This window comes from Pelosinus sp. IPA-1, assembly GCF_030269905.1.
Classification (GTDB): Bacteria; Bacillota; Negativicutes; order DSM-13327; family DSM-13327; genus Pelosinus.
The window spans coordinates 346030-461372 of the sequence record NZ_BSVC01000004.1; the positions used below are offsets into that span (position 1 = coordinate 346030).

The 115343-nt window shown below is 37.4% G+C and carries 120 protein-coding genes, 3 pseudogenes, 1 riboswitch and 2 other annotated features (2 of these 126 only partly in view); of the genes and pseudogenes, 26 read left to right on the plus strand and 97 right to left on the minus strand.

The window, feature by feature from the left end:
- Positions 1-173, plus strand: partial view of an Ada metal-binding domain-containing protein gene (locus QSJ81_RS11480; protein WP_285717528.1) — the 3' portion only. 151 nt of this gene lie to the left of the window's left edge; 173 of the gene's 324 nt are visible here — the last part of the coding sequence; its start codon lies beyond the left edge, outside the window; its stop codon occupies positions 171-173.
- A 116-nt stretch (positions 174-289) separates the two neighbouring features.
- Here the strand turns inward: QSJ81_RS11480 and QSJ81_RS11485 are convergent, their stop codons facing one another.
- The gene (locus tag QSJ81_RS11485; protein WP_285717529.1) at positions 290-1798 is read right to left on the minus strand and encodes a sensor domain-containing diguanylate cyclase; all 1509 of its coding nucleotides are present in this window, start codon (positions 1796-1798) and stop codon (positions 290-292) included.
- Between the two features lie 332 nt (positions 1799-2130).
- Positions 2131-2829: an ankyrin repeat domain-containing protein gene (locus tag QSJ81_RS11490; RefSeq protein WP_285717530.1), complete on the minus strand. Its 699-nt coding sequence runs from the start codon at positions 2827-2829 to the stop codon at positions 2131-2133.
- A 250-nt stretch (positions 2830-3079) separates the two neighbouring features.
- Here QSJ81_RS11490 and QSJ81_RS11495 point away from each other — a divergent pair, with 250 nt between their 5' ends.
- Complete coding sequence (locus QSJ81_RS11495) at positions 3080-3649, plus strand: nitroreductase family protein (protein ID WP_285717531.1); 570 nt, start codon at positions 3080-3082, stop codon at positions 3647-3649.
- Positions 3650-3698: 49 nt separating this feature from the next.
- Positions 3699-4067 (plus strand): hypothetical protein, encoded by a 369-nt coding sequence (locus tag QSJ81_RS11500; RefSeq protein ID WP_285717532.1) that lies wholly within the window; start codon positions 3699-3701, stop codon positions 4065-4067.
- A 289-nt stretch (positions 4068-4356) separates the two neighbouring features.
- On the opposite strand, the gene QSJ81_RS11505 is transcribed toward QSJ81_RS11500, so the two are convergent.
- Positions 4357-5157: a nitroreductase family protein gene (locus tag QSJ81_RS11505; protein ID WP_285717768.1), complete on the minus strand. Its 801-nt coding sequence runs from the start codon at positions 5155-5157 to the stop codon at positions 4357-4359.
- A gap of 291 nt (positions 5158-5448) precedes the next feature.
- The gene (locus QSJ81_RS11510) at positions 5449-5994 is read right to left on the minus strand and encodes a flavodoxin family protein (protein ID WP_285717533.1); all 546 of its coding nucleotides are present in this window, start codon (positions 5992-5994) and stop codon (positions 5449-5451) included.
- Between the two features lie 119 nt (positions 5995-6113).
- Between QSJ81_RS11510 and QSJ81_RS11515 the strand changes: the two genes are divergently transcribed.
- Entirely contained in the window at positions 6114-6455 is a 342-nt protein-coding gene (locus tag QSJ81_RS11515; protein ID WP_285717534.1) for a winged helix-turn-helix transcriptional regulator, read from the plus strand.
- A 307-nt stretch (positions 6456-6762) separates the two neighbouring features.
- Here QSJ81_RS11515 and QSJ81_RS11520 read toward each other — a convergent pair whose 3' ends face one another.
- The 5 genes from QSJ81_RS11520 to QSJ81_RS11540 all read right to left on the minus strand — a co-directional run bounded on the left by QSJ81_RS11520 (position 6763) and on the right by QSJ81_RS11540 (position 9701).
- Positions 6763-7017, minus strand: a complete 255-nt coding sequence (locus QSJ81_RS11520; protein WP_285717535.1) for a DUF1871 family protein — start codon at positions 7015-7017, stop codon at positions 6763-6765.
- A 48-nt stretch (positions 7018-7065) separates the two neighbouring features.
- On the minus strand, positions 7066-7461 hold the full coding sequence (locus tag QSJ81_RS11525; RefSeq protein WP_285717536.1) for a barstar family protein: 396 nt from the start codon (positions 7459-7461) through the stop codon (positions 7066-7068).
- A gap of 216 nt (positions 7462-7677) precedes the next feature.
- Positions 7678-8727, minus strand: coding sequence for a hypothetical protein (locus QSJ81_RS11530; RefSeq protein ID WP_285717537.1), 1050 nt, complete (start codon positions 8725-8727; stop codon positions 7678-7680).
- A 192-nt stretch (positions 8728-8919) separates the two neighbouring features.
- Positions 8920-9195: a DUF255 domain-containing protein gene (locus tag QSJ81_RS11535; RefSeq protein ID WP_285717538.1), complete on the minus strand. Its 276-nt coding sequence runs from the start codon at positions 9193-9195 to the stop codon at positions 8920-8922.
- A 227-nt stretch (positions 9196-9422) separates the two neighbouring features.
- Positions 9423-9701 (minus strand): hypothetical protein, encoded by a 279-nt coding sequence (locus QSJ81_RS11540; RefSeq protein WP_285717539.1) that lies wholly within the window; start codon positions 9699-9701, stop codon positions 9423-9425.
- Between the two features lie 263 nt (positions 9702-9964).
- On the opposite strand from QSJ81_RS11540, the gene QSJ81_RS25715 reads away from it, so the two are divergent.
- Complete coding sequence (locus QSJ81_RS25715; protein WP_352230882.1) at positions 9965-10108, plus strand: Ada metal-binding domain-containing protein; 144 nt, start codon at positions 9965-9967, stop codon at positions 10106-10108.
- A gap of 402 nt (positions 10109-10510) precedes the next feature.
- On the opposite strand, the gene QSJ81_RS11545 is transcribed toward QSJ81_RS25715, so the two are convergent.
- Together QSJ81_RS11545 and QSJ81_RS11550 are read right to left on the minus strand one after the other, a co-directional pair.
- Entirely contained in the window at positions 10511-10810 is a 300-nt protein-coding gene (locus tag QSJ81_RS11545) for a putative quinol monooxygenase (protein ID WP_285717540.1), read from the minus strand.
- Positions 10811-10971: 161 nt separating this feature from the next.
- Positions 10972-12021, minus strand: a complete 1050-nt coding sequence (locus QSJ81_RS11550; protein ID WP_285717541.1) for an NADP-dependent oxidoreductase — start codon at positions 12019-12021, stop codon at positions 10972-10974.
- Between the two features lie 1048 nt (positions 12022-13069).
- Here QSJ81_RS11550 and QSJ81_RS11555 point away from each other — a divergent pair.
- A complete protein-coding gene (locus QSJ81_RS11555; protein ID WP_285717542.1) occupies positions 13070-13351 on the plus strand; it encodes an Ada metal-binding domain-containing protein in 282 nt (93 codons plus the stop codon).
- 158 nt (positions 13352-13509) lie between these two features.
- On the opposite strand, the gene QSJ81_RS11560 is transcribed toward QSJ81_RS11555, so the two are convergent.
- From QSJ81_RS11560 to QSJ81_RS11575, 5 genes are all read right to left on the minus strand, one after another.
- Complete coding sequence (locus tag QSJ81_RS11560; protein WP_285717543.1) at positions 13510-14043, minus strand: cysteine hydrolase family protein; 534 nt, start codon at positions 14041-14043, stop codon at positions 13510-13512.
- 43 nt (positions 14044-14086) lie between these two features.
- Positions 14087-14212: a hypothetical protein gene (locus QSJ81_RS11565; protein ID WP_285717544.1), complete on the minus strand. Its 126-nt coding sequence runs from the start codon at positions 14210-14212 to the stop codon at positions 14087-14089.
- 56 nt (positions 14213-14268) lie between these two features.
- Positions 14269-14532, minus strand: a complete 264-nt coding sequence (locus QSJ81_RS11570) for a hypothetical protein (RefSeq protein WP_285717545.1) — start codon at positions 14530-14532, stop codon at positions 14269-14271.
- 268 nt (positions 14533-14800) lie between these two features.
- On the minus strand, positions 14801-14884 hold the full coding sequence (locus QSJ81_RS25720) for a hypothetical protein (protein WP_352230890.1): 84 nt from the start codon (positions 14882-14884) through the stop codon (positions 14801-14803).
- Positions 14885-15022: 138 nt separating this feature from the next.
- Positions 15023-15568 carry a flavodoxin family protein gene (locus QSJ81_RS11575; RefSeq protein ID WP_285717546.1) on the minus strand — a complete coding sequence of 182 codons (546 nt, stop codon included), beginning with the start codon at positions 15566-15568 and terminating at the stop codon, positions 15023-15025.
- Positions 15569-15687: 119 nt separating this feature from the next.
- Here QSJ81_RS11575 and QSJ81_RS11580 point away from each other — a divergent pair, with 119 nt between their 5' ends.
- Positions 15688-16029, plus strand: coding sequence for a winged helix-turn-helix transcriptional regulator (locus QSJ81_RS11580; RefSeq protein WP_285717547.1), 342 nt, complete (start codon positions 15688-15690; stop codon positions 16027-16029).
- A 305-nt stretch (positions 16030-16334) separates the two neighbouring features.
- On the opposite strand, the gene QSJ81_RS11585 is transcribed toward QSJ81_RS11580, so the two are convergent.
- The 3 genes from QSJ81_RS11585 to QSJ81_RS11595 are packed head-to-tail and all read right to left on the minus strand — an operon-like array spanning position 16335 to position 28036.
- A complete protein-coding gene (locus tag QSJ81_RS11585) occupies positions 16335-16865 on the minus strand; it encodes a hypothetical protein (RefSeq protein WP_285717548.1) in 531 nt (176 codons plus the stop codon).
- Between the two features lie 19 nt (positions 16866-16884).
- A complete protein-coding gene (locus tag QSJ81_RS11590) occupies positions 16885-26328 on the minus strand; it encodes a two-partner secretion domain-containing protein (protein WP_285717549.1) in 9444 nt (3147 codons plus the stop codon).
- A gap of 52 nt (positions 26329-26380) precedes the next feature.
- A complete protein-coding gene (locus tag QSJ81_RS11595) occupies positions 26381-28036 on the minus strand; it encodes a ShlB/FhaC/HecB family hemolysin secretion/activation protein (RefSeq protein WP_502929651.1) in 1656 nt (551 codons plus the stop codon).
- A gap of 526 nt (positions 28037-28562) precedes the next feature.
- Here QSJ81_RS11595 and QSJ81_RS11600 point away from each other — a divergent pair.
- Together QSJ81_RS11600 and QSJ81_RS11605 are read left to right on the plus strand one after the other, a co-directional pair.
- Positions 28563-28706, plus strand: coding sequence for a recombinase family protein (locus QSJ81_RS11600; protein ID WP_285717551.1), 144 nt, complete (start codon positions 28563-28565; stop codon positions 28704-28706).
- A 323-nt stretch (positions 28707-29029) separates the two neighbouring features.
- Entirely contained in the window at positions 29030-29398 is a 369-nt protein-coding gene (locus QSJ81_RS11605) for a hypothetical protein (protein ID WP_285717552.1), read from the plus strand.
- Between the two features lie 46 nt (positions 29399-29444).
- Here QSJ81_RS11605 and QSJ81_RS11610 read toward each other — a convergent pair whose 3' ends face one another.
- The 6 genes from QSJ81_RS11610 to arsD form a co-directional block, all read right to left on the minus strand.
- Complete coding sequence (locus QSJ81_RS11610) at positions 29445-29894, minus strand: OmpH/Skp family outer membrane protein (RefSeq protein WP_285717553.1); 450 nt, start codon at positions 29892-29894, stop codon at positions 29445-29447.
- A 416-nt stretch (positions 29895-30310) separates the two neighbouring features.
- Positions 30311-31957, minus strand: coding sequence for an FAD-dependent oxidoreductase (locus tag QSJ81_RS11615; protein WP_285717554.1), 1647 nt, complete (start codon positions 31955-31957; stop codon positions 30311-30313).
- A gap of 171 nt (positions 31958-32128) precedes the next feature.
- Positions 32129-33199, minus strand: a complete 1071-nt coding sequence (arsB, locus tag QSJ81_RS11620) for an ACR3 family arsenite efflux transporter (protein WP_352230883.1) — start codon at positions 33197-33199, stop codon at positions 32129-32131.
- Positions 33200-33600: 401 nt separating this feature from the next.
- Positions 33601-35352, minus strand: a complete 1752-nt coding sequence (gene arsA / locus QSJ81_RS11625) for an arsenical pump-driving ATPase (protein WP_285717555.1) — start codon at positions 35350-35352, stop codon at positions 33601-33603.
- A gap of 304 nt (positions 35353-35656) precedes the next feature.
- Positions 35657-35791, minus strand: coding sequence for a hypothetical protein (locus tag QSJ81_RS11630; protein ID WP_285717556.1), 135 nt, complete (start codon positions 35789-35791; stop codon positions 35657-35659).
- A 133-nt stretch (positions 35792-35924) separates the two neighbouring features.
- Complete coding sequence (arsD, locus tag QSJ81_RS11635) at positions 35925-36296, minus strand: arsenite efflux transporter metallochaperone ArsD (protein ID WP_285717557.1); 372 nt, start codon at positions 36294-36296, stop codon at positions 35925-35927.
- A 522-nt stretch (positions 36297-36818) separates the two neighbouring features.
- On the opposite strand from arsD, the gene QSJ81_RS11640 reads away from it, so the two are divergent.
- Entirely contained in the window at positions 36819-37322 is a 504-nt protein-coding gene (locus QSJ81_RS11640; protein WP_285717558.1) for a hypothetical protein, read from the plus strand.
- 172 nt (positions 37323-37494) lie between these two features.
- Here QSJ81_RS11640 and QSJ81_RS11645 read toward each other — a convergent pair whose 3' ends face one another.
- The 3 genes from QSJ81_RS11645 to QSJ81_RS11655 all read right to left on the minus strand — a co-directional run bounded on the left by QSJ81_RS11645 (position 37495) and on the right by QSJ81_RS11655 (position 38517).
- Complete coding sequence (locus QSJ81_RS11645) at positions 37495-37611, minus strand: single stranded DNA-binding domain-containing protein (RefSeq protein ID WP_285717559.1); 117 nt, start codon at positions 37609-37611, stop codon at positions 37495-37497.
- Entirely contained in the window at positions 37584-37835 is a 252-nt protein-coding gene (locus tag QSJ81_RS11650) for a hypothetical protein (RefSeq protein WP_285717560.1), read from the minus strand. Before QSJ81_RS11650 ends, QSJ81_RS11645 begins: the two co-directional genes overlap by 28 nt.
- Positions 37836-38199: 364 nt before the next feature.
- Positions 38200-38517, minus strand: a complete 318-nt coding sequence (locus QSJ81_RS11655) for a DnaJ family domain-containing protein (protein WP_285717561.1) — start codon at positions 38515-38517, stop codon at positions 38200-38202.
- A 359-nt stretch (positions 38518-38876) separates the two neighbouring features.
- Here QSJ81_RS11655 and QSJ81_RS11660 point away from each other — a divergent pair, with 359 nt between their 5' ends.
- The gene (locus QSJ81_RS11660; protein WP_285717562.1) at positions 38877-39083 is read left to right on the plus strand and encodes a DUF1657 domain-containing protein; all 207 of its coding nucleotides are present in this window, start codon (positions 38877-38879) and stop codon (positions 39081-39083) included.
- Positions 39084-39646: 563 nt separating this feature from the next.
- On the opposite strand, the gene QSJ81_RS11665 is transcribed toward QSJ81_RS11660, so the two are convergent.
- The 8 genes from QSJ81_RS11665 to QSJ81_RS11700 form a co-directional block, all read right to left on the minus strand.
- Complete coding sequence (locus QSJ81_RS11665) at positions 39647-40444, minus strand: YfaZ family outer membrane protein (protein ID WP_285717563.1); 798 nt, start codon at positions 40442-40444, stop codon at positions 39647-39649.
- A 469-nt stretch (positions 40445-40913) separates the two neighbouring features.
- Entirely contained in the window at positions 40914-41048 is a 135-nt protein-coding gene (locus QSJ81_RS11670) for a hypothetical protein (RefSeq protein ID WP_285717564.1), read from the minus strand.
- Positions 41049-41851: 803 nt separating this feature from the next.
- A complete protein-coding gene (locus tag QSJ81_RS11675) occupies positions 41852-42382 on the minus strand; it encodes a 3D domain-containing protein (protein WP_285717565.1) in 531 nt (176 codons plus the stop codon).
- A gap of 377 nt (positions 42383-42759) precedes the next feature.
- A complete protein-coding gene (locus QSJ81_RS11680) occupies positions 42760-43605 on the minus strand; it encodes an aldo/keto reductase (RefSeq protein WP_285717566.1) in 846 nt (281 codons plus the stop codon).
- A gap of 26 nt (positions 43606-43631) precedes the next feature.
- A complete protein-coding gene (locus tag QSJ81_RS11685; RefSeq protein WP_285717567.1) occupies positions 43632-43775 on the minus strand; it encodes a hypothetical protein in 144 nt (47 codons plus the stop codon).
- Between the two features lie 183 nt (positions 43776-43958).
- Positions 43959-44111: a hypothetical protein gene (locus QSJ81_RS11690; RefSeq protein WP_285717568.1), complete on the minus strand. Its 153-nt coding sequence runs from the start codon at positions 44109-44111 to the stop codon at positions 43959-43961.
- Between the two features lie 227 nt (positions 44112-44338).
- Entirely contained in the window at positions 44339-45466 is a 1128-nt protein-coding gene (locus QSJ81_RS11695) for a glycoside hydrolase family 99-like domain-containing protein (RefSeq protein WP_285717569.1), read from the minus strand.
- Between the two features lie 26 nt (positions 45467-45492).
- The gene (locus tag QSJ81_RS11700; RefSeq protein ID WP_285717570.1) at positions 45493-45768 is read right to left on the minus strand and encodes a hypothetical protein; all 276 of its coding nucleotides are present in this window, start codon (positions 45766-45768) and stop codon (positions 45493-45495) included.
- 201 nt (positions 45769-45969) lie between these two features.
- Between QSJ81_RS11700 and QSJ81_RS11705 the strand changes: the two genes are divergently transcribed.
- The gene (locus QSJ81_RS11705) at positions 45970-46902 is read left to right on the plus strand and encodes a DNA/RNA non-specific endonuclease (protein WP_285717571.1); all 933 of its coding nucleotides are present in this window, start codon (positions 45970-45972) and stop codon (positions 46900-46902) included.
- Between the two features lie 159 nt (positions 46903-47061).
- On the opposite strand, the gene QSJ81_RS11710 is transcribed toward QSJ81_RS11705, so the two are convergent.
- The 6 genes and pseudogenes from QSJ81_RS11710 to QSJ81_RS11735 all read right to left on the minus strand — a co-directional run bounded on the left by QSJ81_RS11710 (position 47062) and on the right by QSJ81_RS11735 (position 53082).
- Entirely contained in the window at positions 47062-48318 is a 1257-nt protein-coding gene (locus QSJ81_RS11710; RefSeq protein WP_285717572.1) for a GNAT family N-acetyltransferase, read from the minus strand.
- A gap of 645 nt (positions 48319-48963) precedes the next feature.
- A pseudogene (locus QSJ81_RS11715) lies at positions 48964-49092 on the minus strand (GlsB/YeaQ/YmgE family stress response membrane protein); the annotation flags it as partial.
- Positions 49093-49237: 145 nt separating this feature from the next.
- Entirely contained in the window at positions 49238-49402 is a 165-nt protein-coding gene (locus QSJ81_RS11720; RefSeq protein ID WP_285717573.1) for a hypothetical protein, read from the minus strand.
- A gap of 143 nt (positions 49403-49545) precedes the next feature.
- A complete protein-coding gene (locus tag QSJ81_RS11725) occupies positions 49546-49800 on the minus strand; it encodes a GlsB/YeaQ/YmgE family stress response membrane protein (RefSeq protein ID WP_285717574.1) in 255 nt (84 codons plus the stop codon).
- A 1634-nt stretch (positions 49801-51434) separates the two neighbouring features.
- Positions 51435-52430, minus strand: coding sequence for an amidohydrolase family protein (locus QSJ81_RS11730; RefSeq protein WP_285717575.1), 996 nt, complete (start codon positions 52428-52430; stop codon positions 51435-51437).
- Between the two features lie 232 nt (positions 52431-52662).
- Complete coding sequence (locus tag QSJ81_RS11735; RefSeq protein WP_285717576.1) at positions 52663-53082, minus strand: hypothetical protein; 420 nt, start codon at positions 53080-53082, stop codon at positions 52663-52665.
- A gap of 578 nt (positions 53083-53660) precedes the next feature.
- Here QSJ81_RS11735 and QSJ81_RS11740 point away from each other — a divergent pair.
- Complete coding sequence (locus QSJ81_RS11740) at positions 53661-54857, plus strand: methyl-accepting chemotaxis protein (protein ID WP_285717577.1); 1197 nt, start codon at positions 53661-53663, stop codon at positions 54855-54857.
- Positions 54858-54970: 113 nt separating this feature from the next.
- Positions 54971-55114, plus strand: coding sequence for an Ada metal-binding domain-containing protein (locus tag QSJ81_RS11745; protein ID WP_285717578.1), 144 nt, complete (start codon positions 54971-54973; stop codon positions 55112-55114).
- A gap of 83 nt (positions 55115-55197) precedes the next feature.
- Here the strand turns inward: QSJ81_RS11745 and QSJ81_RS11750 are convergent, their stop codons facing one another.
- The 4 genes and pseudogenes from QSJ81_RS11750 to QSJ81_RS11765 form a co-directional block, all read right to left on the minus strand.
- Positions 55198-55728 (minus strand): hypothetical protein, encoded by a 531-nt coding sequence (locus tag QSJ81_RS11750; RefSeq protein WP_285717579.1) that lies wholly within the window; start codon positions 55726-55728, stop codon positions 55198-55200.
- A gap of 612 nt (positions 55729-56340) precedes the next feature.
- Entirely contained in the window at positions 56341-57759 is a 1419-nt protein-coding gene (locus tag QSJ81_RS11755) for a purine-cytosine permease family protein (RefSeq protein ID WP_285717580.1), read from the minus strand.
- Between the two features lie 221 nt (positions 57760-57980).
- Positions 57981-58214: a helix-turn-helix domain-containing protein gene (locus tag QSJ81_RS11760; RefSeq protein ID WP_285717770.1), complete on the minus strand. Its 234-nt coding sequence runs from the start codon at positions 58212-58214 to the stop codon at positions 57981-57983.
- 108 nt (positions 58215-58322) lie between these two features.
- Positions 58323-59969 (minus strand): annotated as a pseudogene (locus QSJ81_RS11765) (2-isopropylmalate synthase); the annotation flags it as partial.
- Between the two features lie 69 nt (positions 59970-60038).
- Positions 60039-60265: a binding site (T-box leader), on the minus strand.
- A 289-nt stretch (positions 60266-60554) separates the two neighbouring features.
- On the opposite strand from QSJ81_RS11765, the gene QSJ81_RS11770 reads away from it, so the two are divergent.
- Positions 60555-60701 carry a hypothetical protein gene (locus tag QSJ81_RS11770; protein ID WP_285717581.1) on the plus strand — a complete coding sequence of 49 codons (147 nt, stop codon included), beginning with the start codon at positions 60555-60557 and terminating at the stop codon, positions 60699-60701.
- A 394-nt stretch (positions 60702-61095) separates the two neighbouring features.
- On the opposite strand, the gene QSJ81_RS11775 is transcribed toward QSJ81_RS11770, so the two are convergent.
- Complete coding sequence (locus QSJ81_RS11775) at positions 61096-61302, minus strand: hypothetical protein (RefSeq protein WP_285717582.1); 207 nt, start codon at positions 61300-61302, stop codon at positions 61096-61098.
- A gap of 946 nt (positions 61303-62248) precedes the next feature.
- Positions 62249-62515: a hypothetical protein gene (locus tag QSJ81_RS11780; protein ID WP_285717583.1), complete on the minus strand. Its 267-nt coding sequence runs from the start codon at positions 62513-62515 to the stop codon at positions 62249-62251.
- Positions 62516-63114: 599 nt separating this feature from the next.
- Here QSJ81_RS11780 and QSJ81_RS11785 point away from each other — a divergent pair.
- Complete coding sequence (locus QSJ81_RS11785; RefSeq protein WP_285717584.1) at positions 63115-63312, plus strand: hypothetical protein; 198 nt, start codon at positions 63115-63117, stop codon at positions 63310-63312.
- Here QSJ81_RS11785 and QSJ81_RS11790 read toward each other — a convergent pair.
- The 4 genes from QSJ81_RS11790 to QSJ81_RS11805 all read right to left on the minus strand — a co-directional run bounded on the left by QSJ81_RS11790 (position 63295) and on the right by QSJ81_RS11805 (position 69887).
- A complete protein-coding gene (locus QSJ81_RS11790; protein WP_285717585.1) occupies positions 63295-63837 on the minus strand; it encodes a guanylate kinase in 543 nt (180 codons plus the stop codon). The two genes, QSJ81_RS11785 and QSJ81_RS11790, sit on opposite strands and share 18 nt — an antisense overlap.
- A gap of 21 nt (positions 63838-63858) precedes the next feature.
- On the minus strand, positions 63859-64983 hold the full coding sequence (locus QSJ81_RS11795; RefSeq protein WP_285717586.1) for a peptidoglycan recognition protein family protein: 1125 nt from the start codon (positions 64981-64983) through the stop codon (positions 63859-63861).
- Positions 64984-65225: 242 nt separating this feature from the next.
- Positions 65226-68327: an isoleucine--tRNA ligase gene (gene ileS / locus QSJ81_RS11800; RefSeq protein ID WP_285717587.1), complete on the minus strand. Its 3102-nt coding sequence runs from the start codon at positions 68325-68327 to the stop codon at positions 65226-65228.
- Positions 68328-68398: 71 nt separating this feature from the next.
- Positions 68399-68615: a binding site (T-box leader), on the minus strand.
- Positions 68616-68768: 153 nt separating this feature from the next.
- Positions 68769-69887, minus strand: a complete 1119-nt coding sequence (locus QSJ81_RS11805) for an efflux RND transporter periplasmic adaptor subunit (RefSeq protein WP_285717588.1) — start codon at positions 69885-69887, stop codon at positions 68769-68771.
- Positions 69888-70328: 441 nt separating this feature from the next.
- Between QSJ81_RS11805 and QSJ81_RS11810 the strand changes: the two are divergent.
- A pseudogene (locus QSJ81_RS11810) lies at positions 70329-70721 on the plus strand (M23 family metallopeptidase); the annotation flags it as partial.
- Between the two features lie 475 nt (positions 70722-71196).
- On the opposite strand, the gene QSJ81_RS11815 reads toward QSJ81_RS11810, so the two are convergent.
- Positions 71197-71370, minus strand: coding sequence for a hypothetical protein (locus tag QSJ81_RS11815; RefSeq protein ID WP_285717589.1), 174 nt, complete (start codon positions 71368-71370; stop codon positions 71197-71199).
- A 622-nt stretch (positions 71371-71992) separates the two neighbouring features.
- On the opposite strand from QSJ81_RS11815, the gene QSJ81_RS11820 reads away from it, so the two are divergent.
- Entirely contained in the window at positions 71993-72238 is a 246-nt protein-coding gene (locus QSJ81_RS11820) for a hypothetical protein (RefSeq protein WP_285717590.1), read from the plus strand.
- A 170-nt stretch (positions 72239-72408) separates the two neighbouring features.
- On the opposite strand, the gene QSJ81_RS11825 is transcribed toward QSJ81_RS11820, so the two are convergent.
- From QSJ81_RS11825 to QSJ81_RS11840, 4 genes are read right to left on the minus strand one after another with little or no spacing between them, the layout of a single operon-like run.
- Positions 72409-73587 carry an iron-containing alcohol dehydrogenase gene (locus QSJ81_RS11825; RefSeq protein ID WP_285717591.1) on the minus strand — a complete coding sequence of 393 codons (1179 nt, stop codon included), beginning with the start codon at positions 73585-73587 and terminating at the stop codon, positions 72409-72411.
- A gap of 20 nt (positions 73588-73607) precedes the next feature.
- Complete coding sequence (locus tag QSJ81_RS11830; RefSeq protein WP_285717592.1) at positions 73608-73961, minus strand: arsenate reductase family protein; 354 nt, start codon at positions 73959-73961, stop codon at positions 73608-73610.
- A gap of 25 nt (positions 73962-73986) precedes the next feature.
- Complete coding sequence (locus tag QSJ81_RS11835) at positions 73987-74901, minus strand: DUF7916 family protein (protein WP_285717593.1); 915 nt, start codon at positions 74899-74901, stop codon at positions 73987-73989.
- A gap of 56 nt (positions 74902-74957) precedes the next feature.
- The gene (locus tag QSJ81_RS11840; protein WP_285717594.1) at positions 74958-75383 is read right to left on the minus strand and encodes a VOC family protein; all 426 of its coding nucleotides are present in this window, start codon (positions 75381-75383) and stop codon (positions 74958-74960) included.
- 272 nt (positions 75384-75655) lie between these two features.
- Here QSJ81_RS11840 and QSJ81_RS11845 point away from each other — a divergent pair, with 272 nt between their 5' ends.
- The 3 genes from QSJ81_RS11845 (at position 75656) to QSJ81_RS11855 (ending at position 78601) form a co-directional block, all read left to right on the plus strand.
- Positions 75656-76207, plus strand: a complete 552-nt coding sequence (locus QSJ81_RS11845; RefSeq protein ID WP_285717595.1) for a CBO0543 family protein — start codon at positions 75656-75658, stop codon at positions 76205-76207.
- A 323-nt stretch (positions 76208-76530) separates the two neighbouring features.
- Entirely contained in the window at positions 76531-77040 is a 510-nt protein-coding gene (locus QSJ81_RS11850) for a hypothetical protein (protein ID WP_285717596.1), read from the plus strand.
- 1408 nt (positions 77041-78448) lie between these two features.
- Positions 78449-78601 carry a hypothetical protein gene (locus QSJ81_RS11855; protein ID WP_285717597.1) on the plus strand — a complete coding sequence of 51 codons (153 nt, stop codon included), beginning with the start codon at positions 78449-78451 and terminating at the stop codon, positions 78599-78601.
- A gap of 116 nt (positions 78602-78717) precedes the next feature.
- Here QSJ81_RS11855 and QSJ81_RS11860 read toward each other — a convergent pair whose 3' ends face one another.
- The 3 genes from QSJ81_RS11860 to QSJ81_RS11870 all read right to left on the minus strand — a co-directional run bounded on the left by QSJ81_RS11860 (position 78718) and on the right by QSJ81_RS11870 (position 80811).
- Entirely contained in the window at positions 78718-79338 is a 621-nt protein-coding gene (locus QSJ81_RS11860; protein WP_285717598.1) for a superoxide dismutase, read from the minus strand.
- A 283-nt stretch (positions 79339-79621) separates the two neighbouring features.
- Positions 79622-80182 carry a hypothetical protein gene (locus tag QSJ81_RS11865; RefSeq protein WP_285717599.1) on the minus strand — a complete coding sequence of 187 codons (561 nt, stop codon included), beginning with the start codon at positions 80180-80182 and terminating at the stop codon, positions 79622-79624.
- 467 nt (positions 80183-80649) lie between these two features.
- Positions 80650-80811, minus strand: coding sequence for a hypothetical protein (locus QSJ81_RS11870; protein WP_285717600.1), 162 nt, complete (start codon positions 80809-80811; stop codon positions 80650-80652).
- A 766-nt stretch (positions 80812-81577) separates the two neighbouring features.
- On the opposite strand from QSJ81_RS11870, the gene QSJ81_RS11875 reads away from it, so the two are divergent.
- Positions 81578-81829: a hypothetical protein gene (locus QSJ81_RS11875; RefSeq protein WP_285717601.1), complete on the plus strand. Its 252-nt coding sequence runs from the start codon at positions 81578-81580 to the stop codon at positions 81827-81829.
- Between the two features lie 125 nt (positions 81830-81954).
- Here QSJ81_RS11875 and QSJ81_RS11880 read toward each other — a convergent pair whose 3' ends face one another.
- Entirely contained in the window at positions 81955-82095 is a 141-nt protein-coding gene (locus QSJ81_RS11880) for a hypothetical protein (protein ID WP_173406219.1), read from the minus strand.
- A gap of 179 nt (positions 82096-82274) precedes the next feature.
- Between QSJ81_RS11880 and QSJ81_RS11885 the strand changes: the two genes are divergently transcribed.
- Together QSJ81_RS11885 and QSJ81_RS11890 are read left to right on the plus strand one after the other, a co-directional pair.
- On the plus strand, positions 82275-82466 hold the full coding sequence (locus tag QSJ81_RS11885; RefSeq protein WP_285717602.1) for a hypothetical protein: 192 nt from the start codon (positions 82275-82277) through the stop codon (positions 82464-82466).
- A gap of 508 nt (positions 82467-82974) precedes the next feature.
- Positions 82975-83127, plus strand: coding sequence for a hypothetical protein (locus tag QSJ81_RS11890; RefSeq protein WP_285717603.1), 153 nt, complete (start codon positions 82975-82977; stop codon positions 83125-83127).
- Here the strand turns inward: QSJ81_RS11890 and QSJ81_RS11895 are convergent.
- From QSJ81_RS11895 to QSJ81_RS12000, 22 genes are all read right to left on the minus strand, one after another.
- Entirely contained in the window at positions 83124-84047 is a 924-nt protein-coding gene (locus tag QSJ81_RS11895) for a patatin-like phospholipase family protein (protein WP_285717604.1), read from the minus strand. The genes QSJ81_RS11890 and QSJ81_RS11895 overlap by 4 nt on opposite strands.
- A gap of 151 nt (positions 84048-84198) precedes the next feature.
- Complete coding sequence (locus tag QSJ81_RS11900) at positions 84199-84747, minus strand: 2-oxoacid:ferredoxin oxidoreductase subunit gamma family protein (protein ID WP_285717605.1); 549 nt, start codon at positions 84745-84747, stop codon at positions 84199-84201.
- Positions 84744-85454 (minus strand): thiamine pyrophosphate-dependent enzyme, encoded by a 711-nt coding sequence (locus QSJ81_RS11905; protein WP_502929652.1) that lies wholly within the window; start codon positions 85452-85454, stop codon positions 84744-84746. Before QSJ81_RS11905 ends, QSJ81_RS11900 begins: the two co-directional genes overlap by 4 nt.
- A 43-nt stretch (positions 85455-85497) precedes the next feature.
- Entirely contained in the window at positions 85498-86568 is a 1071-nt protein-coding gene (locus QSJ81_RS11910) for a 3-methyl-2-oxobutanoate dehydrogenase subunit VorB (protein WP_285717607.1), read from the minus strand.
- Between the two features lie 24 nt (positions 86569-86592).
- Positions 86593-86799 (minus strand): 4Fe-4S binding protein, encoded by a 207-nt coding sequence (locus QSJ81_RS11915; protein ID WP_352230886.1) that lies wholly within the window; start codon positions 86797-86799, stop codon positions 86593-86595.
- 251 nt (positions 86800-87050) lie between these two features.
- On the minus strand, positions 87051-87626 hold the full coding sequence (pduL, locus tag QSJ81_RS11920) for a phosphate propanoyltransferase (RefSeq protein WP_285717608.1): 576 nt from the start codon (positions 87624-87626) through the stop codon (positions 87051-87053).
- A gap of 80 nt (positions 87627-87706) precedes the next feature.
- Complete coding sequence (locus tag QSJ81_RS11925) at positions 87707-88054, minus strand: ASCH domain-containing protein (protein WP_038670963.1); 348 nt, start codon at positions 88052-88054, stop codon at positions 87707-87709.
- Positions 88055-88190: 136 nt separating this feature from the next.
- On the minus strand, positions 88191-89471 hold the full coding sequence (locus tag QSJ81_RS11930; protein ID WP_285717609.1) for an amidohydrolase: 1281 nt from the start codon (positions 89469-89471) through the stop codon (positions 88191-88193).
- Positions 89471-90139: a class II aldolase/adducin family protein gene (locus QSJ81_RS11935; RefSeq protein ID WP_285717610.1), complete on the minus strand. Its 669-nt coding sequence runs from the start codon at positions 90137-90139 to the stop codon at positions 89471-89473. The genes QSJ81_RS11930 and QSJ81_RS11935 overlap by 1 nt, the downstream gene beginning before the upstream one ends.
- A 20-nt stretch (positions 90140-90159) precedes the next feature.
- On the minus strand, positions 90160-91401 hold the full coding sequence (locus QSJ81_RS11940; protein ID WP_285717611.1) for an adenosylhomocysteinase: 1242 nt from the start codon (positions 91399-91401) through the stop codon (positions 90160-90162).
- 1 nt (position 91402) lies between these two features.
- Positions 91403-92452 carry an S-methyl-5-thioribose-1-phosphate isomerase gene (gene mtnA / locus QSJ81_RS11945; protein ID WP_285717612.1) on the minus strand — a complete coding sequence of 350 codons (1050 nt, stop codon included), beginning with the start codon at positions 92450-92452 and terminating at the stop codon, positions 91403-91405.
- A 13-nt stretch (positions 92453-92465) separates the two neighbouring features.
- Entirely contained in the window at positions 92466-93260 is a 795-nt protein-coding gene (mtnP, locus tag QSJ81_RS11950; RefSeq protein ID WP_285717613.1) for an S-methyl-5'-thioadenosine phosphorylase, read from the minus strand.
- Positions 93261-93322: 62 nt separating this feature from the next.
- Positions 93323-93964: a pyrophosphatase PpaX gene (ppaX, locus tag QSJ81_RS11955; protein WP_285717614.1), complete on the minus strand. Its 642-nt coding sequence runs from the start codon at positions 93962-93964 to the stop codon at positions 93323-93325.
- A gap of 89 nt (positions 93965-94053) precedes the next feature.
- Positions 94054-94467, minus strand: coding sequence for a TIGR04086 family membrane protein (locus tag QSJ81_RS11960; protein ID WP_285717615.1), 414 nt, complete (start codon positions 94465-94467; stop codon positions 94054-94056).
- A 115-nt stretch (positions 94468-94582) separates the two neighbouring features.
- On the minus strand, positions 94583-95338 hold the full coding sequence (gene surE, locus QSJ81_RS11965) for a 5'/3'-nucleotidase SurE (protein WP_285717616.1): 756 nt from the start codon (positions 95336-95338) through the stop codon (positions 94583-94585).
- 19 nt (positions 95339-95357) lie between these two features.
- Positions 95358-96092: a 7-carboxy-7-deazaguanine synthase QueE gene (locus tag QSJ81_RS11970; protein WP_285717617.1), complete on the minus strand. Its 735-nt coding sequence runs from the start codon at positions 96090-96092 to the stop codon at positions 95358-95360.
- Positions 96093-96094: 2 nt separating this feature from the next.
- A complete protein-coding gene (queD, locus tag QSJ81_RS11975; RefSeq protein WP_285717618.1) occupies positions 96095-96472 on the minus strand; it encodes a 6-carboxytetrahydropterin synthase QueD in 378 nt (125 codons plus the stop codon).
- 172 nt (positions 96473-96644) lie between these two features.
- A complete protein-coding gene (locus QSJ81_RS11980) occupies positions 96645-97928 on the minus strand; it encodes a glycosyltransferase family 2 protein (RefSeq protein ID WP_285717619.1) in 1284 nt (427 codons plus the stop codon).
- Between the two features lie 194 nt (positions 97929-98122).
- Positions 98123-98800: a CDP-diacylglycerol--serine O-phosphatidyltransferase gene (pssA, locus tag QSJ81_RS11985; protein ID WP_285717620.1), complete on the minus strand. Its 678-nt coding sequence runs from the start codon at positions 98798-98800 to the stop codon at positions 98123-98125.
- The gene (locus tag QSJ81_RS11990) at positions 98797-99435 is read right to left on the minus strand and encodes a phosphatidylserine decarboxylase family protein (protein WP_038670989.1); all 639 of its coding nucleotides are present in this window, start codon (positions 99433-99435) and stop codon (positions 98797-98799) included. Before QSJ81_RS11990 ends, pssA begins: the two co-directional genes overlap by 4 nt.
- A 76-nt stretch (positions 99436-99511) precedes the next feature.
- Positions 99512-100246, minus strand: a complete 735-nt coding sequence (locus QSJ81_RS11995; protein WP_285717621.1) for a WecB/TagA/CpsF family glycosyltransferase — start codon at positions 100244-100246, stop codon at positions 99512-99514.
- Positions 100247-100315: 69 nt separating this feature from the next.
- Positions 100316-102280 carry a transglycosylase domain-containing protein gene (locus QSJ81_RS12000; protein WP_285717622.1) on the minus strand — a complete coding sequence of 655 codons (1965 nt, stop codon included), beginning with the start codon at positions 102278-102280 and terminating at the stop codon, positions 100316-100318.
- A 151-nt stretch (positions 102281-102431) separates the two neighbouring features.
- Between QSJ81_RS12000 and QSJ81_RS12005 the strand changes: the two genes are divergently transcribed.
- Positions 102432-103322 carry a polysaccharide deacetylase family protein gene (locus QSJ81_RS12005; protein WP_285717623.1) on the plus strand — a complete coding sequence of 297 codons (891 nt, stop codon included), beginning with the start codon at positions 102432-102434 and terminating at the stop codon, positions 103320-103322.
- A gap of 29 nt (positions 103323-103351) precedes the next feature.
- Here the strand turns inward: QSJ81_RS12005 and guaB are convergent, their stop codons facing one another.
- The 6 genes from guaB to QSJ81_RS12035 form a co-directional block, all read right to left on the minus strand.
- Positions 103352-104806 carry an IMP dehydrogenase gene (guaB, locus tag QSJ81_RS12010; protein ID WP_285717624.1) on the minus strand — a complete coding sequence of 485 codons (1455 nt, stop codon included), beginning with the start codon at positions 104804-104806 and terminating at the stop codon, positions 103352-103354.
- 218 nt (positions 104807-105024) lie between these two features.
- Complete coding sequence (gene thmT, locus QSJ81_RS12015; protein WP_285717625.1) at positions 105025-105210, minus strand: 2-hydroxymuconate tautomerase; 186 nt, start codon at positions 105208-105210, stop codon at positions 105025-105027.
- A 77-nt stretch (positions 105211-105287) separates the two neighbouring features.
- Positions 105288-105968, minus strand: coding sequence for a TVP38/TMEM64 family protein (locus QSJ81_RS12020; protein ID WP_285717626.1), 681 nt, complete (start codon positions 105966-105968; stop codon positions 105288-105290).
- 95 nt (positions 105969-106063) lie between these two features.
- The gene (locus QSJ81_RS12025) at positions 106064-106264 is read right to left on the minus strand and encodes a hypothetical protein (protein WP_285717627.1); all 201 of its coding nucleotides are present in this window, start codon (positions 106262-106264) and stop codon (positions 106064-106066) included.
- A gap of 183 nt (positions 106265-106447) precedes the next feature.
- Positions 106448-108496: an ATP-dependent DNA helicase RecG gene (gene recG, locus QSJ81_RS12030; RefSeq protein WP_285717628.1), complete on the minus strand. Its 2049-nt coding sequence runs from the start codon at positions 108494-108496 to the stop codon at positions 106448-106450.
- A 102-nt stretch (positions 108497-108598) separates the two neighbouring features.
- Positions 108599-108796, minus strand: a complete 198-nt coding sequence (locus tag QSJ81_RS12035) for a DUF1858 domain-containing protein (RefSeq protein WP_038671008.1) — start codon at positions 108794-108796, stop codon at positions 108599-108601.
- A gap of 187 nt (positions 108797-108983) precedes the next feature.
- Here QSJ81_RS12035 and rpmB point away from each other — a divergent pair, with 187 nt between their 5' ends.
- Positions 108984-109175, plus strand: a complete 192-nt coding sequence (gene rpmB / locus QSJ81_RS12040; RefSeq protein ID WP_038671010.1) for a 50S ribosomal protein L28 — start codon at positions 108984-108986, stop codon at positions 109173-109175.
- A 76-nt stretch (positions 109176-109251) separates the two neighbouring features.
- On the opposite strand, the gene hslO is transcribed toward rpmB, so the two are convergent.
- From hslO to rsgA, 8 genes are all read right to left on the minus strand, one after another.
- Positions 109252-110127 carry an Hsp33 family molecular chaperone HslO gene (gene hslO, locus QSJ81_RS12045; RefSeq protein WP_285717629.1) on the minus strand — a complete coding sequence of 292 codons (876 nt, stop codon included), beginning with the start codon at positions 110125-110127 and terminating at the stop codon, positions 109252-109254.
- 10 nt (positions 110128-110137) lie between these two features.
- Complete coding sequence (gene yfcE, locus QSJ81_RS12050) at positions 110138-110692, minus strand: phosphodiesterase (protein ID WP_285717630.1); 555 nt, start codon at positions 110690-110692, stop codon at positions 110138-110140.
- A gap of 38 nt (positions 110693-110730) precedes the next feature.
- Complete coding sequence (gene ribH / locus QSJ81_RS12055) at positions 110731-111195, minus strand: 6,7-dimethyl-8-ribityllumazine synthase (protein ID WP_084159820.1); 465 nt, start codon at positions 111193-111195, stop codon at positions 110731-110733.
- A gap of 4 nt (positions 111196-111199) precedes the next feature.
- Positions 111200-112408: a bifunctional 3,4-dihydroxy-2-butanone-4-phosphate synthase/GTP cyclohydrolase II gene (locus QSJ81_RS12060; protein WP_285717631.1), complete on the minus strand. Its 1209-nt coding sequence runs from the start codon at positions 112406-112408 to the stop codon at positions 111200-111202.
- A 28-nt stretch (positions 112409-112436) separates the two neighbouring features.
- Entirely contained in the window at positions 112437-113096 is a 660-nt protein-coding gene (gene ribE / locus QSJ81_RS12065) for a riboflavin synthase (RefSeq protein ID WP_285717632.1), read from the minus strand.
- Positions 113065-114195: a bifunctional diaminohydroxyphosphoribosylaminopyrimidine deaminase/5-amino-6-(5-phosphoribosylamino)uracil reductase RibD gene (ribD, locus tag QSJ81_RS12070; protein WP_285717633.1), complete on the minus strand. Its 1131-nt coding sequence runs from the start codon at positions 114193-114195 to the stop codon at positions 113065-113067. The genes ribE and ribD overlap by 32 nt, the downstream gene beginning before the upstream one ends.
- Positions 114196-114305: 110 nt before the next feature.
- Positions 114306-114437, minus strand: a riboswitch (FMN riboswitch).
- Positions 114438-114477: 40 nt separating this feature from the next.
- Positions 114478-115125 (minus strand): ribulose-phosphate 3-epimerase, encoded by a 648-nt coding sequence (gene rpe / locus QSJ81_RS12075; protein ID WP_285717634.1) that lies wholly within the window; start codon positions 115123-115125, stop codon positions 114478-114480.
- Positions 115126-115128: 3 nt separating this feature from the next.
- Positions 115129-115343, minus strand: the 3' end of a protein-coding gene (rsgA, locus tag QSJ81_RS12080) for a ribosome small subunit-dependent GTPase A (RefSeq protein ID WP_285717635.1). Its footprint extends 661 nt past the window's final position; only the last 215 of its 876 coding nucleotides appear in the window; its start codon lies off the right edge, out of view; it ends in the stop codon at positions 115129-115131.

A 115343-nucleotide genomic window follows, 5' to 3' on the forward strand; every position in this document is an offset into this window, starting at 1 on the left:
CGTCTACTCCACAATCTGAGGGTGCATATGTGGCTAACTCTAATACTGGTAAGTTCCATTATGCTGGCTGTAGGTACGTGAATATGATGTCACCAAGTCACAAGGTATTTTATGATAATAGGGATGAGGCTATTAATGCGGGGTTTGTGCCTTGTAAGGTTTGTAGGCCGTAAGTTGATAATTGCTTTTAACAGGAAAGACACAGCACTGCTCCACTAATGGATAGGCTGTGTCTTTATGTATCAACTAGAAGTATTTATAAAAGGTTTATCTACTACTATTCTTAGTACTATTTGTTGCTCCCATATGCTGTTACTTTATTTTTGGTTTCTTTGCTAATATAAAGTGCCTTATCGGCAAAATCCAGTAATTTCTCTATAGAATCCGTATCTTCAGGACAAATTGCAATACCTATACTTACTGTACAGCCGTTTAATGCCTTTTCACTCTCCAAACGAATTTCTTCTGCAAAGGACATTAACGTCTCATAGGAGATATTCCTCAAGATAATCGCGAATTCATCTCCGCCAAACCGGAACACAGATTGATCTTCTACGATTAATTGCAATATTACGGTAAGTTTCTTTAATATGTCATCCCCTGCTAAATGACCATATGTATCATTCAACCACTTAAAGTTATCAATATCCAGTAGCATAATTCCTAGAGTTTCTAATGAGTGAGATTCTACTTCACTAGTAAGCGCCCCTAACAGGTTATCAAAAGCCCTCCGGTTATAAGCTCCAGTTAACCCATCAAGGTCGGCCATCCCTTCTAATGCAGCATGGACATCTTCTAGTTTTATAATTGTGTTGTTATATACTTGAATTATTTCATCAAATTCAGTAGCATAATCATAAGAAGCAATTTGCTTATATTCTCCTTTTTTTACAGAGCTAAACGCCTCAATTAATCTATCTATCGGCTTTGTATACTGTCGCACTGTGTATGTACCAAATGCAACAATTACAAAAATAGCCAACAATGATATCGTTAGAATTTCGTAAATCATCATATTCCGAGTTTGCATTATCTCGGTAGTAGGTGTATTTACAGTAACAATCCAGTCTAATTCAGAAACCTTGCTAAATCCAATATAACGATCGAATCCAGAAAAATCCTTCATGACTCCCGAACCTGTCGTCCCCTGCAACTTATCAACAATCACATTTTTCTTTCCGATACGTTCCTTATTTGGATGATAAACTATATTTCCTTGTCTGTCTGAAATAGCAATGTATCCGCCCCGACCAAATGATTTATTGTCAAACATGGATGCCAGAATATCTCCGTGCAATTGAACTACCCCGACAACTACTCCTTCAATATTACCGCTTTCAATAATAGGAATCGCGATTGAAATAACTTTACGGCCACTGGGACTCGTATATACGTCACTTATGTACGTTTTACCCTGAATCGCTTGTTGAAAGTAATATCTTTGTGACAAATTCAAACCAGAAACATTACGAGTAGTTCCACTGGCAAGTGAGATATCGCCTTGTTTATCAAGGATTGCAATCACATCTACTTCAGGAATGATCGTAGCAATCTCATTAAGAAGTTCCTGATTCTTCCTAATTTTAGGATCCGAGGCAATAATTCTTAATGAATTCTCAATTCTTTTAAAATATGTTAAAAGCTGTGAACTACTATTGTTCGCGGCCTTTTCATTAATTGCCAATAATAAAGAATCAGTAGCAGCAAGAAAAAATCTATCAAAAACAATAAATTGAATACAGCTACTAATAATAATCAAAGTACCGAATAATAGCGTAAATTTGTGTAAAAAACGCATTTAATCACTCCAATTTAAAGATATTTTCACCTAAATTATATAAAGATCGACTATTTATAACAACTATCTCTTGTTTACAAGGATCAAGTCTAAAATTTTTGTAAAAATACACTGATGTCATTTATCTCTGCTATTCTACAATTAAAATACCATATTTTGCAATAATTGTTTACAAAAAAAGACACAGTACTATTCCACTAATGGACGGGCTGTGTCGAGCGAACAAAAAAAGCAAGGTTCAGAATCTCTGAATCCTTGCCACTACTATATTCGATTGGTGCGCCCGGAGCCCTCATAAGAAACGGTTTAAAACAAATTAGTATCTCATATTTTTATTTCGAAGAAAGAGGCAATAATAGATTAATCATTTCTTTAAAATTTGTATCGATTGCATAATCAAGAGCACTTTTATTATAATAGTTATCTCTAATTGTAGTATCTGAACCAGCCTGCAACAAAAGTTTAGCTACCGCTAGTTTAGCAGGACTGATATCCGGCAACCAACCATTTTCGTGTTTAGCTACTATCATAAGCGGCGTAGTTCCGTAATTATTTGCTTGATTTACATTTGCACCCTTCGATATTAACAACTGAACTATCATTATTTTCGGTTCGGAGGTAGCAGCAGCCATAATTGGAGTATTTCCATTTTCGCTAGTACCATTAATATCGGCACCGGCTTCTAATAAAACCCGAACAGTTTTAATATCAGTATTTAAAACTGCCTGAATAAGTGGAGTTACTTTTTCCGACATATTAATAAATTGATAGTTACAGTTAGCTCCGTTTAAAATAAGAAAATGAACCATGTCAGAATTTTTATTTTGAACAGCTATACTGAGCGGTGAAGTACATATATCGGGCATATAATTTATATTGGCTCCATTTGAAAGAGCAGTTTTCACCATATTAACATCGTTATTTCTAACACTATTTATTAATAAAACATCCATTGAACTAGCAAATATACTTGTTATATTTAACAATAATATCACGATTATAAGAAACATTAATTTAATATAATTAGCCACAATTACCCACTCCTTAATAATTCAAATTTATCCTCTTACTAATTTATACATAATTCTCCATATATAGTAAAATACCTGCAAATTTCCAGATTAAAATTAAAAAGGTGCATTATAATGCACGACTCCGTCAACTTATGATCCTTTTTCCGAAATAAGCTATTCCTCACGTCTGATTACTTCTCTAACTGATCTCCCCAAACAAAAGCTACAGTAATACCCCTATATAACTTCAGTCAATTGGAGGAACAACATGAACACACTAAAGGCAATTACAGAGAGAAGAAGTATTCGAGAATTTCAGAATAAATCAATACCACAAGAAACTATAGAAGCAATCCTGGAACTAACGATGAAAGCACCTTCAGGAAAGAATCGTCAGCCATGGCGATTTGTTGTATTGCAAGACAAAAGAAAAGATGAATTAGTTAACATCATGACTAACGTTACTAATCATCGAAAGCTACAAGGCTTAGATATGGGAAGTTGTGAAGGAAGCATTCATGCGATGAATCAGGCATCCGTAGTAATTCTAGTGTTCAATGCCTTCTCTAACTTTGAAAAAGATTATAATCACTACAGGCTACTAACTGATACTCAATCAATCGGCGCAGCTATTCAAACAATGATTTTAGCAGCACAAGATTTTGGTCTTGGTACCCTTTGGATTTGTGATATTTTTTACTCTGAGCGTGAAATATGTTCTTGGTTAAATCGCGATGATGAACTTGTTGCAGCGTTGGCTATCGGTTATGCTAATCAATCGCCTAATCCTCGGCCGCGTCAGTCATGGAGAGATGTTACGGAGTGGGAGAATTTATAGGCTTGTAGTTCTCACTTTGAGCATTAGTCTGTGATAATTAATTAGGTAGGTGAATGATATATATCCACGTTTAAAAGAAGTAATGAATGATAAATTTACGAACTGGCAAGAGAAGCTTCAAGATAATGAATGGTATTTCCATGATTGTCGCAAGGAAATAACCTGCAATCTAAAACCATCAGCAGCTTATAATTTAATACCAAAGGTAATTGATCTAATCCTTGAACAGAATGAAGTTTTTATAATTACTGAATGCTTTCAGCTTTTGTTAGAAGTATATAGTGTTTCTAATACGACAGAAATACACCCTTATTTACTAAAAAACATGAAAAGTCTCTCTTACCACGTTGAAGCAACTGGAGAATATGGGAAAAGCAAGGTGGCTGAACTTAAAAGCTGGCTTCGTTTAGAAAATTGAACTATAGTAAATGATAAAAGCCACAGTACTAATCCTCTAATGGATAGGCTGTGGCTTATTTGTTTTATTACTTGAAGATTGAGCTTTTCATGATTGAACTACCTTCTTCTCCCCCGGTTGTGGCGTGAGGCTAATAGCTTGCATGGCAACTGTTGCTTGACGAAAATATTTGCCAGACTGAATATGATAATGATCTTGGTAGATATGTTCTGGAGGAAGGGATCGTGGAGCTGGTTGGGCATAGGAAGTAATGAGCTACTGCCCCCTTATATAAACTTAAAAACATGCATTAACTTAAAAATGTAACATCTAATGGATTTCTATCTACTAATCGCTTATAACTATACTTAGGATATCCAACCATAACCGCAGCTGTTATCTTTTTTCCTTCTGGAATATTGAATAATTTAAGCATCGGTGAATTCTCAATAGATGCACAATACTCAAAAATTCCAGCCCAACAGGATCCAAGTCCTAGTGAAGGAGCATATAATTCTAGATAAGTCAAATATGAAACAGAGTTATCTCTGGCACTTCGAAGATCTTTATCTGCAATAGTTATGATTAAGTTAGGAGCACCACGGAAAATTGAATCAACTCCATCTTCCCTGTAACTTCTGATAGCTTCTTCTACTAGATACCTTAATGGGGAATTTTCTATCATCTGAATAGAACTTTCAGTAGCTTTTTCAATTAATTGTTTATTTTCAACTACCACAAAGGATATACCTTGACTATTTCCTGCAGTAGGAGCTAGCCTTGCAATATCAATTAATTTTGTTAATTTTTCTCTTGATACTGACTCGTCTTTATAATTTCTTATGGAACGACGTGATCTTAAAAAATGCTCTGCCTGCTGTGCATTTAACTTAGGAAAATCTTTTGTATCAACTTGTTGTATTAAAGGTGTTTTTTTATTATCTATAGCGGCATTAGGGCATATAGCAACACAATGTCCGCAGGCAATGCAAGTGGTGTTTGCTATTTCTTCCGGTCCCTTTTTTCCCATCTTTAGAACATCTACTGGACATTCTTTAATACAAAGTTCGCATTTAATACATTTCTCTTCATTTACAGTTATAAGTTTTATTTTAATCAATTCCTTTCAGAATAGTTTTTTATAAATTTAATTTGGTTATTAGATTATACGTGTGCACCAATGCACTCATATGCTAAAATAAAAAGTCTTAATGCCTTTTTATTCAATAAATTAGGTTTTTATTTTTGTATAATTTCTTTTAAGTTTTATCATCCTCAGTTATTTTACGAATCACCATACAAGGATTTCCCGCTGCGATTACTCCAGATATCTTTTTTACACATCATACAAATAATCTCTTTGTGCCTGTTCTTTCTCTGTCATAACTACCTACTTTAACTACTAAATATTATTGCCCATCTCTTCTGCAAGTACAAGAGCTCTAGTAGATAATATATCTCCTTTACTGTTAACACCTGGAACAACCAAATGACCTCTATCTGACCATTTTTGATAGTAGGCAATCTGTTTATATGTGCTAATAATACCGCTAAATACAGATTCATCATCATCTGCTCCACAAACCAGAAGCATACTTTCCTTTATATTTAGCTTCTTCTCTCCAATTATAAATGAATAAGTTTTGTCTATGACTGCCTTAAGCTGAGTCGGAAATGAAAACCAATAAAGTGGTGTTATAAAAATGATTGCATCTGCGTTTTCTATAAGAGGAGCAATGCTATTAAAATCGTCATCAAATGAACAAGGCTTTCCTTTACTGTAACAAGTATCACAGGCTTTACACCCCATAATATTTTTTTTGCCAACTTCACATTTAACTACTTCGTGTCCTGCTTTGTTTGCTCCTTTTATAAACGCATCCGCCAATAAATCGCTATTTCCCCCAATTCTTGGACTACCAGTTAATACTAGAATATTCTTTTTCATAGTTCTCATTCTTCCTTTCTTAATTATATCGTTGACACTACTCAAAGTATAATTTATGATATGATATCAGTAAAGTACGTACATTGAGGTTATGTACTAACCTAAAGGGAAGTGTAAAAGTGTCAATTGAAAATTGCAGTCTAACTGGTGTAAATATAAACAATACTGATTTTGGATATACGTTATCACTTATAAACGGTAAATATAAAATGATTATCATGTATTGGCTTGCTGAATATAAGTCAGTTATGAGGTTCAATGAACTCCAACGTTCTATTGGCACAATTTCCTTCAAAACTTTAAGTAAAACACTTAAAGAAATGGAAGATGACCAATTAATAATACGCGAAGAATACCCTCAAATCCCACCAAAAGTCGAATATAGTTTATCAGAACGTGGAAAATCACTCATACCTATCTTAGATATGATGTGTACTTGGGGTGGTAAAAATCGTCTATAAAGCATTTTAGCTTTACGTTGTGTTTTCTTACTAGCATGATAAGAAGCCCTTGACCATATTTCCCTTTTAAATTTTGCCATTTTGTCTACATACAAATTGCCATTATTTTAGTGACTTCACTGGCATTTTGTGTTTTAAATACGTAGTCAATTAGTAAGTTTTGACTATAATTCATATCTAATGTTAATGTCATTATGTAAGTTAGGAAAGTTCTCATCTATATATTTAAGCAATTTATCTTTCATTTGCGTCCTCCATTGTAGAATAAACGTTCTACTGATTGATTCCACCGCTTTCTTTAACTGGCTTACGTATGCAATTTGGCAATAATTCGTTCAGCAATCAATAAACAGTCTTTTTCGCTCCGTTTAAACATATCGTCAAAACACCGTACAAAAATTTGATAGATTCCTCTTCCTAGTTCTTGTGTACTATTTATCTCCTGAAGTAGGTTTACGATTTTAAGAATTTCCAACTTATACTCATCTCTTGGAGCAAGGGGTAAGAGGTTTATCGGGTCCCATTCATTAATAACTTCTTCCACGAGCTTGTATGTATTCATATATACGCCTTCCATTTTAACTATTTTCCTTTATATATATTTTCACGTCTATTTTAGAATCAAATCAATATTATCATGGCTTTGAATTATCTGAATAATTAATTCAAATAATGTATTACCATTCTTTCGTTTAGCGAATTCTAACAGAGAGTTTATTTTATCAATATTTGTAGGATGGCATCTGATTAACATTTCTTCATAATGTTTAATAGTAGCATCATATCCTAAATCCTTTTTACTTTTTTCAGCATTTTCCCATGTTATAATAATTGGTTCCCCGTATTCATGTATACCGAAACCTCCGTGTAATAAATCATTTAAAGCATCGAAATTATGTCCTGTTTTCCACGTCAACTCTTTTGTAAATTTTTTGTCAATTTCAAGATAGAATCCCTCAACATCATTGAACTTGCTTCCATCTATAACAATTTCCTTTTTCTTCATATATGCCTCCCGATAAGCTCGATTCCAAGTACTACCTCTAACTGTTTATTTAACATTAGCCAAATAGTAAATATATCCTGCAAATAAAAAACCAGCATCGTCAAAATGCTGGTTTTTTCTCATATAACTATGAATAAATTAGTTCCATCAGCCGACATGGCACCAATGAGATGTATCTGTATAACCTTTTTATCAGCAACGTAAATAAAGTTTTATTTACGGGTTGTACACCGTTATGACTTCTTTATTTTTGAATCTTGATCGCCAGTTCTCGATTGTCAACGGCAATCCGTTAAAGCGCTTGGAGTTGGTAAAATATCTGACCTTGTCGCCTTGGATAACGCCAGCCCACATTTCTCCGTCCGCAGTCCTCATAATAATTCCTTCCATGCATGTAAACAATCCTCTTACTCCTCCCATATACACCGACGCACCGACCTGATCAAGGTCCTTTTCTTCATAGACCAGATGGAAAGATCCTAGAAAAGATCGGTAATAATCTCCGACCAATGCTTTAAAGGCTATCTCCTCAGAGGAATCATGGAAAACATTGTGCTCAACGAGGGTCGGCAGAACAAGAACCACCTCCCCTTTCTGATATTCGCCTAAGTATACAACCCCCATGCCGGCATCTATATTACCTTTTTGTTCAATAATTAATTTATCATCTCTAAGATAAAATTTCAGTGTCCCTTCCTTGGTTGCGTAAACTGCGTCACCTTCGATAAGCTGCGCTCGTGCAGGTCCCTGACTGAAAAATCCTATCATTCCCGTGTGGCCTCCGCTCGCTGCAGATAATTTAAAATCAAATCCTGTCTCGCTGACATTCCATATTTTGAGCATTGCGGGACTAAAGTAATCCTTGGCCCGACTCCATTTTCCCGTCCAAGCTGTCGGCGCTTTTCTTTCCAGTTTGAATTCGTATTGTGCGGTTTTCTCTGAATTAAACCATTGTCCTTCGACTCTTCCGTCGTTCAGAAATGCGCCTTTAAATACACCAGTCTCCTTTATACCATCAAACTCCCTTAGAATAAACTCCTTTTCGCCGGTCATTTCTCCTTTCAACTCGAGCATTGCTTGCTGCGAGTTATAGCGATATTCACCCTTCAATTGATCGCCATTTCTTTCAAGCAACAAAGTAATTTTAAGATTTCCGTCTATGGTTCCGTCATATTCTTGTAGACCTTCCAGCTGGTCTAAGGGATCGGCATAAGCAATATTAGTTATCAAAAAAAACACTAAAAATAAAATTCCAAGTGTACGCATAGATCATTCTCCTATTCACTCAAATTTACGATAAACAAAATTCATTGGAAAAACGATGCAATTGTCATACTTCTTATTCTACCTAAGATTAACAAAAACCTCCAGTTGAGAATCATGTACCATCTGTCACGAATACCACAATCATCACAAGAACAACCCGAGGCCTTATATCTAAGGCTTCGGGTTTACTATTTACTCCGCGTTCTGATGCGCCATCCCATTGGCCCTGGATTCTTCTGCTATTGCCTGTTCACCGCGTTTAATAGCTTCTCTAACTTCCCCTGTAGTAACATCGCTCCAATGGCACGTACTATACCCTACACTTAAAAAGACAGGTTTACTTTCTTGTTTTGCTTTTTCGAAGGCTTCGTCTTCCCACGGATACCAGTCTACCGGATTATGGGCATGTGAAGAAGATAAGTGTTCATGGTCAAATCGCAGCGATGAACTTGTTGCAGCAGTAGCCATCAGTTATGCCAATCAATCGCCTAATGCCCGACAGCGCCAGCCATGGAGAGATGTTACAGAGTGGGAGATTTTATAGTTTGTAGTTTCATTGCCTCTAACCAATATTACTTAAAGAAGACACAGCTCTGTCCACTAATGGATATGCTGTGTCTTTTAGTTTGATAAAATTGTTTATTGCCTTAAATAGAGCCACATTAAAAAAGCTGTCTTTATCAACAGCTTTTAAATTAAAAGATTGATTTTTTCTTTCGTCCAAATACCTGCTCTGCAAGATTACTCGGTGATTTTATATAATCATGTAATCGGGACTTGAATTTTTCTACAGTCTTATTCGCGGTATAATCATCCGTAAGAGAGTTTGCAATAGCTAAGGCAGCTAAATCAACTTTATCTGTGCGAGGAAAAGTGGTGCTTGTAAAAATGGTTAAGTTGTCATTGTAATATTCATACAAATACTCTTCAACTATAGGTTCAATATTAGCACTATCTACTTCAAATAAATCCATAGATTTAAATAAATCCCATTGATAGAGATTGATCCCCTTTTTACCACGGACCTCAAATAAGTCGAGATAAATAAGGCAACGTTCAGGAAAAATAGGCTCATTTACAACTGTTCCTAGTCTTATGTGTTGCGGTCAGTCTTACTTCTATCTTTCCTACCCCTGCTCTATCTCATCAGGCAGCAATCCCTGTTCAAATTGCTCATTTAGATGAGTGTGCTATTGATGCTATTGCACCAGCTATTCCACACTCTGAGGGCGCATATGTGGCTAACTCGAATACAGGTAAGTTTCATTATGCTGGCTGTAGGTACGTGAACATGATGTCTCAAAATCACAAGGTATTTTATGATAGTAGGGATGAGGCCATTAATGCGGGGTTTGTGCCTTGTAAGGTTTGTAGGCCGTAAAGTTGATAATGTTTTTAATAGGAAAGACACAGCTCTATTCCACTAATGGATAGGCTGTGTCTTTCTTATTATTTTTTGCGGTTACCAATGAAACGATTCTGCGTATCGGGCCAAACGGCGAAATTCATTTTAAGTTTAATAAGTCATTATAAATTAATTCTAATCTCATTGATTCATTTCAACTCATCGGAACCGTCCCCTCGATACCTTATAATCACATTGAGAATTCAGTTAAACCAACGACTCAACAAGCAATTAGTATACTGCCAGTTGAGTCGCTAATATATCTATAGGCAAACGACGCTAGATCAGGACGAAAGATATCGAAGCCATCGCATAGCGATTTCGTTCTTCGCAAGAACACCCATCTTTAAAGTAAACGTCATTCCTCAGCCAATTTTTTTACTCCATGAGCGAGCGTTCGTTCGAGGCATCGTATTTTAGATTGTCGCTTTTGATCCTGTTTCCCCACTTCTTTGAAAATGCCACCAGTTCTTGTCTTTCAAGATGGGCTGTCAGCGATTCTTGATCTTGCCAACGCTCGGCGATCAGCATGCGTCCAGCACGCGCATCTTCCAAAGCAATGGAATAAAAGAGGCATCCCTTTTCAGCTCTCGTGCTGGAAGCGATGGTCTGAATGTCTGCAGTGAATTCATTTACATCAGACGGATTCAGGTGAAGGAAACCCATAAGTATAATCATTTTTGTTTATCCTCCTTGCTTAATTAAATTGGCAAACTTCCTCAAAGCTCATTCGCGATTCTCGCGCGTCAGCTCGTGGAACGCGTCGCAAAGTTTTGCGACACCCGTGGGGAGAAAGAGCACGCCCACGAGGGGGACGATGATCATTCGAGGTGTCTTCCTCATGCGACAGTGAGCACGATCTTGCCTTGGATGTGCCCACGGGCGGCTCGTTCGTGCGCCTTGCGAGCGTCGGCAAGCGGATAGGTGCTGTCCAAAACGACGCGGATTGTCCCGTCATCAAGCAAGCGCCCGACTTCCGTCAACTGAGCCCCGCTCGAACGGACTTGGGTTGCCGAGACCGTGACGCCCAGTTTCTCGGCATCATCGGCACCGGAGAAACCTAAGGGGAACACTGGGAACAATGCACCGCCACGCTTCAGCGTGCGCAGGAAACGACCGGTGGTCGGACCGCCGAGGGCGTCGATGACAAGATCAATGTCATGCGCAACGTCCTCGGGAGGATTTTTGGTGTAATCTATGAATTCGTCGGCACCGAGTCCGCGCAGAAGTGACTCATGCTCGCCCGATGCCACGGCGATGACGTACGCACCTTTCAGTTTCGCAATTTGCACCGCGAAGTGCCCCACGCCGCCTGCGGCTCCGTTTACGAGGACGGTCTTGCCCTCAAGCGGCACCGGCTCATGCATGTTCGGCTGAAGCGGGTTCGCTTCATTGTGCCCCAGCTCAATCATGAACTGCCACGCGGTGAGGAGCGACATCGGCGCTCCGGCAGCATGCACGTGATCGATGCCCGTCGGCTTGAGTGCAACTTCCGACGCTGGCACGCTGACGTACTCGGCATAGGCCTTGCTGTCCCCGAACATGCCGCTCGGAAAGCGAACCATCGAATACACTTCGTCTCCGACGGAGAAGTCCTTAACATCGTCGGCGACCGCCTCGACAACGCCCGAAATGTCTGTTCCCAGAATAACGGGGAAAGCCACCTGCGGCTGCCATTCGGGAGGAAGTGCCTTATAGCCGTCGCGCAGGTACCAGTCGGGAGGATTGATGCCAACCGCGTGAACGCGAACGAGCACCTCACCCAGCTTCAGCTCGGGAAGCGGCACCTCCTCATAACGAAGCACCTCAGGACCACCGAACTCATGCAGCCGAATCGCCTTCATAGTGTTTGTCGACATCTCTTTTTCCTTTTGACTTGTCATAATCATCACATTTCCCCCTATTTTTTTAGTTGTTGCACTAACACAGCCATATTGCCAAGTATTTGGAAGGTCTCGATCCCCTCTTGATCGTTTTGGACATCGCCGGGATTAATCGCTAGCGTCATATTCAAATAGCTTGACGTCGACATGACCATTTCAGCAATACAAAAAAGAAGTTAATAGCATCCTCTCTTAAAAAATTCTCCTAAAACGACCATCTGCGTTGTGGATAACAAATGAAATCAGAACGCTGCATCTGGTATTTTTTAGGCAGACTATAAAAACCAAATAAAGTATTTTCCTTTAAGGCCGTATCTGCTATAATAATAACCAATAAGCCGCTTGATGACAAGTACGTACTTTTTTGTACTATAGCATCCTTTTGTATACTATTAAAGATGCAAAGCGTCTTTGAAGTTTGAGGAAAGCAAGTAACGTTTCGGCAATGTAAGAAAAGCCTGCACACCAAAAACCAGCCCGAAATGTTATGCTTTCTTATATCCGAAAAAGATGGAAGTATTTAATATGAACCATATTTGACTATGCGAACAGCTTAAATGGCGGGTTTCTCCTAGGGGGGCCAGAGGGACGGGGTCGTCGACATAAAATTCACTTCAAAGAATGTCACATCCCCGTCCTTTAACTTCCCTAACATGAGCTATCTTTATCATAACTTCTTCCCCTTTCCACATACCAATATTTAGATTGCTATATTAAACTTTTGATAATTCATGCGACCTTTCCAATGGCATGGCAAAGACCCATCAACCAATTCGGTCGATGGGTCTTTTTGTAAGAAATACTTCTGCAAGTTTTCATTAAATGACAAGACAATCTTATCTATTTTCCTTCTGTCAGGGTAATTTCACTCACTGCTGGGTGTAGCTTACTTTATATATTTGCAGGGCAATGAGGGCAATCACCCTATAGACGAACAAGAATAAAAGAGATCAACAACGCATCCTACAAAAGTTGTAGTCATTTTCAACTCTTAGAGATGATACGGTTCTCCCTAATTAATCTTAAACGGCTGATTTAAGCTTTGTAGTCTTATGTGTTGCGGCCAATTTTCCTCCATATTTCCCACCCTGCCCTCTCTCATCAGGCAGCAATCCCTATTCAAATTGCTCATTTGGATGATTGTGCTATTGATGCTATTGCACCGGCTATTCCACACTCAGAAGGTGCATATGTGGCTAACTCGAATACAGGTAAGTTTCATTATGCTGGCTGTAGGTACGTGAATATGATGTCATCAAATCATAAGGTGTTTTACGATAGTAGAGATGAGGCCATTAATGCGGGGTTTGTGCCTTGTAAGGTTTGTAGGCCGTAAGTTGATAATTGCTTTTAATAGGAAAGACACAGCTCTGATCCACTAGTGGATAGGCTGTGTCTTTCTTATAGTTTTCGCCGTTATCAGTGATACGGTTCTCTGTATCGGGTATAACGGCGATTCATTGATCCCAAATTCCCATGAATATCTGCGTATTACTAGCCTACCAAAATTTTTATTACATCGTCCATTGGAAGAACATTAGCAAAACGTTTATTCCAAATCTTATAATTATAAAACTCATAAAGTTTCTCACCAGATAGATACTCGTTATCAAAAGTTGAATTTGTTTCTTTTGGAATAATTATTTTGTACCCATAATCAAAGGCACTTTTTAAAGTAGTGTCAATACAATATTCTGTTTGCAGTCCCACCAGTATAATGGTATCTATATCTTTACTTTCTAAATAATCTCTTAGCCCAGTTTTATGGAAAGAACTATTATACTCCTTTTCAACGATAAATTCACTATTATTAGGTGCTATTTCATTATAAATCTGCCACCCATTAGTCCCTTTCTCAAGGTCGGTACCCTTTCCATCATCATGGCGTACATATATAACTTCCTTCTGATTATCTCTTGCACTTAAAATGAGTTTTTTAATATTTTCAATTACTCTCTGTCCATTATGAGGATGTGCCTTAATCAAGGCATTTTGAACATCTACCACCAACAAAACAATATTACTCATAACCATTCTTCCTTTCGCTTATAAATGCAATTAATCTTTATTATTATTTCAGATTAGCAAACATCATTTGTAGCTGCGTTAACCTTGATAATCTTTTAAGCAATAAAGCTCTTTTTTTATTGTGACAAAAAAAGTCCCCAACTGTCATCTTATTCCATTCATCAAACACATAAGAACTCCTGCCAAATTATAAAATATTTAGCAGGAGTTCTACTTTTTTCACCATTACCAATGATACGGTTCTGCGTATCGGGTCAAACGGCGAATTTGTAATTCGATGCATCCAATTGTTGATCGCTTTTTGTTGCCATCAGGATACTTGTACACTAAATTTCGGGGAATATAATACTTATCCGCGTGAATAGGTGATATCCACTGGCTTATTGCATGGTAATTAATCATATGACCGCATTTTGGGCTAACGACTAATATATCTGCATCATTAAGCCAATCAGCAGGAACATTCTCTTTAAAAGTACCTGCATTCATATGTTCAAAAAAACTAAGACCACCTCCATATTTGGGGCCATTGGAAGCTCAATCACCGAAAGATGCTAAATGATACGTATGTGAGCAGCGTAATATCGCTACCCTCTTCTTACTCTCTGAACTTACTAACAACTTCCTGCGCCATATTAGCTAAAGCTTCACTAGGACAGTTAGGAACGTCCCTAACTGTCCTTCATTCTTTCCAGTATTTTTTTCTTATCATTTTCAGTTATTTTGCGAATTACCTTGCAGAGATTTCCCTCTGCAATTACTCTAAAAGGATATCTCTATTCACTACACTTCTAGCCCCAATTACAACCTCGTCACCAATCGTCACTCCTGGTAAAATCACTACATGCCCACCAATCCATACGTTGCTGTTCTTTCTTCAAGCAAAGCCGCATCATTATTTTCATCGTATAAATAACCCTTTTATACCTTTTCTTTCTCGGTCATAACTATCTTCTTTAGCCACTAAATATATTTCAATTTAGATAGTATGCCCCATTTTTTCTGCAAGAATAAGATATTCAGTAGATAAAATATCACCCTTATTGAGTACACCAGGAACAATCAGATGACCTCTATCTGTCCATTTTTGATAACAGGCAATCTGTTTATATGTGCTAATAATACCGTTAAATACAGATTCATCATCATCTCCTCCACAAGCCAGAAGCATACTTTCCTTTATATTTAGCTTCTTCTCTCCAATTATAAATGAATAATGTTTGTCTATGACTGCCTTAAGCTGAGTCGAAAATGAAAACCCATAAAGTGGTGTTATAAAAATGATTGCATCTGCCTTTTCTATAAGAGGAGCAATGCTATTAAAATCGTCATCAAATGAACAAGGCTTTCCTTTACTGTAGCAAGTATCACAGGCTTTACACCCCATAATTTTTTTTTTACCAGCTTCACATTTAACTACTTCGTGTCCTGCTTTGTTCGCTCCTTTTATAAACGCATCGGCCAATAAATCGCTATTTCCCCCAATTCTTGGACTACCAGTTAATACTAGAATATTCTTTTTCATAGTTCTCATTCTTCCTTTCTTAATTATATCATTGACACTACTCAGAGTATAATTTATAATATGACATTAGTAAAGTACGTACATTGAGGTTATGTACTAACCAAAAGGGAAGTGTAAAAGTGTCAATTGAAAATTGCAGTCTAACTGGTATAAATATAAACAATACTGATTTTGGATATACGTTATCACTTATAAACGGTAAATATAAAATGATTATTATGTATTGGCTCGCTGAATATAAATCAGTTATGCGGTTCAATGAACTTCACCGTGCTATTGGTACCATTTCCTTCAAAACATTAAGTAAAACACTTAAAGAACTGGAAGAGGATCAACTAATATTACGCAAGGAACACCCCCAGATTCCACCAAAAGTAGAATACAGTTTGTCGGAACGTGGAAAATCACTCATTCCAATCTTAGATGTGATGTGTACCTGGGGAGGCAAAAATCGTCTATAAACATTTCTCTGCAGTTGATAGTTTATTTTAAGCTCACAAATCGGTTTATTTCTAATAAAAGAAGCAACAGCCATCAGTGGTTGTTGCTTCTTGCTGTATTGAGGCCATTCTACGCTGTTACCAGTGATAAGAATTCTCCTCGATTAATCTTAAATATCTATCGGGCTCTTTTAAAGCTAACGGATATCCCCGTTAGCTTTTTTGATGTACTAGGCCATAAGACATAAAAAAGAAGGTCAGCGGATTTTTACGTCCACTGACCTCGCTTTTAAGAGTGCGGAAATTTTCGTGTAAATTACACTCCCCTAAATATCGAAAATATCTATTTCTTTTCTTCTGGACATTACTAGAGCATCTGTCTTAAATGACCAATAATTTTGCAATTTTTCTTTTGAAACCTCAATTGGAACACTATCAGCAACTAAGTATTTAATAAGTCCTCCAATAGAGTCAATTGCCATTATTAATACTTGGATATTATCAAAGTATATTTTGATACCCGAATCCTGATTTACTATCCATGTATCTCCCCCAATTTCCCAAGTAACTTCATCCCTAACTATTGTAATCTTTTTCGCTTTTCCATTAACCACTTTTTCCCATTTATACTTATGTTTAATGTCAGAAATTAGCTTTATTTGAGGATACTCATCACCATCAATTTTAGTAATTGGACAATTAATTAAATATGCATGATCCTCTCCTCCCCCTAAGCTAATCGCTGGAATGTATTCACCATTCTCAGCAACATCTACATTTATAGACTCCACTTCCATAAGTCTCTGTAAAAACATCCAATCATCAGTATTAACTAGGCCTTCTATATTGAATTTCAAACGAGACACCTCCATTTTATCAATCCACAAAATGTATTTTTTGCGACTTATATGTAGTGCCTGCATTGATATCTACAGCAGGGCTGCCATCTTCCGACTTAGATACCTCTCGATAAGTCACTTTTGTCCCATCTTGCAAAGTTCTAACTGTTGCACCATTTGGATAAATTACTTCTGTATCTTCACACCCTTGAGTAATATAGTTGAAAAACTCTTGAGCTGCTTCATTGCCACCTGTCATATTTCTTACTCTGCTGCTACCACTTTGTCCTTCATCACCAAAATACCCATTGTCACCCACTCTGAATTTTATAGAATTAATTATCGTATGAGCTTCTACAATAAATTTTACATAAGCTTCTGCACTAAGTTGAGTAATTTTCTCAACTCCATACTTTAAAAGCAACTGAGTAAGTGCTTCTTGTCCCATCCTAGCGAGCAGAAATGCAGAGGCAATTGCTCTTGGTACCGTTAGTACATCATTATACTTCGTACCATATAACGCAGTAACACCACCAACTGTCCCTGTTGTTGCAGTGCTTATAATATAGCTAGCCCACTGACGAAGTGCAGGATCTGTAATGTTCGACAATTCCTTTTGTATAAATTCACTAAATCCTGCACCAACAGCACCAGAACCAAAACCATTCCCAGTGAGCTGAGACATGATTCCGCCAACTAGAGCATGTAGCGCAACTTTTTGAGGATCTCCATCGTTCCATCCATTTTTTTCACTGATTTTGTGTATTTCTTCAAAAGCTATTTCGCCAAACAGACCTGCTAATTCTTGACGTTCTTTAACAGTTTGTTTGTCAAAAATTTTGCCTAACGTGTTCAGTGAATTGATGGTATCTCGACTGAGTCCGCTAATATCTTGATTTGGGTTGCTTCGTATTTCTATAGTACCTGGAGAGATAGCTGATTTTGTTGTACTACTAGCATCACCACTTGAAGGTATTCCTACATTAGGTGTCAGTCCGTGTTCATTGTATTTAGAAGTAGGTCTACTATCATAATTAGCCCCAATACTACTAGAGCTGTACTCCGCCTTATTTTGTATATCTGAGTAAGTAAGAGTATCCGTGCTAATTTTGTTTTTATCTGGAGTAGCGTCGCTGGAAATGACCGCACCTTTCAGGTCAGTATTCTTACCAACAGTGATATTAAATCCATCTTTGCCAGCAAAAATGCCTGCTTGCTCTGTGACACTTGCGTAAGTAGAATCTGTTTTCCCTTGGTTTATAGAACCAGTTGTGCCGCCTTTAGGTCCACCGCTAACGCCAATGCCAATATTTTTATTCTTCGCGGTATAGTCATCGGTATCCTGCTTACTAGCTATGTTCAGGTCTCCTTTGATATCAGCTACTACATTGTCGCCAGATACTTGGGACCCAATAATATTAGTATCTTTACCTGAGTTAAGCGTCAAGGTACCGCTAGCATTGATTACACTTCCTGTATTGGTCATAATATTTTCTTTTTCGTTACTGCTACCCTTACTAGTACTAGCATTGAAGCCTACTCCTATCGTTCCACCTACTGAAACGGAAGAAGAACTCGTTTTGCTTGTTGTTTGATTTTTGTTTTCTGCCGAATCAATGTTAATGTCTTTTGCAGCATCTAATTTGATATCCTCAGCATTGATTTTCGTACCTTTAAGGTTTACATCACCTTCCGTAGCCTTAATGGTAACATTGTCACCTGCGTTCATGTTGGAAGTGTTGACCGTCTCTGTATGAGATGTTTGCTCAGATGTCATTTGACTACTGCCGATGCTAACGTTGATACCGACATTTGCTTTCAAGTTCCCTTTGCTGTCTGCCAGTTTTTTGATATCTTGAGCAGCTTTGTAGTCATAGAGAGCTTTGAGTCGATCGTCTTCTACCTGTCCTGAGCGCTCAAGATTGTTATAAGCGCTTATGCCAGTATCAACAATACCTCCGCCTAAAGAAATAGTAAGACCACTTTGTTTAAATTCATATTTGCTTTGACTATCAACCGTATTAATCGTATTGTCAATTGTTACGTCTTTTCCTGTAATATTAAGATCTTTTCCTGCGATAAGAGTAGTACCTGCGCTATCCACTTTATTGCCTGCTTTAATTGTGACATTACCATCAATAGAACCGATAGTACTACCTACTTGATCTAAAGTTTGTTCGTTAGTTGTGGTTTTCGTACTCTGACTACCAACGGTGAAACCAAGGCCACCACCACTGAAGAGACCGGATTTTTTAGTATAGGAGTAGTGATCATCTATTCCAGTTTCTGCTGCACTTGTAATATTGACATCTTTTGCAGCATCCAAGGTCACATCATTTGTACCGACTACATTACTGCCTTTCACAGTTAGGTCATTACCTGATGTAATAGCTACTGTGTCACCTGAGATGGTACTACCTTTGACCTCATTAATTAGGGCATGATCCATAGTATCCTTAGTTGTGCTAGATAAGAAACCACTTTTTTGAGTGTGAGAGACAACTAAGGATTCATGTTTTTCTGTGACGTTTTCAATGGTTACATTTTTATCAGCTGAAATGGTTACCGTTTTGTTTTTACTACTAGTGGTACTGGTAACCTGATTTTCAACAGTTGGGTTCTTTTTATCCTCGGTTGCTATAGCGTTACCTTTAGGGTGCATATCGCTATCATCAGCTCTAGCGCCAACAAGACGCATATCACTATCATCAGCCTTAGTTTCTTTGTCATCAGCAATACGAATCGTACTGCCTGAAATTGTTATATTTCCTCGATTATCAGAGTCAGCCACCTTGGTTCCGTCAGGAAGCGTAGTAGTTGTCTTTATAGTGACTTCGTTGCCACCTTGTAGTGTACTGCCAATGACTGTTTCGTCATCTGTTCTAGTTCGTTTCCAGCCATGACTAATATCGACTGTTTTATCATGAATTGTCTCGTCTTTTACAGCAGTAATGTTGATATTACCGCCTGCAGTTAAATCTAGTGCATTGTCTGCAGTAATTTGTGCGCCTTTTAAAGTTGTGTCGCCTGTAGAGGTTATACTTACATTATTACCAGCTTTGATACTACTAACTACGTTGCTAACAGTATCATCAAGTTGCTTTCCAGCTGCAAGACGATCTCTTTCCTGAATACTATCAACCACGATATTTCCCTTAGCATTGATAGTAACATCTTTGGTTGCATTCACTTCTGCCCCAGTAATGGAGACATTTTTCGCGTTTATAGTAAGGCTATCTCCTGCGTTAATGCTGGCGATATTGCCAACTGTTGTTTTTGTCATGAAAGGTAGAGTGCTAGTGAAAGAGATAGTCTCGTTTTTAAAATCATTTCCTGCCGTAAGATCAATTTTATCCCCTTTGATCTTACCACCAATATTAACTAGGTCCTGCATGGCATTTAAGGTCGTACTCTTACCGCCATCTATTGTGCCACCATAGTTAGCAATATCTACTGCGTGAATGTCTACTCCCTCAGTAGCTTTGATCATCCCAGCATTATTTACATAATCGCTATTCTCGATCGTTACTTTATTGGCAGAGATAACAGCGCCATTGGCCTTGAGATCAATATTTCCTGCCTTAGAGAGATAAACCTCGGGAACTAGTACCTTTTGTCCATTCACCTCTTTTTCAACCATCCAAACCATGTCGGAAGTAAGCTGATTCATCTGTTCGCTGGTTAGTGCCACACCAACTTGTAAGTTGAATTGTTTTGCATAAGTGACACCATTATCCATCAGTGCTTTATATTGCTGTTCAGAGGAAGAGTAGTTGTTTAAGTAATACCGTCCTGTAAGATCAGATACCTGCTCACGAACCAACTTTTCTTCATAGAAGCCGTCACCAAGGCGTTTCATTGTATTCGCTGGGTCTACTCCCAGTTGTTTCAAAACATAGTCACTGGAAATAAAGCTTCCATAACTCGCGAAACGCGGATTGGTTTCAACAAGATATTTTGAATTTGGTTCCTGATGAGTGGTAAACATACCATTGGTAGGTACCGTAAATTTACTATCATCTACAGTTTGTTTGACGGGAACAACAGGTGTTTTCCCTGAAGGTAATAAGGTTTGCAGGTTATTAGTAGGTACACTGCTGGTAGTGACTGCATTAATGCCTGAGGTAGGCTGAATAGCAGTCGTGTGGTCATTAGTATTATTATTTTTAACAGTATCAGTACCTAAAGTTGATCCAGAAGACGTTATGTTATTTACCGTATTTACTGGGATATTAGTAGCTGCTACCGTTGTATTATTGACGTTGCCCTGAATGGTGACCTGCTGCCCTCCACCAAAGAGGGATGAAGTGCCTCCAGGGATTTGTTCGGTAGTGGTTTCATAGTAGCTTTTACCTGCAAATCCAGCAGAATATGATTTGTAGGCGTTATCGATAGGGAAATAGTTCTCAAGATATCTATTTATATTGACACCTGCTCCTTCACCTTCAGAAACATATACGTAAAGCTTATCTGCATGGACTAAATGTTGTGTAGTTATGCGAGTGTTTCCCACTGCAGTATTATTAACTGTACCAACTTGATTTAATGTACCATTTGCAAGAATCCAAGCCATATCATTATTAATAGTACCAATCCGTAACTTCATGTTCGCACCGGACATAATTTTACCAATTGATGACTTTGGGATAATTGATGCCTCTGTAACTGTTTCAGCCATCACACCAATTATAGTAAAATCCTCGCCGTTAAACTGGCCCCAATTACTTCCAGTCCAAATTTTCCCACCTATTTGTTTGACTGCTGAAGCTGAACCAGTGCTTGTAAAATCAGAAATGAAATAATAATTATTATTACCATACTCATAATTATAACCATCATTTGCCTGCATTGTGACATCCGAGCCATATTTAGTTTCTGACACAACTGTTTCTTTTTTCTCATACTCTCGCATCTTATTGGTCAGCGTATCCGCATAAATACCAATATTGCCATCCGCCTCGATGGTTGCCGATTGATTGAGTATAGAACTCGTCTTGTCCATATACTCACCATTTACATCCTGATTTTTACTACCAGCAATATTAATATTGCCCATGCTATAAATCGTAGCATCATCTTTGTTTTCCAAAGATGTTTTGGCATAGAGGTTGATATTCTTTGTCGCCGCGATCACTGCTGCATTATCATGATTGGAAATGGTATCTGCCGTCATAGTTATGTTGTCACCAAATACCGAACCTGTATTAGTAATGTTCTTGGCACTAATGGTAGCCGTATTCCCTTCCATAGTACCACTATTATTTATGTCACCAGTTGCTACAATCGTTAACGCTGTTCCGCCTTGTAAATTAGCATTTGTTTGATTGGTAATATTATTGGCGTTTATATTTAGATTGCCAACGGCAGCTAGATTACCAAGGTTGGTGACATTCGCAGCTGTTAGATTTACATCCCGATTTGCCTTTACATTGCTATCTGCTGAATTGATAAAATCACCATTGACAGTAAGGGTGACATCCTGACCGGCAGTTACATTACCAGTACCATTTATAGTGGTTGCAGTAACTGCAACATCAGTATTGGCAGCCATAGTACCACCTGTATTGGACAAGGTATTTGCCTGCGCAGTCAGATTGCCACCAGCCGTAATGCTCCCTTGCGTCGCATTCACAATGTTTGTACCTGTTCTACCAATCGTAACATTCTGTCGAGCAGCCATGGTACCGCTCGTATTGTTAATGATTTGTGAAATATCGGCATTAATGCTCCCCTGAGACAGTACTTTCCCAGTGGTATTATTTAAGGATTGAGCAGTCAGGTTGACATCCCCATTACCACCAATCCTACCTGCAGTGTTATCAATGCCCTGCGCTGCAGTTACTGTCATACCACTAGCATCAAGGCTTGAAATACTACCGCTATTATTGTCAATGGATTGTGCCTGAATAGAAAGTCCTTTACCTGCTTCCACAATCCCTTTTTGATTATTGAGTCCATTCTGCAAAGTAATGCTAACTTCTTTACTTGTAGCAAGGACTCCCTGCTGATTCGTCAAGGTATTACCAGTTACTGCAATCCCTTGCAGTGCCGTAATGGTTCCCTTGGTATTATCCAACTCACCAGCTTTAATTGTTACATTGCCGTTAGTCTGGATACTAGATGCATTGGTGTTACTCATACTGGTAGTTGCCGTTATATCTAGTTTACCAGTACCAGCATGAATGATCTTGCTCTGACTACCCGTTACGGTATCCGCTTTTATCGTAAGATTGGTACCATTCGTCACAATAGAGCCACCGGTGTTATCTAGAGTCGTGGCTGCCGTTATATTTGTATCTGCGGTACCAAACTGGGTAATGTTACTGCCAATGTTACTGATGGATTTCGCATTGATTGTAATTGCGTTCCCTTGGAGATTTGCAACATTTCCAGCAGTATCTTTGTCGTTACGTAATGCATTTGCAGTTTGTAATGTTATGGCTCCCGCTGCCTGCATTACTGCACCTGTATTATTTATGTCCCCTGTGGTAGCCGTCAGGTTGATATCTTTACCCGCTCCAGTCTTAGCACCTGTAAGATTGATATCTTGCGCTGTAACGTCTATGGTACCTGCCGCCAGATTTTTTCCTGTGGCTATTACGTTACCACTTGCCTGAAGGACAAGATTACCGCTAGTTCCCAAGGTTCCATCGCTTTGTACTCCTGCACCTAAGGTACCTGAAGATTGAATGGTTTGGGCTTCTACGGCAAGATTTCCATTAGAAGCAATTAATCCGCTATTATCGAGTGCTAAGGTATTGATCGTAAGGGTCGCGTCCTTATTTCCCATATACATCGTAGCGCCATTGGTATTATGGAGTACTTTATTTGCATTAATAGCTGCAGATTGGTTCGCTGTTATCACAGCCGTATTACCTGCATTGGATAAGGTATCGGCTTTAACGTTTAAATGATCCGCGAAGATGGAACCACTGTTGGTTATATTCTTCGCAGCAATCGTAGTCGTACTGCCTGCCATCTTTCCTGAATTGGCAACATCCCCGGCTGCTGTTACCGTAAGATTTTCGTTACCAACCAGTGACGATCCACTACTATTAGTAACGTCTTTTACTTTCAGATTGATGTCTCTTACAGCAGCAATACTGCCTTGATTTAAAACAGTATCTGCTATTATATTGATATCCCGATTTGCTTTAAGGTTACCACCGGTTCCTTGAGTCAAATGGTTCGTTACCGTAAGATTTACATCTTGTCCAGCAAGAATAGTACCACCTGCTGTAATATCCCCTGCCTGGATGCCGATATCTTGTTTGGCTACTAAGCTCCCATCGGTATTATTAAAGGTATTTGCTTTTATGGCAAGGTTGGTTCCTGCTGAAATATTACCTTGTTGCGTGTTACTCACATTAGTGCCGAGTTGCCCCAAGGTAACATTTTGCTGAGCCTGAATATTCCCATTGGAGTTATCGATAGTCTGAGATATGTCCCCATTCACATTCCCCTGGGCAATGACCTTACCAGAGGTATTGACTAAAGATTGTGCCGTCAGGTTGATATCGCCGTTACCGCCAATCAGACCTGATTGGTTTTGTATGTCTTGGGTTGCAGTTACTTTTAACCCGCTAGTATCTAAACTAACAAGACGTCCTTTTTGATTGTCAACGGATTGAGCAGTAACTTCCAATCCATTGTTTGCTTCTATAGAGCCTTGCTTATTACTTAATGTACCCTGTACATCGATGCGCACAGCATCCCCACTACTAGCAATGGTTCCGCTATCATTCACCAGTGTGCCCTGAGCATTAAGAGTAATCCCTTTTCCTACTATAGTTCCTTGGGTGTTATCAATGGAATGAGTGGTAAGTTTTAACTGCCCATTAGTAGCTAACTTACCAGCATTATTGCTGATATCACCTGCTGTTTGTACGGATAAGGTACCAGCACCAGCATGTTGAATTTGTCCCTGACTGTTTAATAAGGAATTGGCTTGCATGGTAAGAGAGTCACCATTAGTACTAATGGTTCCAGTCGTGTTGTCGATACTATTTACAGCAGAAATTGTAGTGGTCTCTTGTCCGATCTGTGACAAGTTTCCACTTTTATTACTAATAGAGCCCCCATTCAGAGTCACTTTCCCTGCATTAATCGTACCATTATCGTTACGGATAACGCCTTGCGCGTTCATATTTAACGTTCCGCCGACTTGCATTGTTCCACTGTTATGATTAATATCACCAGTGGTTGACGTGATGTTGGCATTACCGCCAGTATAGGTCTGACTACTTGCTAGATTAATTTCCGCTCCATTTACAGTGAGATTGCCTGCAGCCATATTTTTGCCTTGCGCACTAATTGTTCCATTAGCATGTAAGGTAAGATCGCCTGCGGTGCCTAGTGTGCCGTCAGTTTTGACTCCAGCCCCCAGGGTGCCAGTTGAAGTTATGCTTTGGGCACTTAGGGTGGTATTTTGCCCTGCAACTAAGGTACCGCTATTTTGTAGATTTCCTTGAGTGGTAATATTGGTATTTCCCTGAGCATAGAGCGTGTTCTGATTAGTAACATCGCCCACTGCAGCGACTTGGATGTTGCCAGTTGCTGATGTGCTGCCTGCCAGTAGAACTTTCCCAGCACTCGTTATGGTTACATCTCCGGCTTGGGCTGCTATGGTTCCTTTACTGTTTACGCCTACTCCATTTTCCGTACCTACGAGGTAAATCTTCTGCGCATACATACCGCCTAGTTGTCCTACATCAACGGCTACTTGTGGAGTATTGGTATCACCCGAGATTATATCAGTATGTAAGGTGTTGTAGTTTACCTGGTTACTACCTGCAACGACGTTTAGATTCTTGGCCCACACTCCTGCATTGACGGCTACCGAACGGCTAATGAGATCGACCTGATCTACATCGCTAGTATTCATGCCCGCACCTTGTATGGAAATCTGCCCACCTGTAACACGGAAGGCATCTAGGCTACCACTGCCCCCAAATACAGGAGTACCAGTTGTGAGTACGGCACGACTGGTGTTGATAAAACCAAAACCATCACCGTAGATGCCGTTCGGATTGGCAATGATGACTTCGGCTCTTTGTCCCGCTACTTCCGTATAACCACGCAAGTAACTTGGATTGTTACTGGTGACTTCGTTGAGAATAATACGGGCTGGTCCGTTAACCAGATTGGGATTACCTGTAATATACCCAGCTAGTTGTGTCTGGGTAATAAGTTTAGAATTATTCAGAATGAGCCCTTTAGGATCTACATTAAAATTCTGGTAGAGATTGTGAGATACACCTGCTACTGAAGGGCCAGCAATCTGCACGACTGGTAAACCATTGGCAGTCGTTTGTACGATGGGTGTCTTTGACACCGGGGCCTTAGGATCGGCAACGACTTCCGCTGAGGCAATAATCGGTTGCGTCATGTAGAGCAGAAGCATACTCCAGGCAACTAGCTTTCTCCGCCAGGTAGGCTTCGTATAAAAAGTATAGGATTCACGCTTAGGTGATGATGCCATTGATAAACCTCCTTGAATTTACTTTACTCGTTAATTAGTAAGTCTTTCTTTTTTACAGTTGGTAAGTCAGTTGAAACCCGAGAGAATAAGGACTTGTCTGAAATCCTTTTGGTTTATAAAGAGGCCAGCTGGTAAAAATATCATAGTAGATTTTCCCTTCGTTTCCCCGAATACCAAGAGCAGCACCTGCTAGTTTCTTCCCTAACAGCCATTGGGTTCCAGGACCGCTCACTTGTCCATAATCTAGTCCAACATATGCTTCTTTTCCTTGAGCTACAGACATGCTCCATTCATTCCGTATGTAAAAGCCTTTTTCGGCTAATAAGGTTTGTTCGCCATCAAAGCCTCGAACGGTATAACGGTTGCCAATACTGAAATAATCGGCAGTATATAGTAAATCTTTGGTGTATTGCCCGCTGAAGGTAAAGGAATATTTACCTTCTACGTTGCTTATCTTCACGGGTTTAGTAACAGTAGTATCTAAGGTCCATATTTTGTAGCGGGTGGTCGGAGAATCTGAGGCAACATTTTCTATGTCTTCTTGGGCGTTAAACCAAGGTACACCCCAGCGGTGATTGAGTTGTACATCTAGCACCGTTTTCCCATAGTACTGCCGATGATTTATGCCGATTTCATCTGCAGTGACATTCTTACGCTGAGATTCAATTTCAGTGTCTTCAATAAAGCTTTTGCTATGTTTCTTGATGACACCAAACTGTAGGCTTGTCTTACTTTGTTGGTCACGATGAATAAGTCGTTGCATCTTGAACTCCGTTGTATCGCTTTTTCCTGAAGAGAGAAATGTTTGATTCACTCCTTGTATGGTTTGATGATAGTTATAGGAGCTGCCGGATAAAGTAAAAGTCCAATAACCATAAGGCATTGAAAATTGATAGCTATTTCCCCGCGTACCGTATTGATTTTCTTCTTGTTGTGCGTCTTTATTGAAAGATACGTAGAAAAGATCATTGACTCCGAATAGGTTATCAAAAGATAAAGACGTTGATGCTTGCAGTTTACCAGTAGCTTCAGTGCCGGAGTCGTCTAAGGAAAGAGTCATTCGAAAAGGATTACTGGATTTAATAGTAATAAGAACATCACTTTCACCCAGTTTGTTTCCTGGCGAAATTTTCATGTCTGCATCTTGGGATGGAACTCTTTTAATTTGCTCTAAGCCTTGTTCTAAGTCTCGAAGATTTAGAATGTTTCCTGGACGAGTAGGAAATGCGGTGTACCAATTCGCACGGCTCCCTGAATTTACTATGCGAATATCGTGAATGATGCCAGGAATGAGCGTGAGTTTTAGAGTACCAGAAGAAAGATCCTGTTCTGGTATAACGATTCGTGTTGTGGTATAGCCACGAGCAATCAAGGTATTGGTTAGGCGCTTGACGATGAGATTTAGGCCTTCCTTACCAATTTTCTGATCCTGGTATTGATTCAACATATCTTGTAACCAGGAAAATTGATCCGCCCTCTCTCCACCTAATTCAAGGGTATGGATGAGGAAGCTAATGTCTTCCACTGGTAGGATTGTCCCTTCCGTTATTGTTACTTTAGGCTGGAGGAACGTATCTTTAGACTGTTCTCGATTACGTCTCTCCTCCGCTTCTTGCTGGTTACGGTGGCGAAGTTCTTCTTGTTGAGTACGTCTGTTACTTTCATCCTGATCCGAAGGTGGTATGGGTTGTGCAAAAATACTGCTCATCCCATTACAAGATAGGACTAACGTCAGCAACGTGACTTGCAGCAGTTTCTGTTTACTGTTCTTAGAGACCCAAGAATATGGCATGAATGATTCCTCCTATAGTTGCTACGACTGCAAAATGAGATAAGACGTATTTTTTTATAAAAAAATAGTCCATCTAAGATGGATTATTTTAACAGCCATATATATAACCTACATGATAAATCATTTTAGGACTAAGCGCCTGTACCAAAAGGTATAGATTTCAAATAATTTTCAAAGTTTTTTTATGTGAAGATGTTGTATTCTCAGAGTATTTGTAAGGATTTGTCGAATAAAAAAATCACATGACTTTTTACCTAGTCATATGATCCTATATTCGAAATGAATATTGAGTGTTAAGATTGTTGGAATTAAAAACAAGATAATTTTTTAGAATATGCGGATTCCTCTTAAGCTTTTAGAGTGATACTATATATACGAGGCGGTACATCCGCTTTTTTCTTTACCTATTTAATCGAACATACGTTTTTACAAGGAGGCCTTAATGCTCCAAGATGCAAAGGAAAATAAATTGCACCTCTTTTATCGTCTTGATCGCTTTGGGCGAAGTGCCAGGATTATATTAAATGGTGTTCACACTTTGGAACAGTATGGTATAAAAATCAAGTCAATGGCAGTTAATCATTAATTCCACTCCTATTCATATTTAGCACTAACATTTGAGCACTCTACTTAATTTTTAAATTAATAAAAATATTATGAATTGAAAATTCATCTCGTTATTAGTTTACTTCGTTTCTCTTTTAAATCCCTTTTACTGCCTGTCTGTAAAAAAATCCATTTTTTTCAATAATATGTAAAAATCTAAGTACACAAAAAAGACACTGCTCTGCTCCACTAATGGGTCGGCTGTGTCTTTCTTATTAATAATGGTGCTCTTAAATTTTTGCAATAAATCCCAGGTATTTGTTTCTCTTTTTAAGCCATACTATTTATTGTAAAGGGTTCGTAATGGTTGAGCCAAGACTGGTGCCGGATCTTACAAGGTTCGGTATTGGTCGGCCAAAGATTATTGTCGGGTCGAAAGGTTCGGCAGTAGTCGGCGGGCAGATCGTTATATGTCTTGTAAGGCTGTACGGCAGCCCAACTGTTGTCGTGTGGTCAAAAGGGATGTATAACGGTCGAGCTAAGACTGTCATGGGTACTGAAGCTATAGGGGTCGGCCGTTGTCGAGAGATTGCGACCGGTTCGGTAGGTATCTGTGGCAGTCGAGCAAAGGTCAGTATCGGTTGTGTAATGCTTGTGAGTAGTCGAAAGATTGCGTATAGGTATGTAATGATCGGTTTTGGCTGTAGCGTAGATCATTACGGGCTCTTTTAAAGCTAACGGATATCCCCGTTAGCTTTTATAAATCTTTCTGGGATTTTTATTTTGCTACGATCTTTTTCATTACATCATCAGTTATATCCTGTGCGCCATAGACTGCAGCGCCTGCGTCTACGACAATAGTTAAACCTTTAGACTTAGCCACGTCTTTAACAGCATCATTTACTTTATTTTGAATAGCTTCTAACAAATCCTGTTGTTTAATTTGAATACCTTGTTGAAGCTGTTGATAATACGACTGTTTTTCCTGCTCGTTCATGCTAACTGATTTGGTGTCAAAGTTGCTTTTTGCTTGCGATATAGCATCGTTCATCGCTGTCTGAGCTTTTGCTGAATCAGGATGATTGTCGACTAGAAGTTGATAATGTACTATCCCAACTGGAGATGCCGCAGCATAGGTGGTGCTGGTATTAGTAATGGTGATTATACTGAAGAGTACAAAGGTTGCTAGAAAGATATTCATAAGTTGTTTGTAATTAGTTCTTATCATTGGTCATTCCTCTTTTCTTTGTTTTCTTGTTTGATTTTAAAGGGTTTTAGATCCATTCATGTTTGGATTAATGATGTCAACGGAATGTTACATTTGTTAATCTCTACTATAGGATCAAATCTATGGTAAGTGGTTAGCTTTTTTTGTCTTCTCTTAAAAATCATTTTCTCCTGCCAATTCTTAAAAAAAACACATATTTTGCAATAATAGATAAAAATATGTTTACAAAAAAGACGCAGCTCTGATCCACTGATGGATGGGCTGTGTCTTTATTAGCTTTTCACCGTTACCAATGATATGGTTCTCCTCAATTAACCTTAAACGTCTATTACCTAACTGTCATTCAAACCTCAATCCAACTTTGATATTCTTTTATAGGGCGGCCGAGCAAAGGCCATGTCGGCCGTATATACGTGTTATGGGTGAAAGCCTCTCTCTAGTTTATATTCCTTATAACCGCCAGAAAGATTATATACATTAGTAAAGCCAAGATTAATTAACACATTTTGTGCAGCATTCCCTGTTACACCCTTATTGCAGTGTACTACTATCGATTCATCCTTAGAAAATTCAACAGCCTTTTCTTTAAGATTTGCCAATGGTATATTAATAGCACCTTCAATATGTCCTTTTTCAAAATCCTTGCTACTTCTAACATCAAAGACTTTAAAGCTTGTCCTATTTTCGATAAGTTCTTGAATCGTAAGGACCTTTCTACCGCGATTTAAGGCATTATCCAAAATCATTCCCGTATACATAACTGGATCTTTCGTTGTCGAATAGGGTGGAGCGTAGGCAAGGTCAAGATGGGCTAAATCGCCTGCTTTCGCACCAAAAGTAATAGCAGTAGCAAAGACATCGATCCTTTTATCAACGCCTTTTTTCCCGATGATCTGAACTCCTAATAGTCTTTGTGTCTTTCTATCGGCAATGGCCTTAATCACCATTTCGGAACTTCCTTCAAAATACTCCGTCTGGTTTGGCTTGATATTATGAATGATCTCTACATCATATCCTGCCTTTTTCGCTTCCTTTTCTGTATATCCTGTCTGCCCACAGGTTATATCAAATACTTTTACAATTCCTGTACCCAATATCCCTCTGAAGCTTAAATTACCTCCTGTAATAACATCCCCAGCGATTCTACCAGTCTTATTTGCCGTTGATCCCATAGGGCGATAGCAGGGTGTTCCATCTATCAGCAAGTAACTTTCAGAGCAATCGCCAACTGCATAAATGTCCTTTATAGAGGTTTCCATATTAGGATTGACCTTAATAGCTCCGGTAATTCCAATCTCTGTACCAGCTTGTCTAGCTAGACCTACCTCTGGCTTAACACCTGCCGAGATAATAACAATATCTCCAGGCAATGCTGTACCTTTATCCGTCAATACTGTTCGTTTTTCTGCATCTATTTTTACTACTTTCTCACTCGTAAAAACCTGTACCTTATTTTCCATCAGTGCTTTTTTTATGTATAAAGACATCTCGGAATCATAAGAAGGCATAACCTGCCCAGCAGCTTCCACTACCGCAACCTGTATTCCCTTTTTCACTAGATTCTCTGCGACTTCCATACCAATAAATCCACTACCAACGATTACCGCAGATTTTGGTTCTTTCTTTTGTATATACTCTTTGATCGTGTCAGCGCTAATGATATTTCTTAGAATAAAAGTATTTCCACTTCCAATACCTTCTATGTTCGGCCTTATAGGAGATGCACCTGTTGCAAGAACAAGAATATCATAGTGATCATTAAATATTACCCCGGTTTGTAGATTCTTAATTTCCAATTCTTTTTTGTTAGAATCAATCGCAATTACTTCATGCCCTGTTTTAATATCAATGGCAAAGCGCTTTTTAAACCATTCTGGATTCCTTGGATTGAGATTCTCCCGACTAATATAATCTTCTCCTATATAATAAGGTAGTCCGCAAACGGAATATGAAATATCCGTATCTTTTTCATAAATGACAATTTCATTTTCTATATTGTTTCTCCTCGCTTTAGCCGCTACCGAAGTTCCCGCAGCCACCGACCCAATAATGACAATCCTCATGTTTACGCTCTCCTTTTGCTTTTTTGACTATTATAACAAAAAACATCCAGAATGCCTCTTCTTACTCTAACGATTTATTTTCAACGACACTCTGGATGTTGATTCATAGATTTCTTTCACGAATAAAGCAACAATTACACCTTTCAGCTATATCAACTAATCGATTCTATCCTACCCCGTTACTTTTTTCTGATCCTTTGACTTAAAATCAAACCAATATCGTGTATGATTACAAAAATAACATACTGATAACATGACTGGAACCTCTACCAATACACCAACAACTGTAGCTAATGTAGCTCCTGATTTCAACCCAAACAATGAAATTGCAACAGCAACTGCCAATTCAAAAAAGTTGCTGGCTCCAATAAGTGCTGCTGGTGCTGCAATTGAGTGCGGCACTTTAAAATAATTGGCTAATCCATAGGATAAGGTCGAATTAAAGTAAACCTGGATGAGAATAGGAATTGCAATCAAAATTATACTAAACCAGTTATTCGTAATAACTTCTCCTTGAAAAGCAAAAATAATAACCAGCGTTAATAGCAAGGACATAATGGTTACTGGCTTTAAAGGATTTAAGAATTTGGTAATAAACCATTCTTCGCCATGAGACGTAATTAAAAAACGTCGAGTTAGATAACCCGCTACAAGGGGAATAACAATATATAGTAGTACTGACATAAACAATACATCTTTAGGAACGATAATGTTAGAAACTCCTAGTAAAAACATAACAATTGGTGCAAATAACACCAACATTAATAGATCATTGATAGCCACCTGTATCAGTGTGTATGCCGGATCGCCATCTGTCAGATAGCTCCATACAAATACCATGGCAGTACAAGGTGCAGCCGCTAAAATAATTGTACCGGCAAGATATTCATTTGCCATTTGATCACCAATCAAACCAATAAAAAGATATTTAAAAAAGAACCAACCTAGGAGTGCCATGCTGAAGGGTTTTATCATCCAGTTGACAAACAAGGTAATAAATATCCCTTTAGGTTTGTCGCCTACTTTTAAAATAGACGAGAAATCTATTTTCAGCATCATAGGATAAATCATTAGCCAAATTAATACGGCAATAGGTAAATTCACATGACTGATCTCCATTTTACTTAATACATCTACTGCACCAGGAAAAAGCTTGCCTAAGCCAATACCAATAAATATGCATAATGCCACCCATAAACTTAAATATCTTTCAAAGAAATCCATTCGTTTCTCTGTAACCACGCTAATAATACCCCCTTAATATTGGGTCCGCCGATTATGGCAGCCTACTCATTTTTTGTGAAGCACAACAGGGTCCATACCTGCCTTTAGATTGGCAATGGTTTAAGAACAGCATCATTCTTATAATGAATATGATTATAAGCTCATATTCTCATATAATCATATTCATTATAAAAAAAGACTTTACTGTCAATTTATTCAGAAGAACTAATAGTGCTTTAATAGCCTTGCCCACCTAATTTTATTATATGCCCACATCCAATGTATTGTTCCGCCTATTTCTCAGCTAGGTTCAGCTGACATTGCATGATTGTCTAAGCCTTTAAATAAAAAAGATGATCAAAATCGAAACTTGATCATCCTTAGTTTTAACTCCGCCTACCAAGCAATTTTCAATCTTATTATTTAATTAATGCAGCTAACTCTTCACCTTTAATTTCTTCGCCTTTCCACGGTATTACAGCAAAATTACCTTGAGAAATTTCATCCACTTTATTAATCCATGGAATTTCACTTAACGATTTCGTCTTCAATAATGGACTTTGGGTATTCGTCATAAGTAAGCTTGAATTAATAACCCACCATTTGTTAGTAATTCCTGCTCTTTCTAAATCAACTTGTAATCTCATTGCTTCATATACAGGAGTGGCTTCTGGGAGTGTTACAATTACAACTTCTGTTTCTTTTTCATCTCGTAATCTTGGTAATAGATTCTTGACCGATTGTGGGATATCTCCTTGAGACCTTTGAATTTCTTTATGATAACTTTGTGTTGCATCTAATAGTAATAAGGTATGGCCAGTAGGTGCGGTATCGATCACTACTATTTCATCGTCTGCCTTATCTACAATTTCAGCAAAAGCACGGAATACAGCTATTTCCTGGGTGCAGGGAGAGCGAAGGTCTTCTTCTACATATGCAATGTCTTCCTCCTTCATATTTTCTCTTGCTGTTGCCAAAACTACTTCTTTATATTTACGAAGCTCCTCCTTCTCATCAATCTTACTTAATGTAATGCCACGACCTTCTTCTACGACAAACTTCAGATGGTCAGCTGGATCGGTAGTTGTTAAATGTACTTTTACACCTTTAGCAGCAAGACCTATGGCGATAGCTGCTGCTAAGGTGGTTTTTCCGACTCCACCTTTACCCATAGTAAATATTACTCTTTTCTTGGATGAATAAAGTTCCTCAACCAAAGCTTTTATTTTAGGTAATTCTGCTTTATTCAATTTATACTCTTGGGCTTCCAAATAATCTTCTTTTAACAGCATTCTTATTTTTTTAATTCCTGTTACATTATAAGAACGTAGTGGAATTTTATATGTCTGAATATGGTGTAAAGATTCAGGTATATTCTGTAACGCCCCTTGTTGTTTCGCATATAGTTTGTCTGCTATTTCATCATTGCTAATATCCAATTCAAGTATACCATTAATAACTAATAATTGATTATTAACTCCAAGTTCTCTCAGTTCATTAGAGGCCCGTTCTGCTTCCTGTAATGGAGAAAATTCAGGCCGAGAAATTAAGACTAGTGTTGTCATTTTACTATCAGCTAAGGTGTTAACAGCATTTATATATATTTCTTTCTTGCTTTCCAAGCCAGACAATTGACCTAAACAAGAGGCTCCATGTGTACTTTCACTAATAAAATTACTCCATGCTGATGGTAGTTGTAACATGCGTAAGGTATGACCTGTTGGCGCTGTATCAAATAAGATATGATTGTATTCCTGTTGTGTTCTCTCATCTGTGATAAAATTAGAAAACTCATTAAAAGCCGCAATTTCCACTGTACATGATCCTGAAAGTTGCTCTTCCATATTTTTCAAAACACTTGGTGGAAGCTTACCTCGATAAGGCGCAATAACTGATTCTTTATATTCCTTAGCTGCTTCTTCTGGATTTAGATTTACTACTACAAGATTAGGCACCTCTCGAATTGGAGTACCTTTGCTAGTAAGCTCAATACCAAATACATCTTGTAAATTTGAAGCTGGATCGGTACTAACTAATAATACTTTTTTCCCTTGATCAGCCAAAGTAATTGCTGTCGCACAAGCGGTTGAAGTTTTCCCAACCCCGCCTTTACCAGTGAAAAATAAATACTTGGTCAATCTAATATTATCGGGATTAAATGTTTTATACATGTAATATCCTCCTTTTTAACAGCAGCATCCGCCAACACAACATTCATCAGCATGCAGATATACACGTTTTATTAAAGAATGATTACTTACTATGTCTCTGTTAACTATGTAATATTCCACAAGAATTTTGCTACTTGCTGATTGATAAACACAATATTACTATATTCAATTTCAATCATATACCCTTCCTCACATATTGTCAACGTTATCCTGCACTCTAACCCGATCATTATAGGACATGCCACAAGTATCGTCTTCGCAACTATAGCGAAACTATCAATCCCCCCCTTAATACCTATTTCTATTATACATCTATCCTCAGATGCATGTATTTTTCAACTATAAGACTGTTCTTCCCCTCTGAGCAATAAAAATCATCATTACGGTAATAAGCTTCCGCATTTGTTCTGATTTGGGCTACGTCAATACATGTATTCACAATATTCCCCCTACTAACATCCTCTTAGTAGCTCCCCATCAAATTGTTTTAAGATAATAAGCTAAACAGATCCCGATAGTCTCGAAGGCTATCGGGATCTGTTTAGTTTATTATCTATCACTTTACCTTCTTATTAACAACATCCACCATCACAGCAACATCCATTATTTTTATTTGGAGCAATTGTTGTAAATTCTTCTTTAGATAGTCCTGACCATTGAGCAAATTCATCATCGGTTGGATATGCCTTGGTTTTAACTACATCTCCATCTACGATTGTAATAGGTAATACTTCAACTTCTTCTTTCATTAAATATTCATTAACTTTCTTATTATCGATAAATGCTTGGGGCTCATTAGAAAGACCATATCGAGTGATTGAAATACCCTTTTTAGTAAGATTATTAATGATAGTAGCTACCCTTAGAAGTTCCTGATCAATCCCAGGACCACAAATTCCTGTTGCACAACACATCGCTGGATCATAAATTTCAATTTTACTCATTTCTATTTCCCCCTTTTATTCATTACACTGTAGAAATATGATTACATGCAAATGTAATCATACCTTTTTATAAATAGGTGTTAAGCACCTGTGTTTTCCATAAGCGTTGGAATTGGACTACATTCATTGTTCTACTCCGATACATTCTAAGCTTAGCTACATCATGTTGATATTGAAGATGCTTTTCAAGATCTTCATTCAATAATGTTATAATACTAACCATACTAATTTCTAGTATTTCTACATAAATCATATTCTTATATTCATTTTTAAGCATATGACATATACTGTGCTTTGTCAAGTTATGAGCCAGTTTATAATTAGTTAATCTGGGTATCACCGATACTCGATTTGACATCGTATTTAAGGAGCAAAAAATGTATTTCTTTGAGAGCTTTTTTGTCGCCCCTACTAAATTAGTAATCACCCTTATTTCATATTTTACATATTATGTATTATGGATGTGCTGGTAATTTTGGAGGTGATGCTACAATATGGATCATAATTGGGAGGGCCCTGAAATTGAAGATTGGAAAGATGATTTCAGGGAAGAAGGTGGTCGACAATTTGTTGGCGTTGGTTTTGTCTGCTCTCCTAGGCAGTTTTGTTTCCCTAGGCAGTTTTGTTTCCCTAGGCAATTTTGCTTCCCTAGGCAATTTTGCTTCCCTAGGCAATTTTGCTTCCCTAGGCAATTTTGTTTCCCTAGGCAATTTTGTTTCCCTAGGCAATTTTGCTTCCCTAGGCAATCATGTTTCCCTAGGCAATCATGTTTCCCACGCCGTTAACGTCCATTGTTACAAGGTTTTGAAGAAAAAGCTTTCGAGCTTTTTCTTTTTGCTTTTATGTTACTTATCTATTCAAGTTAACATTCTAGTAAATACTGAATACACTATAAAGAGTACTTGTTATGAACAATTGGAGGGATTATATATGCCAGATCAGTCATGTACGGTTGCCTTAATTATAGGGGGTGCAATGCTTGCTGGAGCATTCTATACTTATGCGAAGCTTGGATTTTTCAAGTAGATTAAGCGATAAAAAGTTATATTAAAGTATAGTAACAGCTTTGTAACAACTTTAATCACTTATCCGAATGGCGAATCATACTATATTATGTGTGCGTCACTTCATGGTTTTGAATTCATTTTCTTCTTAATGGCTGTTCTTTTGAGCAGCCATTTTAATTTACTCTCACCGTTCAGCTACAATATCTAACCCCGCCCCCATCACCTTCACAAATAGCATAATAATGTAACCGTCCTTCTACCAAGATACGACGACCTCTAGTCAGATTATTACCGCATGTTCCTGCCATTTTTTCCCAGGAAATAATAGGTACATAATCAGTTCGTTTATTCTTACCAAAGCCAGTATAGCCGTAGCCACGCTGAACGTGGCTACGGCTATACTGACAAGTTCCTCTACTGCTTGCTTATATTCAGCTGCAGCTATCTCGAGTATTGAGCGATCTGCTAATATTGCTTTAAGTTTTATAATTTCATCTAAGGTCTTCTTTAGGTTGGTTTCGACTCCTGACAATTCAACTTTTAATGGATTTCTTAGCTTGCAAATTGGTCTGTTGCTCTTTCTTTGTCTGTAGTACCGTTACTTGCTGTTGGGTCTGATCATACTCAACTACTTTTGCCCAGATTATTCTTCTTGGAGTAAATACTAACTCTGAGGTCCATTGCTTATGTCGATTTCATCAGTTGTTGAATACAAGCTGCCAACACATTGTATTCCACCTGGGAAATCTTCAAATGGGAAAAATCCTTCTAATTTAATATAAATTAGAAGGATTTTCCTAGCCACCATTCAAGTTGGAAAATATCTCAATGCTACAGCTTCATAAAAGTAACCCCATATCCCAGTGCCCTGTCCCATGACGCGCTTGGTATCAGCTCTACCGTTTTCGACGCTCCATTATAACATCATAAAACATTTTATTTTCCGCAATTTTTTTATTTATAATCGGCTTATCTTCTTCTTTGGCAGATTGCAACTGCTCTTCTAAATTGGCTATTTCTTTGCGCAACTCCATCTCTGGCGGGAGGGAACCCGAATTTTTTAGAGCTAAGAACGCTGCCCGTTGCTCTGGGGGAATGAATCTTAGATCGGTCAGTTGCTGGGGTTTACCTTTACCAGGCAAGTCATCAAAAGAACCTTTCTCCATTGCTTTTTTTATATTTCGTTCGATTATCCTACTAATTCCGTTATTCACGCTAACCTCCAAAACATGATAATCCATCTATTAATCCAAATTTATATCTTTCTAAATAAGTATCATCCTTAAATAGAAGATTATTCCTTATTATGTAATAAGTCAACAGAATCTGTACATATAATTAGTTCGCCCCCTGCTGGCATGGCTTCCACACCATTTCGTACCAAGTTAAGTAGTAATTGACGAATTTCATTTTCAACTAAATATAATGTAGATATTTCTTTAAGGTCGAGTTTTACCAAGACGTTTGAAGCAATGATACTTAATCCTCCTATAACTTCCAGTTATAAAAAATAGCACATTCCACACAATACTATAGAGAATTTTACAATAGATTACTTAAGGAGGTAATATTCATGACAGTACAAAAAGATTTGCAAAAAGCTGTTGCTGCTGCTGAATCTGCTAAAGGTACATATGCTACCTTTGTACAATCCACTGATGATCAAACTTCTAAACAAATGTTTACCCAAATGGCACAAGATATGGACCAACACATCAGTCAGCTCAATAGTCGCCTTGAGGTTGTACAACAGAATCAATTAAATAATCAAGAAAACTAATAAGGAATGAGGGGTAGTGTGGATAACTACCCCTCATTCGCGAGTCTCTATATTCTTAAAAATAAAGGATTGATAACGTGGACGTTCATGTTGGCATCCCACGCGCAATGCTCTATCATGAATTTGCCAGTTTATGGACTGCTTTTTTTTTAAAGTTTGCCATTAAAAATATATCTTGGACATGTCGAATCGTTGTTACCGAAATGCACGCATATTTTTGTCCCTCGTATTGCAAAATAAGAACATCTACTAACTTGCCCTTCAAATTCACTAAGAGGATGCATTCTTCTCTTGGGTATCTTTCCCCTACCCAATTTGAGGAGTTGAATTCATAAAATCCACTTAGCTTCGCGTCTTGTTTTTGTTGACAATTCCATGCGATCTAAGGTCTGGGTTGCCTTACCATTAGTTAGCACTTATGCTTATGCGCGAACAGCATTGGCAATAGTTTTCATTATTAACAACACAAGCTTCTACCTCTTCGCTTATTAACAGGTTTATTTTGCGTTTAAGTTGAGCAATAATACGAAGGCCCCGACCATCACAGTCGAGGCTTTAGTAAATTAAAACTTATATTGTGCGTTAAAAAATGGACCAGAAAGTTTAAGTTGGACATTATCTCCATTTCCAGAGTCTTTAATTTTTAAGTCAATTGAGCGATAACCTGCGTTTATAACTACGTTTTTGTCAACATTGTATCTAATTCCTGCTTCGTAGTCATAAATATGTCCGTATTTTCCTAAAGGCAGTCCAGTTATCTCACCAAATGCATTGATATTTTTATCAATTTTAATATTGGTAGCAAGGCCAATCGTAGGGATTGCACCACGGAATGTTTTTTCTGTAGACGTTGTTGAACCAGAAATATCACCACTTACCTTAGTATTAAATTCGAAGCCTTTTACATCAAAGAGAAGTTTGGTATTTGAGACATCTGATTTAGAAAGTGTTTTAAACCATGTAGCTCTTGCATATTTAATTCCTAAGTTTGAATCAATAGGAGTACTTGCTGTATATGTATTTCCTTCGTAACTTAAATTTTGAGATAAAGTAGAATGTCCACTATAATTGAAATTACTATACGATAAACGTAAGCCATCCCCGAATTGAACTCGGTATTCCATCACATTCTTGTCGGCAATACCTAAATCGTTCTTAAAGTCGACCGAGCCACCATTATAGTCAATACTATCAGACTTTACTTTCAAATTTAAACCAGGCTTGAAATAACGAGCCTCAACAGTTATGTGACTGTCGTCCTTGATAACTTCATTTGCAGACACATTTCCACCTATTGCCAAAAATGAAGTTGATACTGCTAAACTTACAAGCAATTTCTTAGATAAATTCTTCACAGTCATCTGCACATCTCCTCTAAAAATTATATATAATTTGCCTTATTATAACACTGTAAATTTGGAGAATAAAGTAGACATTTGTCGGATAATAGGAGGACAAGAGTCCTGTTTTGATATTTTTCAGCATTTCATGTTTTTATGCTGACTCCTTTATCACCAAAATAGTGCTTATTGCTTTCTTTGGAAATTCATTAATTTTCTTGACCTCTTCCCTACTTCTATCCGATTGACTTTCGTAAAATAATAAGTCGTCCGACAACTCTTGAAATATTTACTAGTGCTACTCCCCGTGATTCAATACACTATTTAGGATATCTTTTGCCTTGGTCAATGTGCCTGTAACTTTGTATAAAGCTACCTGCTCAAGATTATTAGTTTTTATCAGTTACGGAAAAGTGACTTTAGTAGAATACAGTACAAAAAAAAACCGCCTTACTCAATTAAGAGGAAAGCAGCTTCTCACTCTATTTTATTAACAAATTGTTGATGTATTATCTTTTTCAATCTTTTCTTTAAGCTCTTTATTTATTGTACACATGCTTATTATTAACATCCCCCAAAAACAACCTACCCATACCGCTACAGGAATCCACCACCAACTGACCATTTTATCTCACCTTCTATTTGTTAATCACTAAAATTATAAAATGCTTATTTAGATACTTATTGCATATGTATTTATTTTTTCGTTATATTTCCCTAATTCCTTATGATAGAGGTATGACAACATTGTGACTGATTAGTCATTTCATATCAAAAATAAAATCATCTTATTTGATGAAAATTACGAGTATACTGCCTATACATTAAATAATGTAATAATCGAGTTACTAGCAGTGTACAACACTAGTATTCCAGCAAAAATTACAATAGGATGACTACGCCATTCTTTTTCTTTTATATTATCCATAAAGCACCTCTTTACATTTTAAAATAATCAAATATATCTATCTCTGCTATTTAGTATATAGTAGAATTATTACAAATTTATGACAGTTTGATAATATTTTAGGCAAATAATTTTGCCGCCTCGCTCAATTAAGAGCAAGGCGGCAAAATTATTCCGGCAACCGAAAAAACATGATAACAAGTAGACACATAGCAACTATACCAGTACCAACTAAGCCATATAAAACTAACATACAATTCCTCCTAAATAAATACATTTTATGTAACTGACAAAGACTATGTGATTAAAATAAAAAAACACCGCCATACTAATTAAAAGTAAGACGGTGCAAAAAGTAGCAACAGACTTTAAAATTACCGATCAGAAGTTAAGTGCCTTGAATTCTTTAGCCAACCATTCAGGGCTTTCTTTTAAAGAATTAGTTCATGTTTTTCCGGGATTTGCTCCCTCATGCATTTGCTTCTATGACTTTTAGTATTCGCCGAAGTCCATGATCCATCCTACCTATCAAGAACAAATACTCTCACCCCATGGGTGCGTCCTAGATCATATAGTTCTTCGTCTGAAGCGTCTATATAAACGTCAAACACCTTCCCCTTAACTGCCCCTCCGGTATCTTCAGCGATACGCCGAAACACTCTGCCGTCAGGCATAACAATCTCCACCTCTGAACCTAGTGGAACTACGTCCGGGTCAACGGCTACAGTCCTGCCCGAAGTAGCTGTTGTGCCTGATGCTGTTTTACCTATATCGTTGTACCAAGTCACCTGTGCGCCGTCTACGTAGCGAGCCACCCGGTGCCCACCACGGCTAGTTGGGTAGACGTCACGCTGGACCGCCAGCTCACGCCTTAAAATTGCTATGTCTTTTTGCATGTCCTCAACCTTTTGCTGATTCACTTGGGCCTCAGACGTTATTTGTGCTATTCGCGCTTCATCCGCTTGCTTTTGATCAATGATTGTTTTGTAGTTGATGCCAACGCCAAGTATTAAGGCTATTATAATCGTGCCAATAGTCAATTTTAGTCTCATCCTATCACTCCTTCAAATGATATATTAAGGCTTAGCTTATATTATATCGGTAAAGTGGAAGCGGTATCAATGGATAAATTTTCTCATTCCCGTTAGAGTCCATCAAGGTAACTATTTGCCCTTACCATCTACAACTAAAATATCATATTTTGCAATAATATGTAAAAATGTAAGTAAAAGAAAAAACAGCCTTGTTCTATTAATGAATAGGCTGTGTCTTTCTTATTGTTCTTATTGTTTATCACCGTTACCAATGATGCGGTTCTCCATATCGGGTCAAACGGCAAAATTTAAATGGAGCTATCTCCTATCTCACTCCTGCGTGAGATCTACTAAGTTTGACTCACCAAAAGATTATGTCCGAGTTTATAAATATTTTAAAACTCTTCGTGGGTCCTCGGGTCTTGATTATAAGTGCGTCCTGTTTCAGTGGTGAGTCCGGAAATGACGCTCATTTCTTCTTCTGTCAATTGAAAATCAAAAATATCTAAATTATCACGCTGATGTTTTTGTGAAGATGCTTTTGGAATCGGAATTGCTCCAGACTGTATATGCCAACGCAAAATCACTTGAGAGGTAGATTTTCGATACGCTTTGGCAATGTCAACAATTTTTTTATTTTCCAATACACTATTACCCCGCCCTAGAGGGCTCCAGGATTCTGTTACGATGCCCTGCTCCGTGTGCCAAAGACGCTGTTCTTCCTGATTAAAATAAGGGTAAAGCTCAATTTGGTTGATACTAGGCTTTACATCGGTTTCTTTTATTAATCGGTCAATATGCTCCGGTAAAAAGTTGCAAACACCAATGGACCGAATTAATCCTTGCTTTTTAGCCTCTATTAAAGCCTGCCAGGCCTCAACATACAAATTCACTCTGGGATTTGGCCAGTGAATCAAATATAGATCATAATATTCCAAACCCCCTCTATAGAGTGACTCTTGAATCGTTTGTATCGCTTCCTGGTAAGCATGATGGCGTCCCGGCAGCTTGGAGCAAATCAACAATTCTTCTCTTGGTATTGAGCTTTGACGAACAGCTTCACCTACCGCTCCCTCATTTTCATAGTTAAATGCGGTATCAAGCAATCGATAGCCTATGTCAATTGCATTTTTAATCGCATTCACTCCATCCGCACCATTTAACTGATAAGTTCCAAAGCCAATGGCAGGGACTTCAAGACCATCGTTTAGCAATACTTTTGAAATTGTTTTATCCATCATGACAGACACTCCTTTTTATGATAATTTTATTTTATTGGCACCCCTGGATGCTGTTTGTCTAGCTCGCTATTCTTTAATTCCGTGAATACATTTCCCACCACATCCAGGGATAGTTTTTGTTCCAGCAATACATTTTCTCCATTGAAATATTGCTTATAAAAAATAACCATAGCCCCCCCCCTTTAGGTAAGCTATGGTTATTTTCTATTCATATGTCACTACTTCCTGCTACTTTTTTACATTTAATCACTAAATTTCGTCGTTTGACTCGATACACCTCTCCGTATTAGGTTAAACGACGAAATTCATTTTTAGAAAACATCAATGCAAAAAGACATCCCTTGTCCCATTATTTAATGTAAATCTTTTTTCAGCAATCCCTGAATCGCTTTTACCAATTCCTGCACAGCTTCCGGCGGTGGCTGCTCTTTAGGGTACTTCTTACCACCTACAATCCAGCCATCTTTTGTCGCAAGAATTTCTTGTTTTTTCTTATCCTCTGTCATAAAAACATCCCTCCTTCACCAATATTCACACCGCCCTAAGGTGACTATTCGACCGTTACCTCTTTTGAAGAGACGGTTGAAAAGCCAGTGATCAACTTTTTATCTTCTCTTAAAAATCATTTTTCCCTGCCATTCCTTGAGAAAAAAACCATATTTTGCAACAATATGTAAAATATGAGTACGTAAAGGCACAGCATTACTCCAATGATAGATAGGCTGTGTCTTTCTTATAGTTTTTCGCCGTCACCAGTGATTACAGTTCTCCTATTATCATTACCCACGAATCTGTACCGGCCAAAAACACTCCGAATTTGTTCCAAATAAGCGAAGCGGTTATGTTCGGTCGGCGCAATGAAAGAGCCTTCACCATATTCATTCCATGCACAAATAATACCAATCTTTTGCTTGTCAGGCATAGGATGCGCATCCATAAACCATTTGGCGGCTAAGAGATGTTTCCGAAATTCCGTAGGAGTGCTTAAGCAGTTATCATGCAAAGGATCTTTGCTACCGCCCCAAGGACGCCGATCCCAACCGGATGTCAATGGCACAATCAGTGGCAGATTGCCTTTTTGGGCAAAAGTATCCCAATGTCTTTGATAAGCGTCGTCTAATTCGACATAGGTGTGAGACTGGGCGACATCCCGCGGTCCTTGGTGATAGTTATAGGCTGAAAAGGCTGAATACCCTGCTTCTTTAGCAGAAGTCAGCATCGGCCCAGCGGCTCCGGTACATGCGACAAAGTAAATTCCCTGTAAGCCGACATGTCTGGCAGACTCTTGCGCTCGGCCGATAAGTTCTTGGGCGGTTTTGCCGAACTTCCCCGCATCACTCGCAAGTGCGTTTGCCGAAAATACAAAAACCACCGGCTGGCCATTGATTTGGAGATATTCAGGCTGCATTAAGTAATTCTGCAGCCAATACTCCACCATCGCATCCCAATCACTGAGACTTTTAGGATAATGCGTGTGGTTAGCCCATAGCAGCGAAAATTTCAGTTTAGTACGGTTTGGTGCCCTTAGATATGCCTCCAAAGCATGATTGAGCCGAACCTGATGGTCTGACGTAAAGTACCAGTCAAAAGCTACAAAAGTAATTCCAAATTGCTGCATCCAATCAATTTCTTGTTGCATTACGTTATCCGCGCCTTCATCATACCAGCCGAGTAGCGGCTTGCGGTCCGGATACTTTTTAATCATTTCCCACGGCTGCTTATTAGGAGCAACCAGCTGATTATCCTTCCATCCGGGAAAATAATAAACGCCAATCTGATAAGCCTCTGCCCCCGTCGTTACAACTAAGGCCAATAAGCAGGTTAGCAGCAACCCGATAAACCCATATCTTAAATTTTTCATAATCAAAAATTCCTTACAGAAATATTTTATTCACTCAAACCCATCTTAAATCCTACTACCCCATAAGCTATATCGGCAATTAGTATATTTGACAAGCTCACAAATAAATCCCAAATTTTATGTGCATTTACATTAATCTCAGCATAATGTGTAAAATTTTCATCCTTAACTTCTCCTAGTCCATAACCCTCAATAATATTCGCTGCGTTTCTATTTTCAGTTATCTCTTCTATGTCGTCTTTGTTAGGAATTTCATCAAATTCCGGTACTTTTGTACCTAAAGGTAATTTGTAAATGCTCATAGCTATATTTCCCACTTTGTTAAATTAATGTATCGTTAAATAGCTATACTTAGCATAATACAAAACTTCGATTGAAACCTCTACTTAAAGGTATAGCTAAGTATAGATATTTACTTAGCAACCCTATCGCTGCGTTTAAATTAGAGATATAATTATAATAAATTCAATACATATATTTCCACTTGAAAGGAGGGCTAACAATTGTCAGTCATCTCATATCATAATTTTCTTAAAAATAAAAATAACCTTGATAGTGTCTTTACTAGATCTAGTCAGATAATGATCGGCCATCTAGATAATGAATGGTACGAAAGCTTAACTGGTTATGATGCTACCTTTCTTGGCAACAATTATGCAGTACCTCTCCCTAAATTACGATCCGATCTGGAACAGGATATTGCCCCGTTAACAACTGGTAATACAGTGCTAAATTATACCCATTTTTCTATTGTAATGAGCAGATCGCGGCGCTTAGCGTATTATACGGCGGTTAATATTAATGGAGAACAACTCGTGGATCTTCAGCGTAACGCAGAAAAGTGGTACTTTGATCCTCGACTTGACCGCATATACCAATGTGGTCCTGAATTGTATGACAACAATGATTTTGACCGAGGACATCTTGTGCGTAGACTCGATCCAGTCTGGGGAGAACTTGCACAAAAAGCAAATAAAGACACTTTTCATTTCACAAATTGCTCTCCGCAGCATAAGGATTTAAATCAAAAAACGTGGCTAGACTTAGAGGAGTATATTTTGAAAAACGCTGATGCTTTTAATCTTAAGGTAAACGTGTTCACTGGACCAGTCTTCCGTACGGATGATATGGTATATCGTGAAATTAAAATTCCCGCCGAGTTTTGGAAAATAGTTGTTATGATTAAAGATGATGGTAATCTGTCCGCAACAGCCTATTTGCAAACCCAAAGAAGCCTAATCATGGACTTTGAGTTTGCATTCGGAAGTTATAAAACTTATCAAGTAGCTATCACCAATATCGAGAATTTAACAGGACTAGATTTTGGCGATTTGCGAAATCATGATCCGTTCATACTTAATCAAATATTCGTTGCAAGGCGGGCTGAAACTACAATCGCTCATGTTATTAATACTTCTTCAGATATCGTACTCTGATGCAGAAACCTCTATACCAGAGTATAAGCCCCAATTGCGACCGGTTTTCGGTAGATACCTATGGCAATCGATGGAAGGTCAGTATCGGTTGTGTAGTGCCTTACTATTATTTAGCACTATGCTTAAAAATCTTGATGTGAATTAGTGGTGGCTATTATATTAAAATCTCACAGTACATTTTGGTTTTTGATCCACCATAAATATTTTATTGATAATCCCTATGTATTCTTTGTTAGATATTTTAGCCAGTCCATAGCTATGTAGTGTATTAAAATTAATCGTCCCCATTATCAATGAAGAAAACTCGGAAATATCAAAAGATACTTCCACCTCATAGTCCTCGCTCTCTTTAATCTCAGCAATTCCTTCCTGAAATTGAATGGTTATACTAGTATTATTGCTAGCTAGGAAATCATCGCTAATCGACAATTTCATTTTACAGTTTTGTCCGCCGAAGTTATGGTTGCATAAGCTTTCAAATATCTTTTTCACATTAATCACCCGGTACATAATACCCAATCCTTGAAGATTACTTTCATGGGATAATGTGCCTAGGAAATTACTTGAACCATTGCGAGGATCGCTGAGTAGATAATGAAAATATTCATCATGAGTATCGATGATGATTTCTCTCACTTGGTCAGCTTGACTACGAAGGAAAGCCAATAAAATTTTTAGTGTATGTGCATTTTCATAAATGATTTCATCAATATACATGTCATAGATCAGAATCCGCTTATTATCATCGCTCACAAAACGATACACACAATAAGCACGTAGCTTACCATCTTGCTTATAGCCAACCACTCTGTTTTCTGGATCATCAAATATTTTTTCAAACATAGTAGCAGTCTTTTCAATCATGCCATGTGTTGCATCCGCCAAACGATTATGGCATTCCACCATGTCATTAATACCCTCTCTGCTTAGATAGAACATCTCCTGCCTATCCGTACTTTCCGCAGACAAGAAGGTAGGTTTTGTTTTATAGCGATTCATTTTTGGACCATAGCCAAACCCCATTTTTTTATAAAAGTCGGGGCGAAAGGGGTATAAGGCAACCATACCATATCCCTTATCCCGATAATGGTTTAAAAAATAGGTTATTAGTTCTTTACATACGTTTTCTTTCTTATGTAAAAAATCTACAGCTACTGTTCCTACACCGCCCACAGGGATTTTAATGGATAAAAGCTTCATAATAAAATTATGAAGCTGCATTCCACCTAACATCTGTTCATCACGATATAGGCCATAAAAGTTTTGCGACGGATTTGAAGTCTGGATGCCCGTGAACTTTTTGATGATTTTCCTTCTATTCTCTTCACAGGGATCAAATGCTTTAGGGTACGCATTAAATGCTATGCTGACAAAATCAGCTATTTCATGCTCAGTAAGTAACCTAATCATACTCATTTGTCTATCACCACTTCCCTTCAGTAGAATCAAAATACAGGACAGTATTTTTGGTTATATATTCCAGAACAAACAAAGAACTCCTGCTAATTGTTGTATAATTAGGTAGGCGACTCTTGATATATTTACCATCGCTACTCCCCGTAATTCAATAGACTCTTAATGTTGGCACTTCAAGTAAGTATTGCATCCACAAACAAAAAGAAAACTCCCTTGATGTACTAACATTTCTATTGTCTATGCCTCCAATATATGAGTTACTCATATTCCGGTCCCCAACGCAAATATATGTTCGTATTGGTTGTAGAGTCAAGATTAGTAAAAATCAAGTAGCATGTAACAAACAGATTCTACCAATAGAAATCCAAGTAGCAAAGGTCAACGCTAAAAGAACCAGCAACATTGAGTCGCTGGTTCTTTTAGCTGAGAAAGGCATGGGGAGAATCAAAAGGGAGAGGTACTTACATCTCCATGAATTGTCCTTAAGATTATCATACATTAAATATGTCAAATAATTGTAGCGTTTTTGTTATTTTTATGTTAAAAGCAATTTAGTAACTAATAAAAAAACGCCCTACCAATTAAGGTAAGACGGTGCATCTTCATAACCACTCACCTAATTAAAGGTAAACGAAGATGGAAAATTCATTCTTTCTTATGTGCGGCAGGTGTTACGTTAGAAAACATCCGCAGAATCCATAGAAAGATAATGGCTCCTATAGTACTTGGAATTATTGATCCTATCGTACCATTTGCGGGCATACCTATGAGATTAAATAAATATCCATCATCCTTTCATGAGTGATGCTTGTAAGCTCTCCATATATTTACCATTTTATACAACGAGAATGTGACTGATTAGTCATTTTTCGTTAAAAATAAAATCATCGTATTTTTGATGAAAACTTACGATTGCCACCTATAAATTAAATAATGTAATAATCGAACTACTAGCGGTGTACAGCACTAGTATTCCAGCAAAAATTACAATAGGATGACTACGCCATTCTTTTTCTTTTATATTGTCACGTTCGTAACCATCACTGGAGCGACCATCTGAACCATCACTATTGACATAGCTCATATATTATCCCCTCCTTCTTTCAGACTTATAATACAGGAAAAATATGACAATTCGATGACAACAATAAAGCTTCCACCAATTCGGTAGGCGGCTTTTATTCAGTTACATGAGCCGTTTCATTCTTTCTTATGTACCAGCTCTGCTTAACGAAACATGCGTATGGCCCAAAGAAGTATAATAGCTCCCATAGTACTTGACAGTATCGATTCTATTGTGCCATACACAAAGATATCCGTAACATTAAATAAAAATCCACCAATAAAAGAACCTATAATAGCCGCCCCTAAATCTCCCCATATACCACCGAAACTATCGTTTCGAGAAATCTTGCCAGCCTTCCGCCGAATCTTCGTATTACTTTCTTTATCTGCTGGCTCGCAATATGTATTCGCCATCATAATCATTCCTTCCGAACTAAAATATTATCGTTGAGGTAAATATATACTTTTTGATAATCATTGTAAATTTAAAAGTATATTCCGTTAAAAGGCACAATTGTGTAAATTAAAAATATTAAATATTGCTTGTAAACTGATAAAGCACTGCCTTATCATTTAAGGTAAGACAGTGCTTTTGATTTTTTCAATAACTATTTTTTATTAGTTAATCTATTTACGTATTATCCTTCGATATCTTTATTTTTACACACAGTACATAGGCTTACTACTAACATCCCCAAAAAAAAGCCTACCCATGCTGCTATAGGAATCCACCACCAATTTACCATTATATCCCACCTATCAATTCTTACTTACTAAATCGCAGTGATATTATCTGAATATTCTTGGCGGTGTCTAAATATTCTTATTAATTTTAAATAATAAAAATTCCTTTGCAGCCCTATCGGAATCAACCTAAATTTCCGAGCACATTAATTTATTATTCTCAAGCAACTAATCCAAAGGTTTTTGATCTAAGTATAAAAAAAGCACCCCGAAGGATGCTTGAGTGTTAGGCCCCAAAATTTCTAAACTTCTTTAGATACTTTTGCAGTGCTCCCTATTTAGAATGTTTTGCGCATAACATATCTTCGTATTTAATCACTAACAAACTTATTATATAAGTTCTTGGTAGCCAATGTAATAATAATAACCGAAACTACTATATTTGGTATACTTACGTACCAAGAAGTTACTAGGTTATTTACCCCTATCAAAGTTATATTTAGCAAGGTTAAATAAAAAATCATAGCTACACCTCCAACATTATAATATGCGCATTAGTTAATAATAGTCTAGTTAGTTTACAGTATTGACATATCCAATATTTACCATACGTCTTTTATCTAAAAAAGAGCACACAAGCTTAGCTTCTAATATAGGTTCTCCGTCTTATTGTAGGTCTTCTTTTTCTTCTTATTTTCTCATAAAAACCAATACTCATTGTTAGTATTCCCAAGAGGGTCGCGATTAATGTTAGTATCCTATCATAATCCACTACCCCATGAACCCACCTCCTAATGTAATTTTAGAGATATATTACAAGGGTTACACTTATATATTACCATAATATGGTATTTAAGTAAAATATTCACGTATAGCAAATACCCGCAATCCCATATAATACCAACTGAACTTTTTTTCACTTTTAAAATACAATATGCTTTAATAATAGTTATGAGTAAGTAGATAATTCTATGACCTTTTTTATGTAAAAAAAGCCCTTTATTAACCTCTTTCCATTTTTCTATGATACCCCTCTTAAATAATCTTTATCATGGCGGGATTTTTTTCTTTCTGACTCTGCTGTGCAAGATAATTGGATAGCGGCATTTACAGCCGCCTTAGCTGTGATTTTAAATTAGTTCTTCATTAATTTTCAAGCCCCCCACAAAATATAAATGCCGACACTCCTGACAATCAGGTAGTGCCGGCTTCCGTTCTTCAGTCAGCCAATTATTCTTTTTTCTCCAGCCGGATACTCTGACGTATATCGATTCGGGTGACTTCACCGTTTCGGATTATAAATCTACATTCCGTATTTGAGGGAATCTAGCTGGACTTGTACTTTTTATTTGAGCATACGATATATGCTATATGATTATTTGGTCTTTTTCATTTAAAAATATACCTGTTTTGGGGAGAAGTTTCATGAAATTACCATAGCAAATATTATATGTAGTTTCACTAGTTAGTTGCTCCAAAAGAATGTCATATTTTTTTATAGCATTTACATATCGAGATTCAAATTTTCCCACCACATCAGTACCAATTATGAATCTGTCGGGGTGTTCCTCAATAACAGACACCCAATCTTTCTTTATTTTATTTCCATATCTAATATGCTTATCATAAATGACCCAGGAAATGTCTACATTGAGATTGGAATTTTCTTTAAGCTCTCTACTGATAATTTTATATAAATTTGGAATGTTATTTGTGTTAGATATGCCAATGTGCGCCCATATAAAATTAGTCTGAGGGTTTAATTTGACCGCCTGCATAACCCGTTCTAAATAAATAGGGTTAGGATTTTTTCCACTTGTAATATTAGAATGAATTAATACTGGCATACCATATCTTCCCGCAAAATCATATATCTCCATAAATGCACTGCTGTCTGGTCTTGGAATGTCACCTGCAGTCATGTAGCTAATGGAATCATGATACGCAAATAATTCACCTATGCCTTTCCAAATTCCTGGATAGGTCTGAATTAATCTTTTAACATGATCAAGTGAGTTTTTATCCAATCCATTGATACCACAAATAAAAGGATGTAACCTCTTCTGATGATCTGGATGGGCATTCAGATAAGCTGAAGCTATTATATAGTCCGTTTTTCCATCAAAGTACATTCTTGTTTCCGCGTCCATAGACGAACTTGGTTGCTTCGACTCATATTCTCCCCAAATCTTGGTTACTGGCAATCCAAACATTGCACAATCAGTTACACCAGCACTATCCATACAATTTATAAGTTTATCTACACCTTCAGTATTCTGGGTGAAATCAACATAATGAAGATGTGCATCAGCTATTGGATATTTTAAAGTATTGCTTCCATAAGATCTACCAATACTATCCATAAATCAATAATCCTTCCTATCTGTGTTTAATATAAAATACATATTCGAATACCCAATATTTGTACCTCTCATTCCTCGTGCAAATATTGGGACGATTATTGCGAAAGTAGACTTTCAGTGATTCTGCTGTAGTAACATTTGTTGTGATTGTTCTATTGAGTTGTTCTATATCATCATATACAACAAGCTATAATATTCCATAAAGAACAAAGAACTCCTGCTAGATTTTACTTCAGCAAGTAGTCGGCGGGCAGATCGTTATATTTCTTGTATGGCTGTACGGCAGGCCAACTGCTGTTGTGTGGTCAAAAGGGATGTATAACGCTCGAGCTGTCTTTGTCTCTTTACTCATACATTTTCCCATGTATAAAATAAGAACAATCTTTTCGGATGCATTAGTTCCACTCTCAACATCTCCGATTCCTCGTTTAGAATCCTCCGCCCACGCAATTGCAGCTTCTAAAAACCCTTCTATCGTATCATTTTGCCAACCATTAGCTCCGGCCCCATATGGTGATGATAGACTAATTTTTTCCTTTTCTACCTCATCTATTCGGCCGTCCATTAATGCTTTAAGAAAAATTAGAAAAGTTTTTTCATCATGCACTTGGTCGACTAATAAATGCAAAGGTATGCTTCGGACATAAATCAAGGACCGTCCTTGAATAGCTCACTGAATAGCTCAAAAAGCAACTTAATAAAGTGTATTACATTGAAATAAAGTGTATTAATAAAAATATTACGAGTTAGTAAAGTTCTATAATATTGCGCTAAACGAGGATGAGATTATATATATTTTTCATATTCTTATGAGTCTATGGCGACTATATGATACGTATAAGGTGGAAATCTATAATAATTAGATGATGTGTATAGTAGATAGACGATAAGTGTATTTTTTTATTTTCAACAGATCCAAAGATAATCTTAGCGTATCTTTTATATTCTGCACCAGCTGTCAGAAATTCCACTACCGAAAAATATAGAAAAACCACGCATCTGCCATTTAACTACAAATACTAAAATGATGAAAGCGCCGACACTACAATATCAATGATGGCGCTTTTTCCTAGTGACCCAGTTAGTACTGCCTGTTTTTACGGCGTATATTATATTTGGCACAAAAGTTGCATTATTATGGAAATATAGTAATAGAAGAAGGAGCAAAATTTCCATATGCCCTCTTTCAGAGATTTATGTCAAAGAATAAGAGTATGGAGGTATTACATCATGTCACAATATCAATCTGAAGAACATTATACAATCAGAAAATCGTCTTTCCTTGCCGATAATAAACGGCATCAATGGCTATTGTCAGCCTACTTAATAATAATAATAGTGACCCATGGCATTAATATTTTTGCATCTTTCACATCCAGCGTATTAAGTGGTTTTGTTTTACTATTAACGATACTTATGTTGGTCGTTTTGTATCAGCAAAGAACTACAAAAGAAAACACAATACCAACAATTGTTGAAAATAAAGTATTCTCGGATGCGGGGCAAGAAATCAAGGCATCACTTATAGAATACTCTCTTCAATTAGATGCTATAAGCGAAAAACTTTTGTTAAGTATGGACTGCTCATTACAGACAAATCGACAAGTAGTTACCAATGCTAACCAAATATCAAATGACACAGATTCGCAAATCCTTGTAGTTGCTCAGGCCATGACAATTGCAGAAAAAATGGCAGAAATCATTGATAACATATTTGTTGCTATGGCAGAAGCTTCAGAAAAATTCGAAGTAACAATGTCAAGTGCTTCAGCTGGGAATCAAGCAGTACTATCGGCTACCCAACAAATGATGGTAATCAATAATGCAGTGAAACAATCAGCTAAAACGGTACAAGAATTAGGGAATAATTCAGAACAAATTGGTGAGATTGTGGAAGTCATTACTGCGATTTCTAGGCAGACGAATCTATTGGCATTGAATGCAGCCATAGAAGCAGCCCGCGCAGGTGAACACGGACGAGGCTTTGCAGTGGTTGCGGAAGAGGTACGTAAGTTGGCTGAACAATCACAGTCTGCTGCTCAGAAGATAACCTTGATTGTGAGTAAAATTCAATCTAAAACTGGGGAGACTATTCAATTGATGCTCCAAGGTGCCGCAGAAGTAGAACGAGGCAATGAAGTCATTATACGTTCAGGTGACTTCTTTAAACATATATCCTCTTTAGTAGAACAACTTAGAGGGCAAATACATCAAGTAGCTGCAAATACTTCTGAACTTGCTTCAACTGGTTATGAAATATTAGATTCTGTAAGTACCGTAAAAAATAAAATGGTTAAAAGTAGCGGCTCTACCAAAGGATTAATCGAAATCACAAGAGAACAATCACACAGTGCAGCCCAAAATATTGCAATAGCTGAAACCATTGTTCAAATTGCTAGCAAATTGAACACCACCGTAAATGTATAAATAGTTGTATCCTATCGCTCTGGTCGGCGACTAACCTTTTCCTCTCCCGGCCCTACTCATCAGGCAGAAATCCTTAAATTGCACTTTCTACCCCACAATCTGATAACGCGTATGTGGCCAACTCTAATACAGGTAAGTTTAATTATGCTGGCTGTCGATATGTGAATATGATTTCCCAAAATCACAAGGTATTTTATGATAGTAGGGACGAGGCCATTAATGCGGGGGTTGTGCCTTGTAAGGTTTGTAGGCCGTAAAGTTGATAATTGCTTTTAATAGAAAAGACACAGCACTGTTCCATTAATGGATAGGCTGTGTCTTTATTTTATATTTAAAAAGCTTATTTAGGAACACGTTCAGGATAAATATAGCCTTTAAAGTTAAAACCATCTCCTGGATTTGCTAACCAACTATAGGAAATTTTTTGTTCACTAGGCTCACCGTCTTTGTCAATATAAGTTCCTTTAAAACCCCAAGTGTATACTTCTCTTACAATCCAAGCTCTTGCAAAATGTGAACTGTCATTGACGGTTATTGCAAGAGCACCTACTTTAGCATAGCTAGGTAGTGATCTAACAACCCAACCTTTATCTATCGCATCTGGTACCCAATCTGTAATACTCGGCCCACAGTTTTGCTTTGAATTACCATGAAGCCAATCCATTCCATGGCCAGGAGCCGTTTTGTCAAATTCTTGAATAAAATAGGTTACCCACCAGTCAATAGGCCATCCTTTATAGGTTTGTTCTGACGTTGCTCTGAAATTGCTATTCAAATATTTTGCAGAGCAAGTAGCTGGTAAGAAAGCCATATTGCTTAAAAAAGCAATCGTTAAAAGTGCGCCTAGTTTGATAACTAATGATTTTTTCATATTTGTACATCCTTTCTAATTGTTTAATGCATGAAGTGTAACATTACACACAAATGTGAAGAAGGTTTAATTATCTTATCATAATATAAAACTTCAATAGATACATCCATCTAAATATATAGATAGATGATATATATATTTAAATTTAGTTAGCAATCGGCTCAGTTGTGGCAATCAGGCAAAGGCCAGTGTCAGTTGTATATGCTGTGGTTGTCGTAGGCATGTAATGAACGGTTTTGGTTATAGAGTAGATCATTACGGGCTCTTTTAAATCCTAAAATTTCTAAAGACAAAGTTTGTGCAGGCTCTCTCTCTTGCTCCCAGCTCTACTAATAGATCTTCGCCATAGAGTTTCACACATAATCCCTACAGAAATCCCGGTGATGTAGCACAAAATACTACTCCATGAATATGGCTTAAACTTCTTGGGACTGGTTTTTCAGGGGTAATAATGTATGTAATGGGAAAACATCCTACAGAGGCAAATACATGGGAAAATGCTTGGCAAAGAATTTAGCTGCAGATTGGTTAGATGAAAAGGTTTGGAATGACTGTGTTAATTTCATCAATAATCCTGGACAGCTATTAATAGATCTGTCTTTTCTGCAACTATCAAGATTCTTCAGGGTAGATCATATCCGCAGGGGCTACATTGAAACGTATTGCCCATGGATAATATATGAGAGAAGTTGCAATTAATCCAACAATCCAGGAAATGTCAGTACCTCCTAGCATCTTAGTAATGGGGCCTGTGTACATGGCTTGAGCTAGAAAGGGGATTTGTATCAGTACACCGATAAAATAGGTGATAATGGCAGGTACGTTCCATTTGCCGTAACGTCCATTAGGATCATATAAGGCCGGAACATCAATTTTTTCTTTTGAGAGCCAATAAAAATCAACGAGATTAATAACACTCCACGGTGTGAAAACCATGAGCAGTACCAAGACGAAATTCTTGAAAAGATTGAGAAAGTCTTTGCTGGCTAAGATGGCAATAAAAACCGATGCTATAATCATTCCCATAATGAACAAAGTTCGTTGAGTTGTCGTAGCACTTTTTTTACCATTAAGAGCAGTAGTAATTGTCAGCATGGACATGAAAGAACCATAGGCATTAAGCGTATTGACGGTTAATTTGCCGATGACTATGACCATGTAGATTAAGGTGGAAACAATTCCGATTCCACCTAGTTCCCCTAAATAACCCACCTGATTTTTCAGGAAATTACCGCCGTACCCCGCAAGGCTGGCGGCGCTAATGATGACGCCAAGAGTCATCGCCCATTGGGTGCCAATGACGCTTCCCATAAAGGTATTCCAGAATGTGGCCGACTGAGAAGTGCTGCGTGGCAGATAACGGCTGTAGTCTGCAACGTAAGGACCGAAGGTGAGTTGCCATCCTGCTGAGAGGGAAATGGCCAACAGGAAGGTAGTCAATTCGAAAGGTTTAACCCCAAATAAAGAAGCTACAGGAAATTTGCTGAATGCCATGACCGTAAGATAAGTGAAGCCGAGGATACCTGTAATGGTAGCGATCCTACCCAGAGCATGGATATATTTGTACCCAAGAATCGACAGCAGCGCTGTGAGGCTTCCGAAGATTATTATACCTACAGCTGGAGTTTCGATGCCAAGGATACCATTTACAGCCTGCCCGGAAAGTACTGTGCCGGTTGAAGCAAAACCTAGGTACATAATTACAACTAAAACAAGGGGTATAATAGCACCGATAACGCCAAACTGAGCGCGACTAGAGATCATCTGTGGTAAACCCAAGCGCGGTCCTTGCGCAGAATGAAGGGCCATTACAGCACCTCCTATGATATTACCGATGAGTAGTCCAATGAAAGCCCAAAGAGCGTCAGCTCCAAAGACTACAGCCAAGGCGCCGTCCACCACAGAAGTAATCTGCATATTTGCGCCGAACCAGAGTGTGAACTGACTAAATGGAGTGCCATGTCTTTCATGATCAGGAATCATGTCAATAGAACGTATTTCAATCAAACAATCTTTTGCTTGGTCCACCATTTCCACTCCTTTTTTATAAACTATCAATCATTAAATACAATATGTAAAAAATATGATTACGATAACAAAAAAACACAGCTCTGCTCCATTAATGGATAAGCTGTGTCTTTCTTAGTTTTTCACCGGCTGTGTGTATCAGGTCAAATGGTGAATTTCTTTACGATAAATAACTCAATTGAACGAGCAAGTCATTGACCCACTGCAGTCTATCCTTACTATACCTACTTCTTGTTGCGAAACTGAACTGGCGTCAGTCCATATTTTTTCTTAAATAATCGATTGAAATGTTCCACGTTCTGATAACCTACGCGATCAGCAATCTTTTCAACTGTCATACTTCCATTATTCAAAAAAGTACAAGCCTTTTTCATCCGGATATTTCTAACGATTTCACCAAATGTTCCCCCAGATTTTTCTTTGATATATTTCGATAGATAGGGAACCGACAGATGCATTTGTTTTGAAAGTTCCTCTAACGTAACAGTCAAGTAATTCGTTTGGATGTAATTTATGATTTCATTAATTCTTTCATCCCTGCATTTATCTTCCGCCTGTATTTCGTCTAATTGATTGACAGCTACTACAAGGGCATTAATCGAAGATGTAATAATGTCATCATCAACTCCAACACCCCAGAATAATTTGTTGTTGCAGCTAACTCCAACATAGGAAACCGCCTTAGAGGACGAACCTTTTGAAAGTGCATGTTCTTCATAAATGGCTAATTCATAATGGATGTCAAAATATTGTTTAATCGCATTGCTGACAGCATCCAAGCGCCCATTTCCATTTCCGATAATCGTTCTAACCTTTCCGTTATGATTTATGATAACTTGTGCTATAATGCCCTCTATTTGTTTAAAGCGAAATTCTTCTATGTGGAAATACGGAGTATTATTCACATATTTATCTTCAAATATGTGATATACCCACTGCGGTGATAATTCTTTATGTTCCCTATCAGAGACACCTTTAACTGTGTAACCCACGTCTTCTTTCATTTTAGCAGGAATGGACAGTCCATAATTTCCTTCCAGTATGTAACTAATACCACCTTTCCCTGACTGACTATTAATTCTGATGACATCTGAATCATATTCCCTCCCAACATCCTTAGGGTCAATAGGAAGGTACGGAACTGACCATATATCAGTTTTCTTTTCTGTTTTGTAATTCATCCCCTTAGCAATTGCATCTTGATGGGATCCAGAGAAAGCGGTAAATACTAGTTCGCCTGCATATGGTTGGCGAACATGCACTTGCATTCGAGTTAAATTTTCATATTTCTGGCATATTTCTGGCATATTGCTAAAGTCAAGTTTAGGATCAACACCATGTGAAAATAGGTTCATTGCCAATGTAATAATATCAACATTTCCTGTTCTCTCTCCGTTTCCAAATAAGGTCCCTTCAATTCGATCAGCGCCCGCAAGCATTCCCAGTTCGGCATCACAAACACCGCAGCCCCTATCATTGTGGGGATGCAAACACAAAATAACGGAATTCCTGTATTTCAAATTCTTACTCATAAACTCCACTTGACTTGCAAATACGTGGGGCATTGCATTTTCTACCGTTGTTGGCAGATTCACAATTGCTTTTTTATCAGGAGTGGGTTTCCATACATCCAGCACCGCATTACATATTTCTAGTGCATAATCCACTTCCGTTCCAGGAAAACTCTCTGGGCTGTACTGAAATGAAAAATTACCGGTTGTCTCTTCTGCTAATTTCTTTAATAATTCTGCTCCACTAACAGCAATCTGCTTGATTTCTTGCTTACTCTTTCTAAACACCTGCTCCCTCTGTGCAACAGATGTTGAATTATATAAATGAATTACAGCGTGGGGTGCGCCCTTAACAGCTTCAAATGTTTTTTTTATGATATGTTCCCGAGCTTGTGTTAGTACTTGAATGGTTACATCTTCAGGTATCATGTTTCTCTCTATTAATGCCCTTAAGAAATTATATTCTGTGTCTGATGCCGCTGGAAAACCCACCTCAATTTCCTTGAACCCAATATCCACTAGCATCTGAAAAAAAACTATTTTTTCCTCCAAGCTCATTGGTTCGATAAGTGCTTGATTTCCGTCTCTTAAATCAACGCTGCACCAGATTGGGGGTTTATCGATATGATCTTTCCTAACCCAGTCATAAGATACTTGGGGTGGCATAAAATATGCCCTTTCGTATTTTTCAAAATTCTTCATAATATCCTCCCTTCTTTCACCGCATGTAGCATAAAAAAATCTTCCGTCCTATAATCCATAACAACGAATTATAGAGACGAAAGACAAAGCTCCCGCGGTACCACTCTATTTCATGATCAACATACGCTCATGGCACTACTAATGCCTATCCCGATAACGGAGGACTTCCGTCATGACCTACTATATTTCAGCCAGAAGCTCCAAGGCGAGTTCACCACATTTCTTATACTGTTTCGCATCATCCAACAGCTTTCTGAAATCAATTTGTGGATACTATTCCTTTTCATTGCCTTTCATATGGAATAAACTATTAAATTATCTAATGATGTAATCCACTTCTAATCCCTAATTGGATAGTACCATATATCTTCCACATTGCGTAGTGATAAATTTAATCAGTTTTCTTGATCTTATTTAATTATTTTGTATTAATCATAAAATAAAGCGAAAAAAGGGCACGTTTTTTCTTAATTTTTCGCCGTATTGCAGTATAAGATAGGTGTATGCCCTGTTTTTTGGTTAATCTTACATCGTTTTTTAGGAAGATAATAAGTACAAACTATTCTTGAGGAGGTGATCATATTTATGTATCACACTAAAAGAGCGATGCGTAAGATGATGAATATGGACATGATGCCTGACATGGACATGCCAACCACCGCCAAAGTTGTTGTAGCAAGTGCTATGGTTTGGTTTGGTGCTAAAATGTTAATGAAAGAATTTATGGACTGAATCCTACTCAAAAACCCCAGCCCTTTGCTGGGGTTTCTTATTTCGAGACCAGAGTGCGCCAAGACAATCATTGCGGCATCTTTAGCAATTCTTTGGTTAGCTTCCTTATCGTACTCTGATGAGCAAAGGTCGTAGCGCCCTATATTGACTGTATCGTATCATTACAGACTGTTTTAGAGCTAACAGATTAAGCTGTTAGCTTTTTATATTTATGTTGAAAAGCTAAAAAAACAAGGTCAGTGAATTTTTTTACGTCCGCTGACCCCGTTGTTTCATAAAAAATTCCATAGTTAAATCTATTATATCTTTTACATTCAAATTACCTTTATAGGTAGACATAATAAAAAGCACCCCGAAGGATGCTTAATAATAGTATTTTAGTCAAAAGTACATATCAATCAACAGTCACAAGAGTCACAAGAGTCGCAGGAGTCGCAGGAGTCGCAGGAGTCGCAAGAGTCATGGTGCCAATCATGATGACACTTGGGGCACTTATGACAATCTTTGTGACATTTATGATGACATTTAGGGCACTCACACTCACACTCACACTCATGCCAATCATGATGACACTTATGACACTTTTTACAATCACAATCAAAATCGTTCATTTCTTCACCTCTTTTACAAGTTATTCTATATATAATATGTAATTTAAGTGAAAAAGGCTCCAACTATAGTGATATCTTTACTTTTATTTTTCCTGAAGATTGAACTATATAATCGATTCGTAATCTAGCGATGAAAGGTATTTCCCCTAATAAAATTACTTCAATAACTATAATGTATTTTGAGAATGACCATCAAAAAAGTCTTGATGAATTAATTCGCAAAAAGATTAAAGCCCAGCCAGTAAGTGGCAAAGCTAAAGAATATACTATTCAAATGACCTTCTGCCAGCACTCATTGCTGGATTTCCCTTATCCCACCCTCCCCAATATGACCTCTCTCCTACCATCTTCATATGATGATTATCCTAGTGTTCTGTGTGGTGGCCGCTATGAATACAATGGGTACAGGGGGAGATTATATTGGTTATTGAATTCATCCAAAACTCAATCCTACTCATGGTTACTCCGGTCGCAACTGTCGTGATTATATGGTTAATCTGCAAGATATTTAAAGGTCATTAAGCTCTCCTTAGGAGGGCTATTTTTTTATCTTTAATAAATATATCTATTCCCACCGGTTAATTACAATCTTCATTCCCGCCCAAACACATTTTCTCATATCATATCGTAATTCAGCTCTCGAATCCCCTCACAGAACTCAGCTACTTGCCGAATTGCATTACCTGGACAATACTACTCAAAAATTGATTGCAGAATGTCACTTATCGACTCCAAGTATAATTATTGCCATAAGCGGCAATAATAGTGCTGTGTACACATTGTATCTCCCTACAGGTGACTGCAAAAGCAGAGCCTGTATACTCCTTCATGAAACAAGACCACTAACGGTGCTGGTCTTGTTTTTTTATGTCTAGCCAATCAACTTTGTAGGAATCTTGATCCTTTTAGAATCAATGTTATTTCACAATTCGCATCTCATATTTCTATCTCTACCTCCGTCTCATACAGCACCAACGTACCTTCTTGCACTGGTACCGAAACTGGAAAAACTAGCATCTCACCACGCTGATTTTTAATTACACGAAATGGTTTTTGATATTGCAAAGCCATCTTGATAGCCTTCTCCTTCTGGCTACGTAACTCTGGGCTAACTGCAGCGTTTTTTTCCTTGCGCCGCTGACAATGAGAGCAGACATTCTCCACGTCACTCGTTAACCGACCACAATATACACATGGCCACATAACCATCCCTCCCTAAATTAGAATCTCCTCTTCAGAAATACCTCAGTACCAAAGGAGCTCATTTCATATCCGCTTACGCTAGGGTGATCTGCTTATTATCCAAGAACTCAACGTTCTAAACTACTACGTCAGCGCTCCTACTTTTCTGCCCATCTTTCTCGTAATCACGAATTTGAGGCATCCTTATACCAAGATACGACGTCTCTTAGTAAGATTATTACCACATGTTTTTTCCAATTTTATCCATAAAATAACAGACACAAAATCAGTGCGCTTATTCTCACCAAAGCCAGTATTTAGCTACATTGAATGTGGTTACGGTTTTACCTGTCTGCGCATATCTTCTTCCTCCCATACCCAACTTCTTGTAGATTTGTTGTGAATTTAATTATTGCATTCGTAAACAATATTGTTGGTAGTGGCATTGGTGATCAGAAACAGACAAATGATTCTTTGGAACAAACAAGGCTAAAGAGCAAGAGCAGCCCAAGCTGCTCTTTTTTCTGAGTTATAATATTTCCACCAGAAATTTAATAGGAATTATTTTATTGCTCCAGCATAAGATGTTCTATCTTGATTTTTTTGGAGGTAAATAATTCATGGATTTTGTCATTTTGGATAAGGTACTAGCAGCCTTATCCTTTATTACCCCGTTTATACTCTATGGTGGAATGGTCTGCGTTTTATCCACAAATAAAAACTTTGGATTAAACGACCATCAGTTCCATAATCGCATCCGCAGGTTAAAAGAACTTTTACACAACTTACTTGTAAATGGATTATTCGAAATGCTGTAATCCTTTTAAAATTAGTTGTATTGTATTCACTTGCCTATGCCAATTTGATTGGGAGTTATTAATTGTAATGTCAGCCAAATGTTGCATTACGTTTATTTCTTCGTGATAAGTCAGAAGTCTCATATCATCATTTTCACCTCTTGAAGAAAGCCGAGTAATGCATTCTTCTAAGGTTGCAAAAACACCTAAAAACAAAGTATTAGTCGAATATGTACTTTTTAATTTCAGAGCGCCATTACAATCAACAACGATTGAACCAATTTCCCCAAATTCTATCAGCCTACGAATTGACTCTAATGACGTTGCATATAGATTTCCTTTATACTCTGTGTATTCTAATAATTTTCCATCACGATGCATCTGCATTATTTCCTCTCTAGTGGCAAAGTGATACTCAACTCCACTGTTCTCTCCCCTTCGTGGTAATCGTGAAGTCCAAGTGATGATTGGATTTAATCCTAAAGACCGTTGCAGTGTAGTTTTCCCAACTCCACTAGGGCCAATAAAAGCAACAATATTAATCATAATAACCTCTGTTTTTATTAATTACATTAAGGTCTTACTCGTATTTAGTTTAATCCTCTGAATAAACTCTTGCCATGGGAAAAATACTCCTGGGCATGTCGTTCCCTGGGTCACTTCTCTATGGGGCATGATATTTTCTAATGGGATATGGTATTTTCGCATTAGTTCGAGAGTCAATTTCACTAGCGCATCCATCTGTACAACAGTAGGGGACTTACTTTCAAAATTACCGACTAATACGATACCGATGCTATGTGGATTAGCTCCCAGAGCATGAGCTCCTATTAAATTTTCCGGACGGCCATTCTCGACAGTACCATCAGGCAGAATCACTTTATGATAGGCAATACCTGCCCAACCTTTTTTTAGATGTAACTCGTGGATATCAGATACTGACATATCTTCTATAGCAGTATGGTGAATTACTATCATATCTGTTTTCTTCCGCGGCAACAAATTTTCAGAAAAGAAAAGCTCCGGTTGAAAATAATTATCCGTTTTTAGCCAATTATCATCTCGGCTTGATTGTTGTTCGTTAAGATTTGATGTTATTCGATTGAACCGACTCTTCTTAAGATAATTTTTGGCATCACCAGGAGCAATCTCTGTAATTTCAAAACCGTGGATTTTTGAATGCATATTTATTTTGGTATTGTCTTTTGAGTTGTCTATGAAAAAACGAATTAAGTTATATTTGCTATCCGATTTTCGAACAATCATCCTTACTTCTGGAAAGGTACTATTCACGAATGCAGTGCTATCCGCTGCAATCATGTTGGTGTACAGTTCGCCAAAATAGTTTTGAAAGTCCCTAACCTTAATGTTACCATCCATTATTTGAGTTTCTTTTACAACTCGATTTTGTGCATTATATTCAAACCAAACCGTTGCATTCATCTCTCCCACTGTGGTCATGTAACCATAAGCCTTAGCACTACTATTTAACGTTGATTTCCATTCACTTTGTGTCCAGATCCGATTAACCCCATCTTGGACTAAAGAATAATCACCGTACCTTTGCTCGATTTGGCTTTTGCTACTTCCAATTTCAGCAGAAACACTGGATGCTAGAGTAAGGGTCAATACACAAGCTAGAAAAAATATCAAGCAGGACTGCTTGAATAATCGTATTTGTTTAATTATCACAATGTCATCTCCTTAAAAAATTTACATACTGCAATTTGATTTTTAACAGATGTCATATTGCTATGATTAAGCTACTTCTTTTTCTTATTAGTCTTAAATACTCTCTTTCCCTGCAATTATACAAGCAAAATACATTTTTTATCTGACTACTAACAACTTATAAATTCAGATATACAAAAGCAACCAATACGACTCACATTTTCTCCATGAGTGGTATTGGTTGCTTTTTAAAACTGTCAATCCTATTGACTGGCAACAGCTAATTTCAATGGTTCACCATTAATTAATACATCTGTATACTCTCTTACTTCATTAAACACAATTTCTACCGCTAGGGTTTCACTCATAATGTAGTCCTTGTATTGAGTCGCAACATCTTGAAGAAGAACATTTCCTGTCATATAGATTTTAATCTTATCCATTACTTCAAAAGAACTATCTTTTCTCATATTTTGGATTTTGCTAATGATTTCTCTAGCATATCCTTCAACTTTTAGACTTTCAGAGATATGGGTATCAAGAACAACACCAACATCACCTTCTCCAGCAAAGGCGAAACCTTCGAGTCCATTCATTGTTACCAACAAATTGGTAGAGTTAAATTCTATGAGAGTACCATCCATTTCTACTGTAATGGCCTCGTTATTTGAAATTTTCAATGCTAACGCCATTTGATCCATCTCCGAAATAGCTTTTCTGATGGCTGGTATAAACTTACCATGAGTTTTCCCTAATACTGGGGAATTTGGTTTTACGATATAACTTACATAATCAGACATATTAGCGTTCACTTCTACGGATTTTATATTTAGTTCTTCTTTAATAATATCAATATAATAATCAGGTAGTGTCTTAGTACTTAGCAACATTTTGGAAAGAGGCTGCCTATTTTTAATATTGGCCACATTTCTCGCACTTCTTCCTAGACCACAAATCTTGTAAGTTAGCTCCATTTCTTTTTCCAGTTGCCTATCGACAAGCTTTTCATCATATTCAGGCCACCTGCACAGATGCACACTCTCCGGTGCTTTTACATCAAGACCTACTACAAGGTTTTGATAAATCTCTTCTGTTATAAAAGGAACGAAAGGAGCAGCCACGATTACTAGATTTTTCAGCACATTGTGTAAGGTAAGATACGCATCGATCTTATCATCTGTCATCTCCATAACCCAATATCTGGTTCTATTTCTCCTCACATACCAGTTTGACAACTCATCAGTAAATTCTCCGATAAGCTCTGCTGCTCCAGTTATATCATAAGCATCCAGATCTTCCCCAACCTTATGAATCATGGTATTAAGCTTAGAGATAATCCACTTATCCATGACATGGCTGCTTTGTCTCCCATGATACGTAGTCGGATCAAACTGATCGATCTGTGCATACAACACGTAGAAAGAATATACATTCCATAAAGTATTTAAAAATTTACGTTGGGCTTCAATCACCGCATCTTCATAAAACCTGGATGGCAGCCAAGGAGCACTAGCAGTATAAAAATACCATCTTAAGGCATCAGCTCCTTGATTCTCCAGAACCGTAAATGGATTTAAGACATTCCCTTTATGCTTTGACATTTTAATACCGTTTTTATCGAGCACATGCCCAAGAACGATACAATTTTCAAAAGGACTCTTATCAAATATGGCAGTAGATATAGCGAGAAGAGTGTAAAACCATCCTCTTGTCTGATCAACCGCTTCCGATATAAACTGGGCAGGAAAGTTCTTCTCAAACAACTCCTTATTCTCAAAAGGATAATGATATTGAGCAAAGGGCATGGAGCCGGAATCATACCAGCAATCAATTACCTCGCTAACTCTTTGCATTTTTTTTACACACTTAGGACATTGTAGTGATACCTTATCAATGTAGGGCTTATGAAGTTCAATATCTCCCGGCATTTGGATTGCCTTTTCCTTTAATTCGGCAAGGCTTCCGATACATTCCCTATGCCCGCATTCGCATTCCCAGATTGGTAAAGGGGTGCCCCAATAACGTTCCCGACTTAGTCCCCAATCAATCACATTATCCAGAAAATTACCAAATCGACCTTTCTTAATATTATCAGGATACCAATTGATTTTATCATTATTTTCTAAGAGATTTTCTCGTAGGGAGGACATTTTTACGAACCAAGAATCCCTCGGATAATATAAAAGAGGTGTGTCACAGCGCCAGCAGAATGGGTACGAATGAAGATATTTCTCTGTTTTATAAAGGATATTTTTTCCCTTCATAACTTCAATAATTTTTTCATCTGCTTTTTTAACAAACATCCCCTGCCAGGGGGTGACCTCTTTCACAAAATTCCCCTGCACATCAACCAAATTTATCAACGGCAGATCATATTTCTGCCCTACACGATTATCATCTTCTCCATAAGCAGGTGCTATGTGAACTACACCTGAACCATCACTGAGAGTTACAAAATCACCATGAACAATATAATAGGCTTTTTTCTCAGGAGTGACAAAAGAGAACATTGGTTCGTACTCCTGTTCAAGAAGCTCTTCTCCCTTAAATACTCTTACTACCTCATACTCACCATCAATCCTGCTAAGCAGATCTTGGGCAATGATCAAATGCTCTTCCTGATTGATGATTTCCACATAATCATATTTTCGATTTACTGCAAGAGCTACATTACTTGGCAAGGTCCATGGTGTTGTCGTCCATACCAGAATGTAGGTATCTTTACCCTTTAGTTTAAATTTAACATAAGCAGAGCTATCCTTCACATCTTTATAACCTTGGGCAACCTCATGAGATGATAGAGCGGTCCCGCAACGCGGACAGTAAGGAACAATTTTATGACCTTTATATAACAAGTCCTTATCCCAGAGCTGTTTCAACGACCACCATACCGATTCAATATATTCATTTTGATAGGTAACATAAGGATTATCCATATCAATCCAGTAAGCTACCCGTTCGGACATATCCTTCCACTGGGTTGCATAGGTAAACACGCTATCTTTGCACTTTTTTATAAAGTTTTCAACACCATATTTTTCAATTTGCGGTTTTCCAGATATACCAAGAGCTTTCTCTACCTCAAGTTCAACAGGCAGACCGTGCGTATCCCAACCCGCTTTGCGTAAAACATGATATCCTTTCATAACTTTATAACGAGGGATAAGATCTTTAATCACTCGAGTAACGACATGACCAATATGAGGTGCACCATTGGCTGTAGGAGGGCCGTCGTAAAAGGTAAAATATTCACTACCTTCATTCATTTGAAAATTTCTTTTTATAATATCTTTCTCTTTCCATTTTTCAAGAATGGATTTTTCCATTACTACGAAATTATTTTTGGAATCAACTTTTTTATACATGTTAAAAACTCCTTTTTCTCGATAGCCTTCACCATTCTATCCCTTCACTAAAAACAAAAAAACTTCATCCTGTCCAGGACGAAGTTTTACATTCGTTATACCACCTTTAACACATCATTCAGGTACTAACATACCTTATCCTTTAACGCAGAAATACGAATTGACCTACTCTAATTTCAGCCATCAGCTCTCAGGTGATTTTCTTCAGATTATCATCATAGGTTCTCAGCAATCCCTACTCTCTGTGTATGTAAAATCATGAATACTCTTCCCGATCATCGCTTTTTAAATACTTCTATTAATTTACCAACAGTATACGCCCTGCTTTTTATATTGTCAATGGATGAACAAAAGATATTGCTTCATATCCTTCTTCTCTTGCTCTGAATATAACTCAAAAGTCCTGCACTTATCCTAAGTAGTGCAGGACTTTATGCTATTTTATTCTAGAACAGTAATAGTATCCCCATTTTTAAGCTGATCGATAAGAGTTGTTATTACCAGGCTATCTTGTGGTATAGCTGATGTAACTTCCAACAAATCTCCAATTACTTCACCGACTGTAACCTGTTGACGAATTGCCTTTCCTTCAATGTCGAAGAAAATAAAATATTGTCCTTCTGCGTCACGTAGCACGGCTTGGGCCGGAATCGCTATCGTACCGACCTCTTGTCCGGTAGCAATGCGCACGGTAATAGACATTCCCAGTGGTAACATATCCCCTGGCGGCTGGCTTAGTTTTATATGCGCCATAAAAGACGCAATTTGTTTATCTTTAACTTCGGGATAAATGCCGGAAACCTGCCCCGCCAGTTGCTGTCCCGCTACCTCGATAACTGCTTTTGAGCCGAGCTGGATAAAATATAACTCACTTTGTTCCAGCGGCACGACAATCTCTACATCTTGCCCACTGCCAAGCGACATAAGTTCTTGCCCTTCCGTAACCGTACTGCCGGCAGCTACCACGCTTCCAGTAATCGTTCCATCAATTGGTGACTGAATCGTAACCGGGCCGTTCACGACAGTAGTAACCGGTCTTTCAGGTATTGTCATACCTTCTTGCGAACCCTGCATGCCTGCCTGAGCCGCCTGTAGACGCCCTTCCGCAGTTTCCAACTGTTTACGGGCAATAGCACCTTGTTCATAGAGTTTTTTATACCGATTGTATTCATTTAATGCCTTTTCATATATATCCTTCGAAGCCGAAGAGACTTCTACTGGCGTAGAGTTAGACGCGACCATAACCTTACTATCCCCGCCAGTGATGTCTAGTTTAATTAGCGGCTGACCAGCCTTCACTACCTGACCTGCTGTAACGTAGACATCATTAACACGGCCTGCCCCTTCAGTGTAAACAGGAACCATCGTCGCATGCACTACCAATCCGGCACGCTCAATGTTTAGTGGTTTACTAACAGTCCTGACTTGAGTAACTGTGACACTCATTGGCGTCCGCTGACTCGTACGTTGTAAAAAAAAAGTCGTTGCGATGGCTAAAAAAACAGTCACTACTATGATTGCCTTCATCGACTTACGAAATTGTTGTAAAGATATCTGCATATTTGTCATCTCCATTATGAAAACTTAGCCGTTACTATGTTCTCATGTTTCGTAAGTCGCGTCAAGTTGTTATTTTCAGCAGAATTTTTAATTTTAGGCAGGCAAAATATCTCGATTTCCGCTATAATGTAAAATGGTAGACAAATTTCCTATACGCTACCTTTTATCTTATAATTCTATGTTTAAGGAGGAACCCCAGTAATGACAGATCCTATAGAAACTCAGACTGCAAAAAAGACAAATGTTATCAAAAAAATGCTAACACTCTCAGCACCATGGCGCATCTTCTTGCTATGTATGCTACTTATATCGATACTCTTCTACCAATTACACTTGCCGCTTACCTCACAGGTGGCAACAGCAAATGAAGTTACTGCGTACACAGCTCCCAGCTTGCCAGCTCCACCCTCGATTACCCCTAAACCAGCTGCTAACTTAGTTGCAACACCTTCTATTTGGCCTGTTCGAGGAACCATTACTTCAGGGTTTGGTTGGCGAATCTCGCCATTCGGCGACGGTAATGAGTTACATCCTGGTGTCGATATTGCTTATACCATGGGCGCACCAGTAGTAGCAACTGCCGACGGCGAAGTCGTAGCGAGTGGCCCGGCTGGTGGCTATGGCAATCTAGTACAAATTGACCACGGAAATGGTATTGCAACACTATACGGCCACAACTCCCAGCTAGCTGTTAATGTCGGACAGCAAGTCAAGAAAGGACAGGTTATTGCCTATGCTGGCAGCACTGGCAAAAGCACCGGCCCCCATGTCCATTACGAAGTGCGTGTAAACAATACTCCTATCGATCCAATGAAATACCTAGTATCCTATTAATAATGTCAATAAAAAAAGCAGCTGCATCCCTGAGGCTGTAGCTGGCTTATTTCAGAACGCTATTTTTGAATTATTAAATCTTGCTTGGTATATTTCTATTCTCACATACTACTAATGCAACTAACCCCATAAACCTACTCGCAAAATAAGGAAGCTACGTATATTCGTGGCTTCCTTATTTTGCGAATTATTGTACTATCCCACAAAGGAAACTAGCAAATTGCCATTATCTTTTAGCGATAATATATGTTTCGCCATAGTAAATGTCTTACAATCCGCTGAAAATCATTAGACTAAGGCGGCAAAATTAATGACCACTTTGAGTAATTACAAATTAAATAGTGCAATAATCGAGTTACTTGCAGTGTACAATACTAGTATTCCAACGAAAATGACAATAGGATGATTGCGCCATTCACTTTCTTTTTTTATTTCTTTTATATTATCCACAAAAAACACCTCTTTGCATCTTTAATCAAGCATTTGATAGTTTTTTAATCCTCTCGCAATTAACTAATTCTCTTATTCTAGCATGGATTGTAATTTCAATATCCCTAGTTAACTCTCCTAGAAGTCTCTCTACTTGTTCGTCACTAGCCTCAGAAAAATATTTTTTCACAAGCTGTTTTGTTTCTTCTTGTTTCAACATAACAAATACTCCTTATTTATTACTAATTATTATTACTTCAATGTAAAAATGAAAATTCCTTCTTCCTAATTGAACAAAATACAATACTAATAGGATGTTTTTTACCGCCTTCTGTGATTCTTATTGTGAAGCTAATAAAGAATAGCTTGTATTGGAAAACAAGATGCACCTACTCCGCTAGGGCACTATCATGCTATTAAATACCATCAATTGATGTAGACTTTGCTCTCGAAGGTTAGTTTTATCATCAGTAAAACACGCTTCACAATCATGGCCTTGTAGAAGGATATGTTTCTAATGGCTGTATTAGAAGCTAGAATCATTGTTAAAATTAGCCATGCTGCTTGTTTTTTCACTGTTTAAACCTTATTAATTTTATTTTTAATATATAAACGATTAGCAATAAGCGAAAAGCAGCAAATAATTCCAGTGTACACAAAGCAATATAGCTAATTCTATTAACAAGAAAATAGGTTCCCCATCTTACGAAGATATTAACCTTATACGCTTTTTCACGTCTAATGCTTTATAATATAGACTTTAACTTGCTTAACTTAAAGTCCAAAGGTATACTAAAGGTATTCCAAAGGAATTTTACTAATAAGAAAAGAGTGTGAGCATAATGGCAAAAGTATTTTTCCCTGAAGCAGCCGCTATGGTACCAGCTAGTCCACCCCATCCTCCTAATACCCAATATAGAGTTTCTATAGGTCTTGAAACTTGGGGCGGAGAAAACCATAGAGTAGTTAAAGTTCAAATGGTTTATGACGGTAAGGTAGCGGACCGTAGGCCTCCGTCTTATCCTGTTGGAAACGATGATTATATGCGAGTGACAGAAGTTATACGAAAAATAATTAATAGAAGCTAAAAAAAGGTTGCATAATAGCAACCTTTTTTTAGCTTCTATCGCCTCGTTTAGAGATAAAAATAACATCCTTTTAGTTTTTTGTATCGCCTTTGCAAAGGGGATATAGACCAACTTACAAGGAGTGAGGCTAATCAATGAATGATTGGCCTCCTACTCATTGTTCTTTGTGATTATCTCGCCAGGATATAAATTTTTTCTATATCCTCCATATTTAGAACTTGGAAATTGCCGATGGTTCTCGTTTTTTTAAAGCTACACTTGTAAGCTAACTCGTGAATCTGCTCGTCTGTTAATTCAACACCCAATTCTCTAATAGAAGTGGGCATACCAATACATTGATAAAAATTCTCCATGGCTTTGATACCTTCTAGAGCGGTTTTTTCAGGATCTTTGAAATCGTTGGACACCCCCAACACATTCACCGCAAACTGTACAAAACGCATTACATCAGCCTTATATACATACCGTGCCCAACTTCCCCACACCGCCGACAGGCCCGCACCGTGAGCTACATCGAACATGCCGCCCAACTCATGTTCCAACTGATGGCACGACCAGTCACCAACAGAACCGCACCCTGTCAATCCATTGTGTGAAAGGCTTCCAGCCCACATTATTTCTGCACGTGCATCATAACATTGGGGTTTATGCATCAGTATTTTTGCGTTATGGATCACGGTCCTCATCAAACCTTCGCTGATACTATCTGTCACTTCCATGCTTCTTTCCGTGGTGAAATAACGCTCCATAGTATGCATTAGAATATCAGTACAGCCACTTTCCGTCTGATACTGTGGTAACGTATATGTCAGCTCGGGATTCATAATAGCAAATTTGCATCGTGAATAGTCAGTATTACAGCCTCTCTTTAGCCATCCTTCTTCCTTGGTGATAACAGAGGAGCTACTCATCTCACTACCCGCTGCTGCAATAGTCAGGATGACACCGATTGGCAGGCATCCGGTTGCCTTAGCTTTGCCTTCGTACAAATCCCATACATCGCAGTCATTTACCATACCGTAGCCGATGGCTTTGGCAGAATCAATAACGCTACCGCCACCTACAGCTAGAATGAAGTCAACATTTTCTTTTTTGCACAGATCTATACCTTCGTATACCTTAGAAAGTCTAGGGTTAGGTACCACACCACCCAAAGTAACATATTCGATCTCTGCATCTGTGAGAGAATCAAATACTTTGTCCAGCAAGCCTGACTGCTTCGCACTACTGCCTCCGAAATGTACTAACACCTTTTTACATTTCTGTGCTTGAATAAGGCTTCCAGTCTGCGCTTCCGCATCCTTACCGAAAACCACTTTAGTAGGGGTATAATATTCAAAATTTTTCATTACTAATACACTCCTAATTCCTATTTAATTTGCTTCCATTCATCTTCCTTAAATCCTACCAATACTCGATTACCAGTAATTAATATAGGCCGTTTGACCAGCATTCCATTGGTTGCAAGTATGGCGAACATCTCTGTATCGCACATCTTCGGTAGCTTGTCTTTTAGTTGCATTGATTTGTATAAAAGTCCGCTGGTGTTAAAAAACTTTTTAAGCGGAAGGTGGCTTTTCTTCTGCCACTCCTCTAATTCGACCGCAGACGGATTTTCATCCTTGATATTCCTCTCCTCATAAGTAATGCCATTATCATTCAGCCATTTCTTTGCATTTTGACAGGTGGTGCATTTGGGGTAATAAACAAACTGATATCTCATGTAATTTCCTCACTTGTTTGACATTTTATATGCGCATTGCCATGCGCCGAAAAGTATGGCGTTTTCCGCGAATCGCAATAGAATAGGCTAAAATATTCTCCGGAATAGCAAAACCAGCATATCCTGCATCACCAATATGGTGAATATCAGTTCCGGCCATTTTGCAGTTTAGTGCAATGCTTTTAATTGTCTGGGTATCTGCCCCTTCTTGGGAAGTACCGATCGTAGTCATCACTAAAGCTCCATGTTGATGTACATATTCACAAATTCGTTTAATAAACTCAACTGTAATTCCTGGTACAGTCCCGGGGGCTGGCACCAGAATAATGTCAGCTCCAGCAGTTAAGAATTTTTCTACAGTCTGCTCAGTTATAATATTTTCTGCAGCTTCGCTCTTAATCCCAGAAGCATGCATTTTCCCTGCGATAATAACAATATCATTGCCTAACTCACTACGAATTTCGGCAATTGCATGTTGAATGGTTTGATTATCAACACCTACTTTAGGATTACCTGTAATAGTAATGAGTTGGGCACCTTGCTCATATGCCAGACGAGCATTTTCCCGAGTCGCCCTGCGCCCTAATGGCAACTCTTCTTTTTCTCCCATAAACACGGGATCACTTGCCACCGGCTCAAGATTCACGCCAACAACCCTACCACTCAAGCGTTTTACCGCTTCAATCACACTTTCACCCTGTAGTGGGGTAATACCAAAAACATTTGGTTTATATACATCATATAGATTTAAAAGCACAATATCAGCACCAAGGCCAGCCGCTAATTCAGGATTGCTAACATCATAGAGCATTGACATCATCGGACAAACCATTTCACTCAAGATGGTACGACCTTCCGCCGTCCTAATACTTTCTACCAAAGCATTACCTTGTAGCTTCAGTAGTTTTTCTGGACGTAAATCTAATATACGTTCACTCATCCATCTTCCTCCTTATTGTATTCTAATTTTAAAATAGTCTAACTTTTCCAATGGGATCAGGGAAAGATCAAAGCATTATTTTCATCAAAACTTAAAAAAGGATTCCAAGCAACTTCCCATAAATAACCGTCTGGGTCAGCAAAATAGCCGCTATAACCTCCCCAAAATACTTTTTGGGCTTTTTTGATAATTTTTGCTCCTGCTTGTTCAGCCTTATAGAGAACTTCATCTACTTCTTCAATACTTTTAGCATTATGCGCTAAAGTAATACCTGAAAAGCCTGTTCCTTCTGAACTTACATTTGCATCTTCTGCAAGTAGTTGTTTAGGATATAGTGATAAACCAACGCCTCCTAAATCAAAGAAGACGATATTATCCTGACTTGCACTTGAAGACTTCCATCCCAAACCGTCCCGATAAAACCTAGTAGCAGTATCTAAATCCTTTACGCCTAAAGTAACCAATGTTAATTTATTTCGCACAACAATCACCTTCTTTTAACTATTTTTAAAAATGTAAATGTTGACTATCACTTTAATTATCATCTTCGAGATATATTTATCTGTATCCTGCTTACTGAGTATATTATGTGTAAGTATCAAAGGAATTTGTCCCTGCCCAAGTTAATATAGCTGCGCCTTGTTGTTTTTCCTTATGTATATCCATCAACTATTAGAAGAAGAATATATCAATTAATGCTATTCTTCTTATTCTGGGTCAATGGTAACTTTACAGAGAAATCACGGAGGGATTTATGAAACAATTTCCAAGTTATGAAAGGGTACAGCACATACAGTCATTGGCTGACACTGCAGGTCGTGATAACTGGGTTTATGCTGTGGTTTTTACCTATCAGTGGTGGATATTGGTTGCCTTAATGATTATCCCCTATATTGTGTGGTGGAAAATCGTCGACCGTAAAAATTTCTTTGAAATTACGACTTACGGATTATTAGTAGCTTTATTTACCGGCCTACTAGATGCAATTGGTGTAGAATTGGATATCTGGGATTATAAATACGATCTAGTCCCTTTATTGGATGTCCTTATCGTATATGATGTGTCTATATTGCCGATTACGTATATGCTTGTTTATCAGTACTTCCAAACATGGAGGTCATTTGCCATGGCTCATGTCATCGTTGCTTTTGTTTTCGCCTTTGTCTTTGAGCCTATTCTTATGTGGTTAGATATTTACCACCCATCCAAATGGACACATAGTTATTCTTTTGTCGGATTTTTTCTTGTTGCCATATTTCTCCGATGGCTGATGAACCGATTAATTAAAAAGAGCAAATCATTCTAATTTAGAATTTATTTACAATTGAAGAGTAAACATAGACAATGCATTGCCGATCATAGTTCCCAGATTAACTAGACAACCCCTTGTCCATTTGCATTCTCTCAGTACTTGGACATTCTACCCCTCTCATAGTCTTTATGGGAGGGGATTTTTTGAAATAAATAGAGGTTTCTATTCTTTTTTTACCGAATATTCTATTAATTGAGAAAGGAAGTGTTATTACGGATACTAAGGAGCTGCAGATATTAAAATCTCTTCATCATAAGATAGAACAAAATGCCTTTGATGAAAAAGATATTTATTCTTTTTTTACTATAATCAAGAAATTGGCGAAAAAAGATACCCCTACTGTTGAACTTGGTGATTTTATCGTTCAGAGAGAAAGATATAGAGGATTTATTAATACATATTTACTTGACGCAAAGGCAAAGTTAGATAAATCAGCAAAAGATAAAGTAGCACTAACTATTGAACCCGTTTACTCGTTTGATGAAATACTCCAAGATATTAATGCAGTTATGGTGTTGCATAAATTATCTACTTTTAAAGATGAAGTTATTTGTGGAATTGTTTTATGCATAATCTCCCTTTTGCACGATGTGAAACTATCGAATAAAAAAGAACAACTTGGCCAGTTAGTATTTTCTATTCAAAATGATCAAATCATACTCTTAGGTGTAATACATGGCAAAAATAAAATCGATGTGCATTTTCCGATAATCGCAACGAAAAATATTTTTTGTCAGATAGCGAATCAAACTAATGAACCTATTCTATTTAGTGATGGCGTTAAAATAAAGAATGCCCATAATAAATTGATTGTTAATTTCAACTAAAATTAAAGCAAGGGTACCTCGTGTTTAGTTCTCCAGCTCACGATATCGCCGCTCCTATTGACGTGTATGTCAATAGGAGCTTTCTATGTTCTAAATTCTTTAGCTGATACCATTTTGTAATGCCTCGGCTATAGCATCCTGATATTAGTTACCGATAAAGAATTATCGCAGTTAATAAATAATAAAAAGCACCCCTAAGGATGCTTAATAAAGAGTGTTGAACTTTAGCAAAGTTTATTAAACTTCTTCCTATAAATGCTAGTACTCTTTTTAAATTCGATACTTTATAGTGTTCTTTACTTAGAATATTTTGCACAGATCATATCTTCATATTTAATCACTAACGTACCTATTATATAAATTCTTGGTAGCCAACGTAATAATAATAATTGAAACTACTATATTTGGTATACTTATGTACCAAGAAGTTACTAGATTATTTACCCCTATTAAAACTGTATTTAGTAATGTTAGATAAAAAATCATAGCTACACCTCCAACATTATAATATGCACATTAGCTTAATGATAGTCTAATTTTTTAAAGTATTGAGCTAAACAATTTACTTATGTCTTTTATTTAAAAAGAGCACAAAGGTTTTGGTATCTAAATATGGGTCCTACGTCTTATTGTAGATCTTCTCTTGCTTTTTATTTTCGCATAAAAGTCAATACACATTGTTAGTATTCCCAAAAGGGTCGCAATTGTTGTTAATATATTTTGTATCCTATCATAATCTACTCCCCCATGAACTCACCTCCTAATATATATTTCAGAGATAATCTTATAAGGGTTACACCTCTAAATTACCATAACCTAGGATTAAAGTAAATTATTAACTTATCGCAAATACCGACAATCCGGATAGTAAATATGTTGCTCACTATTACTTATATCACTGGTAGCAGCAAATTATGTATGCTTTACACCAAATTACCTTTTTCGCTCAGCAATTTTCTTTTTTCTTCTGTCGGATTAATTTCCTAATTCATTTCAATGTTTCCACTCACTCACACTTTACATTTATAATAGATCACCTTTATTCGCTATATTACATATCATGTAATGAGATTGATAATTAGCTAATAATGAGATTCTAAATATACTCACAATTAATCAATAACATAATAGATAGAATAATATTGGGAGGGGATTCTTGTGGATAAACTTCAAAGAAAAAAGGTTGTCGCTAATTCTATAAAAATCACTTATGGTGATCGCAAAGACACTTCCAAAACAATAAGTGACCAAAAAGTTAAAACAAAGACGAAATTTTAAAGCCTTAGTTGGTAAAGTTGGCTGTTCTTTTAGAACAGCCACTTATTTTTAGCTTACCCATATTTAATAACCTTCAAACCTTATTAAAAATTTTCATATTGGTTAAACTATTAGCAGGAGGTGATCTACTTTGAAAAAAACACTTATATCTGGAATGTTTTCTAGTGTTTCCGATGCTGAGTTGATTACCCAAATGCTTGATGTTGCTGATTTGGAAGAAAATAAAGATATATCAGATAAGGATTTAAACCAAACGTTTGAAAATAACAATGATTTACGTTAAATAATCTACATCAAAGATGTATAAAAGGACTTACATCCACAAACTGCAAAACTCCTGCCAAATTTTTATTGGCAGGAGTTTTATTACTCTATTTACTCAGTTTGGTATTAAACTCATTATGTAATCGCCCCTTCATAACGTTTAGCCACTTCTTTCCAATCAATTATTTGAAAGAAACTTTCGATATAATCGGCACGTAGGTTTTTATATTTTAGGTAATAAGCATGCTCCCATACGTCAATTGCGAGAACAGGGCACCATTTACCTTTTTGATCCATAAGTGGATTATCCTGGTTCGGAGTTGAGCTAACTGCAAGATTTCCTGCAGGATCGGTCGAAAGCCACGCCCATCCTGAGCCAAATCGGGCAAGAGCTGCAGATTTGATTTTTTCCTTAAAACTAGCGAAACTTCCGAAATCTTTCTCGATTTGTTTTGCCAGAACACCTGTCGGCTCTCCGCCGCCTTCAGGTGAAATAACTGTAAAATAGAGATTATGATTATAGTACCCGCCCCCATTATTTTGGATGGTATTCCGAAGTACAGTATCGGAAATAGCCGGCAGGTCTGCCAAAATTTCCTCGATTGTCTTGTTGGAGAGTTCTAACGCCTTTTCCAACGCCATATTTAAATTATTGGTATAAGTCGCGTGATGTTTAGTATAGTGAGTTCTCATAGTAAGCTCATCAATATGAGGCTCCAAGGCCTCAAACCCATATTTTAATTCTACCTGTTTCATCTTAGAAACCTCCTTTGATTATCTGTTCTATTTATATCATACTCCTCTAGTAAGAAATATTCAACATGTTTTAGTAAAATAAACTAACGAATAATAACTATTAAATGTTTTTTGTAGATGCACTTTATCCTCTCTTTACCAATATGCTCCTTGTGAAAATATCTAGACGTAGTAATGACCTCCTAACAGTAGTTTTATCTACCATAGGAGGTCATTACTTTCATTTGCCATTCAAGATTCACTTTAAGTAGACAATTCTTTTTATAGATACGTTATATGGGATTTAGAATTTGAAATTAACGCCTCCACCAATCCCTTTGAATGTTGCACCGTTATTATCATCATAGTTTTTCCAACTGAGATTCATTTGACTGTTTTTACCCATAGCATAGGTAAGACCGATGACTTCATCCCTAAAATGCGAGCCTTTCTGATAAGTCCCATACACAGCAAAACCAGAAGCAAGATTTTGTTTTATCGATGCACCGTAGAACAGATTATTGTCACTTGCAGCATTATCCGTCGCCATTCGTCGTTGTCCAACCATCAAGGCTACATTCGGTAGTAATACCGTAGTTTTAAGACCAAAATCCGTATAGGATGTTTTATCGGTCTGGGCATGGTTTACAAAAGCTCCGTACCCTAACCCCAAGCCGACACTACCATAGAATTCATTAAATCCAGTTTTCCCTTGTTCAATACCACCAGACGTCTTTTTTAGGTCATAATAATTATAACCGATTTGAACATCTCCGATTCCTGAGTTCGGATCTGGTACCGCACACATTCCAATTGACGATATTGCTAGAACGAATATCATTGTAAATAATACTAACTTTTTCATCTTTGCTCCCCTTACATGTTTTTCTAAGCGAATAATAACAATTACAACAAAATTAACAACTTATTATGTAATTACTCCATTTTAAAATGGCAATTTCATTTTCACCCTCTTTTTCAAATTTAATTATAATCTTAATATATGACAAAATAATGACAAAAAAAGTCTTAGTAAAATACCCATTCTTATTCCCAATGAATAAAAAATATCGGATAATTGTCCTAATCTATAATTGCCTTAGGTTTTTATATCGTTGTCCTTATTCCTATTAATATAAATTCCCTTATTATAGTGCAAAGCAGATACCCCATAAGATAGCTATATGGGGTACTTACTACATTTTCCATTTTTTCTTTATAGATATGTTGAATATTCTCCAATTCTTATGCCTACTCCAATACCAAATATGGAAGCGAAATTATCAAGACTGTATGGTAAATATCATACTAAGATTCACACTTGGCGCTAATTTAGCTTTGATCGCCTAATTCAAGACAAAAACTAAGATGAAAACTTCCAAAACTATGCCCAAAACCATCTAGGGCATGCCCAAAACCTCCGAACCCAGGATCGAAACTAGGATGGAAACTAGTACCAATAAATGGACCCCAACCATCACAGTTACGATACATTATTTTTGCACCTCCTATGTCGCTTACTATATATTATGTAATTTTACAATAAAAGTACCAACTAGATACTATGTTACCTGTCAATCTCAGATTGATCTCTTTCGTGTCGGCCCGCCCTACTCATTATCAAATTGCTACTGCAAGGAGGCTACTTTATTTATAGCCGTTAAGTTTCTATTACTGATGAGCTATTTTCATCATATATACTACCTTGAAAAAAATCTACTAAAAATAAAAAAGCCCCTACCCGAAGATAGACGGCTCATTTATTTGTTCGATATCCTTACTTTAATTTTTTTACCACAACCAGAACATTTTCCTTTCCCCTCATCACTAAGCTTAACGGCACACCCACATTGCGTGTGAATCAACAAATCCATCACCTCTTTTTTGGTATTAATCTTTAGTAGCATCTGCTATTAGGTTAATTATACTATAAAATAATTAATAAGTTTGTTACTATCTTGTTAATTTTACCAAATATTTCCTATTGATTTGGAATTTCACGACAAATATTTTTTTGTCATTTTATATTTTATTTACACGCCCTCACACTCTAACCGCATATAATCCCGATGAATCGGACATACTCTTATTAACGACTTCCCATGTCGTTCAACATATCTCTCCCATTCTTATGGCTCTCATTAGGAGGGCTATCTTTTTTTGCCAACCTTTCTAATATCTAATCACTCTTACTTATTATTGGTCATATTATGTATAAAGGTTACTTATACTTCCATCCATTAGGAGGTGAAACTACTATATGGACCACCGTAAATGGGATGGCCCCGATATTGAAGATTGGGATGATAATTCAGAATTTAGGTCAGAAGATGAGCGGCAATTAATCGTAGGCATAGGTTTCGGCTTTGGTTGTTTTCCTCGTCGCTTTTGTTTCCCTAGACGATTTTGTTGGCCTAGAGAGTTTTGTTGGCCCAGACAATTTTGTTGGCCTAGGCAGTCTTGCTGGCCTAGACAAGGTTGCTGGCCCGTACAAGGTTGTTGGCCGCGTTAGCATTAATCCTTTATTATTAGAAAAAGCTTTCGAGCTTTTTCTTTTTATGCTCGATATATTATATAAAATAGAAAAACCTCTATTTGAATACAAATAAGACGGCACCGAAAGGCACCGTCTATAACTTATTTCTTTGGTAATTTAGGATCAAATTTGGCTGTAGATGATTCACCTATTTTTGTTTTAGGCCACGATGCATGTGTTTTCCCCTTCTCTCCATTTTTGGATGCATCATTGAATTTCCTTGGTGGTTTTGTTGTTTTCATACTATCAACCCCTTTGGATTATCTTATGAATATGAGGGATTAATTGTGCTATATTTTCTAATATGCAATTTATCTATTCGACACAAGATCTTTTTTAAGGCGTTATCATATTGGAGGTTCCTGTATATTGGCACGTTGTTTTGTGCATACTCCTACTAAAATAAAAAGGAGGTTGAATTATGGGAAATATAAATACTAATTTGAGTGCTAAAATATCTTCCAGCACTCCCCTGAAAGAAGATTCGGACTGTAGTGCTACTATCCAAGGCTATCCTAATACTGATAATATAAATGTTTCTTCTAAAAGCTGTGAACATGCAAGGACTGAAAGTTTCGCAACACCTGATTATGGTGATACTTCAAAAATATAATCAATATATGAGGTGGCTTTTGCCACCTTAAATTTTTAGAATATTTTTTATACTAAATTAACCTTATGACACAAATATGTTAGCATTTCTAAAATTAAAAATATTATTTTTTCGATACTAATTGTATCCTTTTAATCACCGCTATCCATCTTACCTTTCTTTTATTTATCAAATCTAACGACTCAAAGGCTTCAGAAAAAAAAAGTAATAGAAATACAACAATATTTAAAATAAATGCTGCGATCATGCATAGTAAACAAAGAAAAAAGCAAGCCAATACCGCTTCAAAATACGTCAGTCCACTTATTGTTAATAAGGATTTAAGAAATACCATATTTACCTCTTATGATTATAAATTTAAAAACGATAATCATTAAGTTCCCCTACTACTAATAAAACTATTCCTATAGGCACGTGACCAAAAATTATTATGAATTTTCTATATCCTGCATAGTAAATAGGGCTTCGTTAAATACTATCTATAATCAAAGCTTAGGAGGATGTAAACGTGGAAGATAACAAAGTTCAACAAGATCCTACTACTATGGAAAACGAGCAAATACAGGTTGAATCTAACACTCTAGATTCACAAAGCACAAAGAACATTGACAATAAGAATATTAATAGTATCTTTAATGCAGACATGATTTTCCCTAGCTAATTATGCAAAAATTGCTGTATTTCACTTAATTTTTCATTTGCAGCTTTCTCACCTTGACCAATATACAACAATGCTTGTTTATTATCTTTAAATTTGATCTCAAAAGTATTAGGCCGAATAATAACGTCAGCATATTGTTCCGCTTTAAGTAACGTGACCTCCCTGCCCATAATTTCGATACATTGTACTAGTATTTCCCCAACAGTTTTAATATCATAATTAGATTGACCATCATAACCTAAATCAACGCCAATTACTATATCGGCTCCCATATGCCGCAAAATATCAGTAGGTAAGTTATTCTTTACTGCTCCATCCACTAATGTCATACTACGGTATTTCTTTGGAAAGAATATTCCTGGAATGGAAATGCTCGCGCGAACTGCTTCCGTTAAAGATGTATTATGGTAGTACCTAGCATTTAAAATAGCACGACTATCAAAGACGGGACTAGTAAAGAATACTGTATCTGCAGTATTTAAATCAACCGCTGTAATTGCTACTGGAATATTAGTATCCTTTACCGTACGATTTTGCCATAAGCCATAAAAAAACTGTTCTACTTTATCTCCTTTGATAAAACCAGTAGGTAATACAGACCAAAATCGAAACATACCACTAAACAACCATTTCATACCATGTTTAAACAGATCACCTACAGTAACATTTAAGTCGATTAATTCGTTCATCTTTAAATTTTGTACCATTACTTGCATTTGTTGCGGAGTATAACCACAGGCATACATCGCAGCAATGATAGCACCTGCACTCGTTCCACTTATCATATCAATAGGAATGTTGTGCTCTGTTAATACCTTTAATACTCCGATATGTGCCATACCTCGGATGCCCCCACCGCTTAGTGCTACTCCTATCCGTTTTTTTCTATTACTCTTGTAACCAGCACTTTTTTGATCCATAACATATCACCTCATATACGCACTTACTATATGTTATAATCTAAAAGGTCATACTGTGCCACATAATAGTTTTTATCTTGACACCCTAACTACTCATTCCTTCAGATAGTAAAAAAAGATGTGATTAGCTGATTAATCACATCTTTTTTTACTATCTATTCATTAATGCTGTTATATATTGACTGCCACGTAGAATGGCCTGCTCATTCATCCATAATATTTCTGTTTTTTTTGCGAAAATCTTCGCAAATGCTTTTATTACCGACTCAGATTGTATAGTACCAATTGCAGTCACCAATGCACCTAGAATTACCATATTAGATACCCTGCTATTATTAAATTCCAAAGAAATTTCATTTGCAGGAATTTGATAAACCCTAAGATCTGTTCTTGTAGCATTCCATTCTACAAGAGAGCTATTAATAATTAGAATTCCTCCCGGTTGTATAGCTGTTTCAAACTTTTCAATAGAAGGTAGATTCATAGCAACTACTGCTGTTGGCTCTGATACAGTAGGTGCACCTATGGGATTTTCCGATATAATAGTTGAACAATTAGCGGTTCCGCCGCGCATTTCTGGGCCATAGGAAGGTATCCATGATACTTGCTTATTTTCTAACATTCCAGCATACGCCAGTAATTGTCCCATTAACATAATTCCCTGACCACCAAATCCAGAGATTATAATTTCTTCTGTCATTTTACCACCTCTTCTGGTGCCTTAAATATACCTAAAGGATAATATGGAATCAAATTCTCTTCCAACCAAGTAGCCGCTTCAACAGGACTCTTCCCCCAGTTTGTTGGACAGGTTGATAATATTTCTACCATCGTAAAACCTTCACCACGTAGTTGAATTTCAAAGGCCCTCTTGATTGCCTGTTTTGCTTTTGACATATTAGCTGGATTATTTACAGCTACCCGAGCAATAAATTTAGCTCCATCAATTGTCGAAAGCATTTCAGATATACGAATTGGCATACCAGAGTTTTCTAAATTACGACCATATGGCGAAGTTGTCGTCACTTGATTCACCAATGTGGTTGGTGCCATTTGACCACCAGTCATGCCATAAATAGCGTTATTCACAAAAATAGTAGTAATTTTCTCCCCACGCGCTGCAGCATGCACAATTTCACCGCAACCAATAGCAGCTAAATCTCCATCTCCTTGATAGGTAAAGACAGTAGCATCACTATGTACACGTTTAATTCCTGTTGCTACAGCTGGTGCGCGACCATGAGCGGCCTGAAACATATCGATCGTAAAATATTCATAGGCTAATACGGAACAACCAACTGACGCTACACCAATTGCTTTGTCACGCACCCCAAGTTCATCAATCACTTCAGCTACTAATCTATGTATAATACCATGATGACATCCAGGACAATAATGCGTAGCCATATCTTTTAATGTTTGGGGCCTGGTAAATAACTTTTGTGACACACTATAGCCCCCCTTTTCCAAACATAATATTGACTATTTGCCCATATATCTCTTTGGGGTTCGGCATCATTCCACCCATTCTACCATAAAAATAAACAGGCTTAGCACCGTTTACAGCTAACCTTACATCCTCTACCATTTGCCCCGCACTCAGTTCTACTGTCAAAAATGCTTGGGCTCTACTAGCAAGTTTAGAAATTACCAACTCGGGAAACGGCCATAATGTAATCGGGCGAAGTAACCCTACTTTTATGCCTTTATTCCTTGCCATATCCATTGCAGAGCGTGCAATACGTGAAGTAATACCATAGGCAATCATTATCAATTCTGCATCCTCTGTATTGATTGCTTCATAGCGTACTTCTTTACTAGAAATCTCCTTATACTTTTCTTGTAAATGAATATTATGTTTTTCTAAATCTTCTGGCTTTAGATGTAGAGAATTTATAATGTTTGAATCTTTACGTCCTCTTAACCCAGTCGCAGCCCAAGGTTTTGCTACGATACTTTTTGTCTTTATCATAGTAAGATCGACAGGTTCCATCATTTGCCCTAATGCCCCATCCCCTAAAAGCATTACAGGATTACGATATTTATCGGCAAGTTCAAAGGATTGTACGGTAATATCCGCAAGTTCTTGTACTGAATTTGGCGCTAAAACGATATTACGATAATCTCCATGTCCGCCACCTTTAGTTGCTTGAAAATAATCACATTGTGACGGTTGAATACTACCAAGCCCTGGTCCACCACGCATTATATTAACAATTACACAAGGTAATTCTGCTCCAGCAATATAGGAAATCCCCTCTTGTTTTAAACTTATTCCTGGGCTCGACGAAGACGTCATGGCTCTAGCACCTGCCCCAGCAGCACCATACACCATATTAATAGCAGCTACTTCACTTTCCGCTTGAACAAATACGCCTCCAATGTTAGACATTCGTTTTGACATATATTCAGTCAATTCTGTCTGGGGAGTTATGGGATAGCCAAAGTAATGCCGACAACCGGCAATAATTGCTGCTTCTCCGATAGCCTCATTCCCCTTCATCAAAATCTTTTCTGCCATAGTAAAATCCCTCCCCAATCTTTCTTACTCTTTATGAATCTCAATAACTATATCAGGACACGTCTTGGCGCAAAGCAAGCAACCTATACAACTTTTTTCATTTACGCATGTGGCAGGAAAATACCCCCGACTATTAACATGCGCCCCAGCTCTAAGTATTTTTTTTGGGCATACAACAATGCATAGCCCACAACCTTTACATCGTTCTTCTCTAAACACTGGTCTAGGCACATTTTTACCCCCATTCTATTAAGTTGACCATCTCTTTATATAATGCGAAAATAGTCATTTTGCTAGTAATCATAAATTTCTACTATACTACTAGTCTTTTTCGGTATTGGATGTTATTAACTACCTACTATTTAAATACAGTATATAGCTAAAAATCCCTGCATATTTTGTTGTTTTTTTAAAAATTTTAGCAAAAAGACTTGTATCAACTCTGCTAGAGAGCTAATACAAGTCTTAATTCTTATCAACTACTATTTAATTATTTCGACGGTACCACCATTTTTGCACATTGCTGCATTGGCTTCATCTGTATCAATGTGCATCTCTAAACAGAAACTTTCATGCACTCTAATCAGTACATTTTCAAACACCAAACCACGTTCACCATCACAACGTACCTTTACAATATCTTTATCCTTTACACCAAACTTTTCGGCATCAGCAGTATTCATATGAATATGGCGTCCTGCAGCTATAACCCCTTCTTTAATTACCACTGTTCCTTTTGGACCAACAACAGTAATGCCAGCAGAGCCTTTTGTATCTCCTGAATCACGGACAGGAATGCTTATTTTAAGTTTTAATGCATCAGTAAGAGCAATTTCCACCTGTGTTTGATTACGTACAGGCCCTAAAATCCGAACGTTTTTAAATGATGATTTCTCAGTAACTAAATCTACTGTCTCATTGGCAGCAAATTGCCCTAATTGAGATAAATCTTTCTTAACTGTTAATTGATATCCCTCACCATATAAAACATCCAAATCCGCTTGTGATACGTGAATATGACGTGCTGAAATACCTACTGGAACTTTTGTTTCTAACATTGCTATAAACACTCCTTAAAAAATATATATTTTATAATATAACTAATATATTATACACATAAAAATCCATAGACGACTTCCTATTCAATAATTTCTGAAAAGTATATTACGGTTACAGTATCACTTAATGTGAAAGTCTTATCATATATACTATGCAAAAAAATCATCAAATCGTCAACTGTGGCAATATCAGGGTTTTCCCCTTGCAAATCTTCTTTTGTTAATTGGGATATAGGCTTTACTAGTACTCGGTCAATAACACCAGTATATATTTTCTTTTTCTGGGCAAAACGTTTACCAACTGTTACCCAAATAATATCCCCTTCAGTATATTTGTGGGTCTTATCCCCACGACGAATGGTACAGGTCTTACGACGGCATACTAATTGGCTATGATAATTAGATGAATAAAAATTTAAGGCACGCATCATTCACTCCCCCTTAAACAAATAACTATTAATCTATTTAAAAGTATGTAATCCACATAATGCTATTATTCGTTATATTTTCATTTAAATCCTTTTCAATTCATCTAACTTATGAAATAAAACTTACTATCAATTGTTATTTAATAAGGCGTATGCCACGTTTATTTGCTTCATACATCACTTGTTCTTCATCAATAGTAGTCAAAGATCTGTTATCAAGAAGAATTTGTCCATCAACTATCACCGTATGAACGTCTCCAGCTCCTGCAGAATACGCAAGTAGGGAGATCCTGTCATGCCGAGGGTACCAATGAGGTGCATGCATATTAAATAAGGTAATATCTGCTTTAAAGCCTGGCTCAATTCTACCTGTTACTTTACCAAGTCCTAATGCTTGCGCTCCATTGATTGTAGCCATCTCTACAGCCGTTTTTGCAGGAATGAGTAAAGGATCTAGTGCATGTACTTTATGCAGCATAGCCGCCAATCTGAGTTCTTCTAGCATATCTAAATTATTATTACTTGCAGCACCATCCGTACCTACGCCAATACATAAACCTGCAGAAAGCATAGCAGGTATTGGAGCAATGCCACTAGCCAGCTTCATATTACTTCCTGGATTATGAGAAACTCTAACATTCGCTTGCTTCATAATGGCAATATCATGATCTGATACATGTACACAATGAGCAGCTAACACGCCACATTCAAATAGACCTATATCTTTCATTAACTCAATGGGAGATTTTCCATGCTTTTTTTTACATTCATCCACTTCTCCAACCGTCTCAGACAAATGAATATGAATTTCAGCCTCCAAGCGTTGCGCTAAAGAAACTACCCGCTTTAAATATTCCGGTGGACAAGTATAGGGAGCATGAGGACCAAGCATCACAGTAATACGCCCATCAGCGGCATTATGATACTGATGAAAAAAATCCTCGCTTTCTATTAATGCTTGTTCAGCATTTGGTGCCACCCCTGCCATACCTCTAGCTAATACTGCTCTTATACCGCTCTCAGCTACAGCTTTGGCTACTTGTGGCATATGAAAATACATATCAGAAAAAGTAGTAGTACCTGATTTAACCATTTCAGCAATTGCAAGCAATGTACCCCAGTATACGTCTTCGGCTACTAGATTCCCCTCAGCTGGCCAAATTTTATTTTGCAGCCAATCCATCAGCATCATATCATCAGCGTAACTACGAAAGAGAGTCATAGCTGCATGGGTATGAGTATTTACGAAACCTGGTACTGCCAATTTATCCGTGCAGTCAATAATTTTGTCTGCTTGCCAAGCAGCTGGTATTTCACCTACTTGAAAAATGACTGACCCATCTATTGCAATATCTGCAGATTTAACGATACCATCTTGCCCCAATATTTCTGCATTTCTTAACAAAATCTTTGCCATTAGACCGTCCTCCCTTGTTGCCGTTTACTATAATATTCAATATAGAACTTATGCATCACGTCTATATCTTCATTACTTAAAGGTTGTGCACCACCTATTTGATTTGCATAAATATAAATCTGTGCAGCCTTTTCAACTAACTCACAGGCTAACATGGCTTCATCAAGTGTCTGCCCACAGCCTACCACCCCATGATTTGCCATCAAAACTGCATTTTTATTTCCCAGTGTTTTTACAATGTTTTGTGCAAGTAGTTCTGTTCCTGGCAGGGCGTATGCAGCAACATCCACACTCCCCCCTGTCAATTGAACTAAATCTTCAATTATTGGAGGGATATTTTTATGGGCAACGGCACAAGCGCTAGCAAAGACACTATGTGTGTGAACGATAGCTTGTATATCAGTACGAGCTCGGTATACTGCCAAATGCAGCGGCAGTTCTGAAGAAGGCTTGAATTGTCCTTCTACTACTGTACCTACTGCATCAACAATGACAATATCATCAACTGTAATCTCGTGATAACCCTTTCCGGATGGAGTGACAGCTATCCATTTTGTTTCAGGTATCCTTACACTTATATTTCCCCAAGTACCAGCAACAAGTCCCTTATCTACCAAAGCTTGCCCACCTTGTAACACCTCAGATTTAATCTTAGTAATCGGATGCACTCGCCAACACTCCTTAGCTCTTAGTCTTGACCTAAATAAGCTTTTTGTTCATCTGTTAATGTGTCAATGCGAATGCCTAAGGCTTGTAATTTCAACCTAGCTACACTTGCATTTACTTCATCCGGAAAATTAAATACTTCATTTGGCATTTCCTTATGATGCTCTAAAATATGTAATACTGCAAGAGCTTGCATTGCAAAAGATAAATCCATGATTTCAGTTGGATGTCCATCTCCTGCAGCCAAGTTAACTAATCGCCCTTCAGCTAAGAGATATATTTTACGTTTGTCAGCCATAACAAATTCTTCAATATTCTTACGAACTGTGCGTTTAGAAATCGCTAGTTCTTCCAAGTGCTCCTTGTTAATTTCAAGATCAAAATGTCCAGCATTTGCTAAAACAGCTCCCGATTTCATCACAGCAATATGTTCACCATTAATAACATGTTTACAACCAGTTAGTGTAACAAAAATATCACCAAACTTAGCTGCTTCTTCCATAGACATGACTCTAAATCCATCAAATACTGCTTCAATTGCTTTTATGGGATCAACTTCCGTGATGATTACATTTGCACCTAGTCCTTTTGCCCGCATGGCCACACCTTTGCCACACCAACCATAACCTGCTATTACAACTGTTTTCCCTGTAACAGTTAAGTTCGTTGTACGCATAATTCCATCCCAGGTTGATTGTCCAGTTCCATATCGGTTATCAAATAAATATTTACAATAGGCATCGTTTACAGCTATCATTGGAAACTTCAAACGTCCTTCTGCTGCTAAGGATCGTAAACGAATAACGCCTGTTGTCGTTTCTTCCGATCCACCTAAAATATTAGGTAATAGTTCACTTCGTTCCCCATGCAATAAGGATACTAAATCACCACCATCATCAACAATAATATCAGGTTTTGTATCTAAAGCTTTATGTAAAAAAGTCTCGTATTCTTCCTCCGTCGTATTATACCAAGCAAAAACTTTAATACCTTTTTCAACTAGCGCTGCTGCTACATCATCTTGAGTAGATAATGGATTACTTCCCGTCACAGTAACATTTGCCCCAGCATTTTGTAAAACCAATGCCAAATAAGCAGTTTTTGCTTCCAAATGCATAGTTACAACTATGTTTTTACCACGCAAGGGCTTACTTTTTGACAAATCCTCATTCAATACATTTAAAACCGGCATAAATTCTTTAACCCAATTTATTTTATCATGTCCTTGTGGCGCTAATTTTATATCTCTAATCATAGATTCCATTTTACAGCACTCCTTTTATTTTTTGTTGTATTTTAAGAATTTCCTCATTGTAAGGTTGTTTTAAAATCCCATATTCTGTTATAATTGCTGAAACTAGTGTATTTGGTGTCACATCGAAGGCGGGGTTAAAAACATCCACTCCTTCTGGAGCCGTCGAAATGCCCGCAAAATTTGCTACTTCACTTGCACTTCGCTCTTCTATTGGAATATCAAACCCACTCTCCATTGAAAAATCAAAGGTAGATATCGGCGCTGCGACATAAAAAGGTATATTATGTTCTTTTGCCAGTACTGCTACACTATAGGTTCCAATTTTATTAGCTACATCACCATTGAGAGTAATTCTATCCGCCCCTACAATAACAGCTTGTACCATATTTTTTTTCATTACCCAGCCTGCCATATTGTCAGTAATTAAAGTAACAGGAATATTTTCCTGCATTAACTCCCAAGCAGTTAATCGAGATCCTTGAAGTAAGGGACGCGTCTCATCCGCGTACACCCTATTAATCTTTCCTTCGGAAAAAGCCTGGCGAATTACACCTAAGGCCGTACCAAGGCCAGCAGTTGCTAATGATCCAGCATTACAATGGGTAAGTATTGAAACAGGTTCATTAAATAACTGAGCACCATATTGAGAAATTTTATAATTCATTTCACGATCTTCTGTCGCAATTGCAATAGCCTCTTGTTCTAACTTTAATACAAGATCAGTAAGATCGCTTAACTTATCCGATTTATTAACAACTGACAACATTCTCTCTATAGCCCAAAATAAGTTTACAGCGGTAGGTCTTGTTTGTCTTAATTCTTCAGCTACTTCCTCAATACCAGTCCAAAAATCATAACTGTTACAAAGTTCTCTTGCTCCTAGTACAAAGCCAAATGCCGCTGCTGCACCAATCGCTGGTGCTCCCCGTACTTCCAATCGCTTAATTGCTTCTGCTACTCTACGATAATTATGACATTCAATATATTCTGCTGAATTAGGCAGCAGGGTCTGATTTAGTAAAAGCAAAGATTTATTCTTCCATTCCATTGTCTGTAACAAATTACCACCTCCTTTATAGTTTAAAGCCGCCGTATTCGGCTAATGCCTGCTGACAACTACAATCTAAAGTAGTATCGATTAAAAGGATTGTATTCATAAGTAACTTCTTAAGCTTTTCTGTATTTTCATTCATAATTTCAATAACTTCACCGTAGGTTATGGGATTTGGTGAAATACCTGCCGCATAGTTCGTAACCATAGCAATCGTAGAATAGCACATTTCGGCCTCACGAGCTAATATAACTTCCGGTACATTTGTCATACCAACTAAGTGCCCCCCCATTTGAGCAAACATGGCAATCTCAGCTGGCGTTTCGAAACGAGGTCCTTCTGTACAAACATAAGTCCCAGAAGAATGAATAACAATGCCTATCTTTTGCGAAACTGACAACAAGGCTTCCCGCAAAGTTAAACAATAGGGACTTGTTAAATCAACATGAACAACCCCTTTGTCGCCACCTTCATAAAAAGTACTCTTTCTAGTTTTAGTAAAATCAATAAACTGATCAACTAAAACGAAATCTCCCAGCTTCATTGCAGTGTTTAATGAACCAACTGCAGCTGTAGCCAAAATTTTCTGTACTCCAATTTTTTTCATAGCCCAAATATTTGCTTGGTAATTAATTAAGTGAGGTGCAATAGAATGCTTACTACCATGTCGTGGAATAAAAGCAATACTCCTCCCGGCAAAATCTCCAACCTTGTAAGAAACTAAACCATAAGGAGTTTTGATTTCATCTTGATGTACATTTTCCAAAATAGTAGGATCGTATACTCCTGTTCCACCAATAATTGCGATATTTATCATTTTTTGTCACCTCCTACCTTTTTGTACTGTTAACTAGATATTTTCTATTATAAACTAGTAAACTATTTAATGCCACAAATCGGTAATAAATCAGACATATTCTCCAGTATGTAATCCGGCTCTTCAGCTAAGATTGTTTCCCAAGCAACTCGCGACCACCGTACAGCAGCCGTTTTCACATTAGCTTGTCTAGCACTTATCAAATCAAAAGAACTATCACCTACCATCAAGCATTCCTCCGGTTTAACTTGCAATTTGGCTAGCGCTGCGAGGACAGGTTCTGGATGAGGTTTATGATTCTGACACTGATCTGCACCAATAATAACTGAGAAATAATGATCGAGATTAAATAATTTTAAGCCGCGTAAGGCTGTACTTTCTGTCTTCGATGTAACGATAGCCATAACAATCCCGGCCTCATACAATGATTGTAGTGCCTCTACTACTCCATTAAAAGTGGTAATCATTTGATCATGATTCTTTAAACTATATTCCCTATAAGTCTTAATCAATTCATCCACTTGATCTGGACCTAAATATTCCATTGCAGTGCGTAGTGTTTTACCAAAAAACTCATAAATCTCATTATCAGCGAGTTCCCTATTATAATGTTTTCGAAAAGTATGCTTAAAAGAGTTAATAATTAAATCGGATGTGTCAAGAACAGTTCCATCTAAATCAAATAGCACTGCTTTATATAACAAAAGTAGCCCCCCATTATGCTATTATTATAACCTAAAAGAAAAAGAGGCTCAAAGCCTCATTACATGTTTCTTCTAGTTTTATAGAAACATTACAAGTTTACTCCTACGATACCGCCCAAAATTCCAACTGCAATCCCGGCAATAACCTTATTTGCTAATACAAATGGTGAAATAGATTCTTGGCTCATTTCCATACCGATACCTACAGAAATTAAAACATAGATGAATCCAATCATAATGCCGATAACCATTCCCCTAGATGAAGCTTTTTGTGTGGCATACACACTACCAATGAAAATACTAACCATAGTTACCCCAACCATAACATACTGCATATAATTATCAATATATGTATTTTCGGTCACTAAACTGATGAGAGATAGAAAAAGAGTACAGACCAGTGAAGCTATGATACTAACAAAAACTCCCTTAATTATCAATGAAGCCATTCCTGGTCCCTGGGGTGTGGTATTGAATCGTGTCCGCCTAACATATTTAGACACAGGATTATTCCCTCCCTAAAATAGGTATTCCTAGAATTGCTATTGTAATTTTATGCAGTGTAGTGTTAATTATGCCTATATTATAGGATTTATAATAAATTTAACTAAAAATTATTTATAAATCCCAACTTTTTAATATATCCATAATGCCATAATTAGTTAGATCAAAATGAATTGGTGTAATTGAAATTTTCGACATGTTCACAGCAACAATATCACTATCCGGATCATTTTCATTTTCAACAATATTACCACCCATCCAATAATAGGTGCGTCCTCTAGGGTCGCGTCTAGGTTCAAAAATATTTGCATACTCCCTTACACCCAATTTAGTGACTGCTACGCCATCAATTTGTTCTGTTGGGAGTGCAGGTACATTAACATTTAATAAAGTATTTGGTGGTAATGAGCGGCGAGCTATATTCTGTATTAATTTGCTCGTATATTCAGCCGCTGGTTTAAAGTCATAAGATTCCCAAGAATCAAGTGAAACTGCCACTGATGGTACGCCATGCAAAGCACCTTCTATTGCAGCACTCACTGTTCCAGAATATAATACATCTGTGCCGAGATTAGGCCCATGATTAATTCCCGATATTACAAAATCTTGTTTTTCACTAATTAAAGTTTCTAAAGCAATCTTTACACAATCGGCAGGAGTACCACCTATACGCCAGCCACAAAGAGAAGAACCTTCGGAACAATATTTATCTACCCGTATAGGGCTATGCACAGTAATCGCTTGGCTAGTAGCACTACGTTCACTATCTGGTGCCACTACTACGACTTCAGCGATCTTAGAAAGTTCTTTCCAAAGAGCTTGAATACCAGCTGCATCAATTCCATCATCGTTTGTTAATAAAATACGCAAACCTATCCCCCCACATTCATTATAGTTGTCCGATGAATTTATGTGTTTGCGGAATAACCCGTACATCATTTAAGGAACTAAGGGCTTGTTCTTGGTATAACAATACTGTATCTGGTTTAACCCCTTCACAATTGTTAATAGGCGTCACCGGTTGTATTATTAATGGAATATTTTCATCAACGCTTGCTATCAAATTTACAGCCTTGAGAAATTCCTTTGTATTAGTACTACCTGTAACTACTATTTTAACAAAAACATTACGAGTAGCAGCTAACCGTAAAAATTTACTATGCTCTTGCCACATTTCTTGTCTAATTATGCTAGGTAGCTTTATGTCCATACTAATAATATCAATATGTGGCAAAACAAGTTCCAATTCAGTAGGTAATGTACCATTACTTTCTAAATAAATACGCCCCTTTATTTGTGGGAGGATTTTAGCAAGAGCCTTTGCTTGGCATAAAGGTTCTCCACCGGTAAAACTAACAGAATGGTGAGGTATTACTAACAAACTATTAATATAGTTTGACAACTCTATCAGTGAAATTGGATTAACAATCGTTTGAAAATCGCGCCTGCCAGCCGTCTTTTCTATCTGAGCCGAGTTCACCATAGTTCTTGAGGAAGGTGTATCGCAAAATTCACACTCTAGATTACAACCTGCTAAACGCACAAACACTTGACGATAGCCAACAAATTGCCCTTCCCCTTGAATCGAAGAAAATATTTCTACTACGTTTACGTTTTGAGACACAACTAAGCCTCCTGGCTATAAGCCGCTGCTGAATTCGGCGATTCCCATACTCTAACGGAACGTAATTTTACATCCTGATTAAAAACTGCTGTTTCAGCTAGCTTTTCATATATGTATTGGGCAAGGTTTTCTGCCGTAGGGTTTATTCTGCAAAATGGCTCAATTTCATTAAGATAATAATGATCTAAATTTACCATAATATCATTTACTGCTGCCTTTAAATCACCAAAGTCAATTAACATGCCTAATTCATCTAGTTTACTACCATAAATATTTACTTCTACCTTCCAATTATGACCATGTATGCGGCTGCACTTTCCTGGATAATTTCTAATACAATGAGCAGCTTCAAAATTAACTGCAATTGTTAATTCAAACATTACGTTATCCTCCTTGTTTTTACGATAATTAATAATACTACATATATAGATTTAATATTTATAAGAAAAGCTAAAAATTATTATGATTAATAAACTCTTCAAAATTCTAGTCATCTTAATTAAAACTTTATATTCAGTATGTGTAAAAAAAGATGAGTATATTACTCATCTTTTATTTAACAGCTTGCTTACCTAAAAAATCTTCTTTAGTGAATTCATTTTTTTGTGTTAGCAATACATCCTTATAACTAATGCTCCGTGTATGCTGAGTATGGCTCCACTCACGATCATTACGATGTATAAAACCTAAAATAGTAATAGGTATCCAGCTATAGACAAAAAGCGGATAAAAAATCAAATACCACCAAGATTTTCCTTTCGCGCCAATTTGCGCTAAGACAAGTACTGGGAATAAGTATTGACCAACACCTATCGCTGTCATAACTTCTACAGGTAATACTTTGTTTATAATATTAGTATAAAAGGGGAAGATGGTATATACATAACTCATTAAAACAAAACTAGTCGATAAGATTAAAAAATAGGGCTGAAACAAATGTAATACTCCATCTAATATTCTAATATCACGTTGCTTAATTCCCTCGTATAGCATACTTGGAATATATCTACCAGCGATATCAAAATGTCCTTGCGCCCAGCGTTTACGTTGCCGCCAAGACTGCTCAAAGGTTAATGGCTTTTCATCATATACAATGGCATCATGTGCCCATGTGGTCGGAATCCCTTTAAGCAGTACCTTCATTGTAAATTCCATATCTTCGGTGAGACAGGTTGCTCCCCAACCAAACTTACGAAGTACTTCAGTAGATATACACATACCAGTGCCACCAAGTACACTTGATAGTCCAATATTATACTTTGCTAAGTGCCAGATATGATTTACTACCCAAAATGAAATAGCAAAGGTACCTGCTATCCAGGTATCATGAGGATTTTTAGAATCAAGATATCCCTGAATTACTTTTTCACCCTTACATAAGCGATTGTTCATTTCTAATAGAAAATTTCGATCTACTAAATTATCTGCATCAAATATGACTACACTATCATAGTTACGTTGCAATTTAAAAAGCTTAGCAAACATCCACTCCATGGCATACCCTTTACCACGTTGTTCTAGGTTAAATCGTTCATAAACAATTGCACCTGATTTTCGGGCAATTTCTGCTGTATTATCTTTGCAATTATCAGCAATTACAAAAATATCATAAAGTTCACGAGGATATTTTAATACATGGAGATTTTCCACTAATTGCCCAATTACCTGTTCCTCATTATGTGCAGCGACAATAACAGCAAAGCTGTTTTTAGGTGTCATAATTTTGACTTCTTTTTTGCGCCAAATACCAAAAAATGCGATGATAAAATAATATAAAGTAAAAAATACTATAATAAGTTGTAACGGGATCATAATATAGTCAGAAATATAATTCATGGATTTTTCTCCTTTAAAGCCTGTTTTTTAAAGTATATCTAGTATACTTTAACTTAAAACACACATAACATTCTAATTCCAATTCCAATAGATTGTCAAGATAAGAATCTTTTTCTTATAACATTATAGTTCCTAAAATCACAAAAAAATAAGCATCCAATAATGCGGATACAATTATTTTTTCAATAATAGGATTACGTAACAGATTTAGAATCGAATAACCCAAAAACAGTATTCAGAATCCCAAATAAAGCATATGCAAAAAATGGTGAAAATAGGATTGCATCTTTTGTTATAAAAAGAATATAACCTGATATAAAAATCGTTATTATCGCTGGAATAATTCTAAGTTTTTCACCTTTGCCTTTAAAGTCAGGATATTTTATCGTACTAACCATCAAGTAAGCAAAGATAGTAACTATAATTGGAAATATCCATCCATCAGGTTTTATCCCAAGCATGATAAATGTAGCTACTACACAACCAGCTGCTGGAATTGGTAAGCCCATAAAATATCCTTTGACAGTGCCTGTATTAACATTAAAACGTGCTAAACGTAATGCACCACAAGTTGCAAAAAACGCAGCAACAATATATCCAATAATACCAAAATCTTTTAATAAAAAGGCATATGCTAAGATTGCAGGCGCTACACCAAATGATACTAAATCACATAAGGAATCTAACTCTTTGCCAAACTCACTACTCACCTTTAAATATCTAGCTACTCTACCATCTAATCCATCGCTAATCATTGCTGCCACTACAAATAATGCTGCCCGATAGAACTCACCATTAAAGGTAGAAATAATTGCACATACACCTAATACCAAATTTAAAGCTGTTAAAGCATTTGGAATTATGCTTCTCATTGTAACAACCTCCCTATAACTGTCTCGCCACCCTTAACTCTGTCACCTTTTTTCACAAGAATTTCTACTGTTTTAGGTACAATCACTTCTGTACATGATGCAAATTTTATCAAACCATATCGCTCACCCAGCTGTAAAATACTTCCAAGCGTGACCCAAGAGACAATACGCCTAGCTAAAATACCAGCTATCTGTGTTACTAATACTTTCATATTATCATTTTCTATTCCGATAGAGTGACGTTCATTTTCACACCCTACAGATTCCTTATAAGCAGGTCGAAACCGTCCGCAAGTGTATTGCTGAAATTTTATTTCACCGGCAATAGGACTACGGTTTACGTGTACATCAAAAACCGATAAAAATATGGTCACTTTTAGGCCTACTTGATTTAAAAATTGGTCATCGTAAACTTCGCAAACACTCATTACCTTACCATCTGCAGGTGATAAAACTAGACTATTATCATAAGGAATCTTCCTCTTAGGATTACGAAAAAAGAAAGTAATAAATCCCATTAAAACAGCAGGGATAATACTCCAATATGGATCGACAGTTACATAAATTACTACCGTAATAATAGCAAGAACAACAATGTATATGTAACCCTCTTTAACTATAGGCGCTTTAACCATTTATCCACCCCATCTTACTAGCCATTTTTTTGTAAAACAACTAAGTTCACTTCATATTTTTTTTGCATTATATTCCCTACATTCTGTGCTTTTTACTAGCTACTACCTTCATAACGAAACGTGGTAAAGCTAACATACGTATTGCACGCTTAGGCTCTGACAGTAATCGAAACAACCATTCCAAATTAGCATGTTGCATCCAAATTGGTGCCCGACGTACAACCCCAGCCATTACATCAAATGTTCCACCTACTCCAATTGATACAGGAACATTTATTTGCTCTTTATATTCATTTAGCCACTTTTCTTGTCTCGGTACACCTAAAGCAACTAATAATATATCTGGCTGACAAGCTCGAATGTTACTTATAATATCAGGTTCTTCTTTTTTAGTAAAGAAACCATTACGTGTACCGACAATTTGCACACCTGGATAACGCTCTTGTGCTATCTCTTTCGCTTGTTCAGCGATGCCAGGCGCTCCACCAAGCATATAAATTTTATACTTTTCTTTAGTAGCTTCAACTAACAAATTTTGCACCAAATCATATCCCGCCACACGTTCTGGCATACTATCACCTTGGTAACGTGCCGCCCAAACCACCCCTGCACCATCAGGTACGACCAAATCCGCATTATTGATAATATCTGCCAATTGTTTATCTTTATTAGCCATCATTATCATTTCTGCGTTAGGGGTGACAACTAAGTGGGACTTCTTTTGAAGAATAAATCCCTTAACTGCATTTACCGCTTCTTTCATTGTCACAACATCAATCAACACATTTAAAACAGCTACTCTATTGCGCACTATACATATGGTCTCCTTACTATTTTAAAAATCAAACTTTTAAATTATCTAATATATTGTATCACACTATTACATGCTGGGCAATCGTGGTAACGGAAGTTTCCACCAGGGTGTTTTTTCTTTCTCATTATCAGACGGCTCTGCTTTTTCCTTTGGTTGATTTTTAGGACGAATTTGGGTATCAATAACTATAGGTTCTGTTCCCTTAACAAAGGCACTGTACTCGATCTCTAAACACCCAGGTGTAGCCCTTTTACCAGAGTCCGTACAAATCGGTATATTAGTTACTACATTGGGGGGGATAGTAAAAGTTGTCGGTTTAGTGCCGCTGACTACTTGTGTCATCATTTTTCCCCACAATCCCGCTACCTGGGTACCTGAAATACCAACTGGTGTCCTATTATCATTTCCAACATAAATGCCAACTAATAATTCAGGCGTGTACCCCATAAACCAGGCTGTTTCATAATTATCAGTTGTTCCTGTTTTACCAGCTGCCATACGCCCAATATTAGCAGGTGTACCCGTACCATCTTCAATGACACTTTGTAACATGTTTGTTAAAATATAGGCAACTTCGCTACTAAGTACAGATTGCTGTGTTATATGCGCCTCTTCTAACAACTGATCATTTTCATCAAGTACTTTCAAAATCGATATTGGCCTAGATACTATACCGCCATTTGCAAAAGCAGTATAAGCAGTTGCCATTTCAAACAAATTAACACCCTGTGTTAAGCCACCCAAAGCAGTAGCTAAATTATTATCTTGTGGAACTAAAGTGGTGATCCCCATATTCTTCGCCAAATCAAGTACTTTATCAATTCCCACCTGCTGTCCAAGCTTCACAGATGCTACATTGACTGACAAGCGAATTGCTTTTTTTAAGGTGATTGGTCCATGGAATTTTTTATCATAATTTTGTGGAGCATACCCGTTAATATTAATCGGTTGATCAATAATAACTGAATTGGCAGTCAATCCTTGACTAAGGGCAACAGCATATACGAATGGTTTAAAAGCAGAGCCTGGCTGACGTACTTCTACCATGGTTCTATTTAGTTGACTTTCTTCATAACTACGTCCACCTACCATAGCTTTGATATATCCCGTACGAGGATCAAGTGCTAATACCCCACCTTGATACTGGCCTAGGACTGCTTCGGCCCCCTGCTGGACAACACTATCTAGTGTTGTATAAACTTTTAAGCCGCCCTTATATACCCGGTTGGCACCATACCGTCCAACAAGTTCATTCGCAACATAATCAAGAAAATAAGATGCCTGTACCACTCTTTTCTTTTTGCCGATTAATACGATAGATTGTCTTTGTGCTTCTTCGGCTTGCTTTTGTGTAACATACCCTTCCTTCACCATACCAGCGAGGACAGTCTTCCTACGTTCCAAAGCTGCCTGATTATCAATATATGGCGAATAAAGATTTGGTCCACGTGGCAACCCTGCCAGCAACGCACTTTCTCCTAACGTAAGCTCGCTTGCATGTTTCCCAAAGTATACTTGAGACGCTGCTTCTACTCCATAGGCACCTTCACCAAAATATACTTGATTTAAATAAGCTTGTAAAATTTCCTGTTTGGAAAACTTACGTTCAATGATAATAGCCCAAAAAGCTTCTTTTATTTTCCGTGTAAAAGTACGCTCCTGAGTTAAAAACATGTTTTTAGCTAGTTGTTGTGTTAACGTACTTCCCCCTTCTACTAAGCCACCTGACCGTAAATTAACCCAAACAGCACGGACAATACCGATAGGATCTATACCAATATGGTTAAAAAATCGACTATCTTCGTTAGCAACAATCGCTTGCTGCAGATAGGGAGATATATTATTTATTGAAACCACAATTCGATTTTCTTCAAACAATTTCGAAATAAGCTTTCCATTAGAATCAAAAACTTGGGTTGCTGCGACTAAATTTAAGTTTTCCAAAGAATCAATTTGTGGTGTAAAAAAAGCACATCCATTATTTGCAAATAGGCTTACAATCAATATAACGATAATACATAAACGCTGCATTTCACCACTCCCTTCTTAGCTTTAGTATTCCAAATCTAGGCGAAATTTACGCGCAGGAATATACCCTTACATGTCGAATATGCAATTTATATGATAAATTTCGATAAAATTTTAAGATATAATTTACAGAAAAAGATTTAGGGGGGATATTATGGTAAAAAGGTACAGTCTATTTAGTTTTTTTGGCCTTATTGTTATTATTTCATTCATTTGCTTCGTATCCACTCCTCTTTCACTTGCGATACCGGCCTTACAACAAACCTCTTCGCCGCCCCCCGCTTCAGAAATAAGCTCTTCACCAGATGTGTACTATATTACGGAAACCGCGAATATCGTACCAACTAACGAAAAACCTGAGTATGATATTTTTACGAATAAAGAGCGAGAAGAACGACAATTATCAACTGTCTTGCCAATAATCGAACCTTACTACGAAAGTAAAAGAGTATACTTAACTTTTGATGATGGCCCTGACCCTGAAAATACCCCCTTGGTTTTAGCCATTCTTAAGGAAAACAACATAAAAGCAACTTTTTTCCTAGTCGGAACAGAGATTGAAAAATATCCTGATATTGTAAAGCAAATCTTCATGGAAGGACATGCTATCGGCAATCACACTTATAACCACACTTACCGTGACTTATATCAATCGCCTACTACTTATATTGAACAACTAAATCGCAATGATACTATCATTAAGAATATCCTAACTGTACGTCCTCGTATTTCTCGAGCACCCGGAGGTTCCGCTGGGCATTTTACTAAGGAATACTGGAGTGCTCTAAAGATGCAAGGCTATATAGAAGTAGGATGGAACATTAGCTCGGGAGATGCTTCTGCCGCAAAAGCAAATGACATCCTCAATAATATAATGTATCAAACAACTAAAAACACTTTTTTATGGGATCATGCTATTGTGTTACTGCATGATGGGAGGGGACATGCTGAATCCGTCAAAGCATTACCTTCTGTTATTAAATTTTATAAAGAACAAGGTTTCCAGTTTCATGTTATAAACGCAAAGACACCGCCTGCTTGGTAAAGCACACGGTGTCTTTTTTATCCTAATAATTATAAACTATAATTAGGTGATTCTTTCGTAATACTGATATCATGAGGATGGCTTTCCTTTAGCCCAGCTCCTGTAATGCGAATAAACCGAGTATTGTTAATTAACTCCTCAATGGTGCGCACACCACAATATCCCATGCCAGCTCTAAGTCCACCCAACAATTGGAATGCCGTATCAGCCAATGTACCCTTATACGGTACGCGACCCTCGATGCCTTCTGGAACTAACTTATCCATGTTCTCTTGAAAATAACGATCTTTACTGCCTTGTGCCATAGCCCCTAAAGATCCCATGCCACGATAAACTTTATAGCTACGTCCTTGGTAAATAACAGTCTCACCAGGGCTTTCTTCTGTTCCAGCAAACAAATTACCAAGCATAACAACACTAGCACCAGCAGCAATCGCTTTCACAACATCTCCAGAATATTTAATACCACCATCCGCAATAATCGGAATGTTATGTTCCCTAGCAATTTTTGCACAATTATACACGGCAGTTATTTGGGGCACACCAATACCGGCAACAATTCGAGTGGTACATATAGAACCCGGTCCAATACCAACTTTTACAGCATCAACCCCTGCCTCGATCAAGTCACGTGTCGCTTCTGCAGTAGCCACATTACCGGCAATTAAATCTACTTCAGGATACATCGATTTAATCTTTTTAACAGCTTCTATTACACCTTGCGAATGCCCATGGGCAGTATCTACTACAATAACATCTACTTTCGCAGCAACAATAGCTTCTACCCGTTCTAACATATCAGCCCCAACACCAATGGCAGCACCTACTAATAGTCTGCCTCGTTTGTCTTTTGCCGAATTAGGATATTTTTGTGCCTTTTCAATATCCTTAATTGTAATCAAACCTTTTAAATTTCCTTCTGCATCTACTAATGGTAATTTCTCTATTCTATGTTTATGTAACAATGCTTTAGCGTCTTCTAAAGATGTTCCGACTGGAGCTGTAATAAGATGTTCAGTTGTCATACAATCATGCAATTTTCGAGTTAAGTCTGTTTCGAATCGCAAATCTCTATTTGTTAAAATACCAACTAATTTATCATTTTTGGTAACAGGAACACCTGATATGTGATATTTTTCCATTAAGTTTTGGGCATCTTGCAACGAATTCTCAGGGGATAAGAAAATAGGATCAACAATGATTCCATGTTCTGATCGCTTTACCTTGTCAATTTCACTTGCTTGCCTTTCTATTGGCATATTCTTATGAATGACACCAATGCCACCTTCACGGGCAATAGCAATCGCCATACGCGCTTCTGTTACCGTATCCATGCCAGCGCTAATTATCGGTAAATTCAACTTAATATTCTTAGTTAAATATGTAGTAACATCAACATCTTTTGGTAAAACATCTGATTTTGCTGGCACCAATAAAACATCATCGAACGTCAAACCTTCTTGCATAAACTTATTTTCAAACATATATATACTCCTTTCGCACAATTAGGACAAGTTATTTCAAATATAATAACATATTTAAACTTACCTAATCTACTCTTTTTTATGCAAAATTTAAATAATATTGGTAATTCTAATTCCGAAAAGTTATTAGATTTACAAAAATAAAACGAATGCCATAGAAAATAAAGAATCCTCATTGTATTTCAATGAGGATTCTTTATTACTTATTACAAAGTATATTACTTATCTGACATTAAAACTCCAGCTTTTGCTATATTGCTCTTGGCTGCGTCCCGAATAACAATTGTTACTGCATCAGCAGGACAATTAGCAGTTTCCGTAATTGCTTGTGTCACTTTTTTCGCCATTTCACGTTTTTGTTCAACGGTGCGTCCCTCTATCATATCAATTTGTACGATTGGCATAATCCATCCTCCTCATAAATTTTATATATTTCAATTCGCTATTGATCGCGAGATCCCTGCCATTTATTTCATTATTTTTAGTATTTAACCTTATTTTGATCTTTGTGCCGCTTATACCACCATAATCCTACGTATACACCAATTACCACTATGACTAATACAATTAGACGTGTCATGTTTTCCCCAGCAAAAACGATATCGTGCCCAATGAGAACTTTAATAATCACTGGCGGTAATTTACCGAAAATAGTTGCTAGCATGAAATCTTTAAAACTAATGCGACTTATCGCTGCAACAGCAGTAATAATCCCTGAGGGTGCTAAGGGGAGTAACCGAGCAATCAGCAAAGCCTTAAATCCGTTAGCAGCACTATAATCATCCACTTGTTTCAAATATTTGCTTTTTGTAATCCACCCCGCTATAATCTGCCTGAAAAAATAGCGTGCAAAAATAAACATAACGACTGCACCAATTACTTCTCCCGTCCATGAAATAACTACTCCCCAAAACAAGCCATAAATAATACCAGCTGCACCTGATAAAATCATAAAAGGAAATACAATTGTAAATGTCATAACAATAAATAAAATAATTGTTACAACAATTGACCATGCACCAAAACTTCGTAAATACTCTGCCAACGAAACAATGTCGCCATGTTTAAGAATACTATATGAATGTTGAAAAAAGTCTGGTTGCCAAAAATATGTTGCCCCAAGTAAAAAAATCAAAAACAGCCATCCGAAAAACCTAGCCATCCTAACCCTCCATGATACTAAACAATAAGTGTCTCCAATACTGTACTATACTAAAATTCTTAGTAAAAGGCAACCAGAAAGAGCCAGGTATCCGCCTACTTACCATTTATTTCACGCTGAAAAATATCACAATCGCCGCCTAACCAATTAACACAATCACTGCACCTTTGAACAAAATCGTCAGGAGATACATTTAGCAGCGAATATCCATACCCCATAGCGCTAATAATATGCTCAAACTCTTGACACTCAACGGCAATATCTCGCATTTTCTTTTCATCATAGATAGGTTTCATATTACCATCACCCCTATTATTAATGATTTATAATAGTGTGTGCTAATTATCAATATAATATTTTTTTTAAAAAGCTAAACTTAGGTATAAAGAGGCTACATATGTGGCACAATGATAATGTAAATTTTCTCCTCTCCCATAATTGGCGACCTCATGGTCGCCCCTTTTTATTTTTTCGTTTTGTTAATTGCTAAAAATTCCACCAAATTCTTGACCAAACCGCGTAATTAATGCCGGTCGTATATAATTAAAATCTTCAGACGTAGCCATTGTGCTTTCTGCAGCCTGTCTAGCCTCTAAGAAAACACCTATATCATTTATAATGTCCGCGATTTTTAAATCCGGTAAGCCATGCTGTCTAGTGCCAAAAAATTGTCCAGGGCCACGCATCTTTAAATCTTCTTCGGCCAGCACAAAACCATCATTCGTTTTCGTCATAATCCCAAGCCTTTCTTGTGTTTCCGAGTTTTTGTTATCAGAGAGCAAAATACAGTAAGATTGGTGCTCCCCCCTACCAATTCGTCCCCTGAGTTGATGTAGTTGAGCCAAGCCGAAACGTTCTGCATTCTCAATAGCCATAACTGTTGCATTTGGCACGTTGACTCCAACTTCAATCACCGTCGTAGCCACCAAGACTTTGATTTCACCACGATAAAACCCATCCATAACTAGCTCCTTATCTTTACCTTTCATCTTGCCGTGTACTAGGCCACAAGGTATACCATCTAATTCGGTTTGCATTAATTCTTCATATAACTCTACTGCAGACTGGGCATTAATTTTTTCTGATTCTTCGACTAGAGGACAAACTACATAAGCCTGACGCCCATTCTTAACTTCATTCTTAATAAACTCATAGACTAACCGTCTACGATCTGATCCTCTTACAAATGTTTTTATTTGTTTACGCCCAGGTGGTAATTCTCTAATCGCAGAAACGTCGAGATCTCCATATACGGTTAAAGCCATCGTCCGCGGTATGGGTGTAGCTGTCATCACCAACACATCTGGCGAATTACCCTTTCCCTGTAACTGAGCTCGTTGACGAACGCCAAAGCGATGTTGTTCATCTGTAACCACTAGCCCTAGACATTGAAACTCAACTGCTTCTTGAATCAAGGCATGGGTACCTACTACTACGTGTGTTAAACCGCACTGAATCTCTTGTAAGGCTTGCTCACGGACACGCCGTGATAGTTTACCTGTAAGTATTCTTACCTTAATTCCTAATGGCACAAATATACTTGATAATGTGTGATAATGTTGCTCTGCTAGTATTTCTGTAGGAACCATCATAGCTCCTTGATAACCATTTTCAACTGTTTTAGCTAACGCCAAAGCAGCAATGACTGTTTTGCCGGAGCCTACATCACCTTGTAATAAGCGTTGCATGGGTTTCATATCTTCCATATCGAGCTTAATCTCTAACAATACCTTCTTTTGGTCATTAGTAAGGGTAAATGGTAATTGGCCTTTCACTTGTGTAGAAACACTACTGTCAGGTCCATGTTTTATGCCAACAGTGTTACTTCTATTTTTCTTTTTGATATATAGCAAACCACACTGTAACAAATATAATTCCTCAAAGACCAGCCTTCTTCTCGCACACTGAAGCATTTCCATACTTTGAGGAAAATGAATGTTTTCAAAAGCTTTTTTACGGTCTAGCAAAGAAAATTGAGTCAAAATCGTAGAAGGTAATATTTCATCAATATCACAATAACCATGAAGTACCTGTTTAATGATCGTTCTTAAAAAGCGCTGATTAATACTTTCACTAGCGGCATACACTGGTACAATTTTTCCAGTATCAAACTCTTCAGCCTCTGTAATGATCTCAATTTCCGGGTTTTGAACTTCCACTTGATATGTTTTTTTTACCTTACCTGTTATGAGAAGTTCTACACCAGGCTTATATATTTTCTTCATATGGGGCTGATTAAACCATACTAACTGAGCTACTCCGGATGAATCATTTACTGCAATTTTGGTGATATGTAAGCCAGGACGAGGTTTACTCTCCATACACCCGATAACCCCAGCCCTAAACGTCTCTACTTGTCCATCCGTTACATTTCTTATCATAGTAATTTGGCTACGATCATCGTAACGATGAGGGAAATGTTCAAACAGATGACCAACTGTAAACAATCCCAATTTAGCCAAAGAATTTGCTTTTATCGGACCTACACCCTTAATATATTGAATTGGATCTCTCCAGCAATTCCCCAAAATAACCACCCTCGTAAAATAACCATTTCGATTATTACATTTTCTCTACACTACAAAAGAATTTATCACCTATATATTAAGAAAATAGGCAAATTTGTTTGCCTATTTTTTCAAGCATAATTCATTTAATTCCTTTAGCAATGCCTCAACATCAATATCATGCATCTTAGCTCCATTTTCAATTGTCTCAGTTGCTGCTCCCATGCATCCAATACATCCCATACCATGTTTAGCAAAAACCTCACGTACCAAGGGATGAGATCGAAGAAGCTCAATGATTGACGTTTGTCTAGTAATCACGATATATACCTCCCATCTCTTATCTATTATTATTATATCTTATTTCAATATTTATGTTAAATCTCCTGCTATATAGGTCAGATAAAGAATTATCCTTAAGTCCTTGCATTTAGTAAGCAATTTGTGCTAAAATACTAATGTTATTGTAATAAGGATATCTTGTCCTTCATCAAAGGAGGTGGAATACATGGCAAATCTTTGTGAAATCTGCAGTAAAAGCCTAACTAGCGGCTCTAATGTCAGCCACTCTCACTTAAAAACTAAACGCACTTGGAAACCCAACATCCAACGGGTTAAAGCGGTTGTTAACGGTGAAACAAAACGAATTAATACTTGCACTCGTTGCTTACGTTCTGGAAAAGTTCAGCGTGCTATCTAATTTTATTTAAAAATCATTATAGATTATAATTAGGGCAAAAAGAAAAGACTGGGAGATTCCCAGTCTTTTCTTTTTGCTATTCTCCTTTAATTAGGGTTAAAACTAACTCAAGATCGTCTTTGTTAAATTGATATTTTTCACTGCAAAAAGGGCAACACACTTCTGCATGTCCATCGGTAACAAGAATATCGTTAATTTCCATTTCACCAAGACTAACAAGCACTTTCTGTACGCGTTCATAAGAACAATGACATTCAAATTGCAAGGGAATTTCATCATACATACTAACTGGTAAGCCTGCAAAGATTCTATTGATAATACCTGCAGCATCAATGCCCTCACTTACCAATTGAGAAACTGGCGGTAGTGCTGCTATATTCTTCTCGATTTGGCTTAAAACTTCATCATCTGCATTAGGTAACGCTTGCACCATAAATCCGCCTGCCGCTGTTACCGTTAAATCTGGTTGAACTAAAACACCTAAAGCTACCGTTGAAGGTGTTTGCTCTGAGACTAATAAATAATTAGTGATATCCTCCGCTATTTCACCACTAACTAAATCTGCATTGCCAGTAAAAGGCTGTTTTAAGCCTGTAAATCGTGTAACAGAAATTTGCCCATTACCAACGCCTGCCCCAACGTCAAGTTTATTACCACGTAAAGGCAACTCAACATGCGGGTTTCTTACATAACCACGTACACTTCCACTAGCATGAGCATCCGTGACAATTTCACCAAGCGGTCCATCTCCAGAAATACGAATTGTAATACTTTCATCGGTTTTAAGATTGACAGCTAACAATAATGCTCCAGTCATAGTACGCCCTAGGGCTGCCGCAGCGACTGGATAACAATCATGGCGCTTTCTAGCCTCTTCAACTAATGTAGTAGTTACTGCGGCAAAAGCGCGCACCCCACCAACTGTAGTCGCTCTTATAATATGATCGCCCATGATTCCCCTCCTATAACAATTCTGAGATTACTACTTGTCCTGTGATAACGTCTATTACTTCAACAACACGATCCCTAAGCCTAGCAAATGTAGCAAGTCCATCAAGTCTCTTGGACATAGCTGGGGAACCTGGATTCAAATAGACAATACCATTATGCTTCTCTAATGAAGCCACATGGGTGTGTCCAGTAATAAATAGATCTGCTTTAAACTTACCTGCCATTTCCCTCTTCGTCTCTTCCGTAAAGTTATGTCCGTGATTTGCTACGATACGCAATCCATCAACCATAATATATGCATATGGCGATTGAATAGGCATAGTTAGAACCATGCTATCCACATCCGCATCACAATTGCCACAAGCAGTTATAATTGGGACTGGAGAATTATTTAACAATTCAGCTAGCCGTTTAGGATCATATTCTTTGGGAATATCATTGCGAGGACCATGATATAGTATATCTCCAGCATGAATAATAAAATCACATTCGAAAAAATATTTGTTATATATTTTTTCCCAAGTATTCGCACAACCATGGGTATCACTAATAATCCCAATATTCATTTAATCACCCACTATTCCATTGGAAATATTTTACTATTTCAGATTTGTTTTAATAAGTTAGCCATTTCAATTGCTGTTACTGCAGATTCAAAACCTTTATTTCCAGCTTTTGTACCAGCGCGTTCGATAGCCTGTTCAATACTTTCCGTAGTAAGTACACCAAAGATAGTAGGAACTCCTGTAGCCATGCCGACGTGAGCAACTCCTTTGGATACTTCCGAGCAAACATAATCATAGTGAGAAGTGCTACCTCGAATGACTGTACCTAAGCAAATTACGGCATCATACTTTTTACTGACGGCCATTTTTTGAGCTACTAGGGGTATTTCAAAGGCCCCTGGAACCCAAAGTACTTCTATATCTTCCTCCTTCACACCGTGTCTTTTAAGGCCATCCAATGCACCATCTAGCAATTTTGAATTGATAAATTCATTAAACCTTGCAACTACGACACCAATTTTCAGTCCTTCTGCTACTAATTGTCCTTCTATAACTCTTATCATTTTTTTATTCCTCCCCATATTGTTTTAGCATATGTCCTAGTTTAGACTTTTTAACGGATAAATAACGCTGGTTAAATTTATTAGCTTTCATTTCTACTGGCATTCTTTCAGTAATAGTCAGGCCATATCCCTCTAATCCAGCCCTTTTTCTAGGGTTATTCGTTAATAAGCGAATGCTTGATAGACCTAGATCTACAAGTATCTGAGCACCAATACCATAATCTCTTAAATCTGGTGCAAAACCTAAAATCTCGTTTGCCTCTACAGTATCTTTCCCCTGATCTTGCAATGCATAGGCACGAATTTTATTGGCAAGACCGATGCCACGGCCTTCCTGCCGCATATACACTAATACTCCTGCTTCTTCTTGGCTGATGCGTTTTAAAGCACTTTCCAATTGTTCCCCACAATCACAACGTAATGATCCCAAGGCATCGCCTGTTAAGCATTCAGAATGTATGCGTACCATTACATCCTTTTTGCCAGCTACATCACCTTTTACCAAAGCAATGTGGCATTGATTATCTAATTTACTTTCGTAGGAAATTAAGCGGAAATTGCCATATTTAGTTGGCATTTTTGTTTCTGCACCACGTATAATAAATGTTTCATTTGCTTTACGATATTTTATCAACTCGGCAATAGTAATAATTTTTAAATTATGCTTAGTAACAAACTCCATCAAATCTGGAACTCTAGCCATTGTGCCATCTTCATTCATAATTTCGCAAATTACCCCTGCTGGATAACACCCTGCCATTTTTGGCAAATCAACTGCTGCTTCCGTATGACCTGCCCGTCTTAAAACTCCACCTTCCACATAGCGTAAGGGAAAAATATGACCAGGCCTTCTAAAATGTTCGGGTAATGCATTCGGATCCAACAATGTTCTAATCGTTTCTGCTCTCTCGTGGGCTGAAATTCCTGTTGTTACAGTATGTGCATCAACAGACACGGTAAAAGCAGTGCAATGATTGTCTGTATTCTCACAGACCATAGCACCAATGCCAAGCTCGTCTAATCTAGAGCCAATAACTGGCATACAAATAAGTCCACGTCCATAAGTCGCCATAAAATTAATGGCTTCAGGGGTAACTTTATCAGCAGCCATTAATAAATCGCCTTCATTTTCCCTATCTTCATCATCTACTACCACAATTATCTTGCCATTTTTTACATCTTCAATTGCTTCTAAAATAGTATTAAATTTCATTTTTACCTCCAAGTATTTCGACTTATTTTTACGATGTGAACCCATTTTGCTGTAAAAAATTCATACTAAGAGTACTTGCTTTAGACTGCTTATCAGAAGAATGCAATCCAAGCAATTTCTCTACATATTTTCCTATTACATCTGCTTCTAGATTTACAGTGTCTCCAGTTTTTTTAAATCCTAATGTAGTGACAGATGCACTATGAGGAATCAGAGAAACTGTAAACCAATCTTGTCCACACTCAACAATTGTAAGGCTTATACCATCAATGGCAATAGAGCCTTTTTTTACGATATAACGCATCACTTCAGGGCCTGCTTCAATTTTTACGATAACAGCATTATCATTAACATCTTTAGCACGAATCATCCCAATGCCATCAATATGCCCGCTAACTATATGACCACCAAAACGGTCACCAATGCTAAGAGTCCTCTCAAGATTCACAATTGCTCCGTTTTTTAAACTCGCTAACGCAGTACTATCAACTGTTTCTGGCATCACATCAGCAGTAAAGCAAGTATTATTATACTCAACTACAGTAAGACATGTTCCATTTACAGCAATACTATCACCTAATTTAACGTCACTAATGACCTTACTAGCCTGAATTGTTAAACGTACAGATTTAACACCACGGACAATCGCCTTCACTTTACCTAATTCTTCCACAAGTCCGGTAAACATCTCGTCCCTCCCGGTTGCGCATATAGGCGCTAATTAATATATCTTCCCCAACAGATTCTGTTTCTATATCTTCAAGCAAAATTGCCTTATTAACATCAGCTATTCCTTGACCAGCTATTGGTCCTGGAGCACTATTACCACCAATAATCTTGGGGGCAATAAACCAATGTACCTTATCAACTAGATTGTCCTCTAACACGGAAGCATTAATACTAGCTCCACCTTCAATTAATAAACTAGTAATTTGTCTTTTCCCTAATTCTTTAAATAATAAAGGCAAATTAACACCATCTTGTTTGCTCTCAACTACCAAAACTTCTACGCCACAAGCACGCAAAGCATTGACTCTTTCCTCTGGCGCCTTATCAGTAACGGCAATGATAGTTTTGGCTAAACCATCTGTTACTACATTAGCCGTCAGAGGTGTTCGTGCCATGCTGTCAACAATCACTCGATTCGGATTCTTCCCCTGGTACGATAGTCGAGTTGTCAAACTAGGATTATCGGCTAATACAGTACCAATCCCCACCAGAATTGCATCACAAGTATCTCGTAAAGTATGTACGCGATTTCGCGCAGCAGGCCCTGTAATCCACTGGGATTGTCCTGTGTAAGAAGCAATTTTTCCATCTAAAGACATTGCACTTTTCAAATGGACAAAAGGCAATTTAGTGGAAATCCACTTTATGAAAACCTCATTTAATTTTGCAGCTTCCCTTGACAACACACCTTCTACGACTTCAATGCCAGCTTTTCGCAACTTATTAATACCTTGTCCAGCTACTAAAGGATTTGGATCTGCCATCGCGACAATTACTCTCGTAATACCCGCCAAGATTAATGCATCAGCACATGGTCCTGTTCTACCGTGGTGAGAACAAGGTTCTAGCGTAACATATATAGTTGCCCCCTCCGCCAATTCTCCAGCTTGCTGCAATGCATTAATTTCGGCATGGGGTGTGCCTGCTTGCTTATGCCATCCCTGTCCCACAACTCGTCCTTCCCGCACAATTACAGCCCCAACCATAGGATTTGGACTTGTCCGGCCAGTAGCGTATTGAGCCAAAAATAGCGCCTGCCTCATATACTCTTCATCCATAATTGACCCCTCCAAAAAAATTAGGCTGTTAAAAAAGTTTAATACTTTTTAACAGCCTAATAGAACATTAGAAAAATGCAACAGCTATTAAGCCTTATCAAAGACTTAATAATAACCTTTTTCCATCCAGACTATACTGTCGGCTCCGGAATTCCACCGGATCAGCCATACGGCTCGCGGGCTAATCACCGCCGGTAAGGAGTTAAAAGATTTCTCTTTTTCACCTTGCCCCAAAGGCTCCTTATTCAATTATGTATATGTTACCAGTATTCATGAAAATAATCAAGTGCCTTTAATTTCAGAAATTGCTTTTTTAATATCTTCTGATTGGTATACAGCAGATCCTGCAACCAAAATTGTAGCACCAGCAGCTATTACCTGACGGGCAGTTACAGCATTAATTCCGCCGTCCACTTGGATCTCCACAGCTAAATTCCTTTCGGAAATCATAGATTTTAACCTAGTAATTTTATCAAGCATGCTTGGTATAAATTTTTGGCCACCAAATCCAGGATTTACGGTCATTAATAACACCATATCTACTTCACTAAGCACTTCTTCAATTACCGAAAGTGGCGTAGAGGGGTTAAGAGATACCCCAGCTTTTAGCCCATGCTCTTTGATGGTTTGCAATACTCGATGTAAATGAGGGGCTGTTTCAACATGAACTGTTAAGAGATCAGCACCTGCTTTTGCAAACGCTTCAACAAAATCTTGCGGATTGCTTACCATAAGATGAACATCGAAAAATAATTTAGATACTTTGCGAATTGCCGCAACAACAGGAGGACCAAATGTAATATTAGGTACAAAATGTCCATCCATTATGTCAATATGAAGCATATCCGCACCTGCTACTTCCACTCGTTCTATTTCTTCAGCTAATTTAGAAAAGTCAGCCGAAAGAATTGATGGTGCTATTTTAATCATAATTTAAAATCCTTTCTTCTTTTCTTGAATTTCCGATAGTATTTCAATATATGAATTATACCGCTGTTCATTAATACGCCCCTCTAATACTGCCTGTTTTATAGCACATTGGGGTTCTTTCACATGCAGACAAGTATTAAACTTGCATTCCTGTACAATCGCTGCTATTTCGGGAAAATAATACATAAGATCATTTTTTTTCACATCATCAAACTCGG

What these genes read in the sequence shown, in the direction of transcription:
- QSJ81_RS11605 (WP_285717552.1), top strand. Translation starts at nt 29,030, where the DNA reads ATGGTTGAGCCAAGACTGGTGCCGGATCTTACAAGGTTCGGTATTGGT.
- QSJ81_RS11495 (WP_285717531.1), top strand. Translation starts at nt 3,080, where the DNA reads ATGAACACACTAAAGGCAATTACAGAGAGAAGAAGTATTCGAGAATTT.
- QSJ81_RS11525 (WP_285717536.1), bottom strand. Translation starts at nt 7,461, where the DNA reads ATGAAGAAAAAGGAAATTGTTATAGATGGAAGCAAGTTCAATGATGTT.
- QSJ81_RS11610 (WP_285717553.1), bottom strand. Translation starts at nt 29,894, where the DNA reads ATGATAAGAACTAATTACAAACAACTTATGAATATCTTTCTAGCAACC.
- QSJ81_RS11815 (WP_285717589.1), bottom strand. Translation starts at nt 71,370, where the DNA reads ATGTTGAAACAAGAAGAAACAAAACAGCTTGTGAAAAAATATTTTTCT.
- arsD (WP_285717557.1), bottom strand. Translation starts at nt 36,296, where the DNA reads ATGAGTAAAATTGAAATTTATGATCCAGCGATGTGTTGTGCAACAGGA.
- QSJ81_RS12060 (WP_285717631.1), bottom strand. Translation starts at nt 112,408, where the DNA reads ATGAAATTTAATACTATTTTAGAAGCAATTGAAGATGTAAAAAATGGC.
- QSJ81_RS11865 (WP_285717599.1), bottom strand. Translation starts at nt 80,182, where the DNA reads ATGAAAAAGTTAGTATTATTTACAATGATATTCGTTCTAGCAATATCG.
- QSJ81_RS11930 (WP_285717609.1), bottom strand. Translation starts at nt 89,471, where the DNA reads ATGGCAAAGATTTTGTTAAGAAATGCAGAAATATTGGGGCAAGATGGT.
- QSJ81_RS11825 (WP_285717591.1), bottom strand. Translation starts at nt 73,587, where the DNA reads ATGAAAAATTTTGAATATTATACCCCTACTAAAGTGGTTTTCGGTAAG.
- QSJ81_RS11685 (WP_285717567.1), bottom strand. Translation starts at nt 43,775, where the DNA reads ATGGTTATTTTTTATAAGCAATATTTCAATGGAGAAAATGTATTGCTG.
- QSJ81_RS11910 (WP_285717607.1), bottom strand. Translation starts at nt 86,568, where the DNA reads ATGGCAGAAAAGATTTTGATGAAGGGGAATGAGGCTATCGGAGAAGCA.
- mtnP (WP_285717613.1), bottom strand. Translation starts at nt 93,260, where the DNA reads ATGATAAATATCGCAATTATTGGTGGAACAGGAGTATACGATCCTACT.
- ribH (WP_084159820.1), bottom strand. Translation starts at nt 111,195, where the DNA reads ATGATAAGAGTTATAGAAGGACAATTAGTAGCAGAAGGACTGAAAATT.
- QSJ81_RS11940 (WP_285717611.1), bottom strand. Translation starts at nt 91,401, where the DNA reads ATGGAATCTATGATTAGAGATATAAAATTAGCGCCACAAGGACATGAT.
- QSJ81_RS11870 (WP_285717600.1), bottom strand. Translation starts at nt 80,811, where the DNA reads ATGTATCGTAACTGTGATGGTTGGGGTCCATTTATTGGTACTAGTTTC.
- QSJ81_RS11550 (WP_285717541.1), bottom strand. Translation starts at nt 12,021, where the DNA reads ATGATTATGACAAGTCAAAAGGAAAAAGAGATGTCGACAAACACTATG.
- QSJ81_RS11785 (WP_285717584.1), top strand. Translation starts at nt 63,115, where the DNA reads ATGGATTTTGTCATTTTGGATAAGGTACTAGCAGCCTTATCCTTTATT.
- QSJ81_RS11545 (WP_285717540.1), bottom strand. Translation starts at nt 10,810, where the DNA reads ATGATTATACTTATGGGTTTCCTTCACCTGAATCCGTCTGATGTAAAT.
- QSJ81_RS11725 (WP_285717574.1), bottom strand. Translation starts at nt 49,800, where the DNA reads ATGATGGCGAATACATATTGCGAGCCAGCAGATAAAGAAAGTAATACG.
- QSJ81_RS11670 (WP_285717564.1), bottom strand. Translation starts at nt 41,048, where the DNA reads ATGGTCAGTTGGTGGTGGATTCCTGTAGCGGTATGGGTAGGTTGTTTT.
- QSJ81_RS11600 (WP_285717551.1), top strand. Translation starts at nt 28,563, where the DNA reads ATGCTCCAAGATGCAAAGGAAAATAAATTGCACCTCTTTTATCGTCTT.
- QSJ81_RS11925 (WP_038670963.1), bottom strand. Translation starts at nt 88,054, where the DNA reads ATGCGTGCCTTAAATTTTTATTCATCTAATTATCATAGCCAATTAGTA.
- QSJ81_RS11820 (WP_285717590.1), top strand. Translation starts at nt 71,993, where the DNA reads ATGGCAAAAGTATTTTTCCCTGAAGCAGCCGCTATGGTACCAGCTAGT.
- QSJ81_RS12000 (WP_285717622.1), bottom strand. Translation starts at nt 102,280, where the DNA reads ATGCAGCGTTTATGTATTATCGTTATATTGATTGTAAGCCTATTTGCA.
- rpmB (WP_038671010.1), top strand. Translation starts at nt 108,984, where the DNA reads ATGGCAAATCTTTGTGAAATCTGCAGTAAAAGCCTAACTAGCGGCTCT.
- QSJ81_RS11760 (WP_285717770.1), bottom strand. Translation starts at nt 58,214, where the DNA reads ATGCATCTGTCGGTTCCCTATCTATCGAAATATATCAAAGAAAAATCT.
- QSJ81_RS11905 (WP_502929652.1), bottom strand. Translation starts at nt 85,454, where the DNA reads ATGGCTACGCATTATTGTCCTGGATGTCATCATGGTATTATACATAGA.
- QSJ81_RS11895 (WP_285717604.1), bottom strand. Translation starts at nt 84,047, where the DNA reads ATGGATCAAAAAAGTGCTGGTTACAAGAGTAATAGAAAAAAACGGATA.
- QSJ81_RS11830 (WP_285717592.1), bottom strand. Translation starts at nt 73,961, where the DNA reads ATGAGATATCAGTTTGTTTATTACCCCAAATGCACCACCTGTCAAAAT.
- ribD (WP_285717633.1), bottom strand. Translation starts at nt 114,195, where the DNA reads ATGGATGAAGAGTATATGAGGCAGGCGCTATTTTTGGCTCAATACGCT.
- yfcE (WP_285717630.1), bottom strand. Translation starts at nt 110,692, where the DNA reads ATGAATATTGGGATTATTAGTGATACCCATGGTTGTGCGAATACTTGG.
- QSJ81_RS11595 (WP_502929651.1), bottom strand. Translation starts at nt 28,036, where the DNA reads ATGAGCAGTATTTTTGCACAACCCATACCACCTTCGGATCAGGATGAA.
- QSJ81_RS11720 (WP_285717573.1), bottom strand. Translation starts at nt 49,402, where the DNA reads ATGAGCTATGTCAATAGTGATGGTTCAGATGGTCGCTCCAGTGATGGT.
- QSJ81_RS11880 (WP_173406219.1), bottom strand. Translation starts at nt 82,095, where the DNA reads ATGAAAACAACAAAACCACCAAGGAAATTCAATGATGCATCCAAAAAT.
- QSJ81_RS11695 (WP_285717569.1), bottom strand. Translation starts at nt 45,466, where the DNA reads ATGAAAAATTTAAGATATGGGTTTATCGGGTTGCTGCTAACCTGCTTA.
- QSJ81_RS11530 (WP_285717537.1), bottom strand. Translation starts at nt 8,727, where the DNA reads ATGCGTACACTTGGAATTTTATTTTTAGTGTTTTTTTTGATAACTAAT.
- arsA (WP_285717555.1), bottom strand. Translation starts at nt 35,352, where the DNA reads ATGTATAAAACATTTAATCCCGATAATATTAGATTGACCAAGTATTTA.
- QSJ81_RS11900 (WP_285717605.1), bottom strand. Translation starts at nt 84,747, where the DNA reads ATGACAGAAGAAATTATAATCTCTGGATTTGGTGGTCAGGGAATTATG.
- rpe (WP_285717634.1), bottom strand. Translation starts at nt 115,125, where the DNA reads ATGATTAAAATAGCACCATCAATTCTTTCGGCTGACTTTTCTAAATTA.
- QSJ81_RS11590 (WP_285717549.1), bottom strand. Translation starts at nt 26,328, where the DNA reads ATGGCATCATCACCTAAGCGTGAATCCTATACTTTTTATACGAAGCCT.
- pssA (WP_285717620.1), bottom strand. Translation starts at nt 98,800, where the DNA reads ATGAGAAGCATAATTCCAAATGCTTTAACAGCTTTAAATTTGGTATTA.
- QSJ81_RS11805 (WP_285717588.1), bottom strand. Translation starts at nt 69,887, where the DNA reads ATGCAGATATCTTTACAACAATTTCGTAAGTCGATGAAGGCAATCATA.
- QSJ81_RS11675 (WP_285717565.1), bottom strand. Translation starts at nt 42,382, where the DNA reads ATGAGACTAAAATTGACTATTGGCACGATTATAATAGCCTTAATACTT.
- QSJ81_RS11660 (WP_285717562.1), top strand. Translation starts at nt 38,877, where the DNA reads ATGACAGTACAAAAAGATTTGCAAAAAGCTGTTGCTGCTGCTGAATCT.
- QSJ81_RS11645 (WP_285717559.1), bottom strand. Translation starts at nt 37,611, where the DNA reads ATGGCAGGAACATGCGGTAATAATCTGACTAGAGGTCGTCGTATCTTG.
- QSJ81_RS12025 (WP_285717627.1), bottom strand. Translation starts at nt 106,264, where the DNA reads ATGAAACCTATCTATGATGAAAAGAAAATGCGAGATATTGCCGTTGAG.
- QSJ81_RS11980 (WP_285717619.1), bottom strand. Translation starts at nt 97,928, where the DNA reads ATGAATTATATTTCTGACTATATTATGATCCCGTTACAACTTATTATA.
- QSJ81_RS11755 (WP_285717580.1), bottom strand. Translation starts at nt 57,759, where the DNA reads ATGGTGGACCAAGCAAAAGATTGTTTGATTGAAATACGTTCTATTGAC.
- QSJ81_RS12020 (WP_285717626.1), bottom strand. Translation starts at nt 105,968, where the DNA reads ATGGCTAGGTTTTTCGGATGGCTGTTTTTGATTTTTTTACTTGGGGCA.
- QSJ81_RS11860 (WP_285717598.1), bottom strand. Translation starts at nt 79,338, where the DNA reads ATGAAACAGGTAGAATTAAAATATGGGTTTGAGGCCTTGGAGCCTCAT.
- QSJ81_RS11665 (WP_285717563.1), bottom strand. Translation starts at nt 40,444, where the DNA reads ATGACTGTGAAGAATTTATCTAAGAAATTGCTTGTAAGTTTAGCAGTA.
- thmT (WP_285717625.1), bottom strand. Translation starts at nt 105,210, where the DNA reads ATGCCAATCGTACAAATTGATATGATAGAGGGACGCACCGTTGAACAA.
- QSJ81_RS11690 (WP_285717568.1), bottom strand. Translation starts at nt 44,111, where the DNA reads ATGACAGAGGATAAGAAAAAACAAGAAATTCTTGCGACAAAAGATGGC.
- QSJ81_RS11730 (WP_285717575.1), bottom strand. Translation starts at nt 52,430, where the DNA reads ATGGATAGTATTGGTAGATCTTATGGAAGCAATACTTTAAAATATCCA.
- QSJ81_RS11700 (WP_285717570.1), bottom strand. Translation starts at nt 45,768, where the DNA reads ATGAGCATTTACAAATTACCTTTAGGTACAAAAGTACCGGAATTTGAT.
- QSJ81_RS11575 (WP_285717546.1), bottom strand. Translation starts at nt 15,568, where the DNA reads ATGAAAAAGAATATTCTAGTATTAACTGGTAGTCCAAGAATTGGGGGA.
- ribE (WP_285717632.1), bottom strand. Translation starts at nt 113,096, where the DNA reads ATGTTTACCGGACTTGTGGAAGAATTAGGTAAAGTGAAGGCGATTGTC.
- hslO (WP_285717629.1), bottom strand. Translation starts at nt 110,127, where the DNA reads ATGGGCGATCATATTATAAGAGCGACTACAGTTGGTGGGGTGCGCGCT.
- QSJ81_RS11845 (WP_285717595.1), top strand. Translation starts at nt 75,656, where the DNA reads ATGAAACAATTTCCAAGTTATGAAAGGGTACAGCACATACAGTCATTG.
- QSJ81_RS11680 (WP_285717566.1), bottom strand. Translation starts at nt 43,605, where the DNA reads ATGATGGATAAAACAATTTCAAAAGTATTGCTAAACGATGGTCTTGAA.
- QSJ81_RS11750 (WP_285717579.1), bottom strand. Translation starts at nt 55,728, where the DNA reads ATGAAAAAATCATTAGTTATCAAACTAGGCGCACTTTTAACGATTGCT.
- pduL (WP_285717608.1), bottom strand. Translation starts at nt 87,626, where the DNA reads ATGTTAGAAACAAAAGTTCCAGTAGGTATTTCAGCACGTCATATTCAC.
- QSJ81_RS11615 (WP_285717554.1), bottom strand. Translation starts at nt 31,957, where the DNA reads ATGAGGATTGTCATTATTGGGTCGGTGGCTGCGGGAACTTCGGTAGCG.
- QSJ81_RS11535 (WP_285717538.1), bottom strand. Translation starts at nt 9,195, where the DNA reads ATGGCTACTGCTGCAACAAGTTCATCGCTGCGATTTGACCATGAACAC.
- queD (WP_285717618.1), bottom strand. Translation starts at nt 96,472, where the DNA reads ATGTTTGAATTAACAATTGCAGTTAATTTTGAAGCTGCTCATTGTATT.
- QSJ81_RS11710 (WP_285717572.1), bottom strand. Translation starts at nt 48,318, where the DNA reads ATGAGTATGATTAGGTTACTTACTGAGCATGAAATAGCTGATTTTGTC.
- QSJ81_RS11790 (WP_285717585.1), bottom strand. Translation starts at nt 63,837, where the DNA reads ATGATTAATATTGTTGCTTTTATTGGCCCTAGTGGAGTTGGGAAAACT.
- QSJ81_RS11770 (WP_285717581.1), top strand. Translation starts at nt 60,555, where the DNA reads ATGTATCACACTAAAAGAGCGATGCGTAAGATGATGAATATGGACATG.
- QSJ81_RS11990 (WP_038670989.1), bottom strand. Translation starts at nt 99,435, where the DNA reads ATGGTTAAAGCGCCTATAGTTAAAGAGGGTTACATATACATTGTTGTT.
- ileS (WP_285717587.1), bottom strand. Translation starts at nt 68,327, where the DNA reads ATGTATAAAAAAGTTGATTCCAAAAATAATTTCGTAGTAATGGAAAAA.
- QSJ81_RS11740 (WP_285717577.1), top strand. Translation starts at nt 53,661, where the DNA reads ATGTCACAATATCAATCTGAAGAACATTATACAATCAGAAAATCGTCT.
- guaB (WP_285717624.1), bottom strand. Translation starts at nt 104,806, where the DNA reads ATGTTTGAAAATAAGTTTATGCAAGAAGGTTTGACGTTCGATGATGTT.
- QSJ81_RS11885 (WP_285717602.1), top strand. Translation starts at nt 82,275, where the DNA reads ATGGGAAATATAAATACTAATTTGAGTGCTAAAATATCTTCCAGCACT.
- QSJ81_RS11520 (WP_285717535.1), bottom strand. Translation starts at nt 7,017, where the DNA reads ATGAATACATACAAGCTCGTGGAAGAAGTTATTAATGAATGGGACCCG.
- QSJ81_RS12005 (WP_285717623.1), top strand. Translation starts at nt 102,432, where the DNA reads ATGGTAAAAAGGTACAGTCTATTTAGTTTTTTTGGCCTTATTGTTATT.
- QSJ81_RS11780 (WP_285717583.1), bottom strand. Translation starts at nt 62,515, where the DNA reads ATGTGGCCATGTGTATATTGTGGTCGGTTAACGAGTGACGTGGAGAAT.
- QSJ81_RS11510 (WP_285717533.1), bottom strand. Translation starts at nt 5,994, where the DNA reads ATGAAAAAGAATATTCTAGTATTAACTGGTAGTCCAAGAATTGGGGGA.
- QSJ81_RS11875 (WP_285717601.1), top strand. Translation starts at nt 81,578, where the DNA reads ATGGACCACCGTAAATGGGATGGCCCCGATATTGAAGATTGGGATGAT.
- QSJ81_RS11570 (WP_285717545.1), bottom strand. Translation starts at nt 14,532, where the DNA reads ATGAATGCAGGTACTTTTAAAGAGAATGTTCCTGCTGATTGGCTTAAT.
- QSJ81_RS11835 (WP_285717593.1), bottom strand. Translation starts at nt 74,901, where the DNA reads ATGAGTGAACGTATATTAGATTTACGTCCAGAAAAACTACTGAAGCTA.
- QSJ81_RS11485 (WP_285717529.1), bottom strand. Translation starts at nt 1,798, where the DNA reads ATGCGTTTTTTACACAAATTTACGCTATTATTCGGTACTTTGATTATT.
- QSJ81_RS11540 (WP_285717539.1), bottom strand. Translation starts at nt 9,701, where the DNA reads ATGGATTTATTTGAAGTAGATAGTGCTAATATTGAACCTATAGTTGAA.
- QSJ81_RS11560 (WP_285717543.1), bottom strand. Translation starts at nt 14,043, where the DNA reads ATGAGTAATATTGTTTTGTTGGTGGTAGATGTTCAAAATGCCTTGATT.